The organism is Glutamicibacter nicotianae (assembly GCF_016907615.1).
Taxonomy (GTDB): Bacteria; Actinomycetota; Actinomycetes; order Actinomycetales; family Micrococcaceae; genus Glutamicibacter; species Glutamicibacter nicotianae.
Window position 1 is genome coordinate 1,193,172 of record NZ_JAFBCH010000001.1, and the last position, 114,123, is coordinate 1,307,294.

A 114,123-nucleotide genomic window follows, 5' to 3' on the forward strand; every position below is an offset into this window, starting at 1 on the left:
ACGCCGCCGTGAAGCCATGGCCATGGGCACCACCTGGATGGAAACCAAGACCGGCTATGGGTTGACATTGGAAGAAGAGACCCGGCATTCCGTGCTCGGCAAGCCGCTGGTGGATTCACTGACCTTCCTTGGCGCCCACCTGGTTCCGGCAGGTTGGGCTGCCGAGGCCTATACGGATTTGGTCACCGGACCGATGCTTGATGCGGTGGCAGGCAACGTCGACTTCGTCGACGTCTTCTGCGAACGCGGCGCATTCACCGAGGATCAATCGCGCCGGGTTCTGGAAGCCGCGCAGCGCAAAGGGCTGGCGACCAAGGTCCATGGAAACCAGTTGGGCCCCGGCCCAGGAGTGAAGCTGGCCGTAGAATTCGGCAGCCATTCGGTAGACCACGTGAATTACCTGGATGAAGGGGACTTCAAGGCGCTCGCCGACAGCTGGGCCGGTTGGGATGCCTCGGCGCGTTCGGGCAAGCCGGGCACGGTAGCTACCTGCTTGCCCGCCTGCGACCTGTCCACCCGGCAGCCGCTTGCACCGGGCCGCGAACTGCTTGATGCAGGCGTGCGAATCGCGCTGGCGAGCAACTGCAATCCGGGGACCAGCTACACGAGCAACATGAACTTCTGCGTGGCTACGGCGGTGCTCCAGATGAACCTGTCCCTGGCCGAAGCCATCGAGGCGGCAACCTACGGAGGGGCGCTCGCGCTCGGGGTTGCCGATCAGGTGGGATCCATCGAGATCGGCAAGCGCGCAGACCTGCATGTGCTTGACGCGCCGGTTGCTGCGCACCTGGCGTACCGCCCCGGAATGAACCTGACCCATAGCGTGTATCGGGCGGGTGAACTAGTTGATCGACTTACGTGATTCCTTGGAACTGTTCTTCCAAAGGAGACATGATCCGGCCATCCGGTGAGATAGAGCGATCATCTCGATTTTTAATGTAGTTGGCTACGAAGTACCGTTCGATTTCAGGAAACGATTTCCGGAGTTGCAGAGCTTGTGCCCAATCCGGTAGCGGCGAGAGTTTCGAAGGGAAATACGAGGTTAGGAAGGCAAGACGAATATTCCGTCAGGCATCCCGAACCCGGACCGTTGCGCAGTCCGCGCATACACACTCACGGACCACAGAGAGTCTGAACCATAGGAGCCTAAATGCCAGTCCGCAAATCGGTGTACGAGCTTCAGCGAGGTTCCTTTGAGAATATCGGTCTGGTCCGTGGGGCCGCCATGGGCGTTGCTGGTAGTCCCAACGATGAGTACTCCATTTGAACGGATCACCCGATCGGCAAAATCGAATACGCTTCGCAGTTCGCCACGTGAAATGAAGGCAGGCACATTTCCGGTCATCAATATGGCGTCGTACTGTTCCGGCAGCGAATGCTCGTTGAGTGTACCCAAGCTCAGCTGGTCGGCTGATAACTGTCTGAACCAGCTACCATCGAATAGGTCTTTTGCTACATCCAGAACTTGGGGCGTTGGATCTACGCCATAGGCATCATGTCCGCAGCGACGCAACGCATTGACGGTATTGCCAATCCCGCAACCGATATCGAGAATTCGTGAATTACGAGGACAGAGCATGTCCGCGAAACGGGCAACTACGTCCAGATCAATCCCGTCCATTGTTTGAGCACGCATTTTCGCCGCGTATGAATCGTAGTTGGGGCCCATATCCACAGTTTTGCATGGATACAGGATCTGAACGACTTGTTTGCGCTAGTAGGCTGAAAAGATAGCTCTGAATTAGGCATTCATGATAGACAAGACCTATGGCTACTACTGCTTTCAAGGGAACCCCTGTACAGACTATTGGTGATCTGCCAGCCGTTGGCTCGCAGGCTCCAGCTTTCACTCTCACCGACACCGGCCTTGCAGATGTCACCAGCGAATCGCTGGCTGGCCGTCGCGTTGTCCTGAACATTTTCCCGTCGGTTGATACCGGCGTTTGCGCTGCCAGCGTGCGTCGCTTCAACGAACTGGCTGCCGGCCTGGAGAACACCACCGTCGTGTGTGTTTCTGCTGACCTGCCATTCGCACTGGGCCGCTTCTGCGGTGCCGAAGGCATCGAGAATGTTACAGCTGGTTCGGTCTTCCGTTCCGACTTCGGTTCGGACTACGGAGTCACCCAGGTCGACGGACCACTGGCTGGCCTGCTGGCCCGTTCGGTTGTTGTGCTGGATGAGGACGGGAAGGTTGTTTACAACCAGATCGTCCCGGAGATCACCACCGAGCCTGACTACGATGCAGCTATCGCAGCCCTGAGCTAAGCAAGCAATTGCACCCGATACGGTGCATGAGAGCCCGCCTGACAACATTCAGGCGGGCTTTCTTTACGCTCCAGATGGCTTGCTCATCGGCGGGTCAGGCCAAATTGCTTCCTATCCATTGATTGATTGCGCTGCAGTGAGGATGCGCGGACCAATCTTGCGCATGAGCTTGCCCATCTTCGGGTTGTCCGAGCGCGAGAGCGTATCCGATAACCGTTCAAGGCTCATGAGACCCAACCAGATTTTGGCCCGGTGCGCTTCCTCAGAGTTGGGAGCAATCAAATCCACCATTTCCAAACCATGCCACAGGCTCAGGTACGCGGTGTTCAAGGCAGGGTCCCACGCTGCTGCGAGGTCCCAATCCAAGATGCCAATCAGCTTCTCGTCAATCCAGTGCATGTTGTGGCCAGCCAAATCACCATGCACCAGTCCCGCTGGAACCTGCGCCAGAATATCGAGCTGATCCCAAAGTGCGGTTGCAGGAGCTCGAAGTTCCTCGGGCAGCGCATCGAAGCATTGCTGCTGCCGAGCTTGGGTCCATTCGCCACGGAACGAAAACGGTTTGGCCAGATGAGCGCCGATCTGTTCCAGCGGTACCTCGGCCAATTCCTTCACCAGCTGGCCCAGCACCTTTGGATCCCCGTAATGAGGCTCATGCGCGCTTCCGGGGATGAAGGACATGGCAACTGAGCTGAGCCCGTCGACATGCAGGATCTCGGAGACCGCCACCGGGATCTGATAGGTGAGCTGGCTTTCCAGCAACGACAGCAGCTCGACGGTTCGCGGCATCTGTTCGGTCGCCGCTGGCGTGCGCGCCATGCGAATCACCGCCTGCGGATTGCCAATGACCACCTTGTGGAATTGTCCGCCTTCATTCACGGCCGCATCTTCCCACGAAAGATCGGGGCAGAGCTGGCGGGCGATTTGCAGTTCTCCACTGGTGGCAGGACGACTCATTCGTACCCTTCTCGTTCAGCTCGCTGGTGGTCTCACCTTCAGGCTATCGCAGGTTTGCCACGTGGCTACTCAGTACGCGCACAGCCAGATCGGCCTATGATCGAGAACGTGAACGCTGAACAAATTGAGCCGACGGCAACCCGCAGAACCCTCAGGTTCGAGATCATTTTGGTTCTCGCCCTGTCCTTGGGGCAGAGCGCGGTCTACTCGCTGCTGAGCTTTGCGGATAAAGTCACCAGGGCACCGTTGCGTGATCAGACGACATCGCTGAACAACCCGCTGAGCACACGCGAGTTCTTTGATTTCACCTACCAGCTTCTGGACATTGTCTTCGCGCTGGTGCCCGTGGTGCTGGCACTCTATCTGATGAAGCGCACGACCGGCCGAACCATCCGTGACATCGGCTTCGACATGCGACGTCCGGGCAAGGACACGATGCTCGGGGCGGGGCTGTTCCTGGCCATGGGCATCGGGACGCTGGGCGTCTATGCTGCCGGACGGGCACTGGGCGTCACCACAGCACTGTCAGCAGCCAATCTCGGTGATTATTGGTGGAGCGTCCCCGTGCTGCTGCTGTCGGCTGTACGCCATGCAGTGCTCGAAGAAGTGCTGATGCTCGGCTTCCTGTTCACCTATGCCAAGAAGCTGAAGCTGGGACTGTGGAGCACCATTATCGGTTCTGCAGTGCTCCGCGGCAGTTACCACCTCTACCAGGGCGTGGGGCCGATGATCGGCAATATGCTCATGGGCATCGTCTTCGGCTGGGTGTACCAGAAGTACGGCCGGGTGATGCCGCTGGTCATCGCCCACTTCCTGCTCGATGCTATCGGCTTCGTCGGCTACGCGCTGGTTGGGCCTGCCATCGGAATCGGCCAGTAGTGCCCGAAGGCCTGCGCCAGCGACTGAAACGCCATTAACGAAAAAGGTAGGTGGGGACGCCATTGTCCCCGCCTACCTGCGTTCGTTTCCGAGTTTCCTACAGCACCACGGTGCCGGACTCGGTTTCAAAGGTTACCGACATGATGCCCGGAGTGCCATTCGGAGCTTCATATTGCATGGTGACAGCTCCCAAATTGACGTTCTGCGGCTGGCCGAGCCAATCCAGCACCCGTTCGCGCGAACCGGCGATGGCTATCTCGCTGATGGCACCAACCGGTTCAAGCGACTTGGACGGATGCAGATCCTCAGTACCGTCATCCCATGAGATCAGGTATGGGCACTGCGGGTCGGCGATCAGGCCCTTGATGCCAATTTGCTGCCAGGTCAGTTCGCGGCCATCAGGGAACTTGCGGTTGCCAGGCACTGACTTGCGGCCCAGGCGGTCTTCGGCGCTGGATAGATCCTCCACCGAGACGCACCAGCCCATCCAGCCACCGCCGAGTTCCGAGCGGGCGCGAACGGCCTGGCCGAAGGGAGCCTTGTCGCTGGCCGGGTGGTTCAGCACCTCGACTACTTCCAAGTACTGGCCGTGCTTGAGCGGGAAGATGACATTGCGTGTTCCGAATCGTGGATGCACGCCACCCTTGACGAACTCCAAGCCGAGCGACTCGGAGATTCTTTGCGCGGTTGGCATCAGCCCATCAGGGCCGCATGCATAACTTACGTGATCTAGCCTCATCATGTGCCCATCATGGCAACATGTGATGGCAGTCTCTACTTAGGCAACCCTAAGCGGGGTGAATGTTATCGAATAGTCTGCGGAAAAGTCCTCAAAAATACGGAATATGACCGATTGAGTCCAATGCCGGTCCACTACGTTGCAATGATCTTCGGTTTTCGGGCAAACTGATAGCAGGTCATGAGTCCCAGTAACAAGCCCCGGCTTACTGGGCGGCAACCCTCCAACCGCGGTGGGGTGCCCCGGGTGAAGACCTGGCCCTTGAATGCACAAGGCATCAAGGACAAGCGCGGGTTACCCCCTGGAAGTCGTTTCGATATGGTGCTTCCTGTCGGTGTCTTTTCAGCGGCGTACCCCCATAGTCATGAAACGCTATTTGGAGGAAACCATGAGCAACAACTGGTCATTTGAAACCCGTCAGATCCATTCCGGCCAGACCCCGGATCCGACGACCGGAGCGCGAGCTCTCCCGATTTTCCAAACCACTTCCTTTGTCTTCCCGAGCGCCGAGAGTGCCGCTGCCCGTTTCGCGTTGCAGGAACTGGAACCGATCTACACCCGTATCGGCAACCCGACCACCGACGCCGTGGAAACCCGCATCGCTGATCTGGAAGGCGGCGTTGGTGCGCTGCTGCTGTCCTCGGGACAGGCCGCCACCACTTTCGCCATCCTGAACCTGGCCGAAGCCGGCGACCATCTGGTAGCCAGCCCGAGCCTGTACGGCGGAACCCAGAACCTGCTCAAGCACACGCTCAAGCGCTTGGGCATCGAAGTCAGCTTCGTCTCCGACCCGGACAACCTGGACGAATGGCGTGCCGCGGTGCGCCCGAACACCAAGGCCTTTTTCGGCGAAACTATCTCCAATCCTCGGCAGGACGTGCTGGATATCGTGGGCATCTCGGAGATCGCCCACGAAGCCGGCGTGCCGCTGCTGGTGGACAACACCCTGGCCACGCCATACCTGATCCGCCCCATCGAGTGGGGCGCCGATATCGTGATCCATTCGGCCACCAAGTTCCTTGGCGGCCACGGCAATGCCATCGCCGGGGTCATCGTGGACTCGGGCAACTTCGACTTCGCCAAGGACGCCGAACGCTTCCCGGGATTCAACACCCCGGACGAGTCCTACAACGGCCTGGTCTTCGCCCGCGACCTGGGCGTCAACGGCATCCTCGGCGCGAATCTGGCCTACATCCTCAAGGCACGCGTGCAGCTGCTGCGCGATCTGGGTTCATCAGTGGCGCCGTTCAACGCGTTCTTGATCGCCCAAGGCCTGGAAACCCTGTCGCTGCGCATTGAGCGCCACGGCCAGAACGCAGTGGAAGTTGCCAACTGGCTCGAAGCCCGCGAGGAAGTGCAGAAGGTCGCCTACGCCGGACTGCAGTCCTCTCCGTGGCATGAGCGCGCGCAGAAGTACAGCGATCACGGCGCTGGCTCGATCATCGCCTTCGAGCTGGAGGGCGGCGCGGAAGCCGGACAGGCTTTCGTGGACGCACTGGTCTTGCACTCCAACGTCGCGAACATCGGCGACGTGCGCTCGCTGGTCATCCATCCGGCCTCCACCACCCACGCCCAGCTCTCCGAAGCGGAGCAGATTGCCGCCGGTGTGAGCCCGGGACTGGTGCGGCTGAGCGTCGGGCTGGAAAACATCAAGGACATCCTGGCCGATCTTGAGCTGGGCTTCGAAGCTGTTGCGGCCCTTGAAAACAAGGAATTGCAGGAAACCCTCTAGGCATGTCATCCATTGTGACTACTGAAGATACTCTGCGCGCCGAAGAGCTCGCTGGCGGACAAGACGGCATTTTGCGCCGTAGCTCCGTGGGGGAGTACCACTTTGAATTCGGTGGATACGTTCCCGACGTGGTGCTGGCCTACGAGACGTGGGGGAAGCTAGCAGCTGATGGCTCCAACGCGGTGCTGGTGATGCATGCACTCACCGGTGACGCCCACGTCGCGCAAGGCGATTCGCACAGCGCCGGCTGGTGGGAAGGCTTCGTTGGCCCCGGCGCCACGGTTGACACCAATGAGTACTTTGTCGTGTCCATCAACATGGTGGGTGGTTGCAATGGATCCACCGGCCCCTCGTCCTTGGACGAGCAGGGCCTGCCCTACGGCTCCAGATTCCCTTTCGTCACCATCAAGGACTCGGTGCGCCTCGAAGCGCGGCTGGCCAAGCAGCTGGGAATCGAATCCTGGCATGCGGTCATCGGCGGTTCGATGGGCGGTGCCCGCGCGCTGGAATACGCTGTCGAGTTCCCCGAGCAGGTCAAGAACCTGATCGTGATGGCCTCTAGCGCCCAGGCGACTGCCGAGCAAATTGCCTTTGCGCAGGTGCAAACCCAATCCATCCGCTTGGATCCGCACTTCTGCAATGGCGATTACTACGGCAACGATGCCCGTCCTGACGCCGGTCTCGGCCTGGCTCGCCGCCTGGCCCACATCACCTACCGTTCCGAGGCCGAGCTGGAAACCCGTTTCTCGCGCAATCCGCAGGATGGCGAGAAGCCGACGGGCCAGCTGGACGGGCCGCGCGGGCGATACCAGGTGGAAAGCTACCTCGACCATCAGGCCAGCAAGCTGGTGAATCGTTTCGACGCGAACAGCTATCTGGTGCTGACCGAGGCGCTGATGAGCCACGATGTTGCTCGTGGCCATGAATCCCTGGAGGCCGCCCTGGCGCGCCTGGAGAAGGTCAACGTGGTGGTTGCCGCGGTTACCACCGACCGCTTGTACTTCCCCGAGCAGTCGGTGAAGCTGGCCTCGTCGCTGGCCAAGCCGAAGCCGGTGCACTACATCGATTCGCCCATTGGCCATGACGGATTCTTGACCGATGCGACGCAGCTGGATGGGGCGCTTCGGACCTTGGTCTTCGGAGACTAGAATCTGGGCGAAGTTTGGCAAGCCTTTGAAGACTGAAGCGGTTCCGCCAGTAATCGGCGGAACCGCTTCAGTCATTCTTGCTACTTGGCGCTGTCGCCGGCACCGAGCGAGTCGTTGGGCTTGGCATCTGCGAACGGCGTAGCCGAAGGCCGTTTCGGGGTGATGCCGTCACCGGAGGACTGGTGGCGCAGACGGCGCAGCACCCAGGGCGCCAGATGCTCGCGGGCCCACTGCAGATCCTCCTTGCGTGCTTCGCGCCAGCTGCGCTCATCCACGACCGGAACGATGTCGGTATCCAGCTGATGCGGGACGTTCAGCGAGTCTAGTGCCATGGCGGCAATGCGCTGGTGGCCGATGGGGGAGAAGTGCAGGCGGTCAGGCGCCCACATCTGGGACTGGTGCAATTCCTGCAATGCCCACATGTCGGCAACGATGGCGTCATGCCGGGCAGCGACGGTGCGCACGTTCTCGTTGTAGATCGCCACCTTGCCGCGGATGCTTCCAAGGACCGGGGTATCGCGGATATCGGGCCCGGTGAAGAGCAGGAGCGTGGCACCGGTTGCGGTGAGCTTGGCTACCGCGTCGTCGAGGATGTCGGCAATCTTGTCTGGATCGCCGCCCGGGCGCAGCACGTCGTTGCCGCCCGCGCACAGCGAGATCAGATCCGGCTTCAGATCGATGCAGGGATCGAGCTGTTCGGCAACGATCCGGCCGATGAGCCGGCCGCGGATGGCCAGATTGGCATAGGAGAAGTCCGGGACGGTGCGGCTGAGCTCTTGGGCCAAGCGGTCGGCCCAGCCTAAGTGCCGTCCTGCGCTCGATGGATCGGGGTCGCCGATGCCTTCGGTGAACGAGTCCCCGATGGCTACATAGCGGCGCCATGGGTGGAGCGGGGAGCCGGCGGTGTTTGACGGTTCAGAAGCAATATTGTTGGGCACGAATCCATTGTTACCAATGGGTAACTTCTAGTCAATCATTCCAGAGGATGATTCGGTGGGCACCACTCTACCCGCCCAGAGCATCCCTGCGTGCTTGCAGGTACTCGTCGCGGGTAATGACTCCACGCGAGTGCAGCGAGTCGAGTTCGGACAGCTTGTCTTCAATGGATTTCTTCGGCGCCAGCAAAGCTGAATTCGCCGCTCTGGCCATCAGGTCGGTTTCCATGGTCAACGGATCGAAGCCGGCGCTCTTGGCTTTGCGGAAGTTGCGCACAATGACGAAGATGATGAGTCCGGCAAAGGCGATGAAAAGCACGGAGAACAAGGGAAGGCTGAATGAAAACATCGTGTCGACGGTATCGAAGAGCGACGACGAGGTGCCGGGATCCAAATCGACGTCGCCGAGTTCAGCAAGATCCTCGGGTGCCAGTCCTGAAATTTCCTCGCTGTATTCGATTTCGCCCATGGTGCCATTGCCCTTTGCCGGTTGGAGCTTCTACCGGTGGGATCCCCAAGTCAGGTGGCCGTGAAGCAGTGAGTCCAGTTGAACACGAAAAGCGCTTGAATGCCTAAGATAATTTTGAAGTTTTATTATCTTGTTACATGCCATGCGGATTTATGGAGGAAGGGAAACTGATTTTCCATGCCGTTGGCAACCGCTCCACCGGCCCGCCCGTCGGCCACACGCAGGACTTTCACCTGCATCCTGGCGCTGCGGATCGCGATACCCGGGGAAACGATGGCAGGGCTTTGCGGAACCGCCGAATCGGCGCGGCGCTGTTCGATAGTCTTGGGGAACTATGACATACCAAGACCAGGCTCCCGTAGCCATCATCTCCCGCAACGACGAATCCCGTCTAGGAACTCCGCTGCTGGTGTTCCTGCATGGCTACGGCTCCAACGAGCAAGACCTCATGGGGCTCTCGCAGCACCTGCCCGAAGAATTCACCTACCTCTCCGTGCGCGCACCGCTGCCGGCAGGCCCGGGATACAGCTGGTTCCCGCTGACCCAGGAAATCGACTACTCCATCGAGTCGGTGGCCCGCAGTGTCGAAGCGCTGTGGGCACTGCTGGAACCGCTGTCCCAGCAGCACTCGTCGATCACCCTGCTCGGTTTCTCCCAGGGTATGGCCATGGCCACCTCGCTGGCCCGCTACCAGCGCGATGCCATTGAAGCAGTCGTGGGTCTCTCAGGCTTTGCCGTGGATCCCAAGACCTTGGACATCTTCGATGACGCGAAGCTGGCGGACAAGCCGCTGCCGATGTTCTGGGGCCGCGACGTGGCTGACCCGGTGATCACCCGGGACAAGATCGAATACACCTTGGGCTGGGTCCCGGGGCATACCGACTTGACCAGCGAAACCTACCCGCAGATCGGCCACTCGGTGTGCATGGAAGAAATCCAGGACGTTGCCGGCTTCCTCACCAAGGTCGTCCTGAAGAAGGGCTAGCTACGGCTGGGCGGTGACGCGCACGCATTCGCCGTTCACGCACACCACGTCGCCGGGGCGGATCTGCGCCCCGCGGCGGGTGTCCACCTCGCCGTTGACGGTGACAATTCCCTCGGAAATCATTTCCTTGGCGTGGATGCCGTCCTCTGCCAGCGAGGCGAGCTTGAGCAGCTGGCCCAAGCGGATGGACTCGTCACGGATTTCTAGGTCAAAAGCTTCATTGGCACTCATGGCTTCCATTCTTCCCTATATAACCGGCCTGCACCGTGGATGTTGCCCAAAGGCGTGGAAGTTCACGCCGGCGTTACCTGATTCGGCTTCGTGCGCAGGGCGTTGAAACGATACCCTTGAAATGTATGTATTTTTCTACGGACCGCAACCAGCGGCCTCGTAAGTCCCATTGGAGTTGATATGGCGCCACAGTCCAAGCTAGACCAGGTTATTTCCCTCGCAAAGCGTCGAGGATTCGTTTTCCAGGCCGGTGAGATCTACGGTGGTTCCCGTTCCGCATGGGATTACGGACCCCTGGGCACCGAACTGAAGGAAAACATCAAGCGCGAGTGGTGGCAGAACTTCGTTCGCGGCCGCGAGGACATGGTGGGCCTGGACTCCTCGATCATCCTGCCCAAGGCCGTCTGGGAAGCATCGGGCCACGTAGCCACCTTCACCGACCCGCTGGTCGAATGCATCCAGTGCCACAAGCGCCACCGCCAGGACCACCTGATCGAGGCCTTCGAAGCCAAGAAGGGCCGTGCGCCCAAGGACGGCATGAGCGAGATCGCCTGCCCCGACTGCGGCACCAAGGGCCAGTTCACCGAGCCGCAGATGTTCTCCGGGTTGATGAAGACCTTCCTGGGCCCAGTTGATTCCGAAGCCGGACTGGCCTACATGCGTCCGGAAACCGCGCAGGGCATCTTCGTGAACTTCGCCAACGTGCTCACCGCCAGCCGCAAGAAGCCGCCATTCGGCATTGGCCAGATCGGCAAGGCCTTCCGCAACGAAATCACCCCGGGCAACTTCATCTTCCGCACCCGCGAGTTCGAGCAGATGGAAATCGAGTTCTTCACCGCACCGGAAGACGCACCGAAGTTCTTCGACCAGTGGGTCAAGGATTGCTGGGCATGGTTCATCGACCTGGGCATCAAGGAAGAGAATCTGCGCCAGTTCGACGTGCCGGAAGAAGAGCGCGCCCACTACTCGGCAGGCACCATCGACTTCGAATACCGCTTCGGCTTCGCCGGCTCGGAGTGGGGCGAGCTGATGGGCGTCGCCAACCGCACCGACTACGACCTGTCCAGCCACGCCAAGGCTTCGGGCTCCGAGCTGTCCTACTTCAACCAGGCCACCGGGGAACGCTACACCCCGTACGTGATCGAGCCGTCCTTCGGCTTGACCCGTTCGATGATGGCGTTCCTGGTCGATGCGTACACCGAGGACGAGGCACCGAACACCAAGGGCGGGGTGGACAAGCGCACCGTGCTCAAGCTCGATCCGCGCCTGGCCCCGGTCAAGGCCGCCGTGCTGCCGCTGAGCCGCAACGAGAACCTCTCGCCGAAGGCAAAGGACCTGGCCAGCGAGCTGCGCAAGCGCTGGAATATCGACTTCGACGATGCCGGCGCCATCGGCCGCCGCTACCGCCGCCAGGACGAGATCGGTACCCCGTTCTGCATCACCGTGGACTTCGACACCCTCGAAGACCAGGCAGTGACGATCCGCGAACGCGACACCATGTCCCAGGAACGCGTGTCCCTCGACCAGGTCACCGCCTACCTTTCCGAGCGCCTGAACGGAGCCTAGAGCCCGATGAACGAACTGGAATTCCGTCCTTGGCGTTCCGGCGACGACCTGGAGCTGCTGCAGATCTTCGGGGACCCGCGTTCGCCGCAGGCCCACCAGGACCGCACCATGCTGCGCGAGAACAGCGATGCGCCGTTCTCCCGCACGCTGGTGGCCACGGTTGACGGTGTGGCCATCGGCGCCGGCGTGGTGTTCGCCTCCTCGCTGCACCCGCAGCGGCTCTGGCTCTATGTCGAGGTGGCTGCCGAGCAGCGCCGTTCCGGCGTGGGCACCGCGCTGGTGCAGCAGCTGCGCCAGCAGATCCCGGCAGGCCAGGCGCAGGAGCTCAAGGCCCGCTATACCGTTACGGCCGGAGACCCGGCCGCCGCGGCGGCCGGCTTCTGCCAGTCGCTGGGCCTGGGCGAAATCCAGGTCTCGCGCGATGTCGTGCTGGAACCGGGAGCGCTGGCCGAGCCGGTGTTCGACACCAACGACCGGGTGATCGAGGACTTGTCCACCGGCAGCGTCGAGCTGACCAAGCTGGTGATGGACTTCTACAACGCGGTGCACACCGATTGGGATCCGGCCAAGATGACCGTAGGCTCGGCGCAGCGCATGCTGCTCGATGAGCACACCGGCGCGCAGGGCGCACTGGTGCTGCGCGACAAGCCCAAGCGCGAGGGCGGCGTGCCGCTGGCTTTCGCGGTGAGCTACGTGCCGGCCCGCGAGAACGCCCCGACCGACGTGCTGGTGGGCCATAATCCGGCCTTCAGCGATGACGAGGTGGCCGAAGCGGTGCGCGACATGGTCGCCATGCTGATCCACCAGTACCCGGTGAAGCTGGAAGTCGACTCGTCGATGTTTGTCCTCTCCTCGCTGATCGACGCGTTGGCAACGGTTGAGCAGGCCACCGTCATCTCCACGACGCATATCCTCGCCAGCGACGCGGCGAAGTAGTGCCAGACAGAACGGGACCCGCCAGGCGGGTCCCGTTCTTGCGTTGCCGAGCCATCCTCCAGATCCCTGAAAGAACCCCGTTGACCACCAGCACCATCCCCGCCACGCCGGTCCGCACCGGCGGAAAGCTCCTGTTCATCCTGATTGCCATCGCTTCGGGCCTGCTGCTGTGCGTGCAGTCGCGCATCAACGGGGCGCTGGGCGCGAAGCTGGGAGATGCCATGGCAGCATCAACCATCAGCTTCGGCGTCGGCTTGGCGGCATTGATCCTGCTGGCGATCGCCGTCCCCCGGGTGCGCAACACGGTGCGGCAGGTGCCGCGCGCACTGGCCCGGGGCAGTTTCCCGCGGTGGTACCTGGTGGCCGGCGCGGTGGGCGCACTGGTGGTCTTCAGCCAGGCCGCCGCGGTGCCGCTCATCGGCGTGGCGCTGTTCACCGTCTGCCTGGTGACCGGGCAGGCAATCGGTTCCATGCTCATGGACCGGGTGGGCTTTGGCGGGGCCGCACCGCGCAAGATCAATGCCCTGCGCATCCTCGGCGTGGTGCTGACCATTGCCGGAGTGATCTGGGCGGTCAGCCCGCGCGGCGCGGATGCGCAGCTCGCATCGCTGCTGGTGCCGATGGCGCTCTCGGCAGCCGTCGGCATGCTCATGGGCTTCCAAGCCGCCGCCAACGGCGTGCAAGCGGCAGCCTATGGCGGCGCCACGGCGGCAACCCTGGTGAACTTCTACATCGGGTTCCTGGTACTGGCGGCGGTGATGCTGGTGCGGCTGCCGGCCGGCGCGAAGCTGCATCCGCTGCCCGGCCAGTGGTGGTACTACATCGGCGGGCTGCTCGGCTGCCTGTTCGTGGGCATCACCGCGCTGGTGGTCAAGCGGCTCGGAGTGCTGGTCACCAGCCTCGCGGCGGTGGGCGGACAGCTGGCCGGCTCGCTGCTCATGGATGTGCTTTTCCCAGCCCCGGGTTCCTCCGTCACCGCGGCCACCGTCATGGGCACCGTGCTGACGCTGCTCGCCGTTGGCCTGGCCTCGATCTCTGGGGCGCGCAGCGCACAGGAATCCAGCGGACGCAGGCCGGTGGAAGTGCGCGAATAGCGTGCCGGGCGGTGGGTGTTCACCGTCCGTTTTCTTTCTCCGCCTATGCTGGAATTCATGGAATCACAGCAGCTGGACAAGGGCTCGGCCAGCGAAGTCTTCAAGGTCTTCCTCAAGCTCGGCCTGACTTCTTTCGGCGGTCCCATCGCCCACTTGGGATACTTCCGCACCGAACTGGTGGACCGGCGCCGCTGGCTCGATGACCAGCAATACGCCCAGCTGGTCGCGCTGGGCCAATTCCTGCCCGGCCCGGCCTCCAGCCAGGTAGGTTTCGGCCTCGGCCTGCACCGCGCCGGCCTGCCAGGGGCCTTGGCGGCATTCCTCGCCTTCACCCTTCCCTCAGCGGTTCTGCTCGCGGTCTTCGCCTTCGGTGCGTCGCTGTTTACCGGCCCTGCCGGAACCGGGCTGCTGACCGGCCTGAAAATCGTTGCGGTCGCCATCATCGCCCAGGCGGTGTCCGGCATGGCCAGGAATCTGGCACCGGACCGGACCCGTGCAGCCATCGCCGTGGCGGCCGCGGCCTCTGCACTGCTCTTGGCGGGATCCTTCGGGCAGCTGCTGGCCATTGCATTCGGCGCCGCGGCAGGGTACTTCTGGTGCCGTGATGCGGATTCGGGTCCAGCGTCGGCCCTGCGGTTCCCGGTCTCGCGGACCTTGGGGATCAGTTGCCTAGCGCTGTTCGTCCTCATGCTTGTCGGGTTGCCGCTGGCTGCCTGGGCTACCGGCTGGGATCTGCTGGCGTTCATCGATGCGTTCTACCGCTCCGGCGCATTGGTCTTCGGCGGCGGCCATGTGGTGCTGCCGCTGCTTCAAAGCGCAGTCGTGGATCCCGGACTGATCAGCTCGCAGGATTTCCTCACCGGCTACGGCGCCGCCCAGGCTGTCCCCGGACCGCTGTTCACCTTTGTCGCCTACCTCGGCGTCCTCGTTGAATCAGGCCCCGGCGGTGTGCTCGGCTCGGCCATTGCCTTGCTGGCCATCTTCCTTCCGGGATTCCTGCTGCTGCTGGGCGTGCTGCCCTTCTGGAACCGGGTGAGCCACTGGCCGGCGGCACGTGCCATCCTGCGCGGCGCCAACGCGGCAGTGGTCGGCGTGCTGGCCGCCGCCCTCTACGACCCGGTCTTCACCTCGGCGATTACTTCCGCTCCCGCGTTCGTGCTGGCGCTGCTCTGCTTCGTCCTGCTGACCGCCTGGAAGATGGCACCATGGATCGTGGTTGCCATCTCGGGGCTCGGGGGAGTGCTGCTGGGCCTTTCGGCCTAGGCCAGATCGGTGAACTGCACGGTGCCATCGTCGTTGGCGATGGCCAGCAACGGCCCGGACTCGCAGTCCAGATATTCTTCGATTCTCGCCAGCACCGACACCTCGGCCCGGTCGTCCAAGGCCGGACCGGCCGAAGCAACCCACGTCACCGACAGCTCGGGCCGCGCTACGAGCTGCGCGGCCATCGGCTCGGAAGCAGCTGGGCCAACGATGATCACGGCACGGCGGGCCACCGAGCTGTGGTCCACCACGGACGTGCCGGAAGCCTCGGCCTTGGACTGCTTGTCCGCACGCCACAGCACGAAGTGGTAGCCAGCCACGGCAGCGGTTGCGACCAGCCAGCCCAGCGGGGCACGCACGGTGTCCAGGAGGGAATCGAGGCGAGTCTCGGATCCCAGGTAGTATTCGAAAATCCGGTATCCGAGGACCAGCAGGGAAATCAGGGCGACCACGGAACTGGCTCCGAAGAACAAGACCAGGTAGACGCTGCGGGAATCCGCCGGCGAAGGCTTGAACGGCTTGAAATAGGCAACCCACACCGCCGCCCCGAGGATGAGCAGTCCCAGGCCGTGGCCCAGCAAGCCCGCCGAGTATTCCACCGTGACGCTGGCCGCTATCGCCGCGAAGAGCGCATTGACCACCATCCCCAAGCCGGTGGCCAGCACCGCCAGACCGATCCCGCCAAGCACCAGGCGCGCCGCGTCGACTACGGAGGCCGAGCGCAACCCGGTCCGCAATTGCAATTGGTGGTAGATCCAGATCACCGCGGCCGCCACCACGGTGGCCAGCAGCTCTGGACCGCCGGCGAGGAACAGCCCGGCGCGTTCCTGGGAGGTCCACGCTTGCGGCCACACCCAGGAAAACAGTGTGGCGCCCGAGAGCAGGAGCGCCAGTGCCGGTGCGGCCAGTCCCAGAGCGATCAACAGGATGTCGTTGAAGGGATCGGACATTTTCTGCACGCGGCGCAATTTCCAATGCCAGAACCACAGTGCCGTGGAGCCAGCCAGCCAGATCAACGCAACCAGCAGATGCCGCATGCCGGTAGGACCTGCCAACGTGTTGTCCGGACGGACCAGGATTTCCAGCGTGGCCTTGAGCGTGGCCACTAGCGAGAGCGCGACGAGCACCATGCTGAAGTAGTTCCCCACCGCCGCGGCCAGATGCGCGAATTGCCGTGGCGCGGTCCGCGCAGCCACGATCTGGTGGTGCTGCCAGGCGCGCACCGCTCCCCATCCCAAAGTCGTGCCCAGGGTCGGCTGCCACGACCCCTGAATGGAAGGGGCGACCAGTCCGGAGAGCACCGCCAACGCGGCGCAGCTGCTGGCAGCCAGCGTCGCAAGATACGCGGCCGAGGCCTGCAAGGACCAGATTGCCGAATCGAAGGCCGTCGGGTGGGCCAGCCGTTTGCGGATGGAGCGCCACAGCAACCAGGCCAACGGGATACCGACCAAGCTGAACGCCCAGGCCATCGCCAGCTGTTCGGTGCTGACCTGCTGCGCATCGAACCCATGGAACAGCGCGGTGAGCAAGGCGGCCAGGCCGGTGGCGACGACCATCAGCAAGATGAGCAGCAGTCCGTGGAGGATCACCGGACGCAGCACGCTGCCGCTTCGCGATAGCGGCGCTGGAGCAGTAGTGGTGGCCATCAGTACCCCATCTCCTCGGCGGTGCACAGTCCGACCTGCCATGGCATGCGGTCGATCAGCCAGGTCCCGTTGACCCTGCGCAGCTCGAAGGCATCCTCGTAGGAGGACAGATCCGGCCAGGGCAGGAATCTGGCATCCCCGGAATCGAACCTCGTGTGGACGGTAGCGCTCGCAGGGCCCACGGTGCTGCTTAGCAGCTGCACGTCCAGCGGCTGCGTGGCATAGGGCTCCGGATTGCACAGCGTCCTGGATTTGCCCTCCATGACATAGCCTTGCATGGCAGGCAAATCCTCGGCTTCGAAGGCCATCAGATACCGTTGCACGACCCCTTCGGGGGTGTTCTCCGCGTGGGCCTGTGGTGCCGGACGCAGCGAAACCACGAGCAGCGCGGCTATTACCAAAGCCACAATGACTGCGGCCAAGGCGAGCAGAACCACCCGCGCCGCCGAAAATTTACTTGTCATTGCACCATTTTGGTTGACAACGAGGCAATAAGCCAGCGTCTGCGGAACACAGTTTGATCAAGATCTCAGTTCCCGATTTGCGTTCATGCGAGACAATGGATGGGTGACGACCCTGACTGATGCGCCAACCAACACTCCGACCCTCAAGCTGCCACCGCTGCAGCTGGGCAAGCTGACCATTGATACTCCGGTGGTCCTTGCTCCGATGGCTGGCGTGACCAACCGCGCCTTCCGCCGCCTCTGCCGTGAATACGGCGGCGGGCTGTACGTGACCGAAATGGTCACCGCTCGCGCGCTGGTGGAGCGCAACCCCGAATCCCTGCGCATCATTTCGCACGACCCCGACGAAGAGATCCGCTCCATCCAGATCTACGGCGTGGATCCGGCAACCGTGCGTGCCGCCGTGCGCATGGTGGTTGACGAGAACCTGGCGGACCACGTCGATTTGAACTTCGGCTGCCCGGTCCCCAAGGTCACCCGCAAGGGCGGCGGCTCGGCGCTGCCTTGGAAGACCGACCTCTACACCTCGATCATCGAAGCGGCGACCTCCGAGGCTGCCAAGGGCGATATCCCGCTGACCGTGAAGATGCGCATCGGTATCGACAAGGACCACGTGACCTACCTGGAGTCCGCCAAGATCGCCCGCGACCACGGCGCCGCCGCGGTGACCCTGCATGCGCGCACCGCGGGCCAGTACTACGCCGGCCATTCGGACTGGTCGGCCATCGCCACCCTGCGCGAGGCCATGGATGACATGCCGGTACTGGGCAACGGCGACATCTTCAGCGCCGAGGACGCCATCGAGATGGTGGAGCAGACCGGCGCCGCGGGCATCATGGTGGGCCGCGGCTGCCAGGGCCGCCCATGGATCTTCGGCGACCTGCAGGCTGCCTTCGAAGGCCGCGAGGACCGTTTCCGTCCCGGGGTGCGCAAGGTGGCTGAGACCGTGTACCGCCACGGCGAGCTGCTCACCGAATTCTTCGAGGACGAGGGCAAGGGCATGCGCGATATCCGCAAGCACATCGCCTGGTACTTCAAGGGCTACCCGGTCGGCGGCGAGATCCGCTCGCAGCTGGCCCAGGTGCCATCCCTGGCCCGCCTGCGCGAACTGCTGGACCAGCTGGATCTGGATTTGCCGTACCCCGGCGAGGGCGCTGAGGGCACCCGTGGCCGCGCCGGCCACCCGAAGAAGACCCACGTGCCCGACGGCTGGCTGGATAACCGCGTGATGAGCGACGCCCACCGCGAAATGATCAAGGCCGCCGAACTGGATATTTCCGGCGGATAGGTCCCATTCGCTGGCCACGGCTACGCCACTAGTGGATAACTCATAATTGCAGGCAATCACTCACTAGACTGGGAACCATGACTCAGATCCCCGGATATACCGAAGCCGACCAGCAACGGTGGGTGCCTGAACCAGCAAAGAAGTCGTACCGCACCGCGTTTGAGCGGGACCGTGCCCGCGTGCTGCATTCCTCGGCATTGCGCCGTTTGAGCGCCAAGACCCAGGTTGTGGCACCGAACCAGAATGACTTCGTACGGAATCGGCTGACGCACTCACTGGAAGTGGCCCAAGTGGGCCGCGAGCTCGGTGCAGCACTGGGCTGCGATCCGGATGTCGTTGATACCGCCTGCCTGGCGCATGATCTGGGACATCCGCCCTTCGGCCACAATGGGGAAAAAGCCCTGGACAAGGTCGCCAAGGACATCGGCGGGTTTGAGGGCAACGCGCAGACGCTGCGCTTGCTGACCCGCCTGGAAACGAAGACCTTCAGGCACAATGGGCATTCGGCCGGGCTGAATCTCTCGCGCGCTTCGCTGGACGCGGCATGCAAGTACCCGTGGTTGAAGGCTGATGCTCCGGAAGTCAACGGCAAGAAGACCAAGAAGTTCGGCGTCTATGAAGATGACGCGACGATTTTCGCGTGGCTGCGCAATGTTCCGGAGGCCACCGAGGGAGCAGTCTGCATGGAAGGCCAGGTCATGGACCTGGCTGATGACATTTCCTACTCCGTGCATGACGTGGAAGACGCAATTGTCGGTGGAAAGCTGCAGCTGCGCTGGCTCAAGCAGGATATGCAGCGCGAGCGCGCGCTGCAGGTGACCAAGGACTGGTACCTGCCGATGACCGACGAGGCCGATATCGATGCTGCGCTGCGCCGCCTGGAAGCCAGCGAGGAATGGGTTGCCCACTTTGACGGCTCGCGGCGTTCCATGGCCGCGCTGAAGGACATGACCAGCCAGTTCATTGGCCGTTTCGCCGCCGCTGCCATGGATGCCACCCGTGTCCGCTACGGGGACGGCAATCTCACCCGCTACAACGCGAGCCTAATCGTGCCCGAGGAAACCGAGCATGAGATCGCTGTGATGAAGGGCATCGCCGCCAGCTACGTGATGACCTCCGAAGTGCGCCAGCCGCTCTACGAGGACCAGCGCACGCTGCTGACCGAACTGGTTCAGCTGCTCTTCGAGACCGGCCGGGATAACCTGGAGCCGATCTTCGCAGCCGACTGGGAGGACGCCGCTGATGAGGCCGCACAGCTGCGCGTGGTGATTGACCAGGTCGCCTCGCTCACCGACGTATCGGCCACCGAATGGCACTCGTATCTGGTCAAGGGCGAAGCCCCTGACGCAAAGTTGTTCTAGAAGGGAATCATGGCAGGGCTGATCAAGCGTGAAGATATCGACGAGGTGCGCAACCGCACCGACCTGCGCGAGGTTGTCGAATCCTATGTCACGCTCAAATCCGCGGGCATCGGCTCGTACAAGGGCCTGTGCCCTTTCCACGATGAACGCAGCCCGTCCTTCCATATCCGCCCGCAGCTGGGCACCTTCCATTGCTTCGGCTGCGGCGAGTCCGGCGATGTCATCGCCTTCATCCAGAAAATGGACCACTCCTCGTTCACCGAAACCGTGGAACTGCTCGCCGCCCGCATCAACTACGAGCTGCACTACGAAGACGGGGGACCGGGACCGCGCCGCGAGGACTACGGCAAGCGCCAGCGCCTGGTCGACGCGCACAAGGTCGCCGAGGAATTCTTCCGCGCTCAGCTGGCCACCGATGAAGGGGTCGCGGGCCGCGAGTTCCTCGCCGGCCGCGGATTCGACGCGGAAGTCGCAGCCCAATTCTCCGTAGGCTATGCGCCCAAGGGCTGGGACTCGCTGCTCAAGCACCTGCGTTCCAAGGGCTTTGTCGATGACGAGCTGAAGCTCACCGGCATGTTCTCCGAAGGCAACCGCGGCATCTACGACCGGTTCCGCGGACGAGTCATGTGGCCGATCCGCGACCTGTCAGGTGCAACCATCGGCTTCGGTGCGCGCAAGCTCTACGAGGACGACCAGGGGCCAAAGTACCTGAACACCCCGGAGACCCAGCTCTACAAGAAGTCCCAGGTGCTTTACGGCATCGACCTGGCCAAGAAGCAGATCTCCAAGAGCCGGCAGATTGTCGTGGTGGAAGGCTACACCGACGTGATGGCCTGCCATCTGGCTGGCATCACCACCGCGGTGGCCACCTGCGGTACCGCGTTTGGTACCGACCACATCAAGATTGCCCGCCGCCTGCTGCAGGATGACGGCACCGGAGGCGAAGTGGTCTTCACCTTTGACGGCGACGCCGCGGGCCAGAAGGCCGCGTTGCGCGCGTTCGAAGAAGACCAGCGGTTCATCGCCCAGACCTATGTGTGCGTTGAGCCAACCGGTGCCGACCCCTGCGATTTGCGCTTGCACCGCGGGGATGAAGCGGTACGTGAGCTCATTGAGCTCAAGCGTCCGCTGTTCGAATTCGCCATCCGTGCCGAACTGAAGAAATTCAATCTGAACACCGTTGAAGGACGAGTGCAGGCCTTGCGCCAGACCGCCCCCATCGTTGCCCAGATCCGCGACTCCGCCATTCGTCCGGCGTATGCCCGCGAGCTGGCCGGTTGGCTGGGAATGAACAACGAGGACGTCAACCGCTCGGTCGGCGCCTCCATCAAGCGCGCCCGGTTGCCGAAAAACGCCGAGCTGCAGGCACCGCGCCCGCAGCCAGGCGAAGCCGAACCGGCCATCGCGGCCGCGCCGGCCTTCGAACGCCCGGATCACCGCGACCCGGTGATGCGCCTTGAACGGCAGGCACTGGAAGTTGTCATCCAGCAGCCGCAACGGCTGAAGGACGAGCAATGGCAGGCGTTCTACGAGGCCCGATTCCTGGCCCCGGCCCATTCGGCTGTCCATGACGGGATCGTTGCCGCTTCCAGCGCGGGTGCCTCGGCGACGTCCTGGGTTGAAGTGATCCGCAACGAAGTTCCCGAGCAATTGCGCAGCTTCGTTTCGGAACTCGCCGTGACCAGCATTCCGGCATCGGATGAGCACAGCCTGAACCGCTACTGCGCCGACATCATCAACGGATTGATTGAGCTTCAAATCACACACCGCAAGGCTGAGCTCATCGGCCGGCTTCAGCGTGCGGAAATGGAATCTGAGGGTGAAGAATATGCCCAGATCAACCGAGAATTGATGGAACTGGAAATGCGCCGGAGGATCTTGCGCGGGACCTAGGATCCCGATTTTGCAATCACGGGATTCTTGGGTAAAGTTATATCTCGTTGCAATCCTCCATAGCTCAATTGGCAGAGCATTCGACTGTTAATCGAAGGGTTACTGGTTCAAGTCCAGTTGGAGGAGCTTACAGAAAAGTTCCGGCTCGCATCTGCGAGCCGGAACTTTTTATTTTCGCCTGAAAAGCCCGGAATCCACGAGGCGTTTATCGGGGACATTGACCGGGCACGCCGGTGCAATTTTTTCCTGCAGCAGTCAGTCCGCCAGGTTCCACAAGCGCCGGGATTCCAGATACCAGAAGTACGCGAACAGGCCGATCTCGAACCATTCGACAATGAACAGCGCTTCTTCGATGCCCAGCGCCAGCAGAATCGGCCAGGCAATCAGCCCCAGCAGCATCAGCATCAAGAGGATTGCATAGTGGGTCTTCTTGCCGCCGCTGGTATCCATGGAGCACAGCGGCCTATGATCCAGATGGCTGGCGATGGCGATGCCCATGGAGAATATCAGCAGGAACGCGGCGCTGGCATGCACTCCGGCGAACTGCCTGCCTTCGATGGTCCGCCACAACAGCAGAAGGACAAAGGCGATCAGGAGCAGGGTGCTGAGCAATCCCAGGATTTTGGTCAAGTTGCTCTGGAACAGCGCACGGTGCGGAGCGTTGCTGGTCCGGATTCCCAGCCAGATGAAAACCACGCTGACGACGAGTACCGCAATGACCGATACCTGCACGGAGAAGATCAGCCGCCGCTGCTCGCCGACTGGCAAGTCTGCCAGCGTTTCTCCCAGCCTGGTGGGCACCACTGCAACGAACATGGCGTAGAAGCCTGCTAAATTCAGGGCAAAATCTTCCAGCTCTTCTCCGGTATAGACCACCAGCAGCACCCCGGTAGTCACCAGCATTGCGACGAAGAGGTCTCGTGCCGGTCCCAGGTAGTAGGAACTCAGCGAGTCTTCGATGCGCTGGTTAGCAATGCCATAGATGACAATGGCGACGACGAGGAGCAGGGGCACCACGAGCAGCATCAGGCGCACATAGCGCAGCGTGCTGCGGCCCGGAGAACGTTCAATGGAAGTGGCCATGACTGCATTCTGTAATTAATCGCCCGGGTTGTGCGAACGGCCCGCCAAGGGAAGGAAAATTCCCGGCAGAATTGCAGGCAATGAATTGCGGGAAGCTAAATTGTCGGTGCGCAATGACAAGCTCTTGAAGAGTCAACAAGGACTCCGAATCGGCTGGGGCAGTCATCCGCTTGAGCCGATCGCCGACTCGGTGCCAGCTGGGCGCCGTCTTCACTCGAAGGAAACTTTCATGTCTGTACAAAATCCGCTCGACCCGAATGTGGTGCCGCCGGCGCCTCAGGCCAAGACCTCTGCTGGCAAGGGCCTGGGCATCGCGGCCCTGGTTGTAGGCATCGTTGCCTTGGTTCTGTGCTGGGTGCCGATCGTCAACAACATCGCCGCGGTGCTCGGCTTCATTGCCCTGGTGCTCGGTGTCATCTCGCTCGTCGTCGCCTCCAAGCGCCGTGGCAGCAAGGGCTTGGGCATCGCATCGAGCATCATTGCCATCGTGGCCATCATCCTGGTCTTTGCCACCCAGGCAGCCTACGTGAAGGCGATCGACGAGGTTGCCAACGATATTGCCGACGCATCGGACGGCGAGGTGGCAGCCCCGGCGGAGGTCATCGAGCAGGCCGAAGATGAATCACAGGTACTTGCCTTGGGGCAGGCGGCTACCGTTGGCGAGTATTCGGTGAACGTCAGCGCAGTGAACCTGGACGCCGGAGCTCAGATCGCCAAGGCCAACGAGTTCAATGAGAAGGCCGAAGGCCAGTATGTGCTGGTTGACCTCTCCGTGGTCTACAACGGAGACGAAGAGGGAGATGCTTGGTTGGATCTGAATCCGGAGCTCGTGGGATCGGATGCCAGCATCTACAGCACGACCAGCTCGTTCGCAGTCCCCGCGAAGCCGGGCACCGATCTGCCTACCCTGGCCAACGGCGGCAAGGGAAGCTACCAGGTAGTCTTCGACGTGCCGGCCGAGGCCGTGGAAGATGCGAAAATCCGTGTGAGCGAGACGATCTCGTTCTCCGGCGAGTCGGTGCTCTGGGCCACCAAGTAGCTCGCATTCGAAGAGGCTCCGCCATCCAATCAAGGATGGCGGAGCCTCTTTTTGTGCCGCTTTTCATTCGCGCCGGCGGCGCCGGAGCCGGCCGTCCGCGGACTTCGACGAATCCCTGCCGTCTGCTGGATCGGCCGTAGGCCAGCCGGCGATTGTTACAGCACTAGGAACACGGAAACCGGTGGTATTGAAGAAATTTTCATGGGATTCTCCCCAAGCCAGAGTCCCGGAAAAGCGCCGGAACTCGCGGTTTTTCGAACGTTCTCATTTACTTCTCATGGGCGAGCCATGATCTTCTAACAAGTGCCTAATGAGCTCCTCACAAGGGTTTTTTAATGTTCAAAACATGATTCGTCGCATACTTCTCATCCTCATGGTGTTGGCCGTGCCAGCGGGACTGGCAGGTGCCAGTCAGGCTCTTGCCGACACGGCCAATCCGCCCATCCCGCGTCATGAGCCAATCGTTGTCCAGCTCTCTTTAGCCCCGGCGCCAAATGCTGCAAAAGCGCAGGACCAGGAGGGAGGCAGCCATGACTGATCTCCAGGAAAACCAAGGATCAACGGTTTCGGCGCGGCTGCGCATCGTCGGCTGGATCGTGCTCACTACTGCACTGGCGCTGCTGGCGGTCACGGTTTCGATGCGATCGATCATGTCCGGCCAGGTTGCCGAGGCAGCCAACGTGGGCATCGCGCAGGAAATCGAGGAGTTCCGGACATTCGCGGCTGAGGGGCTGGACCCGAAGACTGCCCGGCCGTTTTCCTCCATGGGCGAATTGATGGAACGCTATCTGGCCCGCCAGCAGCCAATGGCCGGCGAAGCGATCATCGGCCAGGCCGACGGGCGGGTGCTCGCCGCAGGAACCGCCGCAAACCAAGCCGGGAGCTGGCTGGCTGAAGACCCGGTGCTCCTGGGACGGATTCTCAATGACGCGAAGACCTCTGGAATCCTGGAAAGCAATCACGGGACGGTCCGCTGGGCGAAAGCCGAGGCGAAAGATGCCTCCGGGGCCAACGGCGAAGGACACCAGGCGCACCTGGTCGTTGCGCACTTCATTGGCGGTGCCCAGGACGAAGCCAACCGGCAGGCAACGATGCTCTTTGGCGTAGCAGCCGGGGGACTGGCCCTGACGGCGGGCATCGCCTGGCTGGCAGCCGGCCAGATCATGCGCCCCATCCGTACCATGAGCGAAACCGCCGCATCGATTACCGCCAATGACCTTTCGGCCCGCGTTCCGGTAGAAGGACGAGACGACCTGGCGCAGCTGGCCAGCACGCTGAACGCGATGCTCGACCGGGTTGAATCTTCGCATCTGGCCCAACGCCACTTCATCTCCGAAGCACGCGAGCACCTGGGCGGCCCGCAACGCCAGCTGGCCTCCGCCCTGCAGAAGCTGAATGAGGAAGACCTTCCGCGCAAGCAACGCAACGCCATCATCAGCACCGCTCACGCCCATATTTCGCAGATGGGGCAGACCCTTGCCGACCTGGATCTGCTGGCGCAAAGCTCCACCCCGAACTTCATCCATCGGCAGATGATCTCCGTTGGCGAAGTCACGGCGGACGTCGCCGCGGCGGCTTCCCGTCCGGGAGCCTACCCGGACCGCCGATTCAGGATCGCCGAGTCCGCCAAGGCCCAGGCGTGGCTGGATCCGCTGCGCGTAGCCCAGGGAATGCACCAGCTGATCCAGAATGCGGTCGCGCATACCGAAGACGGCCAAAGCATCCGGATCGGTTCTGCCGCAGCCGATGGCATGGCCAGCTTCTGGGTTGCCAATGATGGACCGGCCTTGGATCCGGAAGAAGCCCGTGCCCTGCTGGAGAACTACCGCAGCGCACCGGGTACCGGCGAGCAGGGGTCTGGCATGGGTCTCGGACTGGCAGTGGTGAAAGCGGTTGCTGAAGCCCACGGCGGCACGGCCTGGGTGGAATCGGGACAGGGCAACGGGACCAGCTTCGGATTCTCCCTGCCGCTGGCCGACGCCGGCCATGGCAGCAGCTGCGAGGAAGACTTCGCCCAGTCCATGGCCAGCAGCCTTGGAGGCGAGTCATGAGCATCAAGCCAACCGCGCCCCGCGCGGGATTCCGCTACACCGCCCAGCGGCCCATGGGCCAGAGCGCCGAACCGGGCAAGGCCGGCGCGGCACCAAGCCAGTGGAGCAGGCAGAACGCCGCGCGGATCATCACCGCGCTGCTCCTGCTGGCCTTCCTTGCCTGGTGCGCCTACGGAGCCTTCGGCCCGGCGGCCGGGACAGCGCAGGCACTGCCGGCGCAAGGAGCCCTGACCTTGGCGGTTTTCGCCGTGGCCATCTGGCTCTGGATCTTCTCGCCGGTCGGCGATACCTTCATCGCCCTGGGTGCAGCGGTGGTGCTGGTGCTCATGGGGGTGCTGCCCGAAGCCGAACTGTTCTCCTCGCTGGGCGAAGACACCATCTGGCTGCTGCTGGCCGCCTTCGTGATCGCGGCGGGGATCACTGCCACCGGACTGGCGACCCGTGCCGCGGCCTGGATCGCCGCGGGCGCGAACACCCCGCGGCAGCTGATCCACCTGAGCACCGGGGTGCTGGTTGCCACCGCTTTCGCGGTGCCCTCCACCTCCGGGCGCGCGGCCCTGGCCATCCCGGTGTTCATCGCCCTGGCCAAGGCCCTGGCGAATCGCCGCCGTGTCGTCTTGGCCCTGGCCCTGGTTTTCCCCTCGGTCATCCTGCTTTCGGCGGTGGCATCCTACCTGGGTGCGGGAGCGCACCTGATCACCAGCCAGATCCTCACGGCCTCAGGGCATGAAGGTTTCTCCTTCGCCGGCTGGCTGGTCTACGGCTTGCCACTGGCGTTCGTTTCCTCGCATCTGTGCGCCGAACTGGTGCTGTGGATGTTCACCCGCGCCGAAGATCGTGCCCAGCCGCTGGCCGTGGGCATCGAACGGCTGCAGGAGCATTCGCCGGTGCCGCTCACCGGTCCGCTCACCGTAGGGCAATCCAGGGCAGCGCTGCTGGTCGCGGCGGTGGTGGTGCTCTGGTGCACCGAGCCGCTGCATCAGCTCCACCCAGCCATCGTGGCCCTGCTCGGCTCGTTGCTGGTCGCCAGTCCGGGATACGGCTCGGTCGGCTTGGCCAAGGCCTTGAAGGCGGTGCCGTGGTCGATGCTGATCTTCATGGCAGCGACCCTGACCCTGGGGACCGCGCTCGCCGGAACAGGGGCCGCCGACTGGCTGGCCCGCCGGGTCCTTGGCCCGGTAGAGCAGCTCGGAGCTGCCGCCGCCTGGGTCTTCACCATTCTGGTGGTGGTGATCTCCGCCGCGGCGCACCTGGTCATCCAGTCCCGCTCGGCCCGCTCAGCGGTGCTGATCCCGCTGGTGGTGTCCCTCGCCCCGGGCATCGGGGTCAATGCGGTGGCCATTGCGCTGGCGTCCACCGCCGCGGCCGGTTTCTGCCACACCCTGACCAGCAGCGCGAAACCGGTGAACCTGTTCTCCGAGATCGAAGGCATCGAAACCTACCGGCCAGCGGACCTGCTGCGCCTGAGCGCGGTGCTCGGACCGCTCATGGTCCTGCTGGTCCTGGCCTTCGCCTTCTGGATCTGGCCGGCCATGGGACTGCCGCTGTTCCTCTGACTCACTTCAAAGCTTCATTTCCAACGCATCCATCCTCACTGAAAAGGACAAAGAATCATGGCACACGCACTTCCACAACGCATCCTGGTTGCACCATCGGGCTTCAAGGAATCCCTCGACGCGGCAGCCGTAGCGGCAGCCATCGGCGCCGGCGTCCGCCGGGCATTGCCCGGAGCGGCAGTCAAGGCCGTGCCCATCGCCGATGGCGGCGAAGGCACCGCCGAAACCCTGGCCTGCTCTACCGGTGGCCAGCTGGTCCCGGTCACGGTCACCGGTCCGGTCGGCCAGCAGGTCCACTCGCACTACGCGATGCTCGGCGGCGAGGCGGCAGGAACCGCGGTCGTGGAAATGGCAGCCGCGGCCGGCCTGCGGCTGGTTCCCCGCGACCAGCGGGATCCGGGAACCACGACCAGTTACGGAGTGGGGGAGCTGATCGAGGCCGCGATCGATGCCGGGGCTTCCAAGATCCTGGTGGGCTGCGGCGACTCGGGCACCTCCGATGGCGGCATGGGCGCATTGCAGGCACTGGGAGCACGGATCCTCGATGCCAAGGGCCGCGAGGTCAAAGCCGGCGGCAATTACCTCGGACGCGTGGACCGGCTGGATCTTTCCGGCCTGCACCCGGCATTGGCCGCCGGGCAGGTGCAGATCACGATGGCGTTGAACCAGCACAATGTGCTGACCGGACCGCGCGGAGTGGCGCGCGTATTCGGACCGCAGAAGGGTGCCACCGAGGAACAGATGGAAAGCATGTCGGCAGGCTTTGAACGCTGGGCTTCGATCCTGCGCCGCGATGCGTTGGAGTCCGCGCGCTCCACCGATTTCGCCTTGGCCCCGGGTACCGGTGCTTCGGGCGGACTGGGTGCCGGGCTGGCCGCAGTGGGAGCGGTGCTCCTGCCCCGCTTCGAGGCGATCCTGGACTCGGGTTTGGCCGGCATCGATCTGGATTCGATGCTGCGCGGAGCGGACCTGGTCATCACCGCAGAAGGCGCCATCGACTTCCAGACTCCCAAGGGCAAGGTGCCGGCGGAAGTTGCGCGGCGCGCCTCGCTGCATGGGGTGCCGGTGGTGGCCTTGGCAGGCACGCTGGGCCGCGGCTGCCGCGACGTGCACGATATCGGCATCGATGCCATTGCCTCGATCATGCCCATTCCCATGACATTGCAGGAAGCAGTGGATGACGGGGAACGGCTGCTCATCGAAGCGGCCGAACGCTTCATGCGCACCATCATCCTGGGCGCGTCGATGGCCGCGGCACGGCTGAGCCCGCGCGTGGCCTGGTAAAAGATTCCGCTACAAGACGTAGCCGGCGACCAGCTGGGACAGGGCACGGATATCCACTTTGCCCTTGAACTCCAAGCGGACCTTGCCCAGTGAGCTGAACCAGAGATCCAGTTCAGCATCCAGATCGAAGGTTCCAGCCGTTTCAACCGAGAACGACTGGACCTTCGAATACGGCAACGAGGTGTAGTCCCGCTTCTTGCCGGTCATGCCTTGCACATTGACGGCGATGAGCCGCTTGTTGGTGAACACCACGTAGTCGCGGGCGCCCTTGAAGGCGGCCTGCAGCTCTTCGCCAGCAACCAGCATGGGCATGATTTCAGGAGCTACCTGCGACAGGTCCCAGGGACCCAATTTGAAGACGGAAGAATTATTGAAATCGATCATGCACCGAGGGTACCGAGCGCGGGGGACAGGTTGAGAAAAACAGGCGTGCCTCCTTGGCCGGTGAAATCTTGGCCAAGGCGGCACGCCTGTTTTCGCGAATTCGCTAGAGTTCGATAGCTGCCACTGCCCGCACTGCGCGGGCAGCCTCTGCACCCTTCTTCAGGAAATGCTCGAAATAGAAGGCCTGGTGCTCATCGTTCGAGTGAAAGTGGTGCGGGGTCAGGCTGACCGAAAAGGTCGGCACGTCGGTGTCCAGCTGCACGCGCATCAGCCCGTCGACCACAGCCTGGGCCACGAAGTCGTGGCGGTAGATGCCGCCGTCAACCACCAGGGCCGCGGCCACCACAGCATCGTACTTCCCGGTCTTCGCCAGGCGCATGGCCTGAAGCGGCATTTCGTAGGCACCGGGTACGGCAACGACGTTGATGGAGCATTCCTGCCCGGAAGCTTTCATCTCGGCTTTGAACCCGGCAAGCGCCTGGTCAACGATATCCGCGTGCCAACTGGCCTTGATGAAGGCGATGTTCAATGGCTTGCTCATGAGTTACTCCCTGGATCTGCGTGAAATCTTCTTGTTCTTTTGAACCACCCTAGTGCTGCAGATCTCAATGAAATAACTGGGGAAGGAGTCGGCGTAACGATTCCCCCGCTTCAGTGCCAACCCAGTTGCGGGGCCACGTGCTTGAGCACCGATTCGATGACGTGCGCGTTGTAATCGACGTCCGGCTGGTTTGGAACTGTCGCGGCAAACCTTGATACGTTCCAGCCGGTGCTTCGAATGCTCTGCCATCTGGCGCTCCTGCACACAGAAAACCAGCCCGCGCCTTGCGGCAACGGGCTGATCATGATGTGGCTATGATGGCACGGTCAATCCAGGCGCACCATCCTTCGTTGTGCTACCGCCAACCTAATTGCGGGGCCACGTGCTTGAGCACCGATTCGATGACGTGCGCGTTGTAATCGACGCCCAACTGGTTCGGAACGGTAAGCAGCAGCGTGTCGGCTGCGGCGATCGCTTCGTCCTCGGCCAGCTTCTTGGCCAGCTCATCGGGTTCCCCGGCGTAGGATTTGCCGAAGACCGCACGGGTCTTGGCATCGATGTTGCCCACCTGGTCGGAGCTGTAGCGGTCGCGGCCGAAGTACTGCCAATCGCGCTCGTCGGTCAGCGCGAAGATGCTGCGGCTGACCGATACCCGTGGCTCGCGGGCATGGCCGGCATCTTTTCAGGCCTGGCGGTAGAGCGCGATCTGCGCGGCCTGCTGGACGTGGAAAGGCTTGCCGGATTCATCGTCCTTCAACGTGGAGCTTTGCAGGTTCATTCCCAGCTTCGCCGCCCATACTGCGGTGGCATTGGAGCCCGAACCCCACCAGATGCGCTCGCGCAAGGTGCTGGAGTGCAGTTCGATGCGCAGCAAGCCGGGAGGGTTGGGGAACATCGGCTTGGGACTGGGTTCGGCGAAGCCCTCGCCGGAGAGCACTTCGAGCAGCCGCTCGGCGTGGCGGCGGCCCATGTCGGCATCCGATTCGCCTTCGCGGGGCTCGAAGCCGAAATGCCGCCAACCGTCGATAACCTGCTCGGGCGAGCCGCGGCTGATGCCCAGCTGCAGCCGGCGATTGGAAATCAGGTCGGCTGAACCTGCATCCTCGGCCATGTACAACGGGTTCTCGTAGCGCATATTCGAGTTATGACGTTAGCCTCTCCAAGGTGTGTGGACCGCTCAGCGCCAGTCGAGTGCGGGGCGACATGGGCGAGGACGGCCTCGACCCGTGGACGTTGTAGTTGAACCCTAACTAGTGGCGGGATACATGGCATTCGATCGCGAAGCCTGAGCATGTGATGTGTCGGCTAAACTTGCTCTATGTTGGAAATTCGCCCTAACTGCGAGTGCTGCGACCGGGATCTCGCGGCCGATGATCCGCAGGTCTACATCTGCACGTTCGAGTGCACTTGGTGCGCGGTCTGCGTCGACCACTTCGAAGATCGAGCCTGCCCGAACTGCGGCGGCAACCTCACACCGCGGCCGATCCGTCCAGCGCGGCTCCTTCGAGACAACCCACCGTCATCGAAGCGTGTGGTGAATCCCAATTGTCTGTCCCGCTTCGCCCGTGCCTGAAACACAGGTGACTGTCGAGCCCTTCTTACCAGCGTGTATCACCTAGTCTCAAGTAATTAGACACAAGCTCGTCCTTACCTCGTTCGGTTTGGCCGTTTCGGAACACGCGGTCCTTTCAAGTCTCGACCAAGCCAGTGATCCGTCGGACGGACACGAAGAAGCCGCAGCCGACGACGACAGAGTGGTCGCAGGCGATTGCGGCCTACTTACCGATGCCGAGCCACGCACTGCCGTTCACGTCGAGTGCCCAATGGATACCAGCGAAGGCCCCACCGATACCCATCCAGAGCCCAGCGATGAACGTCGCGACCGGCAGGAGCGTCAGGCACACACCCTGGCAGTGTACGACCAGAGCTGACAGGCCTCCAAGCGGTCGTTGGAGGCGCTCGACACGGTCGCTTGAAGCGAACTCGAGTAGCGCATGTTCGTGTTATGGCTCTCGTTTTCTCGGTCCGCGTCCCTCTACAGGTACCGGCAGACCTGGTCTGGGCTGCATGTGTCGGGGTCCGGGTGCGCGGCGTCGTGCCGGAGGTCGGCGATGGTGCCGTGCAGGGCGGTGAGCTGGGCGATCTGCTGCTCGATCTCGGCCAGGCGCGCGTCGAGGAGGTCTCGCACGTGCTCGCAGGGCGCGTGGCCGCTGTCGCGGATGTCGAGGATTTGGCGGATCTGGGCGAGGGTGAGGCCTGCGGCCTGGCCACGGTGAACGAAGTCGATCCGGGCGACGGCGTCGGACGCGTAGTCGCGGTACCCGGATGGCGTCCGGTCGGCCGGGGGCAGCAGTCCCTGCTCTTCGTAGAACCGGAGCGTCTTCGAGGTGGTGCCCGCGCGTTCGGCGAGTTCTCCGATGCGCATTGCGGCCTCCGATCATTCGGCAGGGGCCACGCTTGACCTTCCCCTGCACTGGAAGGTCCAGTATGGCTGAAACGGAACAGAAGTCCAAGCCTTGACGGGAGCAGCGATGCCTACGAAGTACGATCTCGCCATCATCGGATCGGGCGGCGGAGCGTTCGCCGCCGCGATTCGCGCGACCATGCTCGGGAAGTCGGTGGTGATGATCGAGCGTGGCACGCTCGGCGGCACCTGCGTGAACACGGGCTGCGTGCCGTCGAAGGCCCTCATCGCCGCCGCCGATGCACGGCACGTCGCCGCCGACGCCGCCGACCGGTTCCCGGGGATCGCGACGACGGCAGGCCCAGTGGACATGCCCGCGCTGATCGCCGGGAAGCAGGCGTTGGTCGAGACGATGCGGGGCGAGAAGTACGCCGACGTCGCCGATTCATACGGGTGGCACGTCCGGCGGGGAGACGCCGGGTTCGCGGGCACCCCGGACGCGCCGGTGTTGGAGGTCACCGCCGCAGACGGAGCGGTCGAGACGATCGAGGCCGAGCACTACCTGGTCGCCACCGGTGCGCGGCCGTGGGCTCCGCCGATCGACGGCCTGGACGAGGCCGGGTACCTGACCTCGACCACGGCGATGGACCTGACCGAGGTCCCCGAGTCGATGCTGGTGCTCGGCGGCGGCTACGTCGCCCTGGAGCAGGCGCAGCTGTTCGCCCGCCTCGGCTCCCAGGTCACCGTGCTGGTGCGGTCCCGGCTCGCGTCGAAGGAGGAGCCGGAGGTGTCCCGGACACTGCAGGAGGTGTTCGCCGACGAGGGCATCCGGGTGGTCCGCCGCGCGGTGCCGACCCGGGTGTCCCGGGACGCGGCGACCGGGCAGGTCGTGGTTACCGCGGACGTGTCCGGCGGCTCGCAGGAGTTCCGCGCCGACCAGGTGCTCGTCGCCCTCGGACGCCGTCCCGTCACCGACGGCTTGAACCTCGATGCGGTCGGGGTGAAGACCGGGGACTCCGGCGAGGTGGTCGTCTCCGACCATCTGCAGTCGTCGAACCCGCGGATCTGGGCCGCGGGCGACGTGACCGGGCACCCGGAGTTCGTCTACGTCGCGGCCCACCACGGCACCCTCGTCGCCGAGAACGCGTTCGCCGACGCCGACCGGTCCGTCGACTACTCCCATCTGCCGCGGGTGACGTTCACCGGACCGGCGATCGGCGCGGTCGGGATGACCGAGAAGGAGGTCGTCGCCGCGGGGATCCGCTGCGACTGCCGCGTGCTGCCCCTGGAGTATGTGCCCCGGGCGGTGATCAACCGCGACACCCGCGGGTTCATCAAGATCGTCGTGAACGCCGATACGAGCGAGATCCTCGGCCTCACCGCCGTCGCCAAGGACGCCGGGGAACTCGCCGCCGCAGGCGTCCACGTGCTCGGCAAGACCATCGCCGAAGTCGCCGACGCCTGGGCCCCCTACCTGACCATGACCGAAGGCATCCGGATCGCCGCGAAGTCCTTCACCACCGACCCGTCACTGCTCTCGTGCTGCGCATGAACGGCAACGCATGCAATCGGGGAGATCTCATCCGGAAGAGGTCCAGACGACGAGCGCCGATCACGACCGCGACGAACGGCGCGCCGGTCCCATCGTCGCCGCAGGGACCGGGCTGCTCCTACTGGCATGCTGCGCGCTTCCGTTGCTGCTCTGCTGCGGCCTGCCGCTCATCGCGGCGGGCGGAGCACTCGCAGGCGTCGGAGGGCTCCTCGGCAATCCCTGGATCATCGGTGCCGGGATCGCCGTCGCGATGGCCGTCACGGCCGGGATGCTCGTCAGGCTACGGCGGCGGCACCGAGGCCGCAGGACTGGCTGCTGCGAAAATCCTTCGACTGCTGATCGGAACCGGTAGCTCGATCGGATCCAGCCATCACCGCCAACGGGGCCACCTCGGCATCCCGCGGCCCTTCCAGGTCTCCACGAGACCGGCGACCCAGCGGACGGACGCGAAGAGTCCGTAGCCGGCCCCGGCGAGGCCCATGGAGACCACGAGCCAGCGACCGATCCCGAGCCACACGCTCCCGTCCACGTCGAGGGACCACTGAGCGCCCGTGATAAGCCCGGCGACGGCCATCCAAACACCCGCGACGATCACTGCGACCGGCAGCAGCGCGAGGCACATCGACGCGGCGACAGACCAAAGCTGACGGGCCTCCAGCTTCGCCGTTGTGGCGATGATCTTTTCGGCCCGCTCGTTCGCGGCGTCAATCTTGGCTGTTGCCACGGCCCCGGCGTCGGCAGCGGCCCTCTCGATCGACTGCACAGCCTGATCCCGGGCCGTGCTGATCGCGCTCGTCGCCTCGGCGCTGGCTTGGGTGATCGACTCCCGCCAGGCCTTCTGCGCACCGTTCGCGGCCCGCTCGAACTTAGCCCGGCTCTCATCGAGATGCTTGGCGGCAGCCTCGGACTTAGAGGCTGAGCCCTTCAGACTCTCCCCGTTGAGGTTCACGCTCATACCCGCGAGAGTGGACGCGATTCCGGCGAGCAGTTCGCTGTTCTCGTTCGACTCCGGCGGCGGCGACGTTGAGGTCAGCTGATGCGAGATCGCGGAGAGCTGCTTCTCCTGCTCCTCGCTGTCCACCTTCACGAACCCCGCGAGCTTCTTCTGCTGCTCGGTCAGCGTGGCGATCCTCGTATTCTGCGCCTCGACGGCGGCGAGGATCGAGGTCAACAGCTACATCGTCTCCGGACTGCCGAGCGGTTGCGGCGACTGCACGGGCCCGTTCTGCTGCTTCAGCCTGTCGAGTGCTGCGCTCATGTTCCTGCTCCTTCTGCTGCTGGTGGTAGTCGAAGAACGCCTGCGCGCCCTCCGGGGTGAAGTCCGCCGAGAGTGCGCTCGTGCGCTTGCGGCGCTCGGCACGCCCGGACTCGCCGCGGCGGTCCTCGATGTAGAGCGTCCAGGTCTCCTTGCCGACGTTCTTGCCCCGCTTGCTCACGGCGGTGTGCAGGCGCATCCGCGGCACCCGCTCGTCGTCGTCGCCGAGCTGCTGGTTCTGTTCCGCGATCACCGCTTCGAGACCGGCCTTGTTTACCGCGCGGGGATCGGCCAGGGCGGCGCTCATCCGGTCGCCCATCTCGCGGTCGAGCGACCCCTCGGCGAAGTCTTCGCGGCGCAGCTCCCAGTCCTTCGGCGCGTGCTCCTGCCGCTTCACGACCGAGAGCCCGTGCTCGCGCATCAGCTCGTCGTTCGCCGACTGCACGCCGCGCTGGTTCCCGGCCTTGCGGTCGTGGAACGTACGGTAGTCCGAGAGTGCCTTCCCGGTCCGGCTGTTGTGGTTGATCACCAGGATGTGGTTGTGGGCCTTACCCCGGCGACCGTCCGTATGCGTCACCACGAGGCAGTCCGAATCCGGGTGCATCTTTTTCGCGAGCAGGTATCCAAGATCGTTCACCCGCTGCACGTCCTCCGGGTTCTTCGGGTCGAACTCCTCATCGCTGAAGCTCTGCCGGTAGTGGAGGGCTTCGATATCGCGCTTCGTGTTCTGCGTGAGCGCGCGGGCACGCGCCGAGAACGCACCCGGGCCGCCCGGCACGTCGCACGTGACCGCGACCCCGCGCTCGTCCTCCTTGCCCCGGATGTAGTAGTCGCGGACGATCCGCATGCCCTGCTCGTCGGGGCGAGCGCCTTCGAGGTCCCAGCTCGCGACGATGTCGGCCATCGACTCGCGGCGCGCCTCGACGGGGTCGAGCGCGGCGCGGACGGAAGCCGGGTACTGGGCGTATCCCCGGGGCGCAGACGGCGGGACCGCGTGGCTCAGTGCGCCGAGGTTCGGGAACTTCTCCAGCGCGAGCTCGTAGCGCTGCTGGGAGAAGAGCACGGCGCGCAGGAGCCACTGACTCTCCGCGGGCATCCGGGCCAGGTCGATAGCTGCGAGCTCCTCGTCGCGCACGCCGGTCTTCTTGGTGCTGATGCGGGCCGAGCGATACTCGGGCCACTGAGCCTGTGCCCGCGTCGGGCCGATGTACTCGGCCAGGCGGTCGAAGTAGCGCCAGAGCGAGTAGCAGTCGGACGGAGCCCAGTCGGCCTGGTCCTCGTAGTGGATCCTGTCAATCACCGCCGAGGCTCCTTTCTGCGCACGTACTCGTTGACTTCGTTCATCTGCCCCTCAGCGATGCCGAGACGAGGGTTGGTGGTGACGATGTGGAAAAGACGTCCGAGCTTGCGCGCGAACACCCGATTGCCGTCATCGATCCAAACGACAGGTCGACCGTTGTAGCGCCGCTGGAGAGCCATGGCCTTCCACATCACTGCATCGCGCGATATGGCGACGCCAAACCGAGGTGGGGTTTCTCGCATGGACACGGCGACAGGGATGGGCTCGATGCCGAGCAATGGCGCGAGGTGCTTGTTGGCCGCTTCCTCCCACGTGGTCGCCCAGACCACGTCGGCCGACTCTCGGAGCCACTCGATCCAGGGGCCGTGCAGACTTGGGTTGATGGTCAGCTCCAGTGAGAGCGGAACCCGGCCGGGCCCGGAGACGAAGGGCGAGTCCGGGACATCGGAAGCCGGGATCTCGACCCGGCAGTCGATCCAGCCCGCGCCGAGCTCGGCAGCAGATGCGTCCGCGTTGAGCACGCCGTCGACGTCCAGCGCGACCACTGGGTGTCCGCAGTGCTTGGGCGTTGCCATTATTCCCCTCTCTGCATCAAGGGTCCCACGGCTGCGTGAGCCCTGCTTCTAGTCCTTCGCGACCCACTGACCGGTGACGCCGACCTCTGCTTCGACTTCGCCAGCTACGGTCTGGGTGGTCCCGTCCGGAGCCCCCTCGGCACCCTTGACCACTGCGACGTCGGCATCAGCGAACGAGTCTCTCTTCTCCAGGTAGGGGAAGTCGACCTTGACCAGCGAGTCGCTGCGACTGGTGCTGCACTCGTCGACTCGGGTCACGTTCGCGCCGTCGCTCGTCACGTAGTCCTTCCGTTGTTCCAGTCCATCGTCACCTGGTAGCGCATCGACAATGGCCGCAGACTCATTCACAGATACCGGCAAGACATCTGGAACGGTCGGCTCTTTGTACTCATCCTGGCCAACGGCAAGTCCAGCAGCAGCGTAGAACTGTTCTTCGAAATCGTTGCTCTTGAAGCTTTGAGCCTCTAGCCCCTTCTGGAGGCTACCGTCCTTCAGCTTTTGCTTGAAGCTGTCGAGCGAACCTTTGTAAGTACTCGTCTTCAACAATTTCTCAAGTTTCGCCCTGGCGTCGGCGGCGCGGGCTTTCCGTCTGGACGACTCGGACGCTCGAAGGGGCTCAACGTCTCCGCTCGCGTAGGAGACCTGGACGTCGACGCGGCAGTAGCCCGTGTCGAATGCCTTGGACGTTACCTCGAACCGTTCGACGGCGAGGCTTCGGCCCTCGGGGACTGCCTGCTTCAGCTCGTCGGAGAGCTCGATGGTGACCGGCGAGTTGCTGGAAACGAACGGGAGGGCATCGTCCGGGTCCGCGACGCGGAGGTTCTCGAACTGGTAGACGGCGCTATCCTCTGAAGCTTCGGCTGGACCGGGCTTTGCGCCGCTGCTGTCAGCGGAGCCACCGTTGGAGCAGCCCGAGAGTAGTAAGCCCGCAGCGAGCATGGAACTGGATACGGCGACGAAGCCGCGAGGGAACTTGGACGAGGTTATGCGATGTACATCCTTCGTGAAGCAGTCAATGAAGCTGGGATCTGTGAGCATCACCAGCAGAGCCCACGGCTCTGACCTTCGGCGGTCGTTACTGAACGCGAGGAACAGAAATGATGCTTATAGTCCGTGGAACTTTAAGCATCATGACCAAGGGGGATGTATTTAGTGAGTAGGTGAAGCTGATTTGGAACATGGAACCAGAGCCGCTACTGCGTGCGTGATAGCACGAGTCTGGGGAAAGCGAGACGCCCCTGCCGCTCTTGAGGGGCAGGGGCGTCAAATGATGGGGAAAGTGCTTATGCGGAGATTGCTCGCAGATGGCCTGCGAGGGCTGATGCATCGTTGCGGGCGAGGGCGTTGCGAACCATGGCGAGCAACGGCTCCCAGCTTTCCTCATGGATGCGCCGCTTGGCGAGGACGTCGCCGCTGGTCAACAAGCGGTGAGCCCATGCGAAGAGCGGCTGCTCGATGTCATGACCGCGCTCAATGACATGAGGCAACGCTTCGATCATGCGACTGGTGCCGACCTCGTCGCCCTGCTGGAGCGCCTGGAACAGTTCGATCCGGAGCGGATCATCCGTGAGGTCCAGTGTTCCCTCGTAGTAGAGCCGGTCGAGTCGAGCCAGCAGCTGCGCCCCGCGCCCGAGGACCGAGTCGGCGGACTGATCACGGACGGCGAGAATGCGCGCAATGTTGTCGGGGAGGAACGGCCCATGATTGCCGGTCTTCTTGTCCATGTAGCGCAGGATCTGCGCCCCGCCGATCCCGATGCCGTCCACGCCGGTCGTGACCGCATCAGGAATGTTGCTGAAGCGGAAGCCTGCGGAGAAATACGTCAGCAGGCCAGCTTCGTGCGCCCTGTGGACCAGCTCCACGGTGACCGGTTTCGTCAATTGGTCGGTGATGCAGCGGCTCGGGTACGTGTCCGCGGTGCCGTCCCACGTCACTTTATCGAACCCGGCGGCCGCGGCGATCTCGACGCCGAGCAGGCCGATCTCGCGTTGGGTCCTGGCCCAGCGAGGCTCGCCCGTCACTGCCACGACTTCAGGCCTGTCGTCAAGGAGCGGAACATTGATATTGAACGCGGCCGAGAGCACTTGGGCGTACCGGTCCCGGCGCACTTCGTTGGCCAGCGAGGATAGCAGCTGGACAGCTTCGCTCGCGGTCATGCGCTCCACCGCGAACTTCACTTCAGCCAACCCGTCCGCGAGCAGAGACGTGGCTGCTGCGGCGAACGTGCGGCTCGTCTTGATGAGCGAGTCCTCGACCGTGCCGTCGAACAGCGGGCGACCGATATAGCTGGATGTCGGCGCAGCCGACCCAACGTGCAGCCTGACCCGAGCCACTGTGCGCGGCGATGGGATGCGATACGGCTCCAGCTCCTCGCGGCTGCGGTCCACTCCTCGTTCGAGGTGTTCGACGTGCACGATCACGCCGTGCAGGTTCTCCTGCCGGAGCACTGTGCCGGCGAGGTGTCCCTCCCCGGGATCCGTGATCGAGGCGTAGGTCTGCACGTCCCTGAAGCCCGAGGTGCCCCAGATCGGGTAGGAGGTGGGGATCTGGATGCCGCGATCGATCAACCAATAGGCCGCGCGCACAGCGATCCGCTCGTCAGGAGTGAGGTGGTCGCCGGAGTTTCGGCGAAGTTCCAGCAGCTGGGTGATCGCGGCGAGGAATCGCTGGTCGCCGCTGGCCTGGACCGGGTGGAGCAGGTTCACCCAGGCGCTGATGCCCTCGTCGGTAATGGCCACTTGCGCCAAGGGAGCTGAAGCGGCCGGCTCGAACTCGTCGCGGAATGCTTCGAGCGCAGCTCGGTATGAGAGCCCAGTCTCCACCAGGGACGGGCTGTCGCGCCGCACCGCAGAGAGCACTGCCGCGAAGGCCTTCACGAGCACTTCTTGGTCCTTGAACCTCCGGGAGAAACCGTCGAGCTCCTTCGCCACTCGGCAATGGGATTCCCCGAAGCTCTCGTGCCCGCGCAGGCGGTACGAATCGTCCTTGGTGAAGGTGTCGTCCGTGTACCGTTCGCGAGTGAGATGCGCGTCGGCACGGGCGATGAGGTCGCCGAGATGATCGACGATCAGGTGGGCAGCAGCACCTGCACGCAGATGCGTGCTGACGGGTTGCTGAAGCGTGCGTTCGATGAGAGTGACCATAATGTCCCCTTTCAAGGGATAGTTCGAATGATGGAGCGAGTGGGCGCTCATGGCGTTGAGAGCAGGCGAACCTTGGTTTGGTCTCGAAGACGAGTCCCGGCTCCCGGCGTGATCCATGGCGCGTGCGTCAGATGCAGCGCCTGCATGCGCGCAACATTGCGCGACAGCGAGCCTCGCACTCGGGATGAAGTTGTCCATTGGGCGATAGTTATCCGCAAGGTGTGCTACTTTCTAATGGGAAGTGATCAGGTCGATTCTGACCAGAAGGAGCGAATGTGACTATTTGTGACGACGCCAAGGTCGCTGCGGACGGATCCGTCCGAGGCGACGTCTACTCGGCTGAGTGCCCGTGCAGGGATCTGCTGGACGTGGTCGCCAACAAGTGGGCAGCGCTCGCCATCGGCGCGCTGGAGGACGGCCCTCTGCGCTTCGGCGCGCTGCAGCGCCAGCTCCAAGGCGTGTCCCCGAAAGTCCTGACCGCGACGCTGCGCAGACTGGAGAGCTTCGACCTGGTGGATCGCGAGGTCATCCCGGCGGTGCCACTGCACGTGGAGTACTCGCTCACCGAGGCAGGACGCACAGCGCTGGGCCCGGTGTTCGCGCTGCGGGACTGGGCTGAGTCGCACTACGATCTCGCGACTTCTTCGGTCGCCGCGAGATAGGTCGCTTACCTCGGGGTAAGCAGTGCCCCTTGCGGGTAACTAGGGCCTCCGGAATAGCGTCGCACCATGAGCCGCTGCCCGCGGCTCTCCGCGACCCAAGGAAGGCCAGAACCACATGGCACCCGCAACAACATCCGAACTGACTACGATCCCCGCAGTCGTCTCCCGATCCGGCGGCCCGCTGAAGGGCGAGGACAGCCTCGCCGACGCGATCATGCCCGCTCCTGGAGCGCCGACCGGTCATGACATCCTCGTCGATGTGAAGGCGGTCTCCGTGAACCCCGTGGACGTGAAGATCCGCGCTGGGGCCGGCGGCCCGACCGACGATCGCGTCCTGGGCTGGGACGCTTCCGGCATCGTGCTGGCCGTCGGCGATGCCGTGACCGGCTATCAGGTGGGCGACGAGGTTTACTACGCCGGAGCGCTGGGGCGTCCCGGCACCTACGCGAAATGGCACCTCGTGGACGAGCGCATCGTGGGACGCAAGCCCGCGACCCTGACCCACGCCGAGGCGGCGGCGCTGCCGCTGACGACGATCACCGCGTGGGAAGCGCTCTTCGACAAACTGAAGCTCGACGCGTCGAGCACCGGCACGCTGCTCGTGCTCGGCGCGGCCGGCGGCGTCGGCTCCATCATGATCCAGCTCGCCAAGGCCCTCACCGGCGTGAAAGTCATCGCCACCGCGTCCCGTGACGAGTCGCGCGCATGGGTGAGCGAGCTGGGCGCTGACGCCATGGTGGATCATTCCGCAGCGGATTTCGAGGAGCAGGTGCTCCGTGAGGCTCCGGGCGGCGTGGACTACGTGTTCTCCCCGCAGAGCAAGGGACGCATGCCGTTCTTCGTCGCGGTGACCCGCCCGTTCGGCCAGATCGTCGCGATCGATGACGAGAAGGACCTGGACTTCATGGCACTGAAGGGGAAGTCGATCTCCTGGCACTGGGAGTTCATGTTCGCGCGCCCGATGCACGGCTGGGACCTCGAAGCCCAGCGCGAACTGCTGGACAAGGCGTCGGAGCTGATCGATGCGGGTGCGCTGCGCACCACGCTGACCAAGACGTACTCGCCGATCGACGCGGATCAGCTGCGCAAGGCGCACGCCGACGTGGAGACGGGACACGCTGTCGGCAAGATCGTCGTGGCAGCCGAGTCCTGACCGAAGCGCAGTAGACGAAGAGATCCCTGCCGCAATTGCGGCAGGGATCTCTTCGTTCGGGGAACCTTATGCGCCTCAAGCATCGCCCAAGGTGAAAACGACGGCCGCGCTCTGCCGACCCGTCAACACGGTGCGGTTCAGGCGGAGACCGATGGCTCTGCCGGCGGCTTTAGCCAGCGCCAGAGTCGGATCGGCTGCTTTTGCAGAGACCGCGGGTGCAGGCTTCTGGGTGCGGTCGGACTTGTTGGGCGCGTATGCGCGGGGGTTGTCAATAGCGACTGACATCGGAAGACCTCAAGACATGATTGTGCTTCCGGTTCCCCGCCACGTTCGTTGGGCTGTTTCACCGATGCCTTATCCGGGAGCAGTACCCCGCGCTTCAAAGTCGCGGCCCCGGTGGGATCTTCTTGTCTTCTATTCCCGCACTTGTCGACTCGCGGGTTCAAGGCGAGACGACTGGCGTGTCACCGCCGTCGTGGCTCGATGCGGATGAGGTCAGGGTCGAACTTGACGTGGCCAGGACGGATCGGGTCGATGGTCACCGTGACGAGCTCGTCGACGAGCATCCGCTTGCGGCCCATGTCCAGAGACTCCCACTTGGCCTCGACGATGGCCCTGCGCGCTTCCTCGCCGGCCGGGGCGTCGACGTCCGCCAGCAGATCAGCGGCCACCGACACCGAGCGATCGAGCAGCGTGGAGTCAATCTCGTTGATGCGCTTGTGGGCGAGGCCGAGCCCTTCAGTAATGTTCTTGACCGGTTGAGTGAAGTCCGCGAGGAACGGGGTCAGCTCTTCGATGCGCTCCACGAGGGCCTTGCGCTCGGAGAGCAGGGCTTCCCTGTCCACTTCCGGGTCTTGCTGCGGAGTCACCAGGGCGTGCACGTCTTCTTCGACCATCACGTCGACGGGTTCGCGCTGTCGGGTGAGGTGGAACTGGTTCCCGCAGCGGTAGGTCGGCTGCTTGCGGCCGTTCGTACTCGCAACCAAGGTCGCCCCGCATTTGCCGCACAGGCCGATCGTCGAGAGCAGGTACTTCGGCTGGTTGCCCTGCTTCGCTGCGCGGCGCACGTTGTCCTCCAGTTTCAAGACTGCCGCGCGCCAGGTCTGCTCGCTGACGATGGCCTGGAACTTGTCGCCCTGAACGGGGTACAGCTCTCCGGACTTGTAGTGCTTGATGTATCCGGCGTACAGGGGGTTCGCGAGAAGGTATCGCACGGCGTCGACGGAGAACTCGGATCCTCTCGCGGTCTTGTGGCCGGCTTTGTTGAGGTCCTCTCTGATCCGGCGGATCGACAGCGAGGGGTCGCCGAGGAATAAGCTGAAGGCCTTCTTTACGGCCTCGGCCTCCTCATCGATGAGTTCGCCCTTCCTTGTCCACCCGAAGGCCTTCTATGTGGACGTGGGTATGCCTTCCTCCCTTCTGCGACCGTTGTTGGCGATCTGACGTTCGGCCTTGCGCCGCGTCTCGAACCGAGCGATCGCCGCGAGCATCGTCGCTCGGAACTCGCCGTCGGCTGTAGACAGGTCGATAGCCCCGTCGACCGTGACGACGCGCAGGCCCATGTCGATCAACGTGTTCAGCTCCTTGGTGCTGCGCAGGAGCCGGTCCATGTCGACGGCGACGACCATCGAGAACCGCCCGGCCTCGGCGTCCTTGAGCATCCTGTCCCAGCCCGTGCCCTTGCCGCGCTTCTTCGTCGCGGAGACCACGATGTCGTCGTACACCTCGACGATCTTCCAGTCGCGGGCCACCGCCAGGGCCTTGACCCTCTTCACCTGCGTCTCGATCGTCCAGCGATCGCCCTTGCGGTCCTTCGAGGCCCGGACGTAGGCAGCCACCTCGTTCGTGTTCCTCAGCTCAACGTTTTTGACAATTTTTACAGTATACGTGAGCGAGTGTCACAACCGGAGAATGCGCTAGCGCATGATGATCACGCCGGTGCCGATCTCAATGCGGCTGGTCCGTGCGCCGATGGCGGCGAGCAGCGGGAACGGGGAAGCGTATCGCTGCGCGAAGTGGTGCACGCGGAAGTAGGCGCCGTCCGCGCCGAGCTCCTCGGCTGCGACTGCCAGGCCGATGGCCTGCAGCAGTGCGTCGGATGCTGAGCGGGTGCCGGATTGCGGATGGTCGGTCCAGTGGCCGAAGGACAAAAAGCCGATGTTCTTCATGCTTGGGGCAACAAGTGGCCGCATCACGTTATTCCGCGGCGGACCAGCACGGCTAGCGGCGCAGCAGCCGCCTATCCGAAAGCCCTGCGGCCCTATCCGGCTCCGCGTCGTTCATGCTGGACCAGATGCTGTCCAGGGAAAGGTCCAGCACTGCTGCAATGGCGGCGATGGTTGAGAACGCGGGAGTGGCTACGCGTCCGGTCTCGATTTTCCGCAATGTTTCAGGGGAAAGCCCGGCCTCGAGCGCGATATCGAGGATGGTGCGTTCCCCGCGCGCCCGCCGAAGCAGTGCACCAAGGTTCTTTCCCTGCTCGATTTCGCGGGGAGTAAGCGGCAATCTGACCATGGAAAAATTATAGTACCGGTAAAGTTTGACCGGTATAATAATTGGAATGATTGAGATACTCACCCCCAGCGAACTGGACCGCGCCCGGGACACCGGACGCCTTGTTGGCACCATCCTGCAAACACTCAAGAACCGGGTCAAGGTCGGCACCAACCTCCTGGAAATCGACACCTGGACCAAGGAACTGATCGAGGAAGCCGGCGCGGAATCCTGCTATGTCGATTACGCCCCCGCCTTCGGCAATGGTCCCTTCGGCCACTACATCTGCACCGGTGTCAACGACGCGGTGCTGCATGGCTTGCCGTACGACTATGCGCTCGCCGATGGCGACCTGCTGACCTTGGATTTGGCGGTGAAGCTGCGCGGCATCGCTTCGGACGCGGCCATCAGCTTCATTGTGGGAGAGAAGCAGCGGGCAGAAGATCTCAAGATGATCGAGGTAACCCAGCGCGCCTTGGCCGCAGGTATCGCAGCTGCGGTCCCGGGAGCCAAGATTGGCGATATTTCCTTCGCTATTGGCTCGGTGCTCACCGCCGAAGGTTATCCGGTGAACCTGGAATTCGGCGGCCACGGCATCGGCAGCACGATGCACCAGGACCCGCACGTGTCCAATGACGGCCGTGCAGGCCGGGGCTACACGCTGCGCCCGGGCCTGCTGCTCGCGCTTGAACCCTGGATCATGGAAGACACCAGCAAGCTGGTCACTGATAAGGATGGGTGGACTCTGCGCAGCTCCACCGGCTGCCGCACCGCGCATACCGAGCACACCATCGCGATCACGGATACCGGAGCCGAGATCCTCACCCTGCCAAAGAACTAGCAGTGTTCAGGGCAAGGCCAGGCCAGTGTCGCGGCCGCTTCATGCAGGGCGGCGCGGCACCGGCTAGGATCGCGGACCAGGCCAGCTGGCAGCGCCCCGGCAAAATCCCAGCCGTGGCCGGCGGCCATGTTCCGCAGATTCGCCAGATTTCGTTGATGCAGCGGCTCGGGGTGTTCCGGATAGCTGCCCAGGAGCAACGTGCCCCGGGTGAAACCGCGGGTACTGCAGGCCTCCAGAGTCAATGCCGTATGGTTCAGCGTTCCCAGATCCGGGCGGGCGGCCACGACGAGGCTGGCCCCCACGGCCTGCGCCAGATTGGCGATGGTTTCCCCGGCCGCTGTCAGTTCCACGAGCAATCCGCCGGCCCCTTCGATGATCACCACATCATGGGTGGCAGCGAGCTCGCCGACCTGCTGCACGTGCTGGGCCAAGGTGGGCAGCACAGCAGCCGGATCCAGCCCAGCGCACAGCGCTGCATCCACCGGTGCCATCGGGTGGCGCAGGCGCACCCCTTCGAAGGCCGAGAGCTGGCCGGGATTGCCCAGCCAGCGTGCCACATCCTGGGCGTCCCCGGGTTCTGACTCGCCCAGACCGGTCTGCGTCGGCTTGTAGATGGCGACGCTGTGCCCGTGGGACAGTGAGCGGGCGGCCAGCACCGCGGTGGCTACGGTCTTTCCGACCTCGGTATCGGTTCCGGTCATTGCATGGATCATTCCAGCATCCTCTCTGCAGGGTAGGTGATGGGCACTGCGGGTGGCGCCTGGAATGACAGCAGATGGCCGAAGGGCACGGGCGGCCCATCGGCGACGGCCAGCGGCAGGCAGCGTGCGGTTTCGGAGAGCACCAGCTCGGTTTCCATCCTGGCCAGGGAAGCGCCCAAGCACCGGTGGATCCCGTAGCCGAAAGCCAGTGAATCATCGCCGGCGGCGCCGAGCTCGCCACCGGCCAAGCGCAGCACCAGCTGCTCCCCGGTGGCGAATTCCAGGTCCCCGATCCGTGTGTCCTTGAGGGCAATACGCCGCCAGGTCGGCACCGAGGAGGCCCGGGCCAGCACCTCGCGCACCAGCCCCTGGGCCGCGGCCTCTTCCGTGCCCGCCTGGGCCAGGGCTTCCCAGCGATGGTCATGCAATGCCGAATACAATGCGGTCTGGATGAGCATCGAAGTGGTTTCCTGTCCGGCGATGCCCAGGAAATAAGCCAGCGAGCGGATCTGGGGTTCGGATACCCCGGCCCGGTGCAACGCGGCGTAGAGATTCCCATCGTCGCGTTGCACTGCTTGGTGCACCGATGCATCCAGCCAGCCGAAGTATTGTGCCGCGCTGCGGGCAAGCACCAGCTGCCGCTGCGCATCGGGCCAACCCCAGAACAGCTCCAGCGAGTCCCGGCTCCAGGCCTTGAGCGTCCCCACGTCGGGCACTGGCACCCCGGTGAGCCGGGCCATGGCTTCCACCGGGATCACGGCTGCCAATTCGGTGGCCAGATCCGCCGATTCCCCGTTGCGCAGCCTGGGTTCGAGGTCCGCGCAGATCCCGCGCACTCGGTCGAGGATCGGCTCGCGCTGGGCACGGACCTTGGCGGGGCTGAAGAATCCAGCGACAATCCTGCGCACTTCCAGATGCGCTGGGCCCGAAGCGCTGGCCAGCACCTCGGGAAGCGCGAAGCGCGCCCGGGCAAGGACCCGCAGCGCCGCAGGTTCCGGCTCCACCGCAGTGGACAGGGCATTGGCCGGCGAGAACTCATCGGGCCGCGCCAGGATGGCGCGGACGGTGTCCGGATCCTCGATGCTCCGGTAGCGCGCGTTGACAACGTCCGGGTAGGCCTCGGACAGCGGCCCGGCGAGCGGTGCCAGATCCAAGGCGCTCGCCGTCGCTGCGAAAGGGCAGCTCATGAATCCTCCTGGATGATGGCGCGGGCTACCGCGTGGATAGCTGCAGATAATTCCGGGTGCCCGTGGTGGGCATGGGCGGTGAGCCGGATGCGGGAGATGCCATCGGGCACGCTGGGCGGTCGGAAGCAGGCTACCGAGATGCCCTGGACGGCCAGCCTTTCGGCCGTGCGGGTTGCGGCGCCGGCACTGGGCATCTTCACCGAGAGCACGGCTCCGGCTCCGGCTTCCACGCGGCCGGCCAGGGCCGGGTGGGCTTGCAGCTGGTCGCGGATCAGCAGTGCATTCTCCGCCAGTGCGCCACGGCGTTGCGGCCCGGCCAAGCGCAAGGCCGCCAGCGCTCCGGCTGCCGCGGCAGGGGATAGCGCGGTATCGAAGATGAAGGTGCGGGCAGTGTTGACCATATGATCGCGCAGTGCCGCCGCGCCAGGCCCGCCCATGAGCACCGCGCCGCCCTGCGACCCCAGGGCCTTGGACAAGGTCGCCGTGGACACTACCCGTCCGTGGCCAGCCAGTCCGGCGGCCAGCACTGCGGAGCCTTGGCCGGTGGCAGCCAGCGAATGCGCTTCGTCAACCAGCAGCAAAGCGTCGAACTTGGCGCACAGTGCCGCCAGCTCAGGCAGCGGTGCGGCGTCGCCGAATACCGAATAGACGGATTCGACCACCAGCAGCACGCGGGGCTTGGGGCGCTGGGCGCTGCAGTTGGCTTCCAGCAGGCGGGTGAAATCAGCCAGGTCGTTATGCGCTGCGGTGGCGACCTCGGCACCCGAAAGCCGGGCGCCGTCGATCAGGCTGGCGTGGGCATGCGCGTCGAGGATGAACAGGCTCCCCGGACCGCCGAGGGCGGCGAGCACCCCGAGGTTGGCGGTGTAGCCGCTGGAGAACACCAGGGCGGCTTGGCGCTGGGCGTAGTCGCAGAGCCCGGCTTCCAGCTCGCGATGCACCGGCAGGGTTCCGGCGGCCACCCGGCTGGCCGAAGCTCCGGCGCCGTAATCCAGGGCGGCCTGCGCGGCGGCCTGCCGGATATCGCGATGCCCGGACAACCCCAGGTAGTCGTTGGAAGACAAATCGAAGAGCCCCGCCACAGCCGTGTCCTTGCGTTGCAGCCCCCGGCGCTGGCGTACCGTGGCGCGAGTAGCCAGCCAGGAGTCCCAGTCCGGCTCAGCCATGGACCTGCTCCACGGCGCCCACCACGCCGCGGCCCAGTTCCGCGAGCTGTTCGGGGGTGCTGATATACGGCGGCATCACGTAGACCAGGTTCCGGAAGGGGCGGACCCAGACCCCGCGCTGGACGGCTGCTTCGGTCACCGCGGCCACCTGGACGGGGGAGGCGAGCGCGATGGCCCCCACCCCGCCCAGCACCCGCACTTCCTGCACCGAGGCCAGATCAGCGGCCGGTGCCAAATGGGTGCGCAACCCGGATTCCAAGGTGGCGAGCTGCTGCCGCCACGGAGCGCGCTCTGCCGAGGTGCCCGGTTCCCCGGCGAGCAGATCCAGCGAAGCGCAAGCCACCGCGCAGGCCAACGGGTTGCCCATGAACGTCGGGCCGTGCAGCAATGCCGCGCTCTCCGAGTCCCCGCTGCCGGACAGGGCAGAAGCGATCCGCGAAGAGCACAGCATCGCCGCCAGGGTCAGATACCCGCCGGTCAGCGCCTTGCCCACGCACATGATGTCCGGTTCGATGCCGGCATGCTGCACCGCGAACAGCTGCCCGGTGCGCCCGAAGCCGGTGGCGATTTCGTCGGCGATCAGCACCAGCCCGTGGCGGTCTGCCAGCTCGCGCAGGATGCGCAGCACCGCGGGGGGATAGATGTGCATCCCGCCGGCTCCCTGCAGCACTGGCTCGAAGACGATCCCGGCCAGCGTGGTGGCGTGGGCCGCGATCAGCTCGTGCGCTTCCTGTTCCCATTGCGCCAATTCAGCGGCTGAATATTCCCAGCCGCCGGCGGCGTCGCGGCGCGCCGCCGGAGGCTTGGGCAGGAACAGCTCGCCGGAGGAGCGCGGGGCGAACGCGGCATGCATGCCGTCCACCGGATCGCAGATGCCCATGGTGGCGAAGGTGTCCCCGTGGTAGCCGCCGCGCAGCGCGGCAAAGCGGTGGCGTCCGGTGTGGCCCTTGGCCTCCTGGTATTGCAGGGCGAGCTTCAGCGCGACTTCGACGCTGATCGACCCGGAGTCGGCCAGGAACACGTGGCGCAAGCTCTCCGGGGCCAGCGCGACCAGGCGTTCGGCCAGTTCGATGGCCGGCTGGTGGGTCAGGCCGCCGAACATCACGTGGCTGAAGCGCTCCAGCTGGCCGCGAGCCGCGGCATCCAGAGCCGGGTGGCGATAGCCGTGCACCGTCGACCACCATGAGGACATCCCGTCGATGACCTCCCGCCGGGTTCCTGCGGCGTCTTCCAGGACCAGCTGGGCGCCGTGCGCCTCGCGCACCGCATAGTGCGCGCCGGCATCCAGGGAAGCATAGGGGTGCCAGAGCAGCCCGGCATCCCGCTCCAGCAGCGTCGTTCTGGTGGCGATCATGCGTTAGGGCTCTGCGCGGTTCCGGCGCCGCGGCGGCGCAGCACCGGTTCGGCGCTTCCGTTGCCGCTGCCGCAACCGGGGGCAGAACTGCCGCAGGGCGAAGAATCAGCAGCGGAGCAGCAGGAACCTGCGCAGCCAGAGGATCCGGCATTGCCGGCATCCGATGGCTGGCGCGCTGCATGGCCGGCGGCTTCGCTCAGTTCCGCGGCCAGCTGCATCGGGTCCTTGCCCTGTTGCCCGAGCACCACGAACCCGGCGTCGGCAATCATTGCCAGGTCGGCTTTCGCATCCTGGCCTTCGCTGGTTAGGTAGTCGCCGAGGAACAGCGAATTGGCCACTTCCAGCGCGGTGGCCTGCAAGGAGCGCAGGTGCATCTCGCGACCGCCGGCCATCCGCAATTCCTTGTCCGGGCAGGCCATGCGCACCACGGCCAAGATCCGCAGGCAGGCCAGCGGTGTCAGGTTCCAGGTCCCTTCCAGCGGGGTGCCATCGAATGGCATCAGGAAGTTCACCGGAATGGAATCGGCATCCAGCGCGCGCAGTGCGAAGATCGCCTCGACGAGCTGCTCTGGGGTTTCGCCCAGGCCGACGATGAGCCCCGAGCAGGGGGAGAGACCGGCGGCCTGGGACTGCTGGACGGTGGAGACGCGCTCGTCAAAGCTGTGCGTGCTGCAGATTTCCGGGTAGAGGGATTCGGCAGTATTCAGATTGTGGTTGTAGGCATCGGCACCGGCCTCCTTGAGCCGCTGGGCCTGCCCCTGCTTCAGGATGCCCAGGCAGGCGCAGACCTCCACCTCGGGATGGTCTTCCTTCAGCGCGCCGATCATCGCAGCCACCCGGTCGACATCGCGGTCCGTGGGCCCCTTTCCGGAGGCCACCATGCAGACCCGCGAGGCGCCGCCGGCGATGCCCAAGCCGGCCTGGTGCACCGCTTCTTCGGGTTTGAGCCAGGTGTACTTCAGGATTTCAGCTTTGGAGCCCAAACGCTGCGAGCAATACGTGCAGTCCTCGGGGCACAGGCCGGACTTCAGGTTGACCAGGTAGTTGACTTTCACCGTGTTGCCGAAATGCTTGCGCCGCAGCAACCCGGCCGCGTTGACCAGCCGCGTCGTGTCTCCGTCCGGCGTTGCCAGCAGGCCGAGGGCTTCTGCCTCCGTGAGCTGGTGGCCGTCGGCGATGCGGGCGGCCAGCTCGGTGAATTCTGCGGTGCCGATGCGTTGCGTGGAGATGCTCATGGGGTCCTTCGCGTGGTTGGGCGACTGCCTGCCAAGAATCAGCCAGTCCTGAACGGTGTTCAATTGCTGGCCTTAATGTAGCACGAAAAGCCCCTAACTTGAACAATGTTCAAGCTAGGGGCTTGCACTGCTCCGCACGCGGCATCTGCTGCTCAGCTGGTGGTCTTGTCTCGGTAGATCCGCGCGGCCAGCGCCCAAGCCAGGAGCGTGATGCCCGCCAGCCACGCCAGTGCTGCCCACAGCTCGGAGCCCACGGGGTCCTGCGATAGCAAGGCGCGCAGGGAATCGGCTATCGCCGTGATCGGCTGGTGCTGCGCGAACCAGGCCACCGGGCCGGGCATGGCCGCGGTGGGAACGAACGCCGAGGAAATGAAGGGCAGGAAGATCAGCGGGTAGCTGAAGGCGCTGGCACCATCCACCGATTTCGCGCTCAATCCGGCCAGCACGGCGATCCAGGTCAGGCACAGGGTCACCAGGCACAGCAGCCCAAGCACCGCGATCCACGAGGCAACGGAGGCCGAGGAGCGGAAGCCCATGGCCACGGCCACCCCCAGCACCAGCGCCAGCGAGAGCAAATTGGCCGCCAGCGAGGTGGCCACATGGCTCCAGAGCACGCTGGAACGGGAGATCGGCATGGCGCACAGGCGCTGCACCAGCCCATCGCGCAGATCCAGGAACAGCCGGTAGGAGGTGTATGCGACCCCGGAGGCGATGGTGATGACCAGATGCCCGGCAGCAAGTAGTTGATGTACGGACCGGGGGCGCCAGTGCCGAGGGCACCGCCGAAGACATAGGTGAACAGCAACATCATGGCTACCGGGGTGATTGCGGTGGTGATGATCGTGTCGGGGCTGCGCATCACGTGGTGCATCGAGCGGCCCGTGAGGATCCGGGTTTCACGCAGTGCTGCGATGCTCATGGCTGGCTCCCTTCGGTTCGCTGGTTGCTGCCGGTCAGTTCCAGGAAGATCTCCTCGAGGCTCGGCCGCTTGGTGACCAGCTCGGTGGTGGCCGGCGGCAGCTGGGCCTGCAGCTCGGCCAGCGTGCCCTGCTGGATGATGGTGCCCTCGTGGAGGATGGCGATGTGATCGGCCAGGTGTTCCGCTTCATCCAAATACTGCGTGGTGAGCAGGATTGTGGTTCCGGACTCGGCCAAGCCGCGGATCAGCCGCCAGGCCTCCCGGCGAGATTGGGGATCCAGTCCCGTGGTCGGCTCGTCGAGCAGGAGCACTGGCGGGTCGCCGGCCAGGCCCATGGCGATATCCAGGCGCCGGTGCATCCCGCCGGAGTAGGTGCCGGCGGGGCGGTCGGCCGCGTCCGAGAGGCTGAATCGCTCCAGCAGTCCGCTGGCGATCGCTGGCGGATCGGGCAGCCGCAGCAGCCGGGCGACCAGCAGCAGGTTCTCGCGTCCGGTCAAGACCTCATCCACGGCGGCGAACTGGCCGGTCAGGCCCAGGGACCTGCGGACCTGGGCGGGATTCTCGCAGGTTGCCGTTCCGCAGATCCGGGCAGTGCCCGCATCGGCGGGCAGCAGGGTGGCCAGGATCCGCACGAGTGTCGTCTTGCCGGCGCCATTGGAGCCGAGCAAGGCGAAGGTGCTGCCAGGCTGCACGGCGAAGTCCAGTGAGCGCAGCACGGGCAGCTTCTTGAACGACTTGGCCAAGCCGATGACCTCGATGGCCGGTTCGGGGGCCAGTGCGGTGTTCATGTCATTGCTCCTTCGTCTCGTTTTCCGCTTCGGAAATGGCCTGTGCCAGACGGGCGCGCTCCTTGTCGGTCCAGCGCTTGCCGCCGTAGGCCTGGGCGAAGTCGTCGGCGAACTCCGCCGGATCTTCGCCCAGCAGTTCGCGCAGCGAGGTGCCGTTGGCGGCCGCCCCTTCGAAGAGGTCTGCCAAATCCGAGTACATCGAGATCATCGTCTCGGCGTCGGTAATTCCGCTCTGGTTCATCAGGTAGCGCTGCAATCCCGCAGCGGCCTTCGCATAGGGCTGCGGCAGCTCCTTGAGGCGCGCCAGGCTCTGCTTGTACTGCTTTTTCTGTTCCAGTGATCCAGTGAAGGTTTCAATCCATTTGGCGACCATGATCAGTGCCCTTTCTTCGGAGTGGTTGGGTGGGGGAGGCTGTCGATGCGGGAAACGAGCAGGTTCCAGGTGCTCCAGAAATCGTCGAGCTGCTGCCTGCCTCGGGGGTTGAGGGTGAAGACCTTGCGTGGAGGTCCTTTTTCGGAGGGAACTTTCTCCACCGAAACCAGGCCCTTTTGCTCGATGCGCACCAGCAGTGCGTAGATGGTCCCCTCGGCCAGATCGGTGAAGCCGCGTTCGCGCAGTTCCGTGGTGATCTCGTATCCGTAGGCCGGGCGTTCGGCCAGGATCGCCAAGACGATCCCCTCCAAGGTGCCTTTGAGCATCTCAGTCATCTGCGAGGCCATGCTGCACCCCTCTCTACTTAGCGTCATTGAGTACTACTAGATAGTAGAACTAGGTAGCGGTATTTAGCAACACTTAGTACCGAAGGATTTCAGGGACTTTCTTCGGGGATACAGAGAAGTGGGGGATGACCAGCGGCAAGATAACGAGGCACCCAATCCGGTATGCTCCTTGAAGCTGATCCGGAACTGGACCCGATGGGAAGGGCCACCATGAAAGATGCGAAATGGCACTGGGGGCTGGTTGATGCCGAGCGTGCGAAGCTGGCAGAAATGCTGGGCGGCTTGGCGCCTGAGCAGTGGACTGCCCCGTCGCTGTGCGAGAACTGGCAGGTGCGTGACGTTGCAGCGCATCTGGCGGCGGCCGGATCCACTACCACCGTCCACTGGCTGGCGAGCATGGCCCGCTCCGGATTCAATACCGGCCGGCACAATGAACGGCTGCTGCGCAAGCAGCTTGGGGCCAGTCCCCGGGAAACACTGGAGAGCTTCAACCGTTCCGCGGCCAAATGCATTGCCCCGCTGAACTCGGTGACCGGTTTGCTGGGTGAAGTGGTGGTGCATGGGCAAGATATCGCCAAGGCGCTGGATCTGCCGCTGTTCCCGGATCCCCAGGTGCTGCGCGTTGTGGCAGAATTCTTCGCCTCCAGAGATTTCGCGGTCAACAGCAGCACCCTGGTCAAGGGGTTGCGGATATCGGCAGCCGATGATGATTTCAGCAGCGGGGCGGGACCCGAGGTTCGCGGCGGATTGCTCGATCTTCTCCTCGCCATGGCCGGCAGGAAACAGGTGCTCCCGCGGCTTGAAGGCGCAGGGGTTGAAGAACTCGACCGCAGGATCGCAGCGCAAGCGCGGACATAGGCAACTGCCAGCCAGCGGTGGGGAGTGCGGGCAGCTTGATGCACGGCAATGCCCCGGCGGTGGACATTGTCCACCGCCGGGGCATGGTGCGCATGAGGGGTTGGCGGGATTAGTTGACCCCAAAGCCTCCGGTCCAAGCGATCTTCTCGCCGGCTGCCAGGGAGATCTGCATGAAGCCGATGCCTTCCAGCTCGCGGGCGCGCTTGGTGGTGCCAGCGTCGATGGCGTGCAGGCCGCCGGCCGTGACCAAATCGGCCAGCTGGGACTTGGCATCCTCGTCATCACCGGCGATCAGCACGGTGGTCGGGGTGGTTCCGACCTTGCCTTCAGCGATGGTGGAGGCGAAGTTGGTGTTGAAGGCTTTGACGACTCGCGATGAAGGCAGGGCCTTGCTGATTTCTGCGGTGGCCGAGCTGTCTGCCGGGACAGTCAGGGAATCGAAGGTCTCGAAGTTCAGCGGGTTGGTGATGTCCACGATGATCTTGCCCTCCAGCTGTTCGCCGCGCTCGGCGATGATGCCTTCGATGGCCGGGTATGGGACGGCAAGAACAATGATGTCGCCGAAGGCGGCGGTGGCCGAATCGCCGGAGCCGAGCAGCTGGATGGTGGCCCCTGCCTTGCTGAAGACTGACGAGATAGCCTGGCCCATGTTGCCCTTGCCGATGATGCTGACGTTGACCATGATGACTCCTTGAAATTGTTTGTTGAAGATTTAACTAAATACTAGGCCCATTTGATTGAAGCGTCAAGTAATTTTCCCAAGAAAATTTCACCAATAGCCGCCGCACTGCTTCCAGTACTGTGGATTGCGGCGTTGACTAGGCCATTGAACTGCAGTGCCGCCGCGCCCGATCTGGGCACGACGGCACTGGGGAAAGTAAAGGTCAGGACACCGGGGCGGCCACGGTGGCCAACGGGTTCTCCAGATCCCCTGCATAGAGCAGGCCGCCGGATTGGTCGGCCAGGTCGAGCATCTGCTGGTTGTTGCGCAACTGCAAGCGGTTCAGGCAAGAGAGCGGGAAACTCTGTGCAAAGAGCCCCAGCTCGTCGAAGCGGCCAGCGAACTGCGGGTGCTGCCCACGGTACTCAAGCAGCCGATCCACCACGGTCTTCCAGAATCCAGCTTCGGACAGCAGGCCTTCGGCATCCAGCAGCGGGGCGAGGAAGCGGAAGAATGAATCGAAGACATCGGTGAAGACTGATAAGACCGGGTCCCCTCCGGTACGCACCCGGCGGATCTCCTCCGGCAACTCCACCCGATCCGACAGCACCGCAATCTCTTCGCCCAAATCCTTGAGCAGCACCTTCTTCACGACACCGTTTTCCAGCACCATGATTACGTTCTCGCCATGCGGCATGAACACCAGATCATAGGCTGCCAGGCAATGCACCAGCGGAATCAGGTAGGCATCCAGATAGCGGCTCAGCCACTCGGCCGGAGCCAGTCCGCTGCGGCGGACGAGGGCGCCGGCAAAGGATCGGCCGGATGCATCGACGTGCAGCAAGCTGGCCATCGTGGCCAACTTCTCTTCCGGGCCGAGCAAGCTGATCGGGGACTCGCGCCACAGCGCGGCAAGCATCTTGCGCTGCGGATCGCTCTTGGCCGTGGCCGCTTCGAACTGCGGGTTGCGGTAGCCGACGGCCGCGATTTCCCGCAGCAGGGCGACCGGCTGGGTCGAGAGCACCGGATCCTTTGCAAACAGCTCGCCCAGCCACTGGTTGATGGCCGGAGTCACCTTCATGTACTCGGCACTCAAGCCGCGCATGAAGCCCATGTTCAAGATCGACATTGCCGTCTTGACGTAGTGGCGGTGCGGGTTGGACAGGTTGAAGAAGGTGCGGATCGACTGCTGCGCCTGGTATTCGTCGGCTCCGCTGCCGAGCCAGATCAATTGCTTGCGGGCAATGTCGTTGGCGAATGTGATCGACAGGCGGTTCTCCCACTGCCAGGGATGTACCGGAATGAACAGGTAGTCTTCGGATGCATAGCCGGTATCGAACAGGGCGGCCTCCAAGGCCTCGTCCAGTCGCTGGCGTTCGGCTGGATCCAGCTCGCTAGCCAGCAGGCCTTCGTAGTCCAGCGAATCGATGGCATCGAATTGCGCCCGGGACTTGTGGGCCGCCGCCCAGCCAAGGTGCAGCGCGGCCCCGGTTTCGGGGGCGTACTTCAGGTAGTCGGTGCGTCCGATGCCCATGCGTCCATTGTTGGCAACGAAGCACGGGTGCCCCTCGGTCATCGAGGATTCGATGAGCTGGAATGATTGTGCGGCGCTGCCATTGAATTCGGCCAGCTGCGCTGAATCATGGGTTGCATGGACCTGCTTGTAGCAGTGGCTGCTCAACGTGGAGGAGAGCTCCTCCAGGTAGGTGGGAAGCTGCGCTGGGGAGAGCGTGAGTTCCTCGGCGAAGAGCGTGATGAATTCGATGGCATCCGAGTCTGCCGCCAGCCAGCTGCCGGCAACGTAAACGTGGTGTTCCACAGACTGCGGTGAAACCATCCAGTGGTTCAGCTGGTAGCGCTGGGCGCTGAAGCTGTAGCGGTGCGCGTCCTTCTGGACTGAATATCGGCTGTCGCCATGCTCGGCAGGTTCCAGCAGGCGCTCATGCGAAAATTCGCCCAAGGCCTTGGCCAAGACATGGCGATTCGCGATGTCCCAACGCACGGGGGAGAGGAACGAAGATTCCAAGCGGCGGCCGGTTGCGCTCTCGAAATCCTGGCGGGTGCAAATGGACAGCAGAGCCTGCTTGATCGAGCCGTCTGCCTCGGAAAGCTCCACTGGCCGTCCCGGTCGGAAGCCGACGCGGGCATTCAGCGCATGGATGGCTTTGTTGCGCACATCTGGCTCCACGATGATTCGTTCAGTTCCAGGCAGGGCGAATGCCTGGACCATGGCTGCGGCCAGCGCCTCCAGCGTGAACCCGGGCTGGGGGTTCGCCGCCGCCGGCGACAGGAAATGCAATCCGCGATCGCCACGTACATAGTTGTACGCGTCGGCCAGTGGGGATGCGGCTGGGTCGTAGAGCTCGACCAGGAATTTCTCGTCTCCTGAAGCGTCGATGCCGAGGAGCACTTCGTATCCGGGGGTAGAGAGCAAGGTGCGGTATTCCGCTTCGATCTCCTTTTCGGTCGCATTGGGCATGCCCCAGAACGAGGCGTGTTCGGTGGCAATCCACGAATGAAGCAGCGCCGAATCGTCGGGCAGTGAAACGGGGCGGAAGGTGTAGCTGGTCATCGGTAAATCCTTAGGCTCGTGCGCTGGCATTGGCGGAAGTGGGCAGGCCGCTGAGTTCAGCGGCGCCGAATCGCTGGAAGGCGATCCGTTGCTCTACCGGGTAGACTTCGCGTCCAGCCAGGCGGTTGATGATGACCGAATTGCGGTAGGCGCCCATGCCGAGGTCCGGGGCGGTGAAGCCGTGGGTGTGCAATTCGGCGTTCTGCACGAAGATGTCCTGATCCAGCCCGATGGAATACTCGCGGTCGACATTGAATCGGCCGTCGGGGAGGTAGTCGATGCGCTGGCTGATGCCTTCCAGGAAGTCCGGCGCGCTGGCACGGTAGCCGGTTGCCATGACCAGGTTGTCGGCAAGGAACTCCAAGTCTTCTCCGGTGCGCTCATGGTGCAGGCGGACGGCCAGGTAATCCGGGTCGGCGTCGATGCTCGTGGCAGCGCAACCGGTGCGCAGGTGCACATTCGGGGCTCCGTTGATGCTTCGCTGGTAGAGCTCTTCATGGATTTCGTTGATCAGATCCGCATTGATGCCCTTGTAGAGCCCCTTTTGCTCAGCTGAAAGCACATCCCGCTGGTCCATGGGCAGGGAGTGGAAGTGGTCGATGTACTCCGGAGAAGTCATTTCCAAGGTGAGCTTGGTGTATTCCAGCGGGAAATAGCGTTCCGAACGGGTTGCCCACACCAGATGGTCCTCGGCTGGCAAGCTGCGCAGCAGATCCAGGAAGACTTCTGCGGCACTCTGGCCGCTGCCCAGCACAGCTGCTACCTGCGGAGATGAACCTGGTGCCCGGGGCGAAAGGATCCGTTCGCGGTGGAACGCGTAGTCGCTGGAGTGCAGCACCTTGCCGCTGGCTTGCGCTTCCGGTGTGATGACAGGCGGCAGATAAGGCTGCGTTCCGGTGCCGAGCACCAATTTGTCTGCGGTGAAGCGGGTAAGTCCCGCGGCGGTGAGCACCGACAGCTGGTAGGTCCCATCGCGGTAGTCGGCTTCGAGCACCCGGTGCCCGAAACGAACGCTGCGGATATTTTCCGCCGCCCATGCCAGATAGTTGGAATACTCTTCGCGCAGGGCATAGAAGTCTTCGCGGATGTAGAACGGGTAAAGCCGCTGTTTTTCCTTGAGGTAGTTCAAGAATGAATGCTTGCTGGTCGGGTCCGCCATGGTCACCAGGTCCGCCATGAAGGGAACCTGGAGGTGGGTTCCGGGAAGCATCATCCCGGGGTGCCAGATGAACTCCTCTCCGGCTTCGAGCACGGCGACATCCAGATCGGCCAAGCCGTCGGTCAAGGCCGCAAAGCCCAGGTTGAAGGGGCCAGCTCCAATGGCGATGGCATCAAAGTGTTCGGCAGGTTGAATCATTTCTTCTCTCCAAGGGTGCGTTCGGCCAGGATGCCGGAACCGATGCGGCAGATGGCGTCGAGGATCTCGCTGATATCGGCCAGGGTCGTATTCGGATTCAGCAGCGTGAGTTTCAGCAGCCGCTTGCCCTTGACGGTGGTGGCGGCGATCATTGCCTCGCCGCTGGAATAGAGGCGCTGGCGGATCTGGTTGGCCAGTGCATTGTGCTCTGCCAGGTCCAAAAGGTGCTGCGGATCTTCAAAGGAGAAGACCAGCGTGCTCAGCTGCACATCGGCTGCCATATGCAACTGGGCGCGCATGGCCACTTCCTGCTGCGCGTCCTCGGCCAACGCAATGACCTGGTCGAACATGTCGCCCAGGCGTTGAGCCCCCAAGGAGCGCAAGGTGACCCAGAGCTTCAGCGCATCGAAGCGCCGAGTGGTCTGCAACGACTTCGCCACCTGGTTAGGGGTGGCGTCGGCCTCCGCACGCGGGTTCAGATACTCGGCATAGTGGGCGATGGATTCCATGGAAGCCGCAGAGCGGACCACCAAGGCGCTTGAACCGATGGGCTGGAAGAACGATTTGTGGTAGTCGACAGTGACCGAGTCGGCTTGTTCAATTCCATCCAGCCGGTGGCGGTGGGAACTGGAGACGAGCAGACCGCAACCGTACGCGGCGTCGACGTGGAACCAAGCACCGACTTCCGTGGCGATGGCACGCAACTGGGGCAGCGGATCGATGGCCCCAAAGTCGGTATTCCCGCTGGTGGCGGAGATGGCCATGGGCACCAGACCGGCGGCGCGATCCGCGTCAAGTTGCACGCGCAAGGCCTGTACATCCATGCGGTGCTGGGCGTCGGTAGGGATGGACACGGCTGCGTCGTAGCCCAGGCCCAGGAGCATCGCGGCGTTGCGAATCGAGAAATGCGCGTCCTCCGAGCAGTAGATCCGCAGGTTGGCCAGCCGTTCAGGCAAAGTTCCGCGCAGCTTCGCGGTCGCGGTGTTCCGCGCGATCAGCATGGCTTGGAGGTTGGATTGCGTTCCGCCAGAGGTGAAGATTCCATCGGCCTGCCCGGCCTCGAAGCCGATCAGCTCGGCGGTGAACTCGATGAGCTTGCGTTCGATCAGTGTGGCTCCGGCGCTCTGGTCGAAAGTGTCCATCGAGGTGTTGATGCTCGTGACGAAGTTTTCGGCGGCGACTGCAGGGATCACGACGGGGCAGTTCAAGTGCGCAGCATACTTCGAGTCGTGGAAGTAGACCGCGTCGTTGAAGTACAACTCGTTCAACTCGGTGAACGAGTCCTGGGTCGAACCCAAGGGGCGATGCAGATCGACCAGGTCGATGCGTGCTTTCAGCTGCTGCGGGGTCGGTCCGGTTGTCGGCGCGTTGACCGATGCCAATCGGTTGGCCACACGTGAGATGGCATCACGTGTTTCGTTTTCGTAGACGTGGACGGTGTCTGCGCAGAGCAGCGCATCGTCGTAGATCGGCAGCGGCAGATCATGTATTTGCAGGGTAGGCAGTGAGGCACCCAAGTGCATGCTCCTCAGATAGAGACAATCAATAGTTGGTCAGGCTCACCTAACAAGAATCTATTAACAACACACTTCAATTAGTTAATGCAAGCCGAGTAATTCGATGGATTCTCCCAGGGAAAAATTTCTCAAATTTCGCATCAGTGGCACGTGGTTGTGGTAGGTTGCCCTCTGACCTGTATGTTGATGTTTCAATAATTAGCTCTTTCAATAGCGAAGCGGAGTAATCGACTCGACTCCTACTTCTTGAGAAGTATCGCTAATCGTTCGATTGTGTTTTCGGCGTGAGGATGTATGATCAAACAGTTGGAGCAAGGGAGGGCAGGTGACTACGGTAAGCCCACGGAAAGCCGAGCGATCCCAGCGTCTGCTCCTCGGGGCGAATGCCACTGACGCGGCAGGACGCTCGCTATCGGATATCACGATTGACCTGTTGTTCGTTGGCGCCCTCGGGGCAACCGCCATGCAAATGGGCATGCTCAATGCGCTTGGTTCCCTGGCCTTCGTGCTCGCAAGCATTCCCGCGGGCCATATGGTCGACAAGTATTCCGCGTTCCGTGTGCTGCGCATCGGTCTCGGGGCCAAGCTGTTCCTGCTGGGGTGCTTGGCGGTGCTGTCATCCGCAGACGCGCTATCGATCCCGATGGGAATGCTGCTGTGCGCATTGCTTGGCATCTGCAACGTCTTTTCCGAAACGTCGCAAACCACTGCCGTCCCGCAACTCATCGAAGATGATCCCGAGAACCGATCAGCGGGCATTAGCAAGCTGATCGCCTCGCTGAGCGCGGCGGACCAATCCATGACAGTGGTTGTCCCGGCCCTTGCGGGAACCGGATTCGCGCTGTGGGGAGCGCCGCCGCTGCTGAGCATCTCGGCGGCACTGGGCCTGCTGGCCTTGCTGATGGCGCTGCGTGTGCATTCCCATCGCCCATCGCAAGGCCTTGGTGGCACGCTCAAGCCGTCGGCCGAACAAGGCGGCATGCTCGCCGGCCTCAGATATCTTTTCCGGCATCGGCTGCTCTTGGCGATCACGGTTGCCGTGATGTTCTCCAACTTGGGGTTGGCCATCGGCTCGTCGGTGGAGGCGATCTTCATCATCAACGAGCTCGGCTTTGGCGAATTCGGGTACGGCATCTTCGTCTCGATTGGCGGCATCGGCGGGCTGATCGGCGCAGCAGTCGCAGGAAAGCTGGCTGGGAAGTTTCCGCCGGCAACGCTATTGGTCTACACCGGTTCACTGCAGGCGGCATTGACTGGCTGCGTACTGGCCGCGGCCTACGCACCAGAACTGTGGTCCATGGTGCTGCTGGGCACGTTCTCGTTGGGCTGGGGAATCATCGTGCTGCTCTTCAACATTGCTGCCTCCTCATGGGTCGTGCAGATCGTTCCCGAGCACCTGCTGGGACGAGTCCTCAGTGCACGACGGCTATTCACCTTTGGAGTGGTTCCCGTCGGCGGTTTGGCTGGCGGCGCAGTGGCCAGCGCATGGGGGATTGCCGCCGGACTGCTTGGCTGGGTTGTTGCCGCGGCCCTCTCGGTTATCAGCTATCTGGCGATGCGCGGCCCGGCAACCCGTTAGGCTGGACAGCGTAAGCACCACGAACTAAAGGCAACTGCGCACGTGAAACTCGTTATCGACGCTCGATACACCCGCATCACCCACCACGACGGCATCAGCCGGTACACCGCTGGGTTGATCGAAGCCGCCAGCAAAGTTGCCGACGTCACGATGCTGGTCAACGACACCAGGCAACTGGGTATGCTTCCAGATGTCCCGTATTTGAAGATTTCCGGACCCACCAGTGTGTTCGAGCCGTTCGTGGCCTTGCAAGTCAATAAGCTCAACCCTGATGTCGTGTTTTCGCCCATGCAAACCATGGGGACCGTGGGGCGAAAGTATCCCGTGATCCTGACCCTGCATGATTTGATCTACTACTCGCATCCGCACGCGCCGAAATTCCTGCCCCTGCCGATCCGTGCCGGGTGGTTCCTGTTCCACCAAGTCTACTGGCCACAAAGAATGCTGCTGAATCGTGCCGACGCGGTAGCTACCGTCTCCAACACCACCGCCAAGCTGATGCGCAAGCATCGATTGACCAAGAAGTATATTGGCTTGGTGTCCAACGCGCCGACGGGAAACTTTGCACGCCGCGACCAGGCGAAGCGACCAAGGAAGACCCTGATCTATATGGGCTCCTTCATGGAATACAAGAATGCCGAGACGCTCATCCGAGGTATGGCGCATCTGCCCGACTATGAGCTGCATCTGCTCAGCGGGATCAGCGAACAGCGTCATGCCGAATTAACCAAGCTTATTCCTTCAGGTGCCACTGTGGTATTCCACCGGGGAGTCAGCGATGAGGAATACGAACGGTTGCTCAGCGAGTGCACGGCTTTGGTCACCCTTTCGCGCGAAGAAGGCTACGGCCTGCCACTGGTTGAAGCCATGAGTATGGGAACTCCGGTGATTGCCACCGACATGCCGATCTTCCGGGAAGTCGCAGAAGACGCCGCGCTGTATGCGTCGGCAGATGATGCGCAGGGTTTCGCGGACCAAGTACGCACCCTGGATGAGCCCGGAGCCTGGAAAGAATATTCGCAACGGGCTGTCGAACGAGCCGCCCACTACTCATGGGAGCAGTCGGCGCAGCAGCTGCTGGAGTTGGCCAGATATGCGGCAGATCACAGAAAGTAGTTTGCTTCGCAGTGGCGGTTGAGCACCTTGCCGCGCGCGAATAATGGCGGAAAATCGGGGAAGAGAACGTGTGCTCCGCATGAGGAGCTGCCGATTTGAAAACCGGACTTGGCCAGTGCTAAAGTATTACTCGTTGCATTCCTCCATAGCTCAATTGGCAGAGCATTCGACTGTTAATCGAAGGGTTACTGGTTCAAGTCCAGTTGGAGGAGCCAAGAAAACCTCCCAGTTGCACCAGCAGCTGGGAGGTTTTGCTTTACCCGAGAACAGTGGTGCCGGTGCGCAAAATTGAAGTGAAAACCCGGCAACGCCTGAATCTCCTATAACCACAGGTGATTAGACGATAGACTTTCGAATCGTTACCAGTTACACCCACAGCATGAGATAAAGCAGTGGGTTTTACGCCTGAAGACTGAGTCGTATGCGGCAACCGGGGTGTTAGCGTTTGTTGTACCGGTTGCTGAGCGATCGAGAATATGGAGAAACCATGTCTGAAGCTGAATCGACGCAAGCTGACGAAAGCCTTAAGTCGAGTGTCAAGAGTGCTAAGGCGCAGGTTGATGGACTCAAGGAGCTTGTTCCACAACAGCTCTCGGACGAGGTCAAGCTTGCGACTACCGTACTCAAGGGCAAGGGAATCAGCATTGGCATGGCCGCGGCGCTAGCAGGCGCCGCACTGCTAGTAGTGCTGCTCTTCGTCATTGCCGTAGTAGTAACCCTGGTCAACGTGTTGGCTCTTTGGCTGCCAGGTTGGGCCGCCGCATTGATCGTTGCAGGTTTCTTCTTGCTGATTGCCGCCATCTTGGGATTGGTCGGATATTCAAAGGTCAAGAAGGCACTGCCGCTGAAGCCGGAAGCAGCTATTCGCGGACTCCGCCACGATTTTGGCGTGCTCAAGGACGGCAGCGCCTTCGATGTCAGCACTCTTGACGAGCCGCTGAAGAAGAAATCGGCTGAGGATGATGAGTCCGCAGACAAGAAGAAGGAACCGAAGCCGCCGGCACCGAGCGCCGATGAGCTGGTCCTTCGCACCAAGCGTCGCCGCCGCCAGATCCAGGCACTGCGTGACAACCTTGGCGAAAGCGTGCAGGCTCCGCTGGCCAAGATCGACAAGGTGCGTTCCTTCACCCACGGTGCTGGAGAAAAGTTTGCCGGGGCAGCGGCCAAGGCCAAGGGATTTGTCCGCCCTTCCTCGTCTTCGTCTTCCGAAGACCAATCGGAGGCTGACAGAGCCGGCTCGCACCGCGCTGAACAGGCACGTCCATATATCGTGATGGCAGGTTCCGGGCTGGCACTGGTTGCTGTTATCCGGGCATTGTTCAAGCGCTCCTAGGTCTTTCGCCGACGGAGCCGTGCATCGGCCTTAATACGCGTGCACTTGCCCCGTTATTTGAAAACTTAGGCTAGAAAGGCACTGACATGGTTTGGATCGCTATCGCAGCGGCACTATGCAGTGCCTTTTGCCTTGCCTTTGGCGCGCACTTCCAATCGCAGGCAGTACGCAACGCAGTCGACGGGCTGGATCTGACGCTTAAGAATGTCGGCAAGCTGGCCAGCAATAAACGCTGGATGAGCGGTTTGGGCCTCATGGCCCTGGGCATGGCCTTGAACGTCTTCGCCCTGGCCAGCGCACCGCTGACAGTGGTGCAGCCAATCGGCGCCATTGCACTGGTGATCACCGCTATGGTCAATGCCAAGGAAACCGACCTGACGATGAACCGTCCCACCGTGCTGGCGATCATCAGCTGCATGGTTGGTTCGGTTGGGTTCGTGCTGTTGGCAGTCACGGCCACCAACGGCAACCAGGAAGTGACTGAAACCGAAGCCCACCTGATTGAAATGATCCTGGCGGTAGTCGTCGCCATCGTGGGATTGGCCACCATCTTCTTCCACAAGAAGCTTGGCGCGTTCTTCTTCATCCTCGGCGCCGGTGTGCTTTTCGGATTCGTTGCCGTGCTGGTGCGAACCATTGCCATCGCCGTATTGAATATCGGCGACAGCAGCTTTTTCCAGCTGCCGTGGCTGGCTGGACTATCGGTGGCAGTCGCCGGGTTGCTCGGCTCGTACTTTGTACAAAAGGCCTACTCAAAAGGGCCTCCAGACCTCGTCATCGCAGGGTTGACCGTGATCGATCCGATCATTGGCATTGCCATAGGAATCAGCATCCTCGGAGAGCTGCGTGCCGATGTCCCGGTACTGGTCACCGTGCTGATGCTGGTGGCTGCCGGTTTGGCTATCGTCGGCGTGACCGCGCTGTCCAGGCACCACCCCGACGTGATCGAACGCCGGAACAAGACCGAAGGCGAAAAATCCATGCCTGATTCCAAATAGACTGAAGCTGCAAATTTCTCTATCAAAAACTACAACGCGTGTGAACGCCGAAGGATGCCCGTGGCCAAGGAAAAACCGCTGACCATCGTCATTGCTGCTGACACTTATCCGCCAGACGTTAACGGAGCAGCGATGTTTTGCTACCGGTTGGCTACGGCGATGCATGCGCGAGGCCACCGGGTGCACGTGTTGGCAGCCCGTGGCGACAAGGGAAAGACCTATACGGAAATCCGCGATGAGGCTATTGTCCATCGCTTGCAATCGCACTCGGTACCGACCCATGAATACTTCCGCATCGTGTTCCCGTGGGAAGTCAATAAGCAGATCAGCAAGCTGCTCTCGGATATCAAGCCCGACGTGGTCCACGCCCAGAGCCACTACATGATTGGCCAGCGCACCATCGCATGGGCGCGGAAGAACAACGTTCGCTCCATCGCGACGAATCACTTCATGCCGGAAAACCTGGACCCATTCCTGCCGTTCCCGCAATGGTTCAAGCGAATTGTCGCGCACAATTCGTGGAAAGACATGGGGAAGATCTTTGGCCGTGCGGATACCGTCACGACCCCCACTCCGCTGGCCGCCAAGGCCATGCGCGAACGGGCCAAACTGAACCACGTGCTCCCGCTGTCCAATGGCATTGAGATCGGCAACTACGAGCTGGCGGACGGGGAAGAAATCATCCGCAATGAGTTCCCTACGATCTTGTTCGCGGGCCGCCTCGCGGTGGAAAAGAACATCAACGAACTGATCGAGGCTTTGCCTCTGATGAGCAAGGTGCCTGACGCCATCATCGAGATCGTCGGAGGCGGAGAGCAGCGCGCTCATCTGGAGAAGATCGCAGATGATTTGCAGATCCGAGACCGCGTCCGTTTCCTGGGGCACGTCAGTGACGAGCAATTGCGCCAGGCCTACCTGCGTTGCGACGTATTCTGCCAGCCAGGCACCGCCGAGCTGCAGTCATTGGTGACACTTGAGGCGCTTTCGGCGTCCAAGCCAGTGGTCCTGGCCAACGCGATGGCGCTGCCGCATCTGGTGGATGAAGGCGTCAACGGCTATATGTTCACGCCGGGTGATCGGCAGGATCTGGCCAACAAGCTGGACCAGGTTCTGGCCCTGGACGAGCAGCACCGCGCCAAGATGGGTGAAGCTGGCCACGAAAAGGTGAAGAACCACGCGCAGGAAAAGACGATGAACTCCTTCGAAGCCCTCTACCGGGGCCAAGAAGTGAGCACCCACTAGCCGGAATGTCATCATTGGGTGCGCCAAATCGGTGTTTCGGCTAGTGATGCCCTAGAATATTTCGAGTGTGGTTGCACCGCTCCGGCGATGGACCCATGTGGGGAGTTAGCTCAGTTGGTTAGAGCAGGGGACTCATAATCCCTTGGTCGTCGGTTCAAGTCCGTCACTCCCTACCAAGGCAGATCGTCCAGCAGCTATTGAAAAATTAGCTGCTGGACGATTTTCTTGTTCCCGGCTCCGCTCCAGTGCACAGCTGGATCCCGCTGGATGCACGGGTGTGTGAAGAAGTGCATGGGAGCCGGATGATGATCCGGCTCGTGCGGCCCTCGAGCGATGCCGCGTCATTCGTTCAACGGCAAGAGGATCGACGGACGCATGTCGCGGATCAGCAATACCGGGTCGATATATTCTCCATCGAGGCGCACACCCCAGTGGATGCAACGGCCAGAGCAATGTGCGCCGGTTGCCACCTGGCCCACCTTGGCACCCGCCTCCACCCAGTCGCCCACCGCGACTTCAGCGGAAACCGGTTCAATGCTGGTTTTGAACCCGGAACCGTGGTCGATAACCAGCACAGGCCGGTCCACGATCGCTGAAGCGAACGTGACCCGGCCGCGCTGCGGTGCGAAAACGGCATCACCAGCGCTGGCTGCCAAGTCCACGCCTCGGTGCCCGGGAAGCCAATTTTTCTCCGGTTTGTCGAAGGGCACCAGAATTGCCGGTTCGCCAGCCAGCGGCCAGCGCCAGCCATTGGTGGCGGCAAGTGCGGCAGGTACCTGGACTTGCTGCGGCTCGGCGTCCGTGGGCGCGGCCGGAGGAAAGCTGAAGGCCAGCAACAGAACCTGCAATCCTGCGAAGAGATACTTGATTTTCATCTTTCCAAGGTGTCCCCGGAACATGGATCATGGGCAACCGGGGGAACGGATTGTGGGCAAGGCAATGGGCTGCAGATCACCAAAACCGCCGTGCGGGGCAAGGGGTTCTCTGTAGTACACTTGAAGCAGCAGTGTCGTGTCACAGGTGTGTCCAAAATTGGGTGCATCGGGCAGGAGATTGACTTCGCGTATGAGTATTCACAGCTAAATCGGCTGTGGCCTGAGGTTCCAGTGGTCCGAGAGAATCGGTGGACCGAAGCCGAGATGCCAAGCATCAATCGGTACTCATGCCAGGGCGGATATCCACAATGGCTATCTGCATCAACCCGAACAACCAAGAGCAGTTACCGCGGGCGCACGCGCGCCCGGTCCGCCACTGCTGAAAGGAGTTGCGACATGCCAGTCGTAACCATGCGAGAGCTGCTTGACAGCGGCGTCCACTTCGGCCACCAGACCCGTCGCTGGAACCCAAAGATGAAGCGCTTCATCTTCACCGAGCGCAACGGCATCTACATCATCGACCTGCAGCAGTCGCTGTCGTTCATCGACCGTGCTTACGAGTTCGTGAAGCAGACCGTTGCCCACGGCGGCACCGTACTGTTCGTCGGTACCAAGAAGCAGGCTCAGGAAGCCATTGCCGAGCAGGCTAACCGCGTTGGCCAGCCATACGTCAACCAGCGTTGGCTCGGTGGTATGCTGACCAACTTCCAGACCGTTTCCAAGCGCGTTCAGCGCATGAAGGAACTGGAAGAGATCAACTTCGAGGACGTTGCCGGCTCGGGCCACACCAAGAAGGAACTGCTGCTGCTGAAGCGCGAGCTGACCAAGCTGCAGAACAACCTCGGTGGTATCCGCAACCTGACCCGCACCCCTTCCGCTATCTGGATCGTTGACACCAAGAAGGAACACTTGGCTATCGACGAAGCCCAGAAGCTGGGCATCCCAGTTGTGGCCATCCTGGACACCAACTGCGATCCAGACGAGGTTACCTACCCAATCCCAGGCAACGACGACGCAATCCGCTCCGTCAACCTGCTGACCCGCGTTGTTGCTGACGCTGTGGCCGAAGGCCTCATCGCCAAGAACAACAAGGCTGCCGGCAAGACCGAGGGTGCTGCTGAGCCAATGGCTGAGTGGGAGCGCGAACTGCTTGAGGGCGAGAAGGCCAAGGCCGAAGCTCCAGCTGCAGATGCTGCAACCGAGGCTCCAGAAGCCAAGTAGTCACCTCCGTGACTCCAGAAGTTTGCCTGGGCGCACTAGCGTGTAGCTCGAGGTGAACTTCACCAAGTCTTGTGGGACGGGCCGGAAATCCGACCCGTCCCATAAGCAAAATAAACTTGAAACTCCTAGCTGAATGGGATTGCACGTGGCAAACTACACCGCTGCTGATATCAAGGCACTGCGCGAGCGCACTGGCGCCGGCATGATGGACGTTAAGAAGGCACTGGACGAGGCCAACGGCGACGCCGAGAAGGCCATCGAGATCATCCGTGTCAAGGGACTGAAGGGCGCTACCAAGCGCGAAGGCCGTTCGACTGCTGAAGGCCTGGTTGCTGCCAAGGTTGAGGGCAACGTCGGCGTGATGATCGAGATCAACTGCGAGACCGACTTCGTAGCGAAGAACGACAAGTTCATCGCACTGGCCAACAAGGTCCTGGATGCCGCTGTGGCTTCCGGCGCTGCAGATGCAGAAGCACTGCTGGCTTACGAGCTGGATGGCAAGACCGTTGGCGACACCGTCATCGAAGAGGGCGCAATCCTCGGCGAGAAGGTTGTTGTACGCCGTGTTGCACGCATCGAGGGTGCCAAGGTTGCTTCGTACCTGCACAAGACCAGCAAGGACCTGCCAGCCCAGGTTGGCGTCCTGATGGCTGTTGACGCTGACAGCGAAGCTGCCGCAACCGTCGCGCACGACGTTGCAGTGCACACCGCTGCAATGGCTCCTACCTACCTGTCCCGCGAAGAGGTTCCAGCTGACAAGGTTGCCGACGAGCGCCGCATCGCTGACGAAACCGCTCGCGCAGAGGGCAAGCCAGAAGCTGCACTCACCAAGATCGTTGAAGGCCGCCTGACCGGCTTCTTCAAGGAGATCGTCCTGGTTGACCAGGCTTTCGCCAAGGACGCAAAGAAGTCCGTTGGCCAGGTCTTCGAGGAAGCTGGCACCAAGCCAGTTGCTTTCGCACGCTTCCGCGTTGGCGCCTAGGCTTTGCAGCTCTAGGCAGTAGCCATACGCATTAAGCGAACCGCGTTCGGGGCAACCTGAGCGCACAAGATCAAAGGGAGGTGGGCACCGAGAGAAAACTCGGTGACTCGCCTCCCTTTTCTTGAGCCCGGATCTCACGATAGCTTGGGATCTGGGACGTAGAACCCCCAGCTTGATTCCGACCTCCAGGAGTAAGACACCTCATGCCAAGCACCCCAGAAACCAAACGACGCCGCGTACTGCTCAAGCTCTCCGGCGAAGTATTCGGCGGCGGCAAGATCGGCGTTGACCCAGATACCGTTCGCGGCATCGCCCAGCAGATCGCCCAGACCGTTGGCGAGGTCGAGGTGGCAATCGTGGTTGGCGGCGGCAATTTCTTCCGTGGCGCGGAACTCTCCGCTTCCGGCATGGACCGCTCGCGCGCAGACTACATGGGCATGCTCGGCACCGTCATGAACTGCCTGGCGCTGCAGGACTTCCTGGAGCAGTGCGGTGTTGAAACCCGCGTCCAGTCGGCCATCGCCATGGCCCAGGTCGCCGAAAACTACATTCCGCGCCGTGCCATCCGCCACATGGAGAAGGACCGCGTCGTCATCTTCGGCGCCGGCGCCGGCCTGCCGTACTTCTCCACCGATACCGTGGCCGCGCAGCGTGCCCTGGAAGTCGATGCTGACGAAGTCCTGATGGCCAAGTCGGGGGTGGACGGCGTATACACTGCCGACCCGAAGACCGACCCAACCGCCACCAAGCTGGATACCCTGACCTACAGCGACGCCCTGGTCAAGAACATCCGCGTGATGGACCAGACCGCCATGACCATGTGCAAGGACAACAAGCTGGACATGCTGGTCTTCGGCATGGAAGGCGAGGGAAATGTGGCCGCGGCAATTCGCGGCGAGCGGATTGGCACCACCGTCACCGTCTAATCGGTGATCGTGGCTTAGGATTGAAGTAGATTTAATTTCCCTTAGCGGAAACACAGATGAAGTACTTGAGGAGTACCGGTGATTGAGGAAACGCTGGCGGATACCGCCGAAAAGATGGAACGCACCATTGAGGCCGCCAAGGAGGACTTCGCGACGATCCGTACCGGTCGTGCCCACCCAGGCATGTACTCGAAGGTCATGGTGGACTACTACGGTTCCCCAACCCCGCTGCAGCAGCTGGCTTCCTTCGCAGTGCCAGAAGCACGCACCATCACCATCACCCCATTCGATGTGACCGCTTTGCGCGAAATCGAAAAGGCTCTGGGTGATCCAGAAGTTGGCGCCAACCCATCCTCGGACGGCAAGATGATCCGCGTTGTCCTTCCGGTGCTGACTGAAGAGCGCCGCAAGGAATACGTCAAGCTGGCCAAGGCCAAGGGCGAGGACGCTCGCGTTGCACTGCGCAATCACCGCCGCAAGGCCAAGGATTCCATCGACAAGTTCGTCAAGGACGGCGAAATTGGAGAGGACGAGGGTACCCGTGCAGAAAAGGACCTCGACGCGCTGACCAAGAAGCACGTTGACGCAGTCGATGAGATCTTGAAGAAAAAAGAAGCAGAGCTGCTGGAAGTCTAATGCCAGGCTCGACAGACAACACTGAGGGCAACGCTTCGGCGGTGCCCTCAGTGGCATCCGGAGAATCCCAGCCCCTGACCCGACGTGAAGCTCGCGCGCGGCGCGAAGCCGCCGCCAAGGGGAAGAAACGCGGTTTCATGAAAAACCGCGGGGCAAAGGAAGCTCCAGAACCTGCCACTGGAATCCAGGAACCGGTCAACCCTGCACCTGCCACTGCGGTACCCGCTCCACCGGCCATGCCAACGACGGTATCAGCAGTGAAACCGGATGCCGGAAAAGATGCCGCATTGCCGACCCCTCAACCAGCTGCGGCTGGCAGCCAGGCAGTCGCGGAATCGACCGGCAAGGCTGATGCCGCCAAGGCTGATACCGGGCAAGCGAAAGAGCGCGCCAAAGCCGCTTTCAAGGCCGACCTGTCCAAGCCGGTGAAAGCTGAGGCGCAGGCATCTGCCATGCAGGCAGAACCAGCGAAGCCTGCACAGTCGGCGGCACCCGGAAAGGACAAGACGGTTACGGACCCCGCTGCCGAAGATGACAAGCCGGAGAAAGCAGAATCAGCCACACCGGAAGCCGCATCTGCGACGCAGAATCCCGCGCCCGCAGACAGCAAGCTGCCTGCTCCGCCGGTATCCGATTCCACGGACCTTGCCGAGACCGGGAAACCCGACGCGGAAGAAGCAGATATCCCTGCGGAGCTGCTGATCGGAACCCCGGAACCGAAGAAGTCGCGTGCAGGGCGCAATCTGCCAGCGGCCATCGGCGTCGGCGTGCTGTTGCTCGGAGTCGTGCTGGTTGGCCTGCTGTGGTTCCATCCGCTGCTGGTCATCGCGCTGATCGCGCTCAGCTGCATTGGCTGCTGGGAGGTGGCCAGGGCTACTACCCATGCCAAGACATCGGTACCGCAATTGCCGTTGTACCTGTCTTCGATCTTGTTGCCGGCCAGTGCCATCTGGGGCGGGGTAGAGGCACTCGGGTTCAGCTATATTGCCTGCATCCTGATCGCTTTGCTCTTCAGGCTGATGGATGGGGCCAAGGGCGCTGTGGCCTCGGTGATGAGCAGCGTGTTCATCATCAGCTGGGTGCCGCTGCTGCTGTCCTTTGCCCTGCTCATTCTCGATTCGGTCAATGGCCAGTGGCTCATCGCCACGTTGCTGCTGCTTGCGGTCGCCAATGACACTTTCGGCTACATTGTGGGCGTGCTGATCGGCAAGCATCCGATGGCGCCGAAGATTTCGCCGAAGAAGTCATGGGAAGGCTTTGCCGGATCAATGCTCGGTTCCATGGCCATTGGCGCATCCGCAATGCACTTCTGGATGGGCATGCCATGGTGGACGGGTGTCATCCTGGCGTTCTTCACCACCATTGCAGCGACTACCGGCGACTTCTCGGAATCCATGGTCAAGCGCGAACTGGGCATCAAGGACATGAGCAACCTGCTTCCTGGCCATGGCGGAATCATGGACCGCTTGGACTCGGTCCTGTTCGTCATTCCGCTGGGTTACGTGATTTCACATGTGCTGGCCTGGAGTGTCGCAGTCTTCTGACCGCGTCCCCGACCCGCGACGCCAGCGGGTGTGATTCGCTACCGGAATGCACTCGCTGGTGTGGCCATCAGGCCAACTATCGGCACAAGCCAATAGAATATGAGGGGTATCGCCTGAGTGCGGTGCCCAACGGATATCTCCCTAGAGAAAAAGGAACTGTCGTGTCGCAGCAGCAAGATGCTCCGTTTTCCCGCGTACCGGACTCGGAATTCGGCTACAACGCAAAGCAAGTTGATGCGTTCCTGAGCCGTGCCCGTGCCACCTTCAACGGTGGAGGAAACGACGACAGTGTGGTCACCAGCCACCTGATTCGCCGCACCACTTTTGCACCGCAGAAGGGCGGGTACCAGGCCCGCGAAGTCGATGGCGCGCTGGACCGCTTGGAAGATGTCTTTGCCAAGCGCGAGCGCGATGACTTAATTGCCCATCAGGGCGAAGAGGTTTGGCTGCAGCAGGTTGGCCGCCTGGCCGCGATCCTGCGTGGCCGCTTGCACCGTGCCAAGGGCGAGCGTTTCCGCCGTCCTTCGCGTTCCAACGCGTCGAGCTACAACATCGAGGACGTCGATCGCCTGTGCGATCAGCTCATCGACTACTTCGAGAACGACGTGCCGATGGCCGTTGACACCGTGCGCCGGGTGGAATTCCGTTCTGCGCAGGGCACCGATGGCTACGAGGAGTCGCAGGTCGATGCGTTCCTCGACCGTGTAGTCGAGCTGATGGCTTCGATCGACTAGTCGCCGCCACCGGCTCCAAAGCCATGCCGCGGTCGGCGGCGGGAAATTCTCTCCCGTTGCCGTCCGCGGCTTTTTGCATTCATAGAGGGAAGAACCGGACAGCTTAGAGGCCTGGCTGTTCGTGGTGGGCCAACCAGTCGCGCAGCATGTTCTCCAGCACCGGACGGTCGGCGGGGGAGAGCTGTTCCACGAGGCGCTTTTCGTTGCGCATGTGGGCGGCAAAGGCTTCGTCGATTTTCTCTTTGCCGTTGGCAGTCAAGGAGATCAGGCGTCCTCGACGGTCTTCACCGGACTGGGTCCGGGTGACCCAGCCATTGCCTACGAGCTTGTCCAGCCGCTTGGTCATGGCTCCGGTGGTCACCATCGTCTGCAAGGCAAGTTCGCCGGGAGTCAGGGAGAACGGTTCGCCTGCCCGCCGCAAGGTTGCCAGCACATCGAATTCGGCTTCGGTCAGCCCGTGTTCTGCATACACCGCACAGAGCTCTTCAGTGAGGTAATTGGCCAGCCGGTGAAGCCGTCCGATAATTCCCTGCGGAGCGGTGTCGAGATCCGGACGCTGTTCGGCCCACTGCTGCTGGATGCGCGAGACATGGTCATTGTGCTGCATCCCTTTATTATATCTTCCAAGGAAGCTAAAGTATCTTCCATGGAAGATACTTTAGCTTCTGCCGGAAACCGGCTGCGGACATTGGGATGGGTTGCGCTGACCGCGATTGCCCCGATCGCGTGGGGGTCCAACTACTACGTCACCAGGGAATTCCTTCCGGAAGACTCGGCGCTCTGGGGTGCGGCGATCCGCGCGTTGCCCGCAGGCTTGGTGTTGCTGGCGATATCCAGGAAACTGCCACACGGCAGCTGGTGGTGGAAATCCGCGGTCCTGGGCATCCTGAACATCGGCGCCTTCTTCGCTCTGGTCTACGTGGTGGCGCAACTGCTGCCATCGGGTGTCGCTGCGACGACCATGGCGAGTTCCGCCGGTGCGCTCATGCTGTTCGCCTGGCTCATGCTCGGCGAGCGACCTGCACGCTGGCCGATGATCGGAGCGCTCATGGGATTCATCGGCGTGGCCGTCATGGTCTTCGATGCGCAGGGCGGCATCGATATCCGGGGCATCATCTCGTCCTTGGTCGCGATGCTCTGCTCAAGTGCCGGATTCATCTTGACCAAGCGGTGGTCGCAAGGGCTGCCGATTATCCGGGTCACGGCCTGGCAGCTGGTGGCCGGAGGGGCAGTCCTGGTGCCCTGCGCGCTGCTCGTGCATGGAGCGCCGCCTCAGCTTGGTATCCAGGCGGCGGCGGGCTTCGGATATGTCAGCCTCGTCGCTACCGCGGCCGCATACCTCGCCTGGTTCACCGGGCTGCGCCAACTGCCAGCATCGTCCGTGGGCCTTATCGGCCTGCTCAATCCAGTCACCGGCGTCCTGCTCGGAACCCTGCTGGCAGCCGAAAGCCTTGGGCTTCAAAGCATTTTGGGGATGGGCTTGGTGCTCGGCGGAGTCCTGCTGGGGCTGGCCAACGGCTCCCGGCGCAGGCTGCTTCCCGTACCACAGTTGCCGAGCCGCGACGCGCCTGCCGGGCAAGCGGTGAAGAGCTGCTAGAACTTCGCCCGCCAGTCCGGGACATGGAGCAGGGCCATGACGCGTTCAACGTTGGCTGGCACGCTGCGTTTGGTGCTGCGCGAAACGAAGATCATCACCAGGAAGGCCAGCGGAACGCTCCACGCCGCGGGCTGGCGCAGCAGATGGATCCAGATCTCGTCTTCCTGGGGCAGGAAGGTGCCGATCATCAAGGACAGCCCGCAGGAAATGCCGCCGGCCAGCAGACCGGCAATCGCACCTCGCGCGGTCAGCGAACGCCACCAGATGCCCAGCAGCAGCAGCGGGCAGATCGTCGATGCAGTGAAAGCGAAGACGTTGCCAATGGCACCGGCCAAGGCCAAGGAATTCGTCACCACCGCAATCAAGACCGGCAGTGCGGTAGCCAGAACGGTCGAGATCCTGAACCCGCGCACGGTGCCGGAAAAGAATTCCTGCGACAGCGCGCCAGCGAGGGATACCACCAACCCGGAGGTGGTGGACAGGAATGCGGCGAAGGCGCCGCCGACCACGATTGCGGTCAGCGCGTCGCCCAGGAATCCTTCGAAAAGGCGTGAGGGCAGCAACAGGATGGTGGCATCTGTTTCATTGGTGGCCCCGAGCTCCGGGGTGTACAGCAAGCCCAGGACACCCAACGTCGTGGGCAACAGGTAGAAGGCCGAGAGCAAGCACAGCACAATCACCGTGGTGGTACGCGCTGCCTGGCCCGTCGGGTTCGTGTAGAAGCGCACCAGCACATGCGGCAAGCCTAGGGTGCCGAAGAGCAGCGCCAAGATGATGGAGACCGTCTCGTAGAGATTCATCGAATTCGCGGACTCCAGCTGCGCGTACAGGGCCTGCGCATGGCCGGAGGACGAATGCTCGGGGATGGCGCGCCCCAGCAAGAAGATCGTGGGGATGACCAGGGCAGCCAGCTTGAACCAGTATTGGAATGCCTGGACGAAGGTCACCGAACGCATCCCGCCGGACAGCACCGTCACGCAGACCACCGCCGCGACAATGACCGGACCGACCCAACTGGGGAATCCGGTGGCAATGGCGAGGGTCAGGGCTGCTCCGTGCATCTGCGGAACGATATACAGCCAGCAGATCACCACCACCAGATAAGTGGTGAGCTTGCGCAGCATCGGGGAGCCTTCAAAGCGGATCTGCGCAAAGTCCGGAATGGTGTAGGCCCGGGAACGCCGCAGGGGAGCTGCAACGAACAGCAGCAGCATCAAGTAGCCTGCGGTGTAGCCGATGGGGAACCACAACCCCGATTGCCCCGAGAGCACAATCAGCCCGGCAACACCCAGGAACGACGCCGCCGAAAGGTACTCGCCGCCAATCGCCGAGGCGTTCCACCACGGGCGCACGGTGCGCGAAGCGACGTAGAAGTCGGACGTAGTACGGGACAGGCGCAAGCCATGGAAGGCAATCAGCATGGTCGTCAGGCAGACCAGCACCAAGGATGAAACTGACAGCATGCTAGCCACGGCTGATGCTCCGATACCGTTCTTCATTGCGCTCGGCGGCCCTGTTGTAGAGCATTCCAGCCACGATGATCAGCGGATACATCCCGATGCCCAAAACCCACCAAGGCAGCGGCAGGCCGAGCAGGCGGATGTCCTCGAAGACCGGCCAGAACACGAGCAGCGCGCTGATGCCGACCAGCAGCGCCAGCAGGCCCGCAGCCACGGCGCAGGCCAGCCGCAGCTGAGAACGGATCAGCTGGCGAACATAGAATTCTTCTGCCGTGTGCTCGGGGCGCGCAGGGGAGACCTTCAGGGAGGCGTCTTGCGGAGCCTGCACGCGCACGCGTTGCGGACGCTGTTCAGCGAATCGTCCGGGCGTTGGGGGCTCTTGCCGGCTGCTGTCTTGGGGAATCTGTTCCACGGAAGGTCAGCTGCTTCCTACAGCGGGCGGACGCGGTTGGCGGCCAGGCGCTCACGCAGGCAGGGCAATGCGCGACGGGAAATGGGAAGCTCGGTGCTGTTGACCACCACGGCGGCCTTGCCGGTTTGCAGGCGCACGGTCTCGATCTTGTCCATGCACACCAGGTAGGAACGGTGGATCCGAACGAAGCCGGACTCGCCCCACTGCTGCTCCAGATCGTTGAGCGGAACCCGGATGAGGTAGCTCGAATCCTTGGTGTGCAATCGTGCATAGTCGCCCTGCGCCTGGACATAGGCGATATCCGCGCGGGGAATCAGCTTGGTGATGCCGCCCTGGTCCACCGTGATCATTTCCGGCTTGGCAGGGGTATCTTCCACCAGTTCGCAGATGCGGCGCACGGATTCGGCCAGGCGCTGCGGGCGAATGGGCTTGAGCACGTAGTCGATGGCGGCCAATTCGAAGGCCTGCAGTGCCTGGTCCTCATCGGCAGTGACAAAGACGATGAGCGGGGGATTGGCGAAGCGGGAAATGACGCGGGCGATATCCAGACCTGACAACGCAGGCATGTGGATATCCAGGAACAGTGCGTCGACCGCATTTTCCTCCAGCGCCTTCAGCGCCGCGGCACCCGAGGTGGCGCGGTGAATTTTCCCGATGCGCGAATCCTGGCTGAGCAGAAAAGCGATCTCTTCTACCGCTGGAAGTTCATCATCGGCAACCACCACGTTAATCATGCGAAAATTCTACCGTTTATCGGGATTATCTAAACATCGGACGCAATGGCGCTGGGTGGACGGAACTTCGGGACGCGCAAGGTGATCAGTGTTCCTGCCCCCGGCGCGGTCTCGATGACCAGACCATTTGAATTGCCGTAGAGCTGGCGCATGCGCAGGTCCACGTTGCGCAGGCCCACATGCATATTCGGGGTGTCGCCGGCCAGCACGCTGGCCAGCTGCTCGGGATCCATGCCCATGCCATCATCTTCCACGCTGATCAGCGCGTGCATTCCGTCCTCGGTGGCGGTAATGGAGATGACTCCGCCATCTGGACGTGCTTCCAGGCCATGGCGCACGGCATTTTCAACCAGCGGCTGCAGGGCCAGGAACGGAATTTGCGTGGGCAGCACCTCGGGGGCGATCTGCAGGGAGACCTTGATGCGCTCGCCGAAGCGGGCCTTTTCGAGCAGCAGGTAGCGGTCGATGGCTTCCAGCTCTTCGGCCAGGGTGGTGAATTCGCCGCGGCGGCGGAAGGAGTAGCGGGTGAAGTCCGCGAATTCGATGACCAGCTCGCGGGCGCGGGCAGGATCAGTGTTGATGAACGAGGCGATCGCATTCAGCGAGTTGTAGATGAAGTGCGGGGAGATCTGGGCGCGCAAGGCCCGCATCTGCGCTTCGAGCAGCATGGCCTTGGACTCATCCAGCTGCGCGGTGGAGACCTGCGCCGAAACGAAGACTGCCACTTCGGAGACGGCCCGCACAAAGCTGGCGCCGGCCCTGCGCGACAGCGCCGTCACCGTCCCGACACTCAGATCTCCTACGGTGATGGGTGCTGAAACGAAGTCCATGCCGGAAGAGCGTTCTACCTGGGTCTTGCCGGTCGCCAGCGCGCTTTTCGAAACGTTGGCTGCTGTCTCTTCATGCACCGCAGTGAAATCGGCACCGGCATCGCTGGCCAGCACGTGGGTGGTGTCGGAGATCAGCAGCACCTGGCAGTTCAGCAGCCGGCGCAGCGCCTTGGCGCTTTTCGCCGCTCCGTCCTCGGTCAGGCCGCGTTCCAAATGGGGGACCGCAACCGACATGTGGTGCAGCGTCTTGTAGGTGGCTTCTTCGACGTCGGTGCCCATTTCCCGGGTGGAGCGGGAGATCTTGAAACCGAAGTAGCCGACAAGGGCGATTCCGACCAGCACGATGGCGACGATCAGGGTGACTTGCAGTGCTGGAGACATGTACCCCATCTTAGAGCCCCGCGAAATCCGTTGACCGTTCAGCGCGCCAAGGTGCGCCGTTGGGCGCAGAAAGCAGTCCGTTGAGCCACGAGCGGCACAGGCCCCCTAGTCGCCAAAGGAATAATCCCCAATAGTGAACTTAGTCACACAAGAGATGTGCGCTCAGTCACATCACCAACTCGCTCAAGGAGGGCATCATGAGTGCCAACCCGGAACACGACGTCTCTGCCGGCGTTGATTTCGTCAAGGAGAGCCAATCCGAGGAATTCCAGGAACTGCGCAAGACCCACCGCAGCTTCGTCTTCCCGATGGCCATCTTCTTCCTCGTCTGGTATTTCGCCTATGTGCTGCTAGCCGACTACGCCCACGACTTCATGTCCATCAAGGTCCTGGGCAACATCAACATGGGTATTGTTCTCGGGTTGCTGCAGTTCGTGTCGACATTCGCGATCACCGCTGCCTACGTCAGCTTCTCGAATAAGAAGCTCGACCCGAAAGCAACCAAGATCCGTGAGCGCCTTGAGCGCGAGGGAGTGAACTAGATGAACCAGCTCAGCATCCTGGCCCAGGCCGCAGGCGAGTCGACCCAGGTCGGCAACCCCCTGGTCAATATCGCCATCTTCCTGGCCTTCGTGGGCGTCACCTTGGTGATCGTGCTCCGTGCCTCCAAGAACAACAAGACCGCAGCCGACTACTACGCCGGCGGCCGCTCCTTCAGCGGAACGCAGAACGGCACCGCCATTGCCGGCGACTACCTCTCGGCGGCATCCTTCCTGGGTATTGTCGGCGCTATCGCCATCCAGGGCTACGACGGCTTCCTCTACTCGATCGGCTTCCTGGTCGCCTGGCTGGTTGCCTTGCTGCTGGTCGCAGAGCTGCTGCGCAACACCGGCAAGTTCACCATGGCCGACGTGCTGTCCTTCCGCCTCAAGCAGCGCCCGGTGCGCATCGCTGCGGCGATCTCCACCCTCGCGGTGTGCGTCTTCTACCTGCTGGCGCAGATGGCTGGCGCAGGTGCGCTGGTCTCCCTGCTGCTGGGCATCGACGAGAAGTTCGGCCAGTCTCTGGTGATCGTCATCGTTGGCGCACTGATGATCCTCTACGTGCTGGTAGGTGGCATGAAAGGCACCACCTGGGTGCAGATCATCAAGGCCTGCCTGCTGATTGCCGGCGCGCTGATCATGACCGTGTGGACGCTGGCCCTGTTCGGCTTCAACTTCTCCGAACTGCTGGGCAAGGCAGCTGAAGTGGCTGGCAACCCGGAAATCCTGAACCCGGGCATGAAGTACGGCGTTTCGGAAACCTCCAAGCTGGACTTCATCTCGCTGGCGCTGGCCCTGGTGCTGGGCACCGCAGGCCTGCCGCACGTGCTGATGCGCTTCTACACCGTTCCTACCGCCAAGGAAGCCCGCAAGTCGGTAGTCTGGGCCATCTGGCTGATCGGCGCCTTCTACCTGTTCACCCTGGTGCTGGGCTTCGGTGCCGGCGCGCTGATCGGCCCGGATCGGATCCAGGCGGCTCCCGGTGGCGTGAACTCGGCGGCACCGCTGCTGGCCTACGAACTGGGCGGCACCGTCCTGCTGGGCCTGATCTCCGCAGTGGCCTTCGCAACCATCCTGGCGGTGGTTGCCGGTCTGACCATCACCGCAGCCGCTTCCTTCGCCCACGATGTGTACGCCTCGGTGATCGCCAAGGACAAGTCCACCCCGGAGATGGAAATGAAGGTGGCTCGCCGCACGGTTCTGGTGATCGGCGTCTTCGCCATCGCCGGCGGCATCGGCGCCCAGGGCCAGAATGTGGCCTTCCTTGTGGCACTGGCCTTCGCGGTCGCGGCCTCGGCAAACCTGCCGACCATCCTGTACTCGCTGTTCTGGAAGGGCTTCAAGACCCGCGGTGCAGTCTGGTCCATGTACGGCGGCCTCGGCTCGGCCCTGCTCCTGATCATCATTTCGCCGGTCTTCTCCGGTTCGGAAACCTCGATGATCCCGAGCATCGACATGGCGATCTTCCCGCTGGCCAACCCGGGCATCGTCTCGATTCCTCTGGCCTTCTTCCTGGGCTGGCTGGGCTCGGTCACCGATAAGGGTGTCGAGGACATCACCAAGCAGGCGGAAATGGAAGTCCGTTCGCTGACCGGTGTCGGTGCTGAAAAGGCTGTCGACCACTAGCCGGGAATAGCGGCAAGCGCAAAAGCAGAGTTCCGGGAACCAGCCAGCAGGCTGGTTCCCGGAACTTTTTTGCTGCACTGGAGCGCTATGCGTTGCCGGAGAGCGAGTGCTGGAGCAGGGCGGTGGTGCGGTAGGGGACGAGCTCGGCCATGGACAGCGCCGAATCCGCGCGATTCACCCCGTCGATATGCAGCAGCTGGCCGTGCACCCGGAACAGTTCCTCGGCGTCCTTGGCGGCGACCCGCACCAGGATGTCGGCAGAGCCGGTGAGGCCGTGCGCCTCAAGCACCTCGGGGATGGATTCAAGCTTGGCGGCAATGTCGCCCAGGCAGCGCTGGTCGACGTGCAGCTCGACAAAGGACAGCAGCCCGTAGCCCAGGACTTCGGGCGGGATGCGGCGGTCGATGGAATCAAGCACCTCGTTTTCCAGGCGGGTCATCCGCGTCTGCACTGTATTGCGCCCGAGGTTCAAGGCCATGGCAATGGCTGCGCCGGTGCGCTTGGCAGCGCTGGAAAGCGCAAGCAGGATGCGCCGGTCGGTGGTGTCCAGAAGTTGCATAATGTGCACGTTAGCATCCCTAACGGCAATCAAACAGTGCGTTTTGCTCTAATTTTAAAAACACCATTGTGCATCCTGCCTTGCGTGAGTAGCATCACATTAAGCGGCGTTTGAGAATCAAAACCCGCAACCGACTACGTGAGAGTAAGGATGCCGATCGTGTCCACACAGCACATTGACGTAGCCGCCGGATGCCTACCCACGCATCAGCTGCTGAACGTCGACGGGAAACGAATCCCGGACGAAGAACTTGACCACTATCTCAAGGACCTCAAGGAAGCGGACCTTGCAGATTTCCTGCGCGACATGGTTGTCCTGCGCCGCATGGACAATGAAGCCACCGCCTTGCAACGCCAGGGCCAGCTGGGCCTGTGGGCTCCGTTGCTCGGCCAGGAGGCCGCGCAAATCGGCTCCGTGCGGGCCACCAATGACGACGACTTCATCTTCCCCTCCTACCGCGAGCATGGTGTCGCCTGGGCCAGGGGAGTGAAGGCAGAGGACCTGCTCAGCGTGTGGCGCGGAGCGCAGGCCAGCGGCTGGGATCCGAATGAAGTCAATATCGCCTGCCAGCAGATTGTCATCGGCTCGCAGGCCCTGCACGCCGCCGGGTACGGAATGGGCATCAAATTCGATGGTGGCAAGCAAGTCTCCGTAGCCTACTTCGGCGATGGCGCCACCAGCCAGGGCGACGTGAACGAAGCCATGGTCTTCGCCGCCAGCTACCAGGCGCCGGTGCTGTTCTTCTGCCAGAACAACCAGTGGGCAATCTCAGAACCTGTAGCCCTGCAAAGCCGCACCCAGATTGCCGACCGCGCCCACGGTTTCGGGCTGAAGACCTGGCGGGTGGATGGCAATGACATCCTGGCCGTCTACGCTGCCACCAAGGCCGCGCTGAACCATGCCCGCCATGGCCTGGGCCCGGCTTTCATCGAAGCGGTCACCTACCGCATGGGCTCGCACACCACCGCCGATGATCCAACCCGCTACCGCAAGAGCGAGCAGCTCGAAGAGTGGAAGGCCAAGGATCCCATCGACCGCCTGGTGAAGTACTTGCATGAGATGGGTGCCGATGTGCAGTCCTACGAGCAGCGCGCGCAGAACGCCGCCGATGACCTCGCCGCGAAGCTTCGCGCGGCGATCACCAGCATGGAAGACCCCAAGGCCGAAGAGCTGTTCACCAATGTGTACGCAGAAAAGCATGAGCCAACCGAACGCGCAGCCAAGAACTACCTTGACTACTTGGCAGATTTTGAAGGTGGAGAGTAACCGTGGCAACCACCATGCTCAAGGCGCTGAACAAGTCGCTGCACGATGCGCTGGACCAGGACGAGAAGGTCATCCTGCTCGGCGAAGACATCGGAACCCTCGGTGGAGTCTTCCGGGTCACCGATGGGCTGAAATCCAAATTCGGCGAGCACCGCGTCGTCGATACCCCGCTGGCAGAGTCCGGAATTGTCGGCAGCGCCATCGGCCTGGCCTATCGAGGCTATCGCCCGGTGGTGGAGATCCAGTTCGACGGCTTCACCTACCCGGCCTTCGACCAGCTGGTGTCCCAGCTGGCCAAGCTGCACTACCGTTCGCGGGGACGGGTGAAGATGCCGGTCACCGTCCGCATTCCCTATGGCGGAGGAATCGGCTCGCCGGAGCACCACTCCGAATCGCCCGAAGCCTACTTCGTCCACACCGCAGGCCTGCGGGTCTTCGCGCCATCGAGCGTCGAGGACGCCTACTCCATGCTGCGCCAGGCCATCGCTTGCGATGATCCGGTGATCTTCTTCGAGCCGAAGCGCCGCTACCACGAGAAAACCACCGCGGAACTTCTCGCCCCGGCACCCGATGCATCGCCCAAGGCAAAGATCGTTCGCCCTGGCGAGGACGTCACCGTGGTCGGCTACGGACCGACCACCTACACTCTGGTCGATGCGGCCAAAGCTGCGGAGGATGAAGGCACCAGCCTGGAGGTCATCGACCTGCGCACGCTGGATCCGCTGGACATCGACACCGTAGCCGAGTCCGTCAAGCGCACCGGCAAGCTGGTGGTGGTCCATGAGGCCAGCCGGACCAGCGGCATCGGCGCGGAGATCTGCGCCGAAATCACAGAGCGCTGCTTCGACTACCTGGAGCACGCACCCTTGCGCGTCACCGGATTCGACATACCGTATCCGCCATCGCGGCTCGAAAGCCACCACCTGCCCGACTTGGATCGAGTGATGCACGCGGTCGATACCGTGATGCGCCACCACGAGGCAACCGAAGGAGCTGCCAAGTGATGACCGCCCACACCTTCAAACTCCCCGACCTCGGCGAAGGGCTCACCGAATCCGAGGTGCTGAATTGGAAGATCAAGGTTGGCGAGCATGTTGCGCTCAACCAGATCATTGCCGAGGTCGAAACCGCCAAGGCGGTCGTTGAACTTCCCTCGCCCTTTGCGGGATTCGTCCAGGCCCTGCACGCCACCGAAGGCGAAACCGTGCAGGTCGGCGGTCCGCTGGTCACTTTCGACCAGGAGCCCGGCGGTTCCGGCGAGCAGCCGGCAGCGGCTGATTCGGCGCAACAGGAGCAAAGCAAGGCCGGCGAACGCACCCCCACCCTGGTTGGCTACGGTGCGCCGGCAGATACCGGAAACCGTCCGAAGCGCAAAGCCCGCGGCTCGCGCAACCCGGAAGCTGTGCCAGCACCTGCACTAGCAGCTTCGGCACCAGTTGCATCCCAGCCGGCTGACGGGCCGGGCACCCATGAACGTGAACAGCATGCGGTGACCAGGTGCACCCCGCCGGTACGCAAGCTGGCACGCGATCACGGGGTCGATATTTCGGCGCTCGCCGGCAGCGGCGAGGACGGCTTGGTGCTGCGCCGGGATGTCCAGCAGGCCATCGACTCCGCCGGTGCCATCAAGCCAGCGGCCATGGACAGCGAATCCATGTCTTCACCAGGAGCGGATCGCCATGTGAAGATCACCGGGATTCGCAGGGCCACGGCCAAGGCCATGGTGCAGTCGGCGTTTACCGCCCCGCATGCCACGGAGTTCCTCACGATTGATGTCACCGAATCCATGGAGCTGCTGGAACGCATGAGGTCGCATCGACTGCTTAAGGATCTGAAGCTCAATATCACAACGCTGGCAGCGCTCGTGGTGACGAGACTGTTGAAGACCTATCCCGCGCTGAACTCGACGTGGGATGAAAAGGCTGACGAAATCATTGAATTCGGGTCAGTGAATCTGGGCATGGCCGTGGCAAGTGATCGTGGTCTGCTGGTTCCGGTGCTGAAAAATGCCCAAGCTAAGACGCTGCCAGTATTGGCTGCCGAACTCAGCGGGATCATTCTCCAAGGCCGCGAAGGAACATTGTCACCAGCCCAATTGACAGGTGGCACATTCTCCATCACCAACGTGGGGGTTTTCGGCGTGGATGCCGGCACCCCAATTCTGCCGCCGGGGCAGGCAGGAATTCTGGCACTAGGCCAAGTGAAGCGCAGGCCTTGGGAATACCAAGACCAAGTTGCACTTCGCCATACCATGACACTGGCGTTGTCCTTCGATCACAGGGTGGTCGACGGCAAAGAAGCAAGCGAGTTCCTCGCAGGTGTCGGCTCGGTGCTGGAGGATCCCGGAATGATGAATATTTTTATTTGATTCAAAGTAAATCATGACCGGGCTGAAGTAAATTCAGCCGGGTGAATAAACCGATTTCAAGCATTACTTTCATGACTATTCATTGGTTGTTTCGCAATGTTTGATGTAATCTCATTCACTACGTGCTATAGCTCACGCTTGCCTGCACGGCTCTGCGAAATGCAGAAGCAGCAACGATCTGTTGAGGAGAAATAGGATGCGATACTCGCACGCATCTAAGGCTGTCGTTTTATCTGCAGCCTTGGCGCTGACCCTGTCCGCTTGTGGCGGCGGTTCGACCGAAACCGCCGGTGGCGAAGGTGACGGCTCGTATGTCGTAACCGCAAACACCACCGAACCGCAGAATGGCCTTCTGCCGGCCAACACCAACGAAGTTGGCGGCGGTCGCGTCATGGACCTGATCTTCACCGGTCTGGTCAGCTACGACGCCAAGGGCGCGCCGGTCAATGAACTCGCCGAGTCCATCGAAACCGAAGACTCCCAGAACTACACCATCAAGCTGAAGGCCGGACAGACCTTCTCTGATGGATCCCCAGTAACTGCTGCTTCGTTCGTGGATGCCTGGAACTTCGGTGCCGCAGCCAAGAACGCGCAGTTGAACTCGTACTTCTTCGAGTCCATCAAGGGCTTCGACGAGGTCAACAAGGAAGGCTCCAAGAAGGATGAGATGGAGGGCCTGAAGGTCGTGGATGACACCACCTTCACCGTCGAGCTGTCCCAGCCTGAGTCCGACTTCCCGCTGCGCTTGGGCTACACCGCATTCATGCCATTGCCTGAAGCGGCATTCGAGGATCCAAAGGCCTTCGGCGAAAAGCCAATTGGCAACGGCCCTTACAAGTTGACCGAATGGAACCACGACGTCAACCTGAAGCTGGAAGTCAACGAAAGCTACGAGGGCCCACGCGAAGCCCAGAACGGCGGCATCGACTTCAAGGTCTACCAGTCCACGGACTCGGCCTACAGCGATCTGCAATCCAATAACTTGGATGTGCTGGACCAGATCCCGCCAAGCTCTCTGGCTTCGTACGAGACTGACCTGGGCGACCGCTCGGTCAACTCGCCATACGCCGGCAACGCAACCATCACCATCCCGGGCTACCTGGATCACTTCAAGCAGGGCGAAGAGGGCAACCTGCGCCGTGCTGCGATCTCCCGGGCCATTGACCGCCAGCTGATCATCGACAAGGTGTACCAGGGCGGCAAGGTCAAGGCCGATGACTTCACCGCACCAGTGCTCGAAGGCTACAGCGCAGACATTCCAGGCAGCGAAGTCCTGGACTTCGATGCAGCTGAAGCCAAGAAGCTGTGGGAACAGGCTGATGAAATCAGCAAGTGGGACTCCGGCCTCGAATTCTCCATCGGCTACAACGTCGACGGCGCTGGCAACAAGGAATACGTCGAAGCTGTCGTCAACCAGCTGAAGAGCAACCTGGGCATCAATGCAGTTGCCCAGCCATTCTCGTCATTCAAGGAATTGCGCGAGAAGGTCACCAGCTACAAGATGACCGGTGCATTCCGTACCGGTTGGCAGGCCGACTACCCATCGCTGTACAACTTCCTTGGTCCGCTATTCGGCACCGGGGCTGGTTCGAACGATGGCAAGTACTCCAGCAAGGAATTCGACGACAAGCTGGCCGAGGGCCTGTCGGCCACGGATCCTGCCGAGGGCTCAAAGATCTTCAACGAGGCACAGGAGATCTTGTTCAAGGATCTGCCAGCCATCCCGCTGTGGTACCAGGCAGTCCAGGGTGGTTGGAGCGAGAACGTGGATAACGTCGAGTTCGGGTGGAACGGTGTTCCGCTGTACCAGCAAATCACTGGCAAATAAGTTCCCTTCAGCTTCCGACCAAGTCAGACCGGATAGAAGCTGAAACCGCGCTAAGGGAGACCCGAGAACAACAGGGTCTCCCTTTGGCGTGTTTGTCCTGCCTCGCAAAAACAAACGTCGAATTACTTATCGACGGAAAGAGGATGAAAATGGCCCTGTGCCCTCACGTGTCTCGAGGTGAGATGCAAGCATGTTAATTTTTACCCTGAAGCGAATCTCGCAGCTGTTCCCGGTCTTCATCGGAGCAACGCTGCTAGTGTACTTCCTGGTTTTCGCCACCCCGGGTGACCCGATCGCCGCGCTTTCTGGTGGCAAGCCCATGAGCGATGCCACCAAAGCCGCCCTGACCGCGCAATACAACCTGGACAAGCCGTTCTGGGTTCAATATGGCCTGTATCTGAAGAACCTGGTGACCTTGGACCTGGGAACCTCGTTCTCCGGACAGGAAGTCAAGGAGATGCTCGCGCGGGCGTTCCCCGTCACGGCACGCCTGGCAATCCTCGCATTGGTTATTGAAGCCGTATTCGGCATCATCCTCGGCGTTATTGCTGGTATGCGCAAGGGCAAGCTGTTCGACTCGACCGTGTTGGTTGCGTCGCTGCTGGTCATTGCAGTTCCAACTTTCGTGCTCGGCTTCCTGCTGCAGTACGTGGTCGGTGTCAAGCTCGAATGGGCCAAACCTACAGTTTCCGGCGCGGCAACCTGGGGCGAACTGATCCTGCCCGCATTGGTGCTCGGCCTGGTATCGCTGGCCTACGTGCTGCGCCTGACGCGTACTTCCGTCATCGAGAACAAGACCGCTGACTACGTACGCACCGCGACCGCCAAGGGCCTGAGTCGCAATCGCGTGGTTACCGTGCATATCCTGCGCAACTCCCTGATCCCCGTGGTGACCTACCTGGGTGCCGACTTGGGTGCACTGATGGGTGGCGCGATTGTCACCGAAGGCATCTTCAATGTGCCCGGTGTCGGCCACCTGCTCTACCAAGCAATCCAGAAGGGCGAAACCCCGACAGTGGTTGCAGTCGTAGGCGTTCTGGTGATCGTCTTCGTACTTGCCAACCTGATCGTGGATATGCTGTACGCACTGCTTGACCCAAGGATCCGTTATGCCTGAGAACCAGAACTTTAATCCCGAAGACGGCTTGCCCATCCGCAGCAACCGCGCCGGCAAGGTTTCCAAGTACAAGATCGAGCACTACGTTGCTCCGCTGGACGAAACCCCCCTGCAAGCGGTGGACTCGGTCAAGGAAACCGGCAAGCCCTTGTCCATGTGGGCCGAAGCTTGGCGTTCGTTGCGCAAGCAGCCGCTATTCATCATCTCCACGATCATGATCATCGCGGTCATCGTCGTAGCTGCCTTCCCGCAGCTCTTCACATCGATTGATCCGGCTGGCAACCAGGCTTGCCTCTTGGAGAATTCCAACGAACCAGCACGCCCTGGACATATCATGGGCTTCAACCTGCAGGGCTGCGATATCTATGCGCGCACTATTTACGGCACGCGTGCCTCGCTGCTGGTAGGCGTTTTCACTACCCTTATCGTGGTGTTGCTTGGTGGCGCCATCGGCGCGCTGGCAGGCTACTACGGTGGCTGGGTCGACACGATCCTGGCCCGCCTGGGTGACATCTTCTTCGCTCTGCCGCTGATCCTGGGCGCCATCATCGTGATGCAGCTGCCGGCATTCCGCGAGAACCGAAGCGTCTGGACGGTTATCGTCACGCTTGCGATCTTCGGCTGGCCGCAGCTGGCGCGCATTACCCGCGGTGCTGTGATCGAGGCCCGCAATGCGGACTTCGTGAAGGCCTCGCGCGCTCTGGGCCTGTCCAAGTTCAGTGCGTTGCTCAAGCACGTGATTCCGAATTCCCTGGCACCGATCATCGTTGTTGCCACAGTGAACTTGGGCGTGTACATCGTGGCCGAAGCCACGCTGTCCTTCCTGGGCGTCGGGCTCCCACCTGACGTCATGAGCTGGGGCAACGATATTTCCTCGGCGCGTACCCAGCTGCGCAACAACCCGACCATGCTGATGTGGCCAGCGCTGTTCCTTTCGGTGACGGTTTTGAGCTTCATCATGCTCGGCGATGCAGTGCGTGATGCACTGGATCCGAAGGCCCGGAAGGGAGCCTAAGCAATGACTCAGAGTGCAACTCCAAAGCCGCTGCTGGAAGTCAAGGACCTGGCGATTACCTTCTCCACCCCTGACGGTCCGGTCCACGCGGTCCGCGACGCGAACTTCACCGTGATGCCCGGCGAAACCGTGGCCATCGTGGGCGAGTCCGGTTCGGGCAAGTCGACCTCGGCCCTGGCCGCTATCGGCCTGCTGGCCGGCAACGGCAAGGTTTCCTCCGGCCAGATTCTCTTTGATGGCGAAGACATTGCCCAGGCCAGCGAAAAGCGTTTCGTCGAGCTGCGCGGCAACCATATTGGCATGGTTCCGCAGGATCCGATGTCCAACCTGAACCCGGTGTGGAAGATCGGATTCCAGGTCAAGGAAACTTTGAAGGCCAACGGCTTGGCGGGGGACAACCCCAACAAGCGCGTGGCCCAGGTCTTGGCTGATGCAGGTCTGCCCGATCCGGAGACCCGTGCCGGCCAGTACCCGCACGAATTCTCCGGCGGGATGCGCCAGCGTGCGCTGATCGCCATTGGCCTGGCCTGCCGTCCGCGCCTGCTGATTGCAGATGAGCCAACCAGCGCGCTGGATGTCACCGTGCAGCAGCAAATCTTGGACCATCTGGACACCATGACCAGTGAACTGGGCACCGCGGTGCTGCTCATTACCCACGACCTGGGCCTGGCAGCCGAGCGTGCCGAAAAGGTCGTCGTGATGTACAAGGGACGCGTCGTCGAATACGGCCCGGCGCTGGAGATCCTGCGCAATCCGCAGCACCCGTACACCCAGCGCCTGATCAATTCGGCTCCGTCGCTGTCTGCGCAGCGCGGGGACAAGCACGAGGCCATTGTGGACGAGATTGAGCCGGGCAAGGCTGAACCGCTACTGAAGGTCAGCAACCTGACGAAGGTCTTCGATATCCGCAAGGGCTTCGGCAAGAAGGAGAAGTTCACCGCGGTGGACAACGTTTCCTTCGAGATCCCCCGGGGCACCACGACTGCCGTGGTGGGCGAGTCAGGTTCAGGCAAGTCGACCATCGCCCAGATGGTGCTGAACCTGCTGGACAAGACCGAGGGCGAGATCATCTTTGATGGCGAGCAGATCGGCAACCTGAGCGAGAAGCACTTGTTCAAGTACCGCCGGCGTGTGCAGCCGATCTTCCAGGACCCGTACGGTTCCCTGGACCCGATGTACTCGATTTTCCGGACGATCGAAGAGCCGCTGCGCATTCACGGCATTGGCAATGCGGCATCGCGGGAGAAGAAGGTCAAGGAGCTGCTGGAGCAGGTCTCCATGCCCGCTTCCACAATGCACCGCTTCCCGAATGAGCTGTCCGGCGGGCAGCGCCAGCGCATCGCCATCGCGCGTGCCTTGGCTCTGCAGCCGGAAATGATCGTGTGCGATGAGGCTGTTTCGGCGTTGGACGTGCTGGTCCAGGCCCAGGTGCTGGAGCTGCTCGATGAGCTGCAGCGTGAAATGGGCCTCACCTACCTGTTCATTACGCACGACTTGGCTGTGGTTCGCCAGATCGCAGATAACGTCTGCGTGATGGAACGCGGCAAGATCGTCGAGCAGGGAACGACTGACGAGATTTTCGATATGCCAAAGAGCGACTATACGCGCAATCTGCTGGCTGCTATCCCGGGCGCCTCACTGATCTAGCAGCTCCGGAATCAACTGAATGGGCCGGTGGAACCGAAAGGTTCCACTGGCCCATTCGGCGCTTAATGTAAGCTCAAACGGCGTCATATTCAACGAATATTTCAGATTTAATGAACCTGAAACAAACGTTGCAAAAATGTTATAAATCACTCCGCGAGTCAACATGCGTGAAACAGTTGCCCGATTGATTTTTCCCAATCTGAAAGAAATCCTTGAAATCTCGGGGATGTGAGGCGCGTCTCGAAAACCGGCGAGTAACAAGCGCATTGCGAATGACTCTCAGAGGCAGGGGGTGGCGGAAATCTGAAGCGCTTCTTTCTATATCCAAGCCAGAAAATTCGGGTTAGTCTATTCCTCAATGGATTGATCATGTGATCTGATCCACAGTGGATCCATCGATCCGGAACTCGTACCATTCAAGAACTCTAGGAGGCGAAATGCGGTTTCAGCGCGTTTCGAAAGCAGTAGCTGTAGGAGCTGCCCTGGCCCTGGCCCTCTCGGCTTGTGCTCCAGGCGGCGGAGACACCGGCGCAGACGCATCGAAGGATGCCAACGCAGGTGGAGGCAACGGCTCGGCAGAAGCAGCGAACAGCGGCAAGGCTGATCTCGGTGATATCACCACTGCCGACGACACCATCAACGTCACCGTGGGTGCACCGGAATTCATCAGCTACAACGGCTTTACTCCGAACACGTACTCCACCTACAACTCGGCGATCGTGGATCGCATGTTTGCCGGCTTCAGCTACTTCGGCACCGACGGCACCCTGTACCCGAACGAGGCTTTGGGCAGCTACGAAAAGGTCAGCGACGACCCGCTCACCATCAAGTACACGATCGCTGAAGATGCCAAGTGGTCTGACGGCACCCCGATCACCGTCGCCGACTCCGTGTTCGCATGGGCAGTGCAGAACCTGAACCTCAATGAGGGTTCCAAGGAAAAGCCGCTGTTCAACTCGGTTTCCGTTGATCTCGGCGACACCGTGCCAGAAGGCCCGCAGGGCGACTGGGACGGCAAGGAATTCACTGTTGAGTTCGCCCAGCCTGATCCGGACTGGGCTCTGCAGACCTGGATGCTGCACCCAGCACATGTTGTGGCCGAGGAATCGGGCATGAGTACCGAAGAACTCGTCAGCGCCATCCGCGCCGGGGAGTCCGACAAGCTGAAGAAGGCAGCCGACTTCTGGAACGAAGGCTGGATGACCGACCCGGGCAAGCTGCCCGATGAGAAGATCTCGCCTGTATCCGGCCCGTACAAGCTGGGCAGCTGGAAGGCTGGCGAATCCGTAACCCTGGTTGCCAACGAGAACTACTACGGCCCTGCACCGGCAACTAAGGAATTGACCTTCCGATTCCTTGAAGACGCCAGCATGGTCCAGGCGCTGCAGAACAAGGACGTCGACGTCATCAACCCGCAGCCGACCGTGGATACGCTCGCGCAGCTGGAGAACCTGGGCGACGCGGTGGCTATCCAGAAGGGTGACACCCTGACCTGGGAGCACCTTGACTTCAACTTTGCCGAGGGCAACGCAATGACCAACCTGGAACTGCGCAAGGCCTTCGCCATGTGCGTTCCACGCCAGCAGATTGTTGACAACCTGATCAAGCCGCTGAACCCAGACGCCATCGTGATGAACGCCCGCGAAGTCTTCCCATTCCAGGACAACTACCAGGAAGTAGTGGACGCATCCTATGACGGCCGCTACGACGAGGTGGACATCGAGGGCGCAAAGAAGATCCTCGAAGAGCAGGATGCTGTTGGCACCGAAGTGCGCATCGGCTACTCGGCACCTAACGAGCGTCGTGCCAACGAGGTTTCGGCCATCAAGTCCTCCTGTGACGAAGCCGGCTTCAAGATCGTGGACTCCGGTTCGGCTGACTTCTTCTCGCCAAATGGTGCACAGGATCGTGGCGACTACGAGGTAGCGCTGTTCGCTTGGGCAGGTTCCGGCCAGATCACCTCCGGCCAGAACATCTACGCCACCGGCAAGCCGCAGAACTTCGGCCAGTACTCGAACCCTGAAGTCGACGCCGCATGGGAGACCCTGGCAAGTTCGCTGGACCCAGCAGTCCACGCGGAACAGACCAAGAAGATCGAGAAGTTGCTGTGGGATGACCTGTTCGGCATCCCGGTATTCGCCCACCCAGGCTTGAGCGCCTCGGGTTCGGATATCCAGAATGTCCGCCACACCGCAACGCAGGACCAGATCGTCTGGAACGCCGAGCAGTGGGTACGTGCTGAGTAATTGCCCTAGGCAACGTACTTGCACAACGTGAGCGAACACGTGCGGGGCCCGATCACAAGTCGGGCCCCGCAGTGTGTTCAAAGGTCCCCAACCGCAAGGGCCGGCTCACTTCCGTGAGATGAAAGTAGGACATTAGAACCGTGTGGAAATTTATCGCCAAGAGACTGGGCTCAGCGCTGGCAGTGCTGTTTGCCGCATCGCTCTTGCTCTACGTACTGGTTATCAATTCAGGCGACCCGCTCAAGGACCTCCGCGAAAGCAATGCGGATAACCGCGAGTACCTGATGGCCCAGCGTGTGGAATACATGAACCTGGATGCACCGTGGTACGGCCGCTACTGGGACTGGCTGACAGGTGCCAGCAAGTGCCTGATTGGCCAATGCGACCTGGGTCGGAATATCAACGGCGTAGAGGTCTCCGGCCTGCTGGCCAACGCCGCATCATCTACCTTGCGCCTGGTCGTGCTCGCTACGGTGATTGCCGCGGTTCTGGGTATCGCCATTGGCGTGCTGACTGCAATCCGCCAGTACTCCGGATTGGATTACATCGTTACCTTCCTGACCTTCCTCTTCTTCTCGCTTCCCGTCTTCTGGGCAGCTGTGCTGCTCAAGGAGTACCTGGCGATCAGCTACAACGACTGGCTGGCCGATCCGCAGATATCCGTGGGGACGTCCATAGCCATAGGCATCGTTGTCGGCCTCGTCTTGCAGATGTTCCTCGGTGGCTCGCTCAAGCGCCGTGGCATCACCTTCTTCGCCGCCGCGGTTTTCGTCCCGCTGGTGCTGCAGTACAGCCTGTGGCTGAATTTCTACCGCTACCCGCAAATGGGCCCGGCCATCATCATCGTGCTGACGGCTCTGCTGGCCCTGAGCGCCACCGCCATGAGCGTTGGCCTGAAGGAAAAGCGCGTCCTGTACCCGGCATTGATTACCGTCGTGCTGGTCCTGGCCATGTACTACGCGACCTTCTACATGCTGCTGGAGCCAAATGGCTGGATCCTCTTCTTCGGTCTGGTCCTCGCGGTAGTGATCCCGGCAGCCATCGGGCGTTTCATGGGAGGCCGCCTGCGCAAGGCAGCCATGTCCGTTTCCATCGTCACCGGTGTCACCGGCGCAGCGTTGACCGTTATCGACCACATGTTCCGCGCCTGGCCTGGATTCTTGGACGTCAAGGGATGCCCCATCGCGACCATCGGTTCCTCCACGGCCAACCTCGAGGGCGGCTTCTGGGACCACTTCCTGGATAACGGCACCCAGCTGCTGATGCCAACGATCCTGCTCGCGGTGATCTCCCTGGCCAGCTACTCGCGCTACACGCGTTCCTCCATGCTCGAAGTGCAGCGCCAGGATTACATCCGCACCGCGCGCTCCAAGGGCTTGAGCGAACGCACCGTGATCTTCCGCCATGCGTTCCGCAATGCGATGATCCCCATTGCCACCATCGCCGCCTTCGACTTCGCCGGCCTGATCGGCGGCGCAGTGATCACCGAGCGCGTGTTCGGCTGGAAGGGCATGGGCGAAATGTTCGCCACCGGCCTGGACCATGTCGACCCGGCACCCGTGATGGCGTTCTTCCTGGTTACCGGTACCGCCGCTATCCTCTTCAACTTGCTGGCGGATATCGTTTACGCCCTGCTTGACCCACGAATCCGAGTCTAGGAGGCATGAATCAATGAGTATCCTTCATGCCTGCAACCCTAAGGACCAGCGATGAGCACCACGAATAACAACTTGAACGAGCCGCAAAACCTGTCTTCCGTGGCCGAGGTGGAAGACGCCAAGCTGGCCCAGATCCACGAAAAGCCGAAGAGCCAGGGACGCATCGTCTTCGATCGCTTCGTCAGCCACAAGCCGGCGATGATTTCCACGATCGTGCTGATCGTCATCACAGTCTTCGCATTCAGCTCCATCGGCTGGGGCCCGTTCCCCGGCTGGTGGGGGCAGAACTACTACCATGCCGGAGCGGTCGTGGACGGCGGCAAGCCCACGCTGAGCCTGGTTCCCACCTGGCTCGGCGGCGAAGGCTTCCGCATCGGCGAGCACCCCTTCGGGCAGGACTCTGTGGGCAAGGACTACTTCGCGCTGGTCATGAACGGAACGCAGAAGTCCATCATCATCGGCGTCGTCGTCGGCCTGGTCGCCACCGTCCTGGGAACCGTCATCGGAGCTGTTTCCGGCTACTTCCGCGGCTGGGTCGATGAAATCCTGATGCGCATCACCGACCTGTTCATCGTGATCCCGCTGCTGGTCCTGGCGGCAGTGCTCGGCAAGATGGCCGGTGCCTCCACCGGCTCCATCATCACCCTGGCCCTGGTGCTCGGATTGGTGACCTGGACCGGACTGGCCCGACTGGTCCGCGGCGAAATCCTGTCGCTGCGCGAACGCGAATACGTGGCCGCAGCCCAGGCCATGGGCTCGAAGACCAGCCGCGTGATCTTCAAGCACCTGATCCCGAACACCATGGGCGTGATCATCGTGAACGCCACCTTCGCGATCGCCGGCGCGATCCTGCTGGAGTCCTCGCTGTCCTACCTCGGCTTCGGCGTGAAGGCCCCGGAATCCTCGCTGGGCCTGCTGATCAGCCAGTACCAGAACGCCTTCACCACCCGTCCATGGCTGTTCTGGTGGCCAGGCATGATCATCGTTGCCATCGCCCTGTCGGTGAACTTCCTGGGTGACGGCCTGCGCGATGCTTTCGACCCGCGCCAGGTCGGAAAGAAGCGCCGCCGCCGCGCTGGCATGTTCGCCCTTCCAACCCGCAAGGAGAAGCCATGAGCCACGCAGCACCAATGAATGAACAAGGCTCAGAAGACTTCGCACTGAGCTTCAACGACCTCAACGTCGTCTTTGCCACCGGCGGTGCCGACGTCCACGCGGTCAAGGGCTTGTCCTTGGCCGTCCGCCCGGGGCAGGTCGTCGCGCTGGTCGGCGAGTCCGGTTCCGGCAAGTCGGTCACCTCGACGGCGGCCATGGGCCTGCTGCCGGAAAACGCGAATGTCTCCGGTGCCGCCAAGGTCGGCAACGTCAACGTAGTTGGCCTGGACGAAGGCAAGCTGCGCAAGATGCGCGCCACCGATATCGCCATGGTCTTCCAGGAGCCGATGACGGCACTGAACCCGGTGCTCACCATCGAGCGCCAGCTGACCGAAGCGCTGGAACTGCACGACATCGCCTACGGCAAGGAAGCGAACGACCGGGCTATCGAGCTGCTGGAGATGGTGGGCATCCCGGATCCCGCCAAGCGCATCAAGCAGTACCCGCACCAGTTCTCCGGCGGCCAGCGGCAGCGCATCGTCATCGCCATGGCGATCTCCTGCGACCCGAAGGTCATCATCGCCGATGAGCCGACCACCGCACTTGACGTGACGGTGCAGGCCGAGATCCTCGATCTGCTGCGCGAGCTGAAGGACCGGCTGAATACCGGCATCCTGCTCATCACCCACAATATGGGTGTTGTTGCGGATATGGCCGATGAAGTGGCGGTGATGTTCCAGGGCAACCTCGTGGAGACGGGCACCGTGGATCAGGTATTGCTGCGCCCAGAGCATCCATACACCCAGCGCCTGCTGGCTGCGGTGCCCCGCCTGTCGGCTCCGGCCGTTGTCACCACGCAGGCCGCTGCACACAGCTCGGAAACCGCCCCTCCAGAGCGCGAGCTGGTTCTGGAAGCCAAGGACCTCGTGTTGGAGTACGACATGCGCGGGAAGATCTTCCGCGCCGTGGAAAACGTGAGCTTCGATGTTGCCAAGGGCGAAGTCCTGGGCATTGTGGGCGAGTCCGGCTCGGGCAAGTCCACCATTGCCAAGGCGGTGCTGGGCCTGTTGCCGGTAGCTAGCGGCACTTTGTCGGTCAGGGGCCACAACCTGCCCAAGCTTTCCCCGAAGGAAGCACGCAAGGTCCGCAAGGACATCGGCGTGATCTTCCAGGACCCGGCCGCATCCTTGAACCCGCGATTCCCGATTGGAGAATGCATCACAGAACCCATGGTGGTGCACAAGATCGGCAGCAAGGCCGAGCGCACCAAGCGTGCCGAAGAATTGCTCGATGCCGTGAAGATGCCGCGCAACGTGATCAACCGGTACCCGCACGAGCTTTCCGGCGGCCAGCGCCAGCGTATTTGCATTGCCCGTGCGTTGACCTTGAACCCGGAGCTGCTGATCGCCGATGAGCCGACCAGCGCCTTGGACGTGTCGGTGCAGGCAGTTGTCCTGGAAATGCTCCAGGAGCTGCAGCGGGACTTCAACTTCGCCTGCCTCTTCGTCAGCCATGACCTGGCGGTCGTGGACATGCTGGCGGACGCGGTCGTGGTGATGCAGTCCGGCAAGGCGGTTGAGCAGGGCATGGTGGACACCGTGCTGCACGCCCCAACCCATGAATACACAAAGCGGCTGTTGGCTGCCGCACCTGTTCCGGATCCGCATGAGCAGGCAGTGCGCCGTGAGGCTTGGCGCCTGCTGAACAACGCGAAGTAGGCATTGCGCTGAACAGCGAATGGGGCGCGTTTCCAATATTGCCATTGGAAACGCGCCCCTTTCGCCCGTCATGGCATTTTGCGGTTGTCCGCACGTTGAAAGCGGTGCTTGCAGGCTCGTGGAAGACGGGAGTTAAGTATCACAGCGTTGTGCCCGGCAGGTTGGGTGAAGGCTCAATTCCGATGAACAGACGCCCAGCCAGACTCCCGCGGAAACAACGTTGCCTTTCGCAGAACGAAGGCAACGCTGCGGCCCGCCGAGGGGCAAACTTTGGCTGCAGGACCGTGTTAAGAAGCAAGAGCCGGCTCTCAATTGAGAGCCGGCTCTTGCTTAATGCGTTGGGAAACTAATCCAGCTGCATGACGTTTTCGGTGACAACCTGTGCACGGGCGTTGGAGAAGATCTGCTCGGTGCCGATGGTCTTGAAACCGCGGCGTTCCAGGACCTTGATCGAACCCAGGTTGTCCTGGACCACGTGTGCGGTCAAGGGGCGCTTGGTGTATTCGGCAAGGAATGCTTCTACTGCGCTGGTGGTCAGTCCCTTGCCCCAGTACTTGGTCGAAGTCCAGAAATTGATTTCTGGTACTTCGCCGTCGAAGACCAGAATGGATCCAACGACTTCGCCCTCATGCTCGATGGTGCGAACCAGAACATTAGGATCGTTCAGAATCGAGTTCCAGTGGTGGTCGAATACCGCGCGGTCGGCTGGGTTACGCGCCTGATAAGCGGCCATGAGGTTCGCCTCGGGTTCTTGCTGGTGAGCGAAGAATGCGTCCAAGTCGGAAGGGCGGACTTCACGTAGCTGCACGATAAAGGCCTTTCAATCGTATGGGTCAGCGTGCCGGTTTCGGCACGCCTGGGAATAGTGGCTTGAAACCTACACTACCGGGGAAGTGAGCGCCGCGAGTGCCATATTGGACAATAACGGCTTCAAACCCGACTTTTTAGTCCTCGGTGAGTGAGCGGAATGGGCTGTCGAGTTAAGCAAGCCGAAGACAGCATGCGCGCGGAACCGGTGCGACTGCTTGCTTCCGGTGGGATGCAATTTTGCCAATTCGGTAGTCCATAGCCCGATATAGGAGTTCTGGAGTTTGCGAACCAGTTCCAGCTCGGCCTTCGGCAACGATTTCAGGTCGCGGTCTTGGACCTGCAGGATATCCGGGCGGGACAGCGAGAAATCGGTGTGGAAATCCACCAAGCGCGACAGCACCTCCAGGGGAGTGCCGCCGGCTTCCGCCGCTGTGCAACCTCCGGCGTAGATGTCTTTGGACATGTCTACCAGCAGGGCGATAAGCACGGCCTGCTTGCCAGCGAAATGCCGGTACACTGCCGGACCGGAAATTCCGCAGGCCGCGCCGAGGTCTTCCAGGGAAACGCCCGCGTAGCCATTCAAGGCAAAAAGCCTCGTGGCTTCGCGTAACAGCGCTTCGCGTCGTTCAGCTTTGGCGCGCTCGCGATCTGTTGGTTCATTGAGCGATTGATATTTGCTCGCCAACACCATCAACTCCTTACGTTTGCCAAGCCCAGTCTGGACAACTGTGACGGCTGCCACTACTGTCAAAAATGTAGCTGTTTTACCCACCCGTAGGCAGTGACCAGTTAATAAATATTAACCATACTCGTCGCAGCGTGCGCTTCCAAGAAACTCGCGCACCAAGCGCATAACCTGACCGCCATCGGATAATGCACACTCCGCAGCCGGTGCCGGTTCGTCCCTCAACGAAGAGAGAGCCTGATGATTGACCTCGAACTCGACGACCAGCATCAAGACCTGGTTGACATGGTCCGCGAATTCGCCCGAGAAGTCGTTGCTCCGCAGAGCGCGCAGAACGATGCGAACCATGCCTTCCCTTACGACATCGTCAAGCAAATGGGGGAGATGGGTCTCTTTGGACTTCCGGTCTCCGAAGAATTCGGCGGTTCCGGCGGCGACTACTTCCACCTCGCGCTGGCGCTTGAAGAGCTGGGCAAGGTCGACCAGTCGGTAGCCATCACCCTGGAAGCCGGTGTCTCCCTGGGCGCGATGCCGATCTACCGCTTCGGCAGCGCGGAGCAAAAGCAGAAGTGGCTGCCTGACCTGGCCGCTGGTGAACGTTTGGCCGGTTTCGGCCTGACCGAGCCCGGCGCAGGATCCGACGCATCAGCATCCTTGACCAAGGCGAAACTTGAAAGTGGCCAGTGGGTCATCGACGGCGCTAAGGAATTCATCACCAACTCTGGCACCGATATCACCTCCCTCGTCACGGCTACCGCAGTGACCGGCGTCGATGAAGCAACCGGTAAAAAGGAAATCTCTGCCATCATCGTGCCGACCGGTACCGAGGGATTCACCGCGGAAAAGGCCTACGACAAGGTGGGCTGGCGTGCCAGCGATACCCATCCGCTGAGCTTCAGCGGAGTGCGGGTTCCGGAGGAGAACCTGCTGGGCGAGCGCGGACGCGGATACGCCTACTTCCTGGAAATCCTCGACGAAGGACGCATCGCCATCGCCGCCCTGGCCACCGGCGCTGCCCAAGGCTGCCTTGACGAGGCGGTTAAATATGCCAAGACCCGTACCTCATTCGGCCAGGCAATCGGCCAGTACCAGGGCATTTCCTTCATGATTGCCCGCATGGCCTCGCGCGCCCACACTGCCCGCTTGGCCTATTACGCGGCCGCGGCAAAAATGCTTGCCGGCAAGGACTTCAAGATTGAAGCCGCGCACGCCAAACTGATTGCCAGCGAAGCGGCGATGGACAATGCCCGAGATGCTACCCAAATCTTTGGCGGGTACGGATTCATGAATGAGTCATTGGTGGCACGCCACTACCGCGATTCGAAGATCCTGGAAATCGGAGAAGGGACCACGCAGGTCCAACAGATGCTCATTGCCCGCAGCCTTGGTCTCTGAATACCACCCGCAGGGAGCGCCGCATTCTGATTCCAGGGTGTGGCGCTCTTTGGGCGCTCACAGTTAAACGAACCATAATAGGTTAGGTGAGCTTCCAGAAAACCTTCATTCCAGCCGGGCATCCCCGTCGAGTCAGCCTGATCGGTTCCACCGGTTCCATCGGTACGCAGGGACTGGACGTCATCGAAGAGGCATCCGGCCAATTCTCCGTGGCCGCCTTATCCGGCGGCTATAACCTTGAACTGCTGGCTCGCCAGGCCATCAAGCACCGCCCTGCAATGGTCGGCAGCGCCGTGGAATCAAAGGATGAGCTGGCCGCGGCCATCCAGGAGGCCGCCGAGGACGCATCGGTGACCGGATACGAACCCGAGCTGGTGGTTGGCGCGCAGGCAGCCACCGAGGTAGCCGCGTTTGCCGAGGCCGACGTAGTGCTCAATGGCATCACCGGTGCCATTGGACTGGCTCCGACCATCGCTGCGCTGGAAGCCGGCCACCTGCTGGCCCTGGCAAACAAGGAATCCCTGATCATCGGAGGCCAGGTAGTCAAGCAGATCGCAGCCCCTGGCCAGATCTCGCCGGTAGACTCCGAGCACTCCGCCCTTGCCCAGGCCCTGCGCTCTGGTGCACCGGAGGAAGTGGCCAAGCTGCTGGTCACGGCCTCCGGAGGCCCATTCTTCGGCTGCAGCTACGAGCAGCTGCGTGATGTCACCCCCGCCCAGGCACTGGCCCACCCGACCTGGGACATGGGGCGCATGGTCACCACCAACTCGGCCACCATGGTCAACAAGGCCCTGGAAGTCATCGAAGCCCACCTGCTTTTCGACGTGCCGCTGGAGAAGATCGAGCCCGTGGTGCACCGGCAGTCCATCGTCCACTCGATGGTGGAGTTCATCGACGGTTCGGTGATTGCCCAGGCATCGCCGCCGGACATGCGCCTGCCCATCGCCCTGGGCATCAATTGGCCGCATCGGGTCGACGGGGCCGCGAAGGCCTGCGATTTCTCCACCGCGGCCAGCTGGACCTTTGAACCGCTGGATGAAGAAGTCTTCAGCGCTGTGAAGCTTGCCAAGCAGGCAGCGTCCTCGTCGGGGACGCATATGGCCGTCTACAACGCCGCCAACGAAGTTGCAGTGGATGCCTTCCATGATGGAAAGATCCGCTTCACCGGCATCGTCGAGACCATTGAACGCGCACTGGACGCGTACACCCCGGTGAATGCCGAGCTGTCGGTGGAAACAGTGCTGGAAACCGATCGTTGGGCCCGTGCCCATGCAACGAAGATCACCGAGGCGAGCGCATGAGTGCATTGCTGTTCATCGGCGGCGTCCTGTTCATGCTGGTAGCCGTAGGGCTGTCCATCGCGCTGCATGAAATCGGGCACCTGGTGCCCGCGAAGCTCTTCAAGCTGCGGGTTCCGCAGTACATGATCGGTTTCGGCAAGACACTGGTTTCCTTCAAGCGGGGTGAAACCCAATACGGCATCAAGGCGCTGCCACTGGGCGGCTACATCTCGATGGTCGGCATGTACCCGCCACGCGAGCAGGTCGCTGCCGATGTTCCGGGGAAGAAGCCGAATCTCTTCCAGAAGGTCTTCGGCCAGATGGTCGATGACGCGCGTTCGCAGGCCAACGAAAACGTGCTGCCCAGCGATGAAGGCCGGTTGTTCTACCAGCTGCCGATCTACAAGCGCGTGATCATCATGCTCGGCGGCCCGATCATGAACCTGCTCATCGGGTTCGTGGTGATCGCCATAGTGCTCACCAGCTTCGGGCAGGCCACCCCGACCACCACGGTCTCCGAGGTGTACCAGTGCATTGCCAGCGCGCAGAACGCGGAGCAGACCGAATGCACCGACGAGGACGTCCCGGCTCCTGCCTACGAGGCTGGCCTGCTGCCCGGCGATACGATCACCGCGGTGAATGGCACCCCTGTCGCGCAAGCCGAGTGGAACAAGCTCACCGATGTCATCCGCGATCATCCAGGAGAGCCCATCACCCTGGAATACTCCCGTGACGGGCAGAGCCACACCACTGAGCTGACCCCGTACCTGACCGAGCGTCCGGCCACTGACGAGAAGGGCTATGTGCTGCTCGATGAGCACGGCGAATACATCATGACCAAGGTCGGTTTCGTCGGGATGGGCTCTTTGCAACGCGACTTGACCCAGCCCTTGAGCGCGGTGCCCGGCGTGATCGGGGAGCAGCTGCTGAAGATCGGCGATGTCATTCTTCACCTGCCCCAGCGCATGGTGGATGTCGCCCAAGCGGCCTTCGGCAATCAGGAACGCGACCCCAACGGGCCGGTGTCCATTGTGGGCGTAGGACGCATCGCCGGAGAGATCAGCGCCGAGGATTCAATCTCGGTTGCCGATAAATTCGCAACGTTGCTGTCGCTCGTCGGGGGCCTGAACTTGGCGCTGTTCGCCTTCAACCTGATCCCGCTGCTGCCGCTGGATGGCGGCCACGTGGTGGGCGCGTTGTACGAGGGGCTGAAGCGCATGTTTGCACGGATCTTCAAGATCAAGACGGTCAAGCCGGTTGACACGGTCAAGCTACTGCCGCTGACCTATGTCGTCGTGGTGGCGATGCTGGTCATGGGCGGGCTCTTAATATATGCGGATATCTTCAAGCCGATACAACTGTTCTGAGACGAGAGAAATAAGCTGTAGACATGACTGTTTTTGCTGTTGAATACGCTTACGCCGAAAATTCCACCGAGCTGCGCGACGAACACCGTCCAGCGCACCGCGAGTACCTCGGGGGATTCCTTGGCGAAGGATCGGTACGCCTTCTGGCTTCGGGGCCAACTCCGGTCAGCGACGGCGCGCTGTTGATCTTCGCAGCCGAATCGCAGGTGGCATTGGAAGACGTGCTGTCCAATGACCCATTCCAGCTGGTTGGCGCAGTCGGCTCGGCCACCATCACAGAATGGAACCCGGTTATGGGCCTGCTGAAGGAATTCGCTTCCTAGGCGACAGGTTGCATGTGCCAGCCTCCGTTGTTCTGTACCAAGAACGGCGGAGGCTGGCTGCCTTAAACGGCATCGATGGCCCAGACTGGTAGGGGAGAAGAAAGGGGAGAGCATCATGGATGTGCAGATTACGCCGGCACTGGCGATCCCTGCAGCGGAGCTGAAATGGCATTTCTCCCGTTCTTCAGGCCCAGGCGGCCAGCATGTGAATACCTCTGACTCCCGCGTGGAGCTCGGTTGGGTGATTGGCGCTTCACGGGCATTGTCCGACTGGCAGCGCCAGAGGCTGCTCGAGAAACTCGGACCGCGCCTCGTGGCTGGAGCACTGGTCGTGACTGCCGCCGAGGAACGATCTCAATGGCGCAACCGCCAGATTGCGCAGGAGAAGCTGGGACGCATCATCGAAAAAGCCCTGGCGCCGGATGCGCCCGCGCGCAAAGCAACGAAAGTCACCCGGGGATCGCACCGGCGCAGGCTGAGCGCCAAGGCCAATCGCTCGGCCACGAAGCAGCTTCGCCGCAAGCCGGGAATGGACTGACCGGAGAAAGCAACTACTGTGTCCCATGTCACTGGAATCGGCGGAATGCCCGGTTTGGCGATGCGGTTGAAAGTAGATGAAGCGTCAGCTTTCTATTTATTCTGCCCCAAGGAGAACACCTTATGACCACCAAAGTCCTCACCCTCGTCGGTTCCCTGCGCAACGGTTCGACCAACCAGCAGCTGGCGGAAGCCACTTCGCACAACGCCCCCGAAGGCATGGAAGTTTCAGTGTTCAGCGGCTTGGAGAATATCCCGTTCTACAACGAGGACCATGACGTGGAAGGTGGCGTTCCAGCCGCAGCCCAGGCCCTACGCGACGCAGCCGGCGAAGCAGACGCGCTGATGCTGGTCACCCCCGAGTACAACGGCACCATGCCAGCTGTCTTGAAGAACGCCATCGACTGGCTGTCCCGTCCCTTCGGTGCCGGTGCACTAAAGGACATGCCAACCGTAGTCCTGGGCACCGCCTTCGGACAGTACGGCGGCGTCTGGGCACAGGACGAAGCACGCAAGGCACTGAACATCGCCGGCGCCAACGTACTTGAAAACGTCAAGCTGGCCATCCCGAACTCGGTAGTGCGCTTCGCAGAACTGCACCCGAAGGACGACGCTGAAGTTGTCGAGCAGGTTTCCGGCGTGCTGAAGAGCATCAAGGAAATCGCCGAAGCCAACTAGGCTTTCGCAGGCTCCAGCTGCAAAATGATGGGAGAAGGGCCACGGTTCCCGTGGCCTTTCTCGCATCAATACCCGCTCACCGCGATACGGTGACATACTTGGAGTAGAGACATACCCACAATCTATTCGGAGGCGTCCATTGACTTCGGTCAGCCTAGGCATGCCGGCAGGCCCACCGCCGGTACTCGCACCACGACGTAAGACTCGTCAGTTCCAGGTTGGATCCGTAGGTGTCGGCTCCGACTCGCCGATTTCGGTCCAGTCGATGACCACCACCAAGACCCACGACATCAACGCCACCCTGCAGCAGATCGCTGAGCTGACCGCTGCCGGCTGCGACATCGTGCGCGTTGCTTGCCCAACGGACAAGGACGCGGAAGCGCTGAAGATCATCGCGATGAAGTCGCAGATCCCGGTCATCGCCGATATCCACTTCCAGCCCAAGTACGTCTACGCCGCCATCGAGGCAGGTTGCGGCGCCGTACGCGTGAACCCGGGCAATATCCGACAGTTCGATGACCAAGTCAAGGAAATCGCACAGGCTGCCAAGGACCACGGCACGTCGATCCGCATTGGCGTCAACGCCGGCTCACTGGACCGCCGCCTGCTGCAGAAGTACGGCAAGGCCACCCCTGAAGCACTGGTCGAATCGGCTGTCTGGGAAGCCTCCCTGTTCGAGGAACACGGCTTCCACGACTTCAAGATCTCGGTCAAGCACAACGACCCGGTGATCATGGTCCGCGCCTACGAGATGCTGGCAGAGCGCGGCGACTGGCCGCTGCATCTGGGCGTGACCGAGGCCGGTCCTGCGTTCCAGGGCACCATCAAGTCCGCGACCGCTTTCGGTGCACTGCTTTCCCAGGGCATTGGTGACACCATTCGCGTATCGCTGTCGGCCCCACCGGTCGAGGAAGTCAAGGTCGGCAACCAGATCCTGGAATCGCTGAACCTGCGTCCGCGCAAGCTGGACATCGTTTCCTGCCCATCCTGCGGTCGCGCCCAGGTAGATGTCTACACTTTGGCTGAGCAGGTTACTGCTGGGCTGGAAGGCATGAAGGCTCCACTGCGCGTGGCAGTCATGGGCTGCGTCGTCAACGGACCGGGCGAAGCCCGCGATGCGGACCTCGGTGTAGCTTCGGGCAACGGCAAGGGACAGATCTTCGTCAAGGGGGAGGTCATCAAGACCGTCCAGGAAGACCAGATTGTCGAGACTTTGATCGAAGAAGCCAACCGTTTGGCGGCAGAAATGGGACTGGACAATGACGAGAATCCTTCCTCGGGTTCTCCCGTGGTCTCCGTCAGCTAGAACTAGCCGACGAAGCGTCGAGGGAGCGCCGCGCATCTTGGGCCGTCGTGACACGGCCGCCCTCATCGAGTTGCTCGATCGCGACCCCGTCGCCAACATCTTCACCCGTTCGCAGGTGAACATCCACAAGTCTGCGGTTCCAGATGGCTTTGCCCATATCGTTGGCTTGGATGGCAGTGAAGGTCTTGAATCGGCATGCTGGGTGGGCGCCAATATGGCGCCCACCGCCATGCCGGAGGCCGATGCCCAGAAATTCGCCACGCATGCCATCGAGACCCGCCAGCGATTCGCCTCGGTCTTCGGCCCGGCGGAAACCGTGCTGGCCATGCATGAGGTCTTGCGGGACGGTCCGCAAGAAATTTTCGAGCTCCGGGCGAATCAGCCATTAATGGCGATCTCGCACAACCCGTCGGGCGTTCGACGCAATCGGCTCCACCCGGCCCAGGTCCAGGAATTCGATCGAGTGCTGCCGGCCAGCGCAGCAATGTTCGAAGAGGAACTTGGCTATTCGCCGTTGGAAAACGGGGGGAGCTTCTACCGCAATCGTGTACGTCAGCTAATTCGTGACGGGCATACCCTCATGGACTGCGACCAGCGGGGCAACGTGATTTTCAAGGCTGACCTGGGCACGGTCACCGATGAAGTTGTGCAAATCCAAGGTGTTTGGGTGAATCCGATGTACCGCGGACAGGGGTTGGCTGCCGGCTACATGGCCTCCGCTGTGGACTACGCAATGCAGTTCGCGCCAGTCGTGAGCCTCTACGTCAACGATTTCAACACCGCTGCGATTAAGACATATCAGCGCATCGGATTTGAACAGGTCGGAACCTTCGCGACGATCCTGTTCTGATCTCCGAAGCCGGCGTCATGGACAAGCGTTAATTTTCGAAGCCGACGATGCTGATTCGCTCGCAGATTCCTGTATGGCTTCAGCACAGCGAGCCTCGATGCCGTGAGCAATTGCAGCGCAACCCGATCGCGCTACGGGCGCCGCAATGAAAATGTCGACCCCGGCATTGTCCTCGCGATGTTTCGTCTTGCGCCCAACGCGGAAGCAACAATGCTCAGCGAATGATCCGCGGTCTTCTAGACTCGAAGGTGTAACGGCGACGGTGATGGGAAAATTGGTGGTTCGAGGCTTTGGCGCTAGAGCGCATTTGGGCGCTGCTATGTGCGCAGCAGTACTCCTGATGAGCGGGTGCAGCTCACCAGAAGCCGAAGTCGGCGCATCACCGGTAGCCCAGGTTCGCCTCGATGGCTCACAGCTGGAGAACCTGCTCGAGGAATTCGCCCAAGAAGAAAAGAATTCCGAGGTCATCAGCGACAAGCAACTTCGTGAGAACATTCCGCAAGCCCAGGAATGGATCGAGAACGTCAAAGTGAATCCCAGCAAATGCGGGGTCACTTTTGCTGAGCCAGTAGCCGATCAATTGAGGAACGCCACGATGGGCGCCATTGAATTCGAGGACAGCTACCTCACGGTCACAATCTACAAGGATTCTGAATTCTTGCAGGCCCAATGGGATGCCAAAACGGCGGCCAACGCTGATTGCGCGCGGTACACCGTCAAGCGGGGCAACGAGACTCGTGCCTATCATCTTGCCAAGCAGCCCATAGATTCTTCAGCAGGATTATCCGATGGGTATGTGATCACCAGCAGTGATGGGTCGTCGACCCAGCAGCAGCTGATCATTCGCACTGCCAGCTCGAATGTCCTTCTCGGCCTACAGCGCTCCACATCAGCGGGGAACACCGCGAATGAAGTTGAAGAAGCGTCAGAGATCCTTCAAAAGCTCATGGGCCAGCTGACCCAGTAGTTTATTTTTACGACGTCGTCGGCTCTTCGGCGGCAACAACGGAAAGCAGTAAATGACTAAGCGTTTAACCCTTTGGGCCCTACCATTGGCGGTGAGCATGATGCTGGCCGGCTGTTCTTCAAATTCAGCTAGTGAACCTGCGCAATCGGCTGCTTCAACGACTTCCGTAGACAGCCAGAAAGAGGCTGCCTCGGATGGCGCGCTCACTGCCGAGCAGGTGAAATCCGTCGCTTCCAAGCTTATGGAAGGCGACAACGCAGTCCAGGTGGTCGGCAACGAGCAAATGCAGCAGCAACTGGAAATTGCCAAGAATGCGAAGGCTCCCAGCGGCATCAAGCCGGAGAAATGCGCCGAGTTGAATGCCAAGTATTCAGTCACCGACTTGACAGCATCCGTATCCGCAACGGCAACCAGCTCCTCGGAATCCGTCGGCAAGGTCGTGCAGGTCTTCTCCTTGACAGACGATGCCACCCGCAACAACGTTTCACAGGCGCTGACCCTGGATGATCTAGAGGGATGCGAAAACGTCACCGTTGAGACCGGTGGCGAAAAAATCGAAACTGAACGCCAGATCCTGCCCTTGGACGTCAAAGCTGACCAGTCGTTGACCATGTCGACTCAAATGGACGCAGGTGGAGGACAGCTATTGACCTCGGTCGTGGTGCAGGCGCTGCGGGACGGCGATTTCGTCCTGGTTACCTTGCAGACAGGTTCGCAGCAAGCAGCTGAGCTGGCCGCGCAAGCGGTGGAATTGACGGATCGTGCGTTCGCCGAAATCGACGCGGTTCGAAAGCAATAGTCGCATGTGCTCGGTGCCCCGACTCGCCAATATCAGGCGGTGCTGCGCGTAGGAGCGGGATGCCCGTGGCGGTAGCGACGCGGATAGTTTGCCGAGAAGCAATGCATCTTCCAAGTCACATTGAAGCCCTGGCAGTTGAAGTGCGATTCGACTGCCAGGGGCTTGTCCATGTGCGGCACCTGCGGATTTCTCTTTGACTGATGCTTTCCTGGCAGTGGGTGGCGCTTGACCAGCTCTTGACGATTCAAGTGAACAGCTTGCTCAAGTCCATTCGCTGCAACACTCTCTTGTTATCTTTTTATTTCCAACATATTGTGAAATGCTGTGGGTGGCTTATCATCACCATAGTGAGGAAATCACCATGAAAAAGCGTTCACTCTGGGTGCTGCCCGTAGCAGTTGCCCTGACACTGACCGGTTGCAGCTCGAATTCGGGAACCGAAGGAGCTGCAGGCTCTTCGGAGGCCCCCCAGGAACAGGAAAGCACGGCAGTCCCGGCGCTGACCGCCGAGCAAGCCGCTGCGGTCGCCAAAACTCTCGGTGGAGACGAACCGAATGTGCAGGTTCTGGATAGCGCTGCGCTGAGCGCCTCGGTTGAAAGCGCCAAGGGACTGATCGATCAGATGGAGATCGAACCAGCGCAGTGCGCGGAATACGTTGCGCAGCAGGGAACCCAGGACCTGGACGGCGTCAACATGGCTGCAGCGATTGTCGTCGGCGAGGCCGGTGAGAGCAGCAGCTATTCGGTCGCTGGCTACGAGGATGCTGCCAAGCTGGAAGCAATCAACAAGATGGCAGATGCCAAGGACTTGCAGGGTTGCGAGGACTTCTCGATGAAGGTAGCAGGCCAGGAAGTTTCGGCCTCTGCCAAGATCCTGGATGCTGAGTCTGACGCAGACAAGACTATCGCTACCCACACCGCCATGACCATGAACGGTGCTGAAGTGCCGGGCGGTTCGTACCAGATTCAGGGCGTAGTTGGCGACAACGTCGTTGCCGTCTCCCACACCCAAACCACCGAACAAAGTGAAGACGAGGCTGTGAAGACTCTCGTTGATGAACTGAACAAGGCGGTTGCAGAGGTCAAGGTGGCGGCCAAGTAGGCTCGCTTCCGGTGGCGAATGCCCCTCTGGTTCCTGGACCAGAGGGGCTTCGCGCATTTACATGGAAAATACTTCCAAAGTGAGGCAGCAGCTGCCGATGGATGGAGTGGTCTCAGGCGAAGGTTCGGTTGAGAACCTGCTGATGAACCGTGTCCATGGCCAGTGGAGCGGCGCAATGTGCGGACACGCTCCGAGCAAGAATCAGTGAGAAACGCGCACCGAGGCGGTGTCTCGTTTAAAGTCACCTCCTCAATAAGCAAGAACCTTGCAACGCCCAGCAGTGGCCCAGAAGCGGGAGCAAGCTACTGAAAACGCAACACGGTTCCGCTCGACCCCTTGAATTTATTGGGAAGTCGCCGAAAGCTGTAGCATTGATTAAGGCCAATTTTCTGGCCAAATCCCATTTGATTTTGCATAGCTAGTCGGCATCCGGAAATATCTCTGAAGTCGACGGACGGAAAAGGACACCCCGAGTGGTTTTGAAGCTTTCCACTACCTTCTTGCGCACCCTGCGTGAAGATCCGGTTGACGCCGAAGTCGCCAGCCACAAGTTGTTGGTACGCGCCGGTTACATCCGTCGTGCGGCCCCGGGAATCTACACCTGGTTGCCGTTGGGTTTGAAAGTCCTTGCGCGTGTTGAAGCTATCGTTCGCGAGGAAATGAACGCTATCGGCGGCCAGGAAGTCCACTTCCCAGCGCTGTTACCACGCGAGCCTTACGAGCAGACCGGCCGCTGGACCGAATACGGCGAAGGCCTGTTCCGCCTCAAGGACCGCAAAGATGCGGATTACCTCCTGGCTCCGACCCATGAGGAAATGTTCACCCTGCTGGTGAAGGACCTGTACAACTCGTACAAGGATCTGCCGGTCTACCTGTACCAGATCCAAAACAAGTACCGCGACGAAGCACGTCCGCGCGCGGGCCTGCTGCGCGGCCGCGAATTCATCATGAAGGATTCCTACTCCTTCAACATCGATGACGAGGGCCTGGACGAGGCCTACATGGCGCACCGCGCCGCCTACCTGAAGATTTTCGAGCGCCTGGGACTGGAAGTTGTCCCGGTCTTCGCGCAGGCAGGTGCAATGGGCGGCTCCAAATCCGAGGAGTTCCTGCATCCAACGGCTATCGGCGAGGACACCTTCGTGCGTTCGGCAGGCGGCTATGCTGCGAACGTCGAGGCTGTGACCACCGTGGTGCCAGAATCCATCGATTACACCAACGCACCTGCGTTCGAGGTCGTCGATACCCCGGATACCCCGACCATCGAAACCCTGGTGGCCGCGGCCAACGAGCTGCGCCCACGCGTGGGCGGTGCCTGGGAAGCCAAGGATACCCTGAAGAACGTTGTCCTGGCCGTGACCGACCCTGAAGGCAACCGCCAGCTGGTAGTCATCGGTGTTCCAGGCGACCGCCAGGTGGACCTGAAGCGCGTCGAAGCTACCGTAGGTGCCCCGCTGGGCATCATCGGCGAGGTCCAGGTTGAAGCCGCTAACGGCGAAGACCTGGCCAAGCACCCAGAATTGGTTGCTGGCTACATCGGCCCGGGCAACGGCCTGGACAAGTCTGTTCTGGGTACCGAGGGAACCAGCGGCATCACCTACCTGGTTGATCCCCGTGTCGTATCCGGCACCTCGTGGATCACCGGCGCCAACGAAAAGGGCAAGCACGTCTTCGGCCTGGTGGCCGAGCGCGACTTCGGCTTTGACGGCACCATCGAGTCGGTCAACGTGCTCGAAGGAGATCCGGCACCGGATGGCTCCGGCCCGCTGCGCACCGAACGCGGCATCGAAATGGGACACATCTTCCAGCTCGGCCGCAAGTACGCCGAAGCACTGGATCTGCGGGTCCTGGATCAGAACGGCAAACTGACCGTCGTCACCATGGGTTCCTACGGCATTGGCGTCACCCGTGCGGTAGCCGCGCTCGCCGAGGCGTACCACGACGAAAACGGCCTGGCATGGCCAAAGCAGGTTGCCCCAGCCGACATCCACATGGTTGTCACCGGCAAGGGCCCAGAGCTGCTGGAAGCCGCCGAGAAGCTGGCTGTCGAATTCGAAGCGGCCGGCCTGGAGGTCATCCTGGACGACCGTCCAAAGGTTTCCGCTGGCGTGAAGTTCTCCGATGCGGAACTGATCGGCATCCCAACCATTGTCGTGGTGGGCCGTGGCCTCGCAGAGGGCGTAGTCGAGGTCAAGGACCGTACCTCAGGCGAACGCCGCGACGTCAAGGTCGAGGACGTCGTTGCGGAGCTGTCTGCCTAAGAGCGCGGCAGCCGAAAACCGAATAGGGGAGCAGCGCGGTGCAAGAGATCTTGGAATTGCTGTCCGTCAACGGTGAACCCGTCTCCTTCTGGCCCCTGGCCTTGCTGCTTCTGGCAGCCTTGGGCGCTGGATGGATCGACGCGGTGGTTGGCGGCGGCGGCCTGATCCAATTGCCCGCGCTGCTTCTTTTCCCCGGCATCACTCCGGTGCAGGCGCTGGCCACGAATAAGCTCGGCTCAATCTTCGGGACTGCAACCAGCGCGGTGACCTACTACCGGCGCACCAGCCCGGATTTGAGAACTGCGATTCCGATGGCATTGACCGCGATGCTCGGGGCGTTCGGCGGAGCCGCGCTGGCAACAATACTTCCAGCCGAAGCGATTCAGCCCATCATCATCGCAGCACTCATTGCGGTGCTGCTCTTCACGATCCTCAAGCCCAAAGCGGGGGAGCTGTCGCGCCTGCGCTACACCGGGCATGGGCACTATCTGCGCGCCATCCTGATCGGGCTGCTGATCGGCGGCTACGACGGGATGATCGGGCCAGGCACTGGATCGTTCTTGATCATCGCCATGGTGACGGTGCTGGGCTACAACTTCCTGCAGTCCTCCGCCAAGGCGAAGATCGTGAACCTGTGCACCAATCTGGGTGCGTTGCTGCTCTTCGTCCCGACGGGGCACGTCTTGGTAGCCTTGGGCCTGGCCATGGGCTTGATGAATATGCTCGGCGGCTACCTCGGCGCGCGCATGGCCATCTCAAAAGGCAGCGCCTTCATACGCATCGTCTTCGTGATCGTCGTTTCGGCACTGATCATCAAGCTCGGTTCGGATCTGATCCTGGCCGGCAACTGAAAGGTCTAGCGGCTTCCGGCAGCTGATGTGCTAATTGGCGGGTAACCGGTATGATGCTGGACCTGTTGCGGTTCGATGGCATGAACCATGGAACTGGTCGGCATTTGCGCGATCCTGAAGGTCAGGAAGCTAGAGCCTAATGCGGCTTTGTAGAGTTGGGCAATTGTCGTTCGGGGTTCCAGCGGATCCACGGTCTTCAACGCGGTGGAACCGATTGATACGTACAAGAACCACAAATCGTTGTTCTCGGGGTCGAGGGTAGCGACCAGCACCGGAGGCTGATGCGCGGCTACGAGCGACATGACGTCGTTGACAGATTCTCCGGATTGAGCAATGACAATGGGCATGCCCTGAATCCAACCATGTGCGCTGAGCTGCGCACGACCTTGCCGTGAACTGATCACTTCGCTGACCAGTTCAGCTATCGTCGAACGCATGTATCGACCTGACATTTCAATACCTCCAATTGACGACCTAGCTGCAAGTGGTTAGTTCCCCAATAAGTGGAAGAAAGCGGAAAGTCTCACTCCGTTTCAGCGGAGCTGAATGCCGAATCTCAAGCACTTGTTATTCACCATAGACCCTTTGGCAGTGAATATCGAGAGCAGTTGAGTAGGAATGAAATTCATGTAGTTACAGCTCCATTCGATGGCGGGGAGAATAGGGAAGATTGGTAACTGAAATTACGGTCGATTACGAAAAACCAGTATCGGGTATGCCAGTTTCAACGAGGGGCAAGGTTAAAAACCACTGATCGCTGAAACATTGCCTGCTTCATCTCGACAGAAACGCCCGTTCCAACCCTGGTCATAATTCGCCGTGGAAAATCAAGGTTGTAATTATTTCGTGATAAATCAACGACGAGGGAAATATACCAGAAAAAATCTGCTGGAATTCAAGCTATTTCTTGGACTCGCCAGTTTCCAAGAGACGGTAGTCACTACTTGATCCGTGCAGTTCGCGGAGAGCTTGGAATGCTAGGGCGGAAATTTCCAATCCAGCGGCGCCATCGGTGTTTCCCGCTGCTACGACCAGCGCTTCAGCAAAATCTTCTTCGGCTGCTGCGGAGAGCGTGGTTAGTTCTTCCAGTCCGCCTTCGGGCAATGCATAGGCGGGCTCGCGCAGGTCTGCACACCGGTCGTCAACGACGTCGCGCAGGCCGCGAAGCTGATTTCCCAATTCGCTGCGCCGATCTTCAATGGCATCCTCGGCTGACGCAGCGCCACGAGCAGCAGTGAGCTGAAGAAGGAAATCCAGCGCGTAGCCGCGGTCCAGTGCACGGGCGACGGCCGTTGGCTCGATGTCCTGTGCTCCGGTGATTTCCATAGCCGGGTCCAGCAGATCTGCATGCGGCAGGCAGGCTACCAGCTGGTCATTCTGCTTTTCCTCGCCCGCGACTTTGCTCAGCGGCAGGGCCAAGTCGAG

The 114,123-nt window shown here is 62.0% G+C and carries 105 protein-coding genes, 3 tRNA genes, 4 pseudogenes and 1 riboswitch (2 of these 113 running past the window's edge); of the genes and pseudogenes, 65 read left to right on the plus strand and 47 right to left on the minus strand.

The features are described 5' to 3' along the window. On the plus strand, positions 1-862 hold the 3' portion of the coding sequence (gene hutI, locus JOE62_RS05840) for an imidazolonepropionase (RefSeq protein WP_204721093.1). Its footprint begins 338 nt before the window's first position; only the last 862 of its 1,200 coding nucleotides appear in the window; its start codon lies off the left edge, out of view; the stop codon is at positions 860-862. 180 nt (positions 863-1,042) lie between these two features. On the opposite strand, the gene JOE62_RS05845 is transcribed toward hutI, so the two are convergent. Beyond that, the gene (locus tag JOE62_RS05845; protein WP_204721095.1) at positions 1,043-1,669 is read right to left on the minus strand and encodes a class I SAM-dependent methyltransferase; all 627 of its coding nucleotides are present in this window, start codon (positions 1,667-1,669) and stop codon (positions 1,043-1,045) included. A 98-nt stretch (positions 1,670-1,767) separates the two neighbouring features. On the opposite strand from JOE62_RS05845, the gene tpx reads away from it, so the two are divergent. Beyond that, positions 1,768-2,265, plus strand: a complete 498-nt coding sequence (tpx, locus tag JOE62_RS05850; protein WP_204721097.1) for a thiol peroxidase — start codon at positions 1,768-1,770, stop codon at positions 2,263-2,265. A gap of 111 nt (positions 2,266-2,376) precedes the next feature. Here tpx and JOE62_RS05855 read toward each other — a convergent pair whose 3' ends face one another. Next, on the minus strand, positions 2,377-3,222 hold the full coding sequence (locus tag JOE62_RS05855) for a phosphotransferase family protein (protein ID WP_204721099.1): 846 nt from the start codon (positions 3,220-3,222) through the stop codon (positions 2,377-2,379). Between the two features lie 96 nt (positions 3,223-3,318). Here JOE62_RS05855 and JOE62_RS05860 point away from each other — a divergent pair, with 96 nt between their 5' ends. Next, complete coding sequence (locus JOE62_RS05860) at positions 3,319-4,101, plus strand: CPBP family intramembrane glutamic endopeptidase (protein WP_204721101.1); 783 nt, start codon at positions 3,319-3,321, stop codon at positions 4,099-4,101. A 97-nt stretch (positions 4,102-4,198) separates the two neighbouring features. On the opposite strand, the gene JOE62_RS05865 is transcribed toward JOE62_RS05860, so the two are convergent. Then, positions 4,199-4,843: a VOC family protein gene (locus JOE62_RS05865; protein WP_013348280.1), complete on the minus strand. Its 645-nt coding sequence runs from the start codon at positions 4,841-4,843 to the stop codon at positions 4,199-4,201. 173 nt (positions 4,844-5,016) lie between these two features. Next, positions 5,017-5,136, plus strand: a riboswitch (SAM riboswitch). Between the two features lie 92 nt (positions 5,137-5,228). On the opposite strand from JOE62_RS05865, the gene JOE62_RS05870 reads away from it, so the two are divergent. Both JOE62_RS05870 and metX read left to right on the plus strand, forming a co-directional pair. Then, the gene (locus JOE62_RS05870) at positions 5,229-6,572 is read left to right on the plus strand and encodes a bifunctional o-acetylhomoserine/o-acetylserine sulfhydrylase (protein WP_204723223.1); all 1,344 of its coding nucleotides are present in this window, start codon (positions 5,229-5,231) and stop codon (positions 6,570-6,572) included. Positions 6,573-6,574: 2 nt separating this feature from the next. Beyond that, positions 6,575-7,720, plus strand: a complete 1,146-nt coding sequence (gene metX, locus JOE62_RS05875; protein ID WP_204721103.1) for a homoserine O-acetyltransferase MetX — start codon at positions 6,575-6,577, stop codon at positions 7,718-7,720. An 80-nt stretch (positions 7,721-7,800) separates the two neighbouring features. Here the strand turns inward: metX and JOE62_RS05880 are convergent, their stop codons facing one another. Further along, entirely contained in the window at positions 7,801-8,658 is an 858-nt protein-coding gene (locus tag JOE62_RS05880) for a GDSL-type esterase/lipase family protein (RefSeq protein WP_204721105.1), read from the minus strand. Positions 8,659-8,725: 67 nt separating this feature from the next. Then, on the minus strand, positions 8,726-9,124 hold the full coding sequence (locus JOE62_RS05885) for an SHOCT domain-containing protein (protein WP_204721107.1): 399 nt from the start codon (positions 9,122-9,124) through the stop codon (positions 8,726-8,728). Between the two features lie 334 nt (positions 9,125-9,458). Between JOE62_RS05885 and JOE62_RS05890 the strand changes: the two genes are divergently transcribed. Beyond that, positions 9,459-10,109 (plus strand): alpha/beta hydrolase, encoded by a 651-nt coding sequence (locus JOE62_RS05890; protein WP_204721108.1) that lies wholly within the window; start codon positions 9,459-9,461, stop codon positions 10,107-10,109. On the opposite strand, the gene JOE62_RS05895 is transcribed toward JOE62_RS05890, so the two are convergent. Further along, complete coding sequence (locus JOE62_RS05895) at positions 10,110-10,340, minus strand: RNA-binding S4 domain-containing protein (protein WP_073706704.1); 231 nt, start codon at positions 10,338-10,340, stop codon at positions 10,110-10,112. A gap of 180 nt (positions 10,341-10,520) precedes the next feature. On the opposite strand from JOE62_RS05895, the gene JOE62_RS05900 reads away from it, so the two are divergent. The 4 genes from JOE62_RS05900 (at position 10,521) to chrA (ending at position 15,199) form a co-directional block, all read left to right on the plus strand. Beyond that, entirely contained in the window at positions 10,521-11,906 is a 1,386-nt protein-coding gene (locus tag JOE62_RS05900; RefSeq protein ID WP_204721110.1) for a glycine--tRNA ligase, read from the plus strand. 6 nt (positions 11,907-11,912) lie between these two features. After that, a complete protein-coding gene (locus JOE62_RS05905) occupies positions 11,913-12,842 on the plus strand; it encodes a GNAT family N-acetyltransferase (protein WP_204721112.1) in 930 nt (309 codons plus the stop codon). An 80-nt stretch (positions 12,843-12,922) separates the two neighbouring features. Next, the gene (locus tag JOE62_RS05910; protein WP_204721114.1) at positions 12,923-13,936 is read left to right on the plus strand and encodes a DMT family transporter; all 1,014 of its coding nucleotides are present in this window, start codon (positions 12,923-12,925) and stop codon (positions 13,934-13,936) included. A 57-nt stretch (positions 13,937-13,993) separates the two neighbouring features. After that, the gene (gene chrA, locus JOE62_RS05915; protein WP_204721115.1) at positions 13,994-15,199 is read left to right on the plus strand and encodes a chromate efflux transporter; all 1,206 of its coding nucleotides are present in this window, start codon (positions 13,994-13,996) and stop codon (positions 15,197-15,199) included. On the opposite strand, the gene JOE62_RS05920 is transcribed toward chrA, so the two are convergent. Both JOE62_RS05920 and JOE62_RS05925 read right to left on the minus strand, forming a co-directional pair. Beyond that, positions 15,196-16,845 (minus strand): DUF5671 domain-containing protein, encoded by a 1,650-nt coding sequence (locus JOE62_RS05920; protein ID WP_204721117.1) that lies wholly within the window; start codon positions 16,843-16,845, stop codon positions 15,196-15,198. The genes chrA and JOE62_RS05920 overlap by 4 nt on opposite strands. Next, complete coding sequence (locus JOE62_RS05925; protein WP_204721119.1) at positions 16,845-17,309, minus strand: hypothetical protein; 465 nt, start codon at positions 17,307-17,309, stop codon at positions 16,845-16,847. The genes JOE62_RS05920 and JOE62_RS05925 overlap by 1 nt, the downstream gene beginning before the upstream one ends. 85 nt (positions 17,310-17,394) lie before the next feature. On the opposite strand from JOE62_RS05925, the gene dusB reads away from it, so the two are divergent. The 4 genes from dusB to JOE62_RS05945 all read left to right on the plus strand — a co-directional run bounded on the left by dusB (position 17,395) and on the right by JOE62_RS05945 (position 21,977). Next, positions 17,395-18,597 (plus strand): tRNA dihydrouridine synthase DusB, encoded by a 1,203-nt coding sequence (gene dusB, locus JOE62_RS05930; RefSeq protein WP_052253512.1) that lies wholly within the window; start codon positions 17,395-17,397, stop codon positions 18,595-18,597. A 77-nt stretch (positions 18,598-18,674) separates the two neighbouring features. Further along, complete coding sequence (locus tag JOE62_RS05935; RefSeq protein WP_204721121.1) at positions 18,675-19,958, plus strand: deoxyguanosinetriphosphate triphosphohydrolase; 1,284 nt, start codon at positions 18,675-18,677, stop codon at positions 19,956-19,958. 9 nt (positions 19,959-19,967) lie between these two features. Next, positions 19,968-21,851 (plus strand): DNA primase, encoded by a 1,884-nt coding sequence (gene dnaG, locus JOE62_RS05940; RefSeq protein WP_204721123.1) that lies wholly within the window; start codon positions 19,968-19,970, stop codon positions 21,849-21,851. 53 nt (positions 21,852-21,904) lie between these two features. Next, a tRNA-Asn gene (locus JOE62_RS05945) sits at positions 21,905-21,977 on the plus strand. Positions 21,978-22,106: 129 nt separating this feature from the next. Here JOE62_RS05945 and JOE62_RS05950 read toward each other — a convergent pair. Further along, entirely contained in the window at positions 22,107-22,934 is an 828-nt protein-coding gene (locus JOE62_RS05950; protein WP_204721125.1) for a hypothetical protein, read from the minus strand. 229 nt (positions 22,935-23,163) lie between these two features. On the opposite strand from JOE62_RS05950, the gene JOE62_RS05955 reads away from it, so the two are divergent. From JOE62_RS05955 to JOE62_RS05975, 5 genes are all read left to right on the plus strand, one after another. Next, a complete protein-coding gene (locus JOE62_RS05955) occupies positions 23,164-23,973 on the plus strand; it encodes a DUF4352 domain-containing protein (RefSeq protein ID WP_204721127.1) in 810 nt (269 codons plus the stop codon). A 310-nt stretch (positions 23,974-24,283) separates the two neighbouring features. Further along, positions 24,284-24,511, plus strand: coding sequence for a hypothetical protein (locus tag JOE62_RS05960; protein ID WP_204721129.1), 228 nt, complete (start codon positions 24,284-24,286; stop codon positions 24,509-24,511). Then, positions 24,504-26,024: an ATP-binding protein gene (locus JOE62_RS05965; protein WP_204721131.1), complete on the plus strand. Its 1,521-nt coding sequence runs from the start codon at positions 24,504-24,506 to the stop codon at positions 26,022-26,024. The genes JOE62_RS05960 and JOE62_RS05965 overlap by 8 nt, the downstream gene beginning before the upstream one ends. Beyond that, a complete protein-coding gene (locus JOE62_RS05970) occupies positions 26,021-27,580 on the plus strand; it encodes an SLC13 family permease (RefSeq protein WP_204721133.1) in 1,560 nt (519 codons plus the stop codon). Before JOE62_RS05965 ends, JOE62_RS05970 begins: the two co-directional genes overlap by 4 nt. A 57-nt stretch (positions 27,581-27,637) precedes the next feature. Then, positions 27,638-28,864 carry a glycerate kinase family protein gene (locus JOE62_RS05975; protein WP_204721135.1) on the plus strand — a complete coding sequence of 409 codons (1,227 nt, stop codon included), beginning with the start codon at positions 27,638-27,640 and terminating at the stop codon, positions 28,862-28,864. 9 nt (positions 28,865-28,873) lie between these two features. Here the strand turns inward: JOE62_RS05975 and JOE62_RS05980 are convergent, their stop codons facing one another. The 3 genes and pseudogenes from JOE62_RS05980 to JOE62_RS16735 all read right to left on the minus strand — a co-directional run. Then, complete coding sequence (locus JOE62_RS05980) at positions 28,874-29,248, minus strand: PH domain-containing protein (RefSeq protein ID WP_128469776.1); 375 nt, start codon at positions 29,246-29,248, stop codon at positions 28,874-28,876. Between the two features lie 103 nt (positions 29,249-29,351). Beyond that, positions 29,352-29,789 (minus strand): 6,7-dimethyl-8-ribityllumazine synthase, encoded by a 438-nt coding sequence (locus JOE62_RS05985; protein ID WP_204721137.1) that lies wholly within the window; start codon positions 29,787-29,789, stop codon positions 29,352-29,354. A 355-nt stretch (positions 29,790-30,144) separates the two neighbouring features. Further along, positions 30,145-30,927, minus strand: a pseudogene (locus JOE62_RS16735) (LLM class flavin-dependent oxidoreductase); the annotation flags it as partial. Between the two features lie 180 nt (positions 30,928-31,107). Between JOE62_RS16735 and JOE62_RS05995 the strand changes: the two are divergent. After that, the gene (locus JOE62_RS05995) at positions 31,108-31,362 is read left to right on the plus strand and encodes a DUF1272 domain-containing protein (protein ID WP_204721139.1); all 255 of its coding nucleotides are present in this window, start codon (positions 31,108-31,110) and stop codon (positions 31,360-31,362) included. 462 nt (positions 31,363-31,824) lie between these two features. Here the strand turns inward: JOE62_RS05995 and JOE62_RS06000 are convergent, their stop codons facing one another. After that, positions 31,825-32,214 (minus strand): heavy metal-responsive transcriptional regulator, encoded by a 390-nt coding sequence (locus tag JOE62_RS06000; protein WP_166824977.1) that lies wholly within the window; start codon positions 32,212-32,214, stop codon positions 31,825-31,827. A 106-nt stretch (positions 32,215-32,320) separates the two neighbouring features. Here JOE62_RS06000 and merA point away from each other — a divergent pair, with 106 nt between their 5' ends. Then, a complete protein-coding gene (gene merA, locus JOE62_RS06005) occupies positions 32,321-33,745 on the plus strand; it encodes a mercury(II) reductase (protein ID WP_061225165.1) in 1,425 nt (474 codons plus the stop codon). A gap of 370 nt (positions 33,746-34,115) precedes the next feature. Here merA and JOE62_RS06010 read toward each other — a convergent pair whose 3' ends face one another. The 5 genes and pseudogenes from JOE62_RS06010 to JOE62_RS06030 form a co-directional block, all read right to left on the minus strand. Next, the gene (locus tag JOE62_RS06010; protein ID WP_420842191.1) at positions 34,116-34,919 is read right to left on the minus strand and encodes an ABC-2 transporter permease; all 804 of its coding nucleotides are present in this window, start codon (positions 34,917-34,919) and stop codon (positions 34,116-34,118) included. A 496-nt stretch (positions 34,920-35,415) separates the two neighbouring features. Beyond that, positions 35,416-36,096: pseudogene (locus tag JOE62_RS16740) on the minus strand (relaxase/mobilization nuclease domain-containing protein); the annotation flags it as partial. Between the two features lie 200 nt (positions 36,097-36,296). After that, on the minus strand, positions 36,297-36,875 hold the full coding sequence (locus JOE62_RS06020; RefSeq protein ID WP_204721140.1) for an HAD domain-containing protein: 579 nt from the start codon (positions 36,873-36,875) through the stop codon (positions 36,297-36,299). Between the two features lie 48 nt (positions 36,876-36,923). Further along, positions 36,924-37,916: a hypothetical protein gene (locus tag JOE62_RS06025; protein WP_204721142.1), complete on the minus strand. Its 993-nt coding sequence runs from the start codon at positions 37,914-37,916 to the stop codon at positions 36,924-36,926. 242 nt (positions 37,917-38,158) lie between these two features. Next, positions 38,159-40,018, minus strand: a complete 1,860-nt coding sequence (locus JOE62_RS06030; protein WP_204721144.1) for a hypothetical protein — start codon at positions 40,016-40,018, stop codon at positions 38,159-38,161. Between the two features lie 275 nt (positions 40,019-40,293). Between JOE62_RS06030 and JOE62_RS06035 the strand changes: the two genes are divergently transcribed. Next, positions 40,294-40,680 (plus strand): winged helix-turn-helix transcriptional regulator, encoded by a 387-nt coding sequence (locus tag JOE62_RS06035; protein WP_338085756.1) that lies wholly within the window; start codon positions 40,294-40,296, stop codon positions 40,678-40,680. Between the two features lie 115 nt (positions 40,681-40,795). After that, on the plus strand, positions 40,796-41,833 hold the full coding sequence (locus JOE62_RS06040) for a zinc-binding alcohol dehydrogenase family protein (protein WP_204721146.1): 1,038 nt from the start codon (positions 40,796-40,798) through the stop codon (positions 41,831-41,833). A gap of 75 nt (positions 41,834-41,908) precedes the next feature. On the opposite strand, the gene JOE62_RS06045 is transcribed toward JOE62_RS06040, so the two are convergent. From JOE62_RS06045 to JOE62_RS06060, 5 genes and pseudogenes are all read right to left on the minus strand, one after another. Continuing rightward, the gene (locus JOE62_RS06045; protein WP_038989742.1) at positions 41,909-42,118 is read right to left on the minus strand and encodes a hypothetical protein; all 210 of its coding nucleotides are present in this window, start codon (positions 42,116-42,118) and stop codon (positions 41,909-41,911) included. 179 nt (positions 42,119-42,297) lie between these two features. After that, entirely contained in the window at positions 42,298-43,188 is an 891-nt protein-coding gene (locus JOE62_RS16830; RefSeq protein WP_476729782.1) for a recombinase family protein, read from the minus strand. 33 nt (positions 43,189-43,221) lie between these two features. Continuing rightward, complete coding sequence (locus JOE62_RS16835; protein ID WP_476729780.1) at positions 43,222-43,671, minus strand: recombinase family protein; 450 nt, start codon at positions 43,669-43,671, stop codon at positions 43,222-43,224. Between the two features lie 81 nt (positions 43,672-43,752). Then, a pseudogene (locus JOE62_RS06055) lies at positions 43,753-44,001 on the minus strand (LLM class flavin-dependent oxidoreductase); the annotation flags it as partial. A 52-nt stretch (positions 44,002-44,053) separates the two neighbouring features. Then, positions 44,054-44,347 (minus strand): helix-turn-helix domain-containing protein, encoded by a 294-nt coding sequence (locus JOE62_RS06060; RefSeq protein WP_058255293.1) that lies wholly within the window; start codon positions 44,345-44,347, stop codon positions 44,054-44,056. A 46-nt stretch (positions 44,348-44,393) separates the two neighbouring features. On the opposite strand from JOE62_RS06060, the gene map reads away from it, so the two are divergent. Then, positions 44,394-45,167 (plus strand): type I methionyl aminopeptidase, encoded by a 774-nt coding sequence (gene map / locus JOE62_RS06065; protein ID WP_038989739.1) that lies wholly within the window; start codon positions 44,394-44,396, stop codon positions 45,165-45,167. Here the strand turns inward: map and bioD are convergent. From bioD to JOE62_RS06110, 9 genes and pseudogenes are all read right to left on the minus strand, one after another. Then, positions 45,164-45,880, minus strand: a complete 717-nt coding sequence (bioD, locus tag JOE62_RS06070; protein ID WP_204721148.1) for a dethiobiotin synthase — start codon at positions 45,878-45,880, stop codon at positions 45,164-45,166. The two genes, map and bioD, sit on opposite strands and share 4 nt — an antisense overlap. Next, positions 45,877-47,055, minus strand: a complete 1,179-nt coding sequence (locus JOE62_RS06075; RefSeq protein WP_204721150.1) for a cytochrome P450 — start codon at positions 47,053-47,055, stop codon at positions 45,877-45,879. The genes bioD and JOE62_RS06075 overlap by 4 nt, the downstream gene beginning before the upstream one ends. Further along, positions 47,052-48,221 (minus strand): aminotransferase class I/II-fold pyridoxal phosphate-dependent enzyme, encoded by a 1,170-nt coding sequence (locus tag JOE62_RS06080; protein WP_204721153.1) that lies wholly within the window; start codon positions 48,219-48,221, stop codon positions 47,052-47,054. The genes JOE62_RS06075 and JOE62_RS06080 overlap by 4 nt, the downstream gene beginning before the upstream one ends. Further along, on the minus strand, positions 48,214-49,575 hold the full coding sequence (gene bioA, locus JOE62_RS06085) for an adenosylmethionine--8-amino-7-oxononanoate transaminase (RefSeq protein ID WP_204721155.1): 1,362 nt from the start codon (positions 49,573-49,575) through the stop codon (positions 48,214-48,216). The genes JOE62_RS06080 and bioA overlap by 8 nt, the downstream gene beginning before the upstream one ends. Next, positions 49,572-50,810 (minus strand): biotin synthase BioB, encoded by a 1,239-nt coding sequence (gene bioB, locus JOE62_RS06090; protein ID WP_204721157.1) that lies wholly within the window; start codon positions 50,808-50,810, stop codon positions 49,572-49,574. The genes bioA and bioB overlap by 4 nt, the downstream gene beginning before the upstream one ends. A 152-nt stretch (positions 50,811-50,962) precedes the next feature. Then, positions 50,963-51,729: pseudogene (locus tag JOE62_RS06095) on the minus strand (ABC transporter permease). Next, on the minus strand, positions 51,726-52,517 hold the full coding sequence (locus tag JOE62_RS06100) for an ABC transporter ATP-binding protein (RefSeq protein WP_204721160.1): 792 nt from the start codon (positions 52,515-52,517) through the stop codon (positions 51,726-51,728). The pseudogene JOE62_RS06095 and the gene JOE62_RS06100 overlap by 4 nt, the downstream one beginning before the upstream one ends. Position 52,518: 1 nt before the next feature. Next, positions 52,519-52,890, minus strand: a complete 372-nt coding sequence (locus JOE62_RS06105; protein ID WP_066139403.1) for a DUF1048 domain-containing protein — start codon at positions 52,888-52,890, stop codon at positions 52,519-52,521. Between the two features lie 2 nt (positions 52,891-52,892). Further along, positions 52,893-53,237: a PadR family transcriptional regulator gene (locus JOE62_RS06110; protein WP_038989731.1), complete on the minus strand. Its 345-nt coding sequence runs from the start codon at positions 53,235-53,237 to the stop codon at positions 52,893-52,895. A gap of 162 nt (positions 53,238-53,399) precedes the next feature. On the opposite strand from JOE62_RS06110, the gene JOE62_RS06115 reads away from it, so the two are divergent. Continuing rightward, positions 53,400-54,095, plus strand: a complete 696-nt coding sequence (locus JOE62_RS06115; protein ID WP_239543219.1) for a maleylpyruvate isomerase family mycothiol-dependent enzyme — start codon at positions 53,400-53,402, stop codon at positions 54,093-54,095. A 109-nt stretch (positions 54,096-54,204) separates the two neighbouring features. Here the strand turns inward: JOE62_RS06115 and JOE62_RS06120 are convergent, their stop codons facing one another. The 4 genes from JOE62_RS06120 to JOE62_RS06135 form a co-directional block, all read right to left on the minus strand. Then, positions 54,205-54,777 carry an NADPH-dependent F420 reductase gene (locus JOE62_RS06120; protein WP_204721162.1) on the minus strand — a complete coding sequence of 191 codons (573 nt, stop codon included), beginning with the start codon at positions 54,775-54,777 and terminating at the stop codon, positions 54,205-54,207. Between the two features lie 202 nt (positions 54,778-54,979). Next, complete coding sequence (locus tag JOE62_RS06125) at positions 54,980-57,328, minus strand: GNAT family N-acetyltransferase (RefSeq protein ID WP_204721164.1); 2,349 nt, start codon at positions 57,326-57,328, stop codon at positions 54,980-54,982. 10 nt (positions 57,329-57,338) lie between these two features. Further along, on the minus strand, positions 57,339-58,685 hold the full coding sequence (locus tag JOE62_RS06130; RefSeq protein ID WP_204721166.1) for a lysine N(6)-hydroxylase/L-ornithine N(5)-oxygenase family protein: 1,347 nt from the start codon (positions 58,683-58,685) through the stop codon (positions 57,339-57,341). After that, positions 58,682-60,202: a pyridoxal phosphate-dependent decarboxylase family protein gene (locus JOE62_RS06135; protein WP_239543221.1), complete on the minus strand. Its 1,521-nt coding sequence runs from the start codon at positions 60,200-60,202 to the stop codon at positions 58,682-58,684. Before JOE62_RS06135 ends, JOE62_RS06130 begins: the two co-directional genes overlap by 4 nt. Before the next feature lie 325 nt (positions 60,203-60,527). Here JOE62_RS06135 and JOE62_RS06140 point away from each other — a divergent pair, with 325 nt between their 5' ends. From JOE62_RS06140 to JOE62_RS06170, 7 genes are all read left to right on the plus strand, one after another. Then, a complete protein-coding gene (locus tag JOE62_RS06140; protein WP_204721170.1) occupies positions 60,528-61,781 on the plus strand; it encodes an MFS transporter in 1,254 nt (417 codons plus the stop codon). 42 nt (positions 61,782-61,823) lie between these two features. Next, the gene (locus tag JOE62_RS06145; protein ID WP_204721172.1) at positions 61,824-62,897 is read left to right on the plus strand and encodes a glycosyltransferase; all 1,074 of its coding nucleotides are present in this window, start codon (positions 61,824-61,826) and stop codon (positions 62,895-62,897) included. Positions 62,898-63,036: 139 nt separating this feature from the next. After that, positions 63,037-63,112, plus strand: a tRNA-Asn gene (locus JOE62_RS06150). A gap of 272 nt (positions 63,113-63,384) precedes the next feature. After that, on the plus strand, positions 63,385-64,230 hold the full coding sequence (locus JOE62_RS06155; RefSeq protein WP_204721174.1) for a phage holin family protein: 846 nt from the start codon (positions 63,385-63,387) through the stop codon (positions 64,228-64,230). An 86-nt stretch (positions 64,231-64,316) separates the two neighbouring features. Continuing rightward, positions 64,317-65,228 carry a DMT family transporter gene (locus JOE62_RS06160; protein ID WP_204721175.1) on the plus strand — a complete coding sequence of 304 codons (912 nt, stop codon included), beginning with the start codon at positions 64,317-64,319 and terminating at the stop codon, positions 65,226-65,228. A gap of 54 nt (positions 65,229-65,282) precedes the next feature. After that, a complete protein-coding gene (locus JOE62_RS06165; protein ID WP_204721177.1) occupies positions 65,283-66,470 on the plus strand; it encodes a glycosyltransferase in 1,188 nt (395 codons plus the stop codon). A gap of 99 nt (positions 66,471-66,569) precedes the next feature. Continuing rightward, positions 66,570-66,646 (plus strand) — tRNA-Ile (locus tag JOE62_RS06170). A gap of 165 nt (positions 66,647-66,811) precedes the next feature. Here the strand turns inward: JOE62_RS06170 and JOE62_RS06175 are convergent. After that, positions 66,812-67,345 carry a M23 family metallopeptidase gene (locus JOE62_RS06175; RefSeq protein ID WP_204721179.1) on the minus strand — a complete coding sequence of 178 codons (534 nt, stop codon included), beginning with the start codon at positions 67,343-67,345 and terminating at the stop codon, positions 66,812-66,814. A 396-nt stretch (positions 67,346-67,741) separates the two neighbouring features. Between JOE62_RS06175 and rpsB the strand changes: the two genes are divergently transcribed. From rpsB to JOE62_RS06205, 6 genes are all read left to right on the plus strand, one after another. Then, positions 67,742-68,566, plus strand: a complete 825-nt coding sequence (gene rpsB / locus JOE62_RS06180) for a 30S ribosomal protein S2 (RefSeq protein ID WP_038989721.1) — start codon at positions 67,742-67,744, stop codon at positions 68,564-68,566. 145 nt (positions 68,567-68,711) lie between these two features. After that, the gene (tsf, locus tag JOE62_RS06185) at positions 68,712-69,548 is read left to right on the plus strand and encodes a translation elongation factor Ts (RefSeq protein ID WP_038990119.1); all 837 of its coding nucleotides are present in this window, start codon (positions 68,712-68,714) and stop codon (positions 69,546-69,548) included. Between the two features lie 203 nt (positions 69,549-69,751). After that, positions 69,752-70,474, plus strand: coding sequence for a UMP kinase (gene pyrH, locus JOE62_RS06190; RefSeq protein WP_038989720.1), 723 nt, complete (start codon positions 69,752-69,754; stop codon positions 70,472-70,474). 78 nt (positions 70,475-70,552) lie between these two features. Continuing rightward, complete coding sequence (gene frr / locus JOE62_RS06195) at positions 70,553-71,110, plus strand: ribosome recycling factor (protein WP_038989719.1); 558 nt, start codon at positions 70,553-70,555, stop codon at positions 71,108-71,110. After that, complete coding sequence (locus JOE62_RS06200; RefSeq protein ID WP_239543228.1) at positions 71,110-72,654, plus strand: phosphatidate cytidylyltransferase; 1,545 nt, start codon at positions 71,110-71,112, stop codon at positions 72,652-72,654. The genes frr and JOE62_RS06200 overlap by 1 nt, the downstream gene beginning before the upstream one ends. A 161-nt stretch (positions 72,655-72,815) precedes the next feature. Then, on the plus strand, positions 72,816-73,388 hold the full coding sequence (locus JOE62_RS06205) for a DivIVA domain-containing protein (protein WP_038989718.1): 573 nt from the start codon (positions 72,816-72,818) through the stop codon (positions 73,386-73,388). Positions 73,389-73,491: 103 nt separating this feature from the next. On the opposite strand, the gene JOE62_RS06210 is transcribed toward JOE62_RS06205, so the two are convergent. Next, positions 73,492-73,995, minus strand: coding sequence for a MarR family winged helix-turn-helix transcriptional regulator (locus JOE62_RS06210; protein WP_204721181.1), 504 nt, complete (start codon positions 73,993-73,995; stop codon positions 73,492-73,494). 39 nt (positions 73,996-74,034) lie between these two features. On the opposite strand from JOE62_RS06210, the gene JOE62_RS06215 reads away from it, so the two are divergent. Then, on the plus strand, positions 74,035-74,985 hold the full coding sequence (locus JOE62_RS06215) for a DMT family transporter (RefSeq protein ID WP_239543230.1): 951 nt from the start codon (positions 74,035-74,037) through the stop codon (positions 74,983-74,985). Here JOE62_RS06215 and JOE62_RS06220 read toward each other — a convergent pair. From JOE62_RS06220 to JOE62_RS06235, 4 genes are read right to left on the minus strand one after another with little or no spacing between them, the layout of a single operon-like run. Then, on the minus strand, positions 74,982-76,457 hold the full coding sequence (locus JOE62_RS06220; protein WP_420842173.1) for a sodium/solute symporter: 1,476 nt from the start codon (positions 76,455-76,457) through the stop codon (positions 74,982-74,984). The two genes, JOE62_RS06215 and JOE62_RS06220, sit on opposite strands and share 4 nt — an antisense overlap. After that, positions 76,450-76,857 (minus strand): hypothetical protein, encoded by a 408-nt coding sequence (locus JOE62_RS06225; protein ID WP_204721185.1) that lies wholly within the window; start codon positions 76,855-76,857, stop codon positions 76,450-76,452. The genes JOE62_RS06220 and JOE62_RS06225 overlap by 8 nt, the downstream gene beginning before the upstream one ends. Before the next feature lie 17 nt (positions 76,858-76,874). Then, positions 76,875-77,591 (minus strand): LytR/AlgR family response regulator transcription factor, encoded by a 717-nt coding sequence (locus JOE62_RS06230; protein ID WP_204721187.1) that lies wholly within the window; start codon positions 77,589-77,591, stop codon positions 76,875-76,877. A gap of 29 nt (positions 77,592-77,620) precedes the next feature. Further along, a complete protein-coding gene (locus tag JOE62_RS06235; protein ID WP_204721189.1) occupies positions 77,621-78,802 on the minus strand; it encodes a sensor histidine kinase in 1,182 nt (393 codons plus the stop codon). A gap of 197 nt (positions 78,803-78,999) precedes the next feature. On the opposite strand from JOE62_RS06235, the gene JOE62_RS06240 reads away from it, so the two are divergent. Both JOE62_RS06240 and JOE62_RS06245 read left to right on the plus strand, forming a co-directional pair. After that, complete coding sequence (locus JOE62_RS06240; protein ID WP_204721191.1) at positions 79,000-79,344, plus strand: DUF485 domain-containing protein; 345 nt, start codon at positions 79,000-79,002, stop codon at positions 79,342-79,344. Continuing rightward, positions 79,345-80,970 carry a monocarboxylic acid transporter gene (locus tag JOE62_RS06245; protein WP_204721193.1) on the plus strand — a complete coding sequence of 542 codons (1,626 nt, stop codon included), beginning with the start codon at positions 79,345-79,347 and terminating at the stop codon, positions 80,968-80,970. Between the two features lie 85 nt (positions 80,971-81,055). Here the strand turns inward: JOE62_RS06245 and JOE62_RS06250 are convergent, their stop codons facing one another. Then, the gene (locus JOE62_RS06250; RefSeq protein WP_204721195.1) at positions 81,056-81,529 is read right to left on the minus strand and encodes an Lrp/AsnC family transcriptional regulator; all 474 of its coding nucleotides are present in this window, start codon (positions 81,527-81,529) and stop codon (positions 81,056-81,058) included. 150 nt (positions 81,530-81,679) lie between these two features. Here JOE62_RS06250 and pdhA point away from each other — a divergent pair, with 150 nt between their 5' ends. From pdhA to JOE62_RS06305, 11 genes are all read left to right on the plus strand, one after another. Beyond that, the gene (gene pdhA, locus JOE62_RS06255; RefSeq protein WP_038989707.1) at positions 81,680-82,795 is read left to right on the plus strand and encodes a pyruvate dehydrogenase (acetyl-transferring) E1 component subunit alpha; all 1,116 of its coding nucleotides are present in this window, start codon (positions 81,680-81,682) and stop codon (positions 82,793-82,795) included. A 14-nt stretch (positions 82,796-82,809) separates the two neighbouring features. Further along, positions 82,810-83,799 carry an alpha-ketoacid dehydrogenase subunit beta gene (locus JOE62_RS06260; RefSeq protein WP_204723230.1) on the plus strand — a complete coding sequence of 330 codons (990 nt, stop codon included), beginning with the start codon at positions 82,810-82,812 and terminating at the stop codon, positions 83,797-83,799. Continuing rightward, complete coding sequence (locus JOE62_RS06265; protein ID WP_204721197.1) at positions 83,799-85,163, plus strand: dihydrolipoamide acetyltransferase family protein; 1,365 nt, start codon at positions 83,799-83,801, stop codon at positions 85,161-85,163. The genes JOE62_RS06260 and JOE62_RS06265 overlap by 1 nt, the downstream gene beginning before the upstream one ends. 196 nt (positions 85,164-85,359) lie before the next feature. Further along, on the plus strand, positions 85,360-86,991 hold the full coding sequence (locus JOE62_RS06270; RefSeq protein ID WP_204721199.1) for a peptide ABC transporter substrate-binding protein: 1,632 nt from the start codon (positions 85,360-85,362) through the stop codon (positions 86,989-86,991). Positions 86,992-87,181: 190 nt separating this feature from the next. Next, positions 87,182-88,108 (plus strand): ABC transporter permease, encoded by a 927-nt coding sequence (locus JOE62_RS06275; RefSeq protein ID WP_204721201.1) that lies wholly within the window; start codon positions 87,182-87,184, stop codon positions 88,106-88,108. Further along, on the plus strand, positions 88,101-89,123 hold the full coding sequence (locus JOE62_RS06280) for an ABC transporter permease (protein ID WP_223308906.1): 1,023 nt from the start codon (positions 88,101-88,103) through the stop codon (positions 89,121-89,123). Before JOE62_RS06275 ends, JOE62_RS06280 begins: the two co-directional genes overlap by 8 nt. 3 nt (positions 89,124-89,126) lie before the next feature. Beyond that, positions 89,127-90,770 (plus strand): ABC transporter ATP-binding protein, encoded by a 1,644-nt coding sequence (locus JOE62_RS06285; RefSeq protein ID WP_204721204.1) that lies wholly within the window; start codon positions 89,127-89,129, stop codon positions 90,768-90,770. Between the two features lie 437 nt (positions 90,771-91,207). Further along, a complete protein-coding gene (locus JOE62_RS06290; protein WP_204721206.1) occupies positions 91,208-93,016 on the plus strand; it encodes an ABC transporter family substrate-binding protein in 1,809 nt (602 codons plus the stop codon). A 140-nt stretch (positions 93,017-93,156) separates the two neighbouring features. Further along, positions 93,157-94,674 (plus strand): ABC transporter permease subunit, encoded by a 1,518-nt coding sequence (locus JOE62_RS06295; protein ID WP_204721208.1) that lies wholly within the window; start codon positions 93,157-93,159, stop codon positions 94,672-94,674. A 51-nt stretch (positions 94,675-94,725) separates the two neighbouring features. Beyond that, entirely contained in the window at positions 94,726-95,790 is a 1,065-nt protein-coding gene (locus JOE62_RS06300; protein ID WP_038989696.1) for an ABC transporter permease, read from the plus strand. Further along, on the plus strand, positions 95,787-97,487 hold the full coding sequence (locus tag JOE62_RS06305; RefSeq protein WP_204721210.1) for an ABC transporter ATP-binding protein: 1,701 nt from the start codon (positions 95,787-95,789) through the stop codon (positions 97,485-97,487). The genes JOE62_RS06300 and JOE62_RS06305 overlap by 4 nt, the downstream gene beginning before the upstream one ends. A 346-nt stretch (positions 97,488-97,833) precedes the next feature. Here JOE62_RS06305 and JOE62_RS06310 read toward each other — a convergent pair whose 3' ends face one another. Both JOE62_RS06310 and JOE62_RS06315 read right to left on the minus strand, forming a co-directional pair. After that, positions 97,834-98,295 carry a GNAT family N-acetyltransferase gene (locus JOE62_RS06310; protein ID WP_204721212.1) on the minus strand — a complete coding sequence of 154 codons (462 nt, stop codon included), beginning with the start codon at positions 98,293-98,295 and terminating at the stop codon, positions 97,834-97,836. Positions 98,296-98,364: 69 nt separating this feature from the next. After that, positions 98,365-99,069: a TetR/AcrR family transcriptional regulator gene (locus JOE62_RS06315; RefSeq protein ID WP_338085757.1), complete on the minus strand. Its 705-nt coding sequence runs from the start codon at positions 99,067-99,069 to the stop codon at positions 98,365-98,367. A gap of 153 nt (positions 99,070-99,222) precedes the next feature. Between JOE62_RS06315 and JOE62_RS06320 the strand changes: the two genes are divergently transcribed. From JOE62_RS06320 to JOE62_RS06380, 13 genes are all read left to right on the plus strand, one after another. Beyond that, positions 99,223-100,377, plus strand: coding sequence for an acyl-CoA dehydrogenase family protein (locus tag JOE62_RS06320; RefSeq protein WP_204721213.1), 1,155 nt, complete (start codon positions 99,223-99,225; stop codon positions 100,375-100,377). 86 nt (positions 100,378-100,463) lie between these two features. Beyond that, the gene (gene dxr / locus JOE62_RS06325; RefSeq protein ID WP_204721215.1) at positions 100,464-101,678 is read left to right on the plus strand and encodes a 1-deoxy-D-xylulose-5-phosphate reductoisomerase; all 1,215 of its coding nucleotides are present in this window, start codon (positions 100,464-100,466) and stop codon (positions 101,676-101,678) included. Next, positions 101,675-103,024, plus strand: coding sequence for a M50 family metallopeptidase (locus JOE62_RS06330; protein ID WP_204721217.1), 1,350 nt, complete (start codon positions 101,675-101,677; stop codon positions 103,022-103,024). Before dxr ends, JOE62_RS06330 begins: the two co-directional genes overlap by 4 nt. A 23-nt stretch (positions 103,025-103,047) precedes the next feature. Beyond that, entirely contained in the window at positions 103,048-103,347 is a 300-nt protein-coding gene (locus JOE62_RS06335; protein ID WP_038989687.1) for a YciI family protein, read from the plus strand. Between the two features lie 115 nt (positions 103,348-103,462). Continuing rightward, positions 103,463-103,885 carry an alternative ribosome rescue aminoacyl-tRNA hydrolase ArfB gene (gene arfB / locus JOE62_RS06340; protein WP_204721219.1) on the plus strand — a complete coding sequence of 141 codons (423 nt, stop codon included), beginning with the start codon at positions 103,463-103,465 and terminating at the stop codon, positions 103,883-103,885. A gap of 122 nt (positions 103,886-104,007) precedes the next feature. After that, a complete protein-coding gene (locus JOE62_RS06345; RefSeq protein ID WP_038989685.1) occupies positions 104,008-104,562 on the plus strand; it encodes an NAD(P)H-dependent oxidoreductase in 555 nt (184 codons plus the stop codon). Between the two features lie 139 nt (positions 104,563-104,701). Further along, positions 104,702-105,868 carry a flavodoxin-dependent (E)-4-hydroxy-3-methylbut-2-enyl-diphosphate synthase gene (gene ispG / locus JOE62_RS06350; protein WP_038989684.1) on the plus strand — a complete coding sequence of 389 codons (1,167 nt, stop codon included), beginning with the start codon at positions 104,702-104,704 and terminating at the stop codon, positions 105,866-105,868. 37 nt (positions 105,869-105,905) lie between these two features. Beyond that, positions 105,906-106,718, plus strand: a complete 813-nt coding sequence (locus JOE62_RS06355) for a GNAT family N-acetyltransferase (protein WP_204721220.1) — start codon at positions 105,906-105,908, stop codon at positions 106,716-106,718. 262 nt (positions 106,719-106,980) lie between these two features. Further along, positions 106,981-107,685 carry a PDZ domain-containing protein gene (locus JOE62_RS06360; RefSeq protein WP_204721222.1) on the plus strand — a complete coding sequence of 235 codons (705 nt, stop codon included), beginning with the start codon at positions 106,981-106,983 and terminating at the stop codon, positions 107,683-107,685. Positions 107,686-107,737: 52 nt separating this feature from the next. Then, a complete protein-coding gene (locus tag JOE62_RS06365) occupies positions 107,738-108,484 on the plus strand; it encodes a hypothetical protein (RefSeq protein WP_143181055.1) in 747 nt (248 codons plus the stop codon). Between the two features lie 361 nt (positions 108,485-108,845). Further along, the gene (locus JOE62_RS06370) at positions 108,846-109,586 is read left to right on the plus strand and encodes a hypothetical protein (protein WP_204721224.1); all 741 of its coding nucleotides are present in this window, start codon (positions 108,846-108,848) and stop codon (positions 109,584-109,586) included. A gap of 473 nt (positions 109,587-110,059) precedes the next feature. Next, positions 110,060-111,847, plus strand: coding sequence for a proline--tRNA ligase (locus JOE62_RS06375; protein ID WP_204721226.1), 1,788 nt, complete (start codon positions 110,060-110,062; stop codon positions 111,845-111,847). Positions 111,848-111,906: 59 nt separating this feature from the next. Further along, positions 111,907-112,698, plus strand: a complete 792-nt coding sequence (locus JOE62_RS06380) for a TSUP family transporter (RefSeq protein WP_204723231.1) — start codon at positions 111,907-111,909, stop codon at positions 112,696-112,698. 5 nt (positions 112,699-112,703) lie between these two features. On the opposite strand, the gene JOE62_RS06385 is transcribed toward JOE62_RS06380, so the two are convergent. Beyond that, positions 112,704-113,135 (minus strand): hypothetical protein, encoded by a 432-nt coding sequence (locus JOE62_RS06385; protein WP_204721228.1) that lies wholly within the window; start codon positions 113,133-113,135, stop codon positions 112,704-112,706. A 463-nt stretch (positions 113,136-113,598) separates the two neighbouring features. Beyond that, on the minus strand, positions 113,599-114,123 hold the 3' end of the coding sequence (locus JOE62_RS06390) for a hypothetical protein (RefSeq protein ID WP_204721230.1). 549 nt of this gene lie beyond the right edge of the window; 525 of the gene's 1,074 nt are visible here — the last part of the coding sequence; the start codon falls outside the window, past its right edge; its stop codon occupies positions 113,599-113,601.

What these genes read in the sequence shown, in the direction of transcription:
- JOE62_RS06100 (WP_204721160.1), bottom strand. Translation starts at nt 52,517, where the DNA reads ATGAACACCGCACTGGCCCCCGAACCGGCCATCGAGGTCATCGGCTTG.
- JOE62_RS06105 (WP_066139403.1), bottom strand. Translation starts at nt 52,890, where the DNA reads ATGGTCGCCAAATGGATTGAAACCTTCACTGGATCACTGGAACAGAAA.
- JOE62_RS06045 (WP_038989742.1), bottom strand. Translation starts at nt 42,118, where the DNA reads ATGTCAGTCGCTATTGACAACCCCCGCGCATACGCGCCCAACAAGTCC.
- JOE62_RS06300 (WP_038989696.1), top strand. Translation starts at nt 94,726, where the DNA reads ATGAGCACCACGAATAACAACTTGAACGAGCCGCAAAACCTGTCTTCC.
- JOE62_RS05860 (WP_204721101.1), top strand. Translation starts at nt 3,319, where the DNA reads ATGATCGAGAACGTGAACGCTGAACAAATTGAGCCGACGGCAACCCGC.
- JOE62_RS06320 (WP_204721213.1), top strand. Translation starts at nt 99,223, where the DNA reads ATGATTGACCTCGAACTCGACGACCAGCATCAAGACCTGGTTGACATG.
- JOE62_RS05895 (WP_073706704.1), bottom strand. Translation starts at nt 10,340, where the DNA reads ATGAGTGCCAATGAAGCTTTTGACCTAGAAATCCGTGACGAGTCCATC.
- JOE62_RS06000 (WP_166824977.1), bottom strand. Translation starts at nt 32,214, where the DNA reads ATGCGCATCGGAGAACTCGCCGAACGCGCGGGCACCACCTCGAAGACG.
- JOE62_RS06385 (WP_204721228.1), bottom strand. Translation starts at nt 113,135, where the DNA reads ATGCGTTCGACGATAGCTGAACTGGTCAGCGAAGTGATCAGTTCACGG.
- rpsB (WP_038989721.1), top strand. Translation starts at nt 67,742, where the DNA reads ATGCCAGTCGTAACCATGCGAGAGCTGCTTGACAGCGGCGTCCACTTC.
- JOE62_RS06165 (WP_204721177.1), top strand. Translation starts at nt 65,283, where the DNA reads ATGCCCGTGGCCAAGGAAAAACCGCTGACCATCGTCATTGCTGCTGAC.
- dnaG (WP_204721123.1), top strand. Translation starts at nt 19,968, where the DNA reads ATGGCAGGGCTGATCAAGCGTGAAGATATCGACGAGGTGCGCAACCGC.
- JOE62_RS05845 (WP_204721095.1), bottom strand. Translation starts at nt 1,669, where the DNA reads ATGGGCCCCAACTACGATTCATACGCGGCGAAAATGCGTGCTCAAACA.
- metX (WP_204721103.1), top strand. Translation starts at nt 6,575, where the DNA reads ATGTCATCCATTGTGACTACTGAAGATACTCTGCGCGCCGAAGAGCTC.
- JOE62_RS06120 (WP_204721162.1), bottom strand. Translation starts at nt 54,777, where the DNA reads ATGGTCAACGTCAGCATCATCGGCAAGGGCAACATGGGCCAGGCTATC.
- JOE62_RS05865 (WP_013348280.1), bottom strand. Translation starts at nt 4,843, where the DNA reads ATGATGAGGCTAGATCACGTAAGTTATGCATGCGGCCCTGATGGGCTG.
- JOE62_RS06370 (WP_204721224.1), top strand. Translation starts at nt 108,846, where the DNA reads ATGAAAAAGCGTTCACTCTGGGTGCTGCCCGTAGCAGTTGCCCTGACA.
- JOE62_RS05890 (WP_204721108.1), top strand. Translation starts at nt 9,459, where the DNA reads ATGACATACCAAGACCAGGCTCCCGTAGCCATCATCTCCCGCAACGAC.
- map (WP_038989739.1), top strand. Translation starts at nt 44,394, where the DNA reads ATGATTGAGATACTCACCCCCAGCGAACTGGACCGCGCCCGGGACACC.
- JOE62_RS06250 (WP_204721195.1), bottom strand. Translation starts at nt 81,529, where the DNA reads ATGCAACTTCTGGACACCACCGACCGGCGCATCCTGCTTGCGCTTTCC.
- JOE62_RS06365 (WP_143181055.1), top strand. Translation starts at nt 107,738, where the DNA reads ATGACTAAGCGTTTAACCCTTTGGGCCCTACCATTGGCGGTGAGCATG.
- JOE62_RS05905 (WP_204721112.1), top strand. Translation starts at nt 11,913, where the DNA reads ATGAACGAACTGGAATTCCGTCCTTGGCGTTCCGGCGACGACCTGGAG.
- pdhA (WP_038989707.1), top strand. Translation starts at nt 81,680, where the DNA reads ATGCCGATCGTGTCCACACAGCACATTGACGTAGCCGCCGGATGCCTA.
- JOE62_RS05920 (WP_204721117.1), bottom strand. Translation starts at nt 16,845, where the DNA reads ATGGCCACCACTACTGCTCCAGCGCCGCTATCGCGAAGCGGCAGCGTG.
- JOE62_RS06040 (WP_204721146.1), top strand. Translation starts at nt 40,796, where the DNA reads ATGGCACCCGCAACAACATCCGAACTGACTACGATCCCCGCAGTCGTC.
- JOE62_RS05965 (WP_204721131.1), top strand. Translation starts at nt 24,504, where the DNA reads ATGACTGATCTCCAGGAAAACCAAGGATCAACGGTTTCGGCGCGGCTG.
- JOE62_RS06345 (WP_038989685.1), top strand. Translation starts at nt 104,008, where the DNA reads ATGACCACCAAAGTCCTCACCCTCGTCGGTTCCCTGCGCAACGGTTCG.
- JOE62_RS05855 (WP_204721099.1), bottom strand. Translation starts at nt 3,222, where the DNA reads ATGAGTCGTCCTGCCACCAGTGGAGAACTGCAAATCGCCCGCCAGCTC.
- JOE62_RS05935 (WP_204721121.1), top strand. Translation starts at nt 18,675, where the DNA reads ATGACTCAGATCCCCGGATATACCGAAGCCGACCAGCAACGGTGGGTG.
- JOE62_RS06260 (WP_204723230.1), top strand. Translation starts at nt 82,810, where the DNA reads ATGCTCAAGGCGCTGAACAAGTCGCTGCACGATGCGCTGGACCAGGAC.
- JOE62_RS06115 (WP_239543219.1), top strand. Translation starts at nt 53,400, where the DNA reads ATGCTCCTTGAAGCTGATCCGGAACTGGACCCGATGGGAAGGGCCACC.
- JOE62_RS05900 (WP_204721110.1), top strand. Translation starts at nt 10,521, where the DNA reads ATGGCGCCACAGTCCAAGCTAGACCAGGTTATTTCCCTCGCAAAGCGT.
- JOE62_RS05870 (WP_204723223.1), top strand. Translation starts at nt 5,229, where the DNA reads ATGAGCAACAACTGGTCATTTGAAACCCGTCAGATCCATTCCGGCCAG.
- JOE62_RS06230 (WP_204721187.1), bottom strand. Translation starts at nt 77,591, where the DNA reads ATGATTAACGTGGTGGTTGCCGATGATGAACTTCCAGCGGTAGAAGAG.
- JOE62_RS06075 (WP_204721150.1), bottom strand. Translation starts at nt 47,055, where the DNA reads ATGAGCTGCCCTTTCGCAGCGACGGCGAGCGCCTTGGATCTGGCACCG.
- arfB (WP_204721219.1), top strand. Translation starts at nt 103,463, where the DNA reads ATGGATGTGCAGATTACGCCGGCACTGGCGATCCCTGCAGCGGAGCTG.
- JOE62_RS06200 (WP_239543228.1), top strand. Translation starts at nt 71,110, where the DNA reads ATGCCAGGCTCGACAGACAACACTGAGGGCAACGCTTCGGCGGTGCCC.
- bioB (WP_204721157.1), bottom strand. Translation starts at nt 50,810, where the DNA reads ATGAGCATCTCCACGCAACGCATCGGCACCGCAGAATTCACCGAGCTG.
- bioD (WP_204721148.1), bottom strand. Translation starts at nt 45,880, where the DNA reads ATGATCCATGCAATGACCGGAACCGATACCGAGGTCGGAAAGACCGTA.
- chrA (WP_204721115.1), top strand. Translation starts at nt 13,994, where the DNA reads ATGGAATCACAGCAGCTGGACAAGGGCTCGGCCAGCGAAGTCTTCAAG.
- JOE62_RS05925 (WP_204721119.1), bottom strand. Translation starts at nt 17,309, where the DNA reads ATGACAAGTAAATTTTCGGCGGCGCGGGTGGTTCTGCTCGCCTTGGCC.
- JOE62_RS05970 (WP_204721133.1), top strand. Translation starts at nt 26,021, where the DNA reads ATGAGCATCAAGCCAACCGCGCCCCGCGCGGGATTCCGCTACACCGCC.
- JOE62_RS06240 (WP_204721191.1), top strand. Translation starts at nt 79,000, where the DNA reads ATGAGTGCCAACCCGGAACACGACGTCTCTGCCGGCGTTGATTTCGTC.
- JOE62_RS06215 (WP_239543230.1), top strand. Translation starts at nt 74,035, where the DNA reads ATGGAAGATACTTTAGCTTCTGCCGGAAACCGGCTGCGGACATTGGGA.
- JOE62_RS05985 (WP_204721137.1), bottom strand. Translation starts at nt 29,789, where the DNA reads ATGAGCAAGCCATTGAACATCGCCTTCATCAAGGCCAGTTGGCACGCG.
- JOE62_RS06265 (WP_204721197.1), top strand. Translation starts at nt 83,799, where the DNA reads ATGACCGCCCACACCTTCAAACTCCCCGACCTCGGCGAAGGGCTCACC.
- JOE62_RS06020 (WP_204721140.1), bottom strand. Translation starts at nt 36,875, where the DNA reads ATGGCAACGCCCAAGCACTGCGGACACCCAGTGGTCGCGCTGGACGTC.
- JOE62_RS06175 (WP_204721179.1), bottom strand. Translation starts at nt 67,345, where the DNA reads ATGAAAATCAAGTATCTCTTCGCAGGATTGCAGGTTCTGTTGCTGGCC.
- JOE62_RS06280 (WP_223308906.1), top strand. Translation starts at nt 88,101, where the DNA reads ATGCCTGAGAACCAGAACTTTAATCCCGAAGACGGCTTGCCCATCCGC.
- JOE62_RS05885 (WP_204721107.1), bottom strand. Translation starts at nt 9,124, where the DNA reads ATGGGCGAAATCGAATACAGCGAGGAAATTTCAGGACTGGCACCCGAG.
- JOE62_RS06060 (WP_058255293.1), bottom strand. Translation starts at nt 44,347, where the DNA reads ATGGTCAGATTGCCGCTTACTCCCCGCGAAATCGAGCAGGGAAAGAAC.
- JOE62_RS06245 (WP_204721193.1), top strand. Translation starts at nt 79,345, where the DNA reads ATGAACCAGCTCAGCATCCTGGCCCAGGCCGCAGGCGAGTCGACCCAG.
- JOE62_RS05995 (WP_204721139.1), top strand. Translation starts at nt 31,108, where the DNA reads ATGTTGGAAATTCGCCCTAACTGCGAGTGCTGCGACCGGGATCTCGCG.
- JOE62_RS05960 (WP_204721129.1), top strand. Translation starts at nt 24,284, where the DNA reads ATGAGCTCCTCACAAGGGTTTTTTAATGTTCAAAACATGATTCGTCGC.
- JOE62_RS06080 (WP_204721153.1), bottom strand. Translation starts at nt 48,221, where the DNA reads ATGGCTGAGCCGGACTGGGACTCCTGGCTGGCTACTCGCGCCACGGTA.
- JOE62_RS06235 (WP_204721189.1), bottom strand. Translation starts at nt 78,802, where the DNA reads ATGTCTCCAGCACTGCAAGTCACCCTGATCGTCGCCATCGTGCTGGTC.
- JOE62_RS06160 (WP_204721175.1), top strand. Translation starts at nt 64,317, where the DNA reads ATGGTTTGGATCGCTATCGCAGCGGCACTATGCAGTGCCTTTTGCCTT.
- JOE62_RS05980 (WP_128469776.1), bottom strand. Translation starts at nt 29,248, where the DNA reads ATGATCGATTTCAATAATTCTTCCGTCTTCAAATTGGGTCCCTGGGAC.
- JOE62_RS06305 (WP_204721210.1), top strand. Translation starts at nt 95,787, where the DNA reads ATGAGCCACGCAGCACCAATGAATGAACAAGGCTCAGAAGACTTCGCA.
- pyrH (WP_038989720.1), top strand. Translation starts at nt 69,752, where the DNA reads ATGCCAAGCACCCCAGAAACCAAACGACGCCGCGTACTGCTCAAGCTC.
- JOE62_RS05950 (WP_204721125.1), bottom strand. Translation starts at nt 22,934, where the DNA reads ATGGCCACTTCCATTGAACGTTCTCCGGGCCGCAGCACGCTGCGCTAT.
- JOE62_RS05955 (WP_204721127.1), top strand. Translation starts at nt 23,164, where the DNA reads ATGTCTGTACAAAATCCGCTCGACCCGAATGTGGTGCCGCCGGCGCCT.
- dusB (WP_052253512.1), top strand. Translation starts at nt 17,395, where the DNA reads ATGCGAGACAATGGATGGGTGACGACCCTGACTGATGCGCCAACCAAC.
- tpx (WP_204721097.1), top strand. Translation starts at nt 1,768, where the DNA reads ATGGCTACTACTGCTTTCAAGGGAACCCCTGTACAGACTATTGGTGAT.
- JOE62_RS06125 (WP_204721164.1), bottom strand. Translation starts at nt 57,328, where the DNA reads ATGACCAGCTACACCTTCCGCCCCGTTTCACTGCCCGACGATTCGGCG.
- JOE62_RS06030 (WP_204721144.1), bottom strand. Translation starts at nt 40,018, where the DNA reads ATGGTCACTCTCATCGAACGCACGCTTCAGCAACCCGTCAGCACGCAT.
- JOE62_RS06270 (WP_204721199.1), top strand. Translation starts at nt 85,360, where the DNA reads ATGCGATACTCGCACGCATCTAAGGCTGTCGTTTTATCTGCAGCCTTG.
- JOE62_RS06330 (WP_204721217.1), top strand. Translation starts at nt 101,675, where the DNA reads ATGAGTGCATTGCTGTTCATCGGCGGCGTCCTGTTCATGCTGGTAGCC.
- JOE62_RS06210 (WP_204721181.1), bottom strand. Translation starts at nt 73,995, where the DNA reads ATGCAGCACAATGACCATGTCTCGCGCATCCAGCAGCAGTGGGCCGAA.
- bioA (WP_204721155.1), bottom strand. Translation starts at nt 49,575, where the DNA reads ATGATCGCCACCAGAACGACGCTGCTGGAGCGGGATGCCGGGCTGCTC.
- JOE62_RS06155 (WP_204721174.1), top strand. Translation starts at nt 63,385, where the DNA reads ATGTCTGAAGCTGAATCGACGCAAGCTGACGAAAGCCTTAAGTCGAGT.
- merA (WP_061225165.1), top strand. Translation starts at nt 32,321, where the DNA reads ATGCCTACGAAGTACGATCTCGCCATCATCGGATCGGGCGGCGGAGCG.
- JOE62_RS06335 (WP_038989687.1), top strand. Translation starts at nt 103,048, where the DNA reads ATGACTGTTTTTGCTGTTGAATACGCTTACGCCGAAAATTCCACCGAG.
- JOE62_RS06130 (WP_204721166.1), bottom strand. Translation starts at nt 58,685, where the DNA reads ATGATTCAACCTGCCGAACACTTTGATGCCATCGCCATTGGAGCTGGC.
- JOE62_RS06275 (WP_204721201.1), top strand. Translation starts at nt 87,182, where the DNA reads ATGTTAATTTTTACCCTGAAGCGAATCTCGCAGCTGTTCCCGGTCTTC.
- JOE62_RS06285 (WP_204721204.1), top strand. Translation starts at nt 89,127, where the DNA reads ATGACTCAGAGTGCAACTCCAAAGCCGCTGCTGGAAGTCAAGGACCTG.
- JOE62_RS06110 (WP_038989731.1), bottom strand. Translation starts at nt 53,237, where the DNA reads ATGGCCTCGCAGATGACTGAGATGCTCAAAGGCACCTTGGAGGGGATC.
- JOE62_RS06290 (WP_204721206.1), top strand. Translation starts at nt 91,208, where the DNA reads ATGCGGTTTCAGCGCGTTTCGAAAGCAGTAGCTGTAGGAGCTGCCCTG.
- JOE62_RS05975 (WP_204721135.1), top strand. Translation starts at nt 27,638, where the DNA reads ATGGCACACGCACTTCCACAACGCATCCTGGTTGCACCATCGGGCTTC.